The organism is Pseudomonas sp. S09G 359 (assembly GCF_002843605.1).
In the GTDB taxonomy this organism is placed as follows: Bacteria; Pseudomonadota; Gammaproteobacteria; order Pseudomonadales; family Pseudomonadaceae; genus Aquipseudomonas.
The window spans coordinates 1-113703 of sequence record NZ_CP025263.1 but is presented as its reverse complement, the minus strand read 5'-3'; the positions used below and the strand labels follow the sequence as shown (position 1 = coordinate 113703).

Below are 113703 nucleotides of genomic sequence, written 5' to 3'. Positions count from 1 at the left end.
GGCAGCACGGTTTCGGAGCTGGCGGTGGAGTAGGCGAGTACCAGCTCATCCTTGAAGATGCGGATCACCTTGAGGATCGAGAAGCCAAACAGGCGCGCGATCAGGCCCAGCACCGCGAAGGCGAAGAACAGGATGGCCACGTAAACCAGGATCACCAGCTTGGCCAGCGGCAGCAGGGAGGCGAAGCCGAAGTTGGCGACGGTCACCGCGATCAGGGCAAATACACCGATAGGGGCGTACTTCATGATCATGTGGGTGACTTTGAACATGCTCTCGGACACGCCCTGGAACATGGTCACCAGCGGCTCGCGCAGCTCCGGCTTGAGGCTCGACAAGCCCAGCCCGAACAGTACGGAGAAGAAGATGATCGGCAGCATTTCGCCACGGGCGACCGCCGCGAAGATGTTCGACGGGATCAGGTTGAGGATGGTTTCGATGAACGCATGCTCGTGCTGCACTTCGGCGGCGGTGGCCTGGTACTTGGAAATATCGACGGTACCCAGGGTACTCATGTCGATGCCGGCGCCCGGGTGGAACAGGTTGGCCAGCAACAGGCCGACCACGATGGCGATGGTGGTGACGATTTCGAAGTAAAGGATGGTTTTGACACCGATACGCCCGAGCTTTTTCGCATCACCCACACCGGCAATGCCGACGATCAGCGAGGAAATCACAATCGGGATCACGATCATCTTGATCAGGCGGATAAAGATATCGCCCGCTGGCTGCAACACATTGCTGATCCACCAGGCTTTTTCAGCACTGAAATGGTTGAGCACTGCACCGATTGCGATCCCCAGCACCAAACCGATGAGGATCTGCCAGGCGAGGCTTAGCTTTGCCTTCTTCATGTCATTACCCTTACTTCAAGTGGACGTATGGCAAATGCGCCAGCTGCAACGCTCGAGAGCGAAAAAGTGTGTGCATCAGCCTCCATGGAAGGTCACCGCAGCGTGGCCGAAATGGCTTACTGGCAGGCGAAAAAAGGCGCAACTATTCCCATGCAAGGGAGCGACGTCTAATGCCGTAAACGCCTACCCTATGCCGAATCGGCATGACTTTTTTGCATAATAACTGTCCGAACGGTCAGTTCAAATGCGACAAATTGTCCGGCGAATATGCCGTGAACCGGCCAAATCAGGCTCGCGCAGAGATTCTGGACGACTTTGACCCGCTGGCAGAAATACCCGGAAATTCAACGAGCCAACGCCAGAAATGTCCTGTGGCAAGGGCGAAACTTTCTCGATAGATGGTCACTCGGACACACCAGGTAACGGTTAGTCACCAGCGAAAAAAGAATTCTCGGCTATGGGTGGTATTAGGGAGATATGGGGGGATAAGGGAGAGGTAGCAGACGCGGGGATAAATGTCATAAGCCCGCCGCAAGTTCAGCAAGCTTGAGGCTTGTGAACCTGCGTCGCAGCTTTTCGCCTGACCCGGCCCTTTCGCAGGCACTCCCTGTACCCGTAGGTCACGCCGATCTCGATTGATCAGAGCAACCCGGCCCCCTGGTCATGCACCGCCCTTGGCGGGCGGCGCAAACAGAAAGAAGAGAGGGGCTTCTTTCTATGGACGCTGGTCCTGCAGACGACACACGCGCCGCACAGAACCTAGTACCAATTCGGATCTTTCTTCAGCTGTTCCATCAGCAGCTTCTGCATGCCTTCATCCGGCTTACCGATAAAACGGTAATCGGCGTGCCGAGTAGGGGACTTGTCCGACGGCAAACCGGCCGGTACTTCCACCAACATGGCGTAGGCATCTTCCTTGTCGAGGCTGAAGGCGACGATCAGGCGCTTGTTCAGGCACGTGTCTGCAGTTTCACAGAGCGGCCCTACCAAGTACTTGTCGCCATCCTCTTCCACGGCATTCATTTGTTCGGCCGTGCCCGACAGGTTCATCACCCATTCCGGCAGGCGCTCTTCTTTCTTCACCACGCCTTGCCAGGTTTCGCGGTACTGCGGGTCCGCACTGAGCAACTCGTTGGCCCGCGATTGGCCGTCATTGGCGGCCATCGCCAGGCCGCTGCCGCCCAGGAGCAGGGCGGCAGCAATGGCTTTAAGGGAAGGGGTCATGTTCAGCCTCGGCCGCGACGACCAAAGAAGAACGACGCAATGAACATCACCAGGAAGACCACAAACAGAATCTTGGCGATACCCGTAGCGGTGCCCGCGATACCACCGAAGCCCAGCACTGCAGCCACAATGGCGATGATCAGAAATGTGATTGCCCAACTCAACATGGTGATTCTCCTTACGCTTTTATAAGAGTTAACAGCGGTAGTGCCGTACGGACGCCGATTAAAAGCGACCGCTTTTCTTGCCTAGAACACCCAACGTTCTTGGGTGGGCAGCTCGCCCAGAGTCGAATCCTGATCGGCTACGCGCAATTGCGGGGCGCTTACCTCGGCACTGACGCTGCCGACGGAATGGCTCTGGATCGAGCTGAAATGGGTTTGCGTCATGGCTGGACGTTCGAATTGCGGGACTTGCTGCTGACCCTGCTGCCAATGCTGCATCTGCTGACCACCAATCAACGTGACCATCAGCGCCAGGCTGGCAAACAGACCTTGCTGCAGGCGCAGTGGCGATACACACAGTTGGTTGAGGCTTTGGCGAGTCATGCTGCTTGTCTCCCGCATTCTGATTATTCGTTGGGAGAGCTATTGCAGAGCGCATGCCAGCTTTTTTACAAAATAAAACTCAATAAAATCAATGATTTAAATATATGCATTAGGTGAACCCTCTAGCATCCTGCACGATGCCCCCTTACACGCCGTGCGAAATGCACGATGGTCAGTGGTCGGGCGAAGGGATCGAAAGTGGATAGTGCGTTGCCGAAGTGGCAAGACGGCATGAAAACGCCATTAGACGGGGCTTTGTAGGACGACATACAGATACCTGCACGACGTTGGCTTTTATCGATCAGAATAAACCATGCAACTTGCCCGATTATTCCGGGACTAAGCAAAGATCACTCACAGTTAAGGAGCGCAGGACAGATGGAATCAGCCAAGGAACTTCAAGGCCGCATTCTTTTAGTGGATGACGAATCCGCGATCCTCCGCACCTTCCGTTATTGCCTGGAAGATGAAGGCTATACCGTGGCCACCGCCAACAGCGCGGCCCAAGCCGATGCCCTGATGCAACGCCAGGTGTTCGACCTGTGCTTCCTCGACCTGCGGCTGGGCGAGGACGATGGCCTGGTGGTACTGGCCCAAATGCGCATTCAGGCGCCCTGGATGCGCGTGGTAATAGTGACCGCCCATTCGGCTGTCGACACCGCCGTGGACGCGATCCAGGCTGGCGCCGCCGACTACCTGGTAAAACCTTGCAGCCCCGACCAGTTGCGCCTGGCCACCGCCAAGCAGCTGGAAGTGCGCCAGCTCTCCGCGCGCCTGGAAGCCTTGGAAGGCGAAGTCCGCCAACCCAAGGACGGCCTCGATTCGCACAGCCCTTCGATGATGGTGGTGCTGGAAACTGCGCGCCAAGTGGCCAATACCGACGCCAACATCCTGATCCTGGGCGAGTCCGGCACCGGTAAAGGTGAGTTGGCCCGTGCCATTCACGGCTGGAGCAAGCGTTCGAAGAAATCCTGCGTGACCATCAACTGCCCGTCGCTGACCGCCGAGCTGATGGAAAGCGAGTTGTTCGGTCATAGCCGCGGGGCCTTTACCGGCGCCAGCGAAAGCACCCTGGGGCGCGTCAACCAGGCCGACGGCGGCACGCTGTTTCTCGATGAAATCGGCGACTTTCCGCTCACGTTGCAACCCAAGTTGCTGCGTTTTATCCAGGACAAGGAATACGAGCGCGTGGGTGACCCGGTTACCCGGCGCGCCGACGTACGCATCCTGGCGGCCACCAACCTGAACCTGGAAGACATGGTGCGCGACGGCCGCTTCCGTGAAGACTTGCTCTACCGCCTCAACGTAATCACCTTGCACCTGCCGCCGCTGCGCGAACGCAGCGAAGACATCCTGGCCCTGGCCGACCGCTTCCTGGCGCGCTTCGTCAAGGAATACGCGCGGCCGGCACGGGGTTTCAGCGATGACGCACGCGAAGCGCTGCTGAACTATCGCTGGCCGGGCAATATCCGCGAACTGCGCAACGTGGTCGAACGCGCGAGCATTATCTGCCCCCAGGAAAAAGTCGAAATCAGCCATCTCGGCATGGCCGAGCAACCGACCAACAACGCGCCGCGTATCGGCGCCGCACTGAGCCTGGACGAACTGGAAAAAGCCCATATCGGCGCCGTACTGGCCACCAGCGACACCCTGGACCAGGCCGCGCGTACCCTCGGGATCGACGCATCAACCCTGTATCGCAAACGTAAACAGTACAACCTGTGAGCTGTACCCTATGAAGCTAGCGATGAAACTGCGCACTCGTTTGTTCCTGAGTATCTCAGCGCTGATCACCGTCGCCTTGCTGGGTTTGATCCTGGGCCTGGTGAGCGTCATGCAAATGGCCAAGACCCAGGAATCGCTGATTCGCAGCAACTTCATCACCCTGGACCTGGGGCTCAAACTGCGCCAGAGCCTGGGCGACCAGTTGATCATGATGCTGGAAGAGCGCCCGAACCCCGCGGCCTTGGAAGCCTCGAAGCAGCGCTATTTCGAACTGTTGGACCAAGGCATCGCCCATGAGCAGAGCGACGGCCATGGGACGGGCTTCAGCGAGGCCCGAGGCCAGTACCAGAACCTTTTGGAGGCATTTGACCAATCCCAGCTGCCGCAGCCGCCACCGGGCACCAAGGAAAGACTGACCGACACCTTCAATGTGCTGCGCAATGGCCTGATCAGCGAGCATAAGCAGGCACTTGAGAACATTAGCAACAGCGAGCACCAGTCCCGTGAGCGCGCCCTGCTGATCGCCGGCCTGCTGGGACTCGTCGGGCTTGCCGTGCTGATCATCGGCTTTGTCACAGCGCATGGCATCGCCCGACGTTTCGGCGGGCCGATCGAAGCGCTGGCCAAAGCGGCAGACAAGATTGGCCAGGGCGATTTCGAGGTGACGCTGCCGATCTCTTCGGCGGCGGAGATGAACCAGCTGACGCGGCGTTTCGGCATCATGGCCGAGGCTTTGCGCCAGCATCAGGCAACCAATATCGATGAGCTACTGGCCGGCCAGCAACGCCTGCAAGCCGTGCTCGACAGCATTGATGACGGCCTGCTCATGATCGATCGCCAAGGCCGCCTCGAGCACCTCAACCCGGTGGCGCAGCGGCAATTGGGCTGGGCCGAAGAACGCCTCGGCCAAGGCCTCGGCGAGGCACTTGGGCGCCCCGAGCTGGATGAGCAGCTGCAACTGGTGCTGCGCGGCGGCAACCTGGAACGCGCGCCGGATGATCTGGAAGTGGAAGTCGAGGGCGAACTGCGCCTGCTGACCTACAGCCTGACGCCTGTCAGCCATACCCAGGGGCATATTCTCGGGGCGGTGATGGTGCTGCATGACGTGACCGAGCAACGCGCCTTCGAGCGGGTGCGCAGCGAGTTCGTGTTACGCGCCTCCCATGAGCTGCGTACACCGGTCACCGGTATGCACATGGCGTTCGGGCTGTTCCGCGAGCGCGCCAAGTTCCCCGCCGACTCCCGTGAAGCCGACCTGCTGGATACGGTGAATGAAGAAATGCAGCGCCTGATGCAGTTGATCAACGACCTGCTCAACTTCTCGCGTTATCAGAACGGCCTGCAGAAACTTACCCTGGGGCCGTGCGACGTCACCGATCTGCTTGAGCATGCGCGTGCGCGCTTTGTGGAGCCGGCGAATGCGCAGCACATCGAACTGCTGGTAGAAGCACAATCTGACCTGCCCCGACTGTATGCCGACCAGGCCCAGCTGGAACGGGTACTCGACAACCTGCTCGGCAATGCCCTGCGCCATACCGCCGAAGGCGGGCAGATCCGCCTGCAGGCGCGTCGCCATGGCGAGCGGGTGATCATCAGCGTCGAGGACAACGGCGAAGGCATCGCCTACGGGCAGCAGGGGCGGATCTTTGAGCCCTTCGTACAAGTGGGCCGCAAGAAAGGCGGCGCCGGCCTGGGGCTGGCGCTGTGCAAGGAGATCGTGCAATTGCACGGCGGCCGCATGGGCGTGTATTCGCGTCCAGGGCAAGGCACCCAGTTCTACATGGCACTGCCGTTGTAGGCCCGCGTCTACAGGCTTAACCGCGGTTCAATGCGCGCAGGATCGCAGCACTTTCCGCATCTGGGGCGCCATCAAACAATGCCGGCCGGAAATGCATCTGGAACGCGGCAATCACGTGGCGCGTCGCCACATCCAGTTCCCCGGTCTGCGGTGTCTGGTAGCCCAAATGCGCCAGCTCTTGCTGGAACCAGCTAATGCTTGGCAGCTCGGCGGCGTATTGCACCTGGAAACGCGCCACCGCCTGCGCATCCGGCCACACGCCCAAGCCTTCATCGGCCAGATGCTTCCAAGGGAACAGTGGGCCCGGGTCGAGTTTGCGCAGGGGCGCGATATCGCTGTGCCCAATGATGTTCTTGGGGTCGATGCCGTTACGCTGGCTGATGTCCTTGAGCAACACCACCAGGGATTTCACTTGCGCCTCCGAGTACGGGTACCACAAGCGGCCGGTCGGTGTGTCCTTGTAGCCAGGGTTCACAATCTCAATGCCGATGGAGCTGGAATTGAGCCAGGTACGCCCCATCCATTCGCTTTCCCCGGCATGCCAGGCGCGCTTGCTCTCATCGACCAGCTTGTAGACGGTGGCGGAGGCGTCATCGCCGATCAGGTAATGGGCACTGACCTGGCCGTGGGTGAGCAGGGCCAGGGAGCGTTCCAGGTTGGTCGAGGTGTAATGGACGACCACAAACTGCACCCGGTTGTCGTAGTTGACCGAAGGGTGGCTGGTGTCCAGGCGCGGGCCACTGGCGCAGCCCGCGAGCAGGAGAAACATAAAGGCGAAGCACAAGGATTTCATGGCAGAAGGCATTACGCTGAAGACGATAATGCAACAGTGTAACGTACCGTTTGGACCCCGGCGGTCAAATTACAAAATGGAACATCTTTTATGCCGCCTGCACCTGGTTGCGCCCTGCAGCCTTGGCCCGGTACAACGCCGCATCCGCACGTTTGAGCGCCAAGTCGCTGCGCTCGCCCGGCTGGAACTGCGCCACGCCCATGGAAACCGTGATCGTCACCGGCTCACCCTTGAAATGAAACGGGCACGCTTCGATCGCCGCGCGCAGCACGTCGCCTGCCGCCAGGGCGTCCGTCAGGGCTGAGTTCGGCATCAGCAGCACAAACTCTTCACCGCCAAACCGCGCGATAAAGTCGTTCGGGCGCAGGCGCTTGCGCAGCACGTTGGCGATAATCTTCAACACCTTGTCCCCGGCAAGGTGGCCATAGCCATCGTTGATACGCTTGAAGTGGTCCAGATCCAGCATCGCCAGCGACAGGCTGTTGCCGCGCTGGTGCCAGAGGTTGACCTCTTGGTCGAGGCGCTCGCTCCAGGCCGCGCGGTTGGGCAGCCCGGTCAGGGGGTCGATCAGGGCTTTCTGCCGCTGCACTTCGAGGTGTTCGCGATAGCCTTGGGCTTCCTGCTCCATGTGGGCGACGCGCTCGGCCAAGCCCTTCAGGCGCGCCGCCACTTCCTGCTCGCGCTGGTCACGTTGATGCTGGTGCTCGTCCATGGTGCCAAGCAAGCCTTCGAGGTGGCTTTCCAGCACATGCTTGAGGCTGTCCAGGTCGGCAGCTTCTTGCACACTGCTTTGCAGGCCATCGACCTGTTCACGGATCTGCGTGTCCAGCTCACGCGCGGCGGAGCTGCTGTCGGCGTGGCCGTCGCTGGCAACCTGCAAGTGGCCCTGAAAGGCTTCGAGGCGCTCGTTGAGCTGCTTGAGGTAGGCCTCGAACTCATGCTGGCCGCTGTCGGTGATCGCCAGCATCAGCACCGCCAGGTCATCGAGGATCGGCAGCAGTTCGTACCAGTTCAAGCCGTGCGCCAAGCGCTCGCGCATGGCTTCGGCCTGGGGTCGATGGCGCTCGGGCAACGACAGCTCTTCCAGCAGGCCGAGCAGGGTGTCTTCGATGTGCTTGGCCACGGAGCTATAGGACGGCTCCGGCGAATCCGGCAAGGAGTAGGGGCCGTCCGATTGCATTTCGTCGGGATCGGGCTCTTCGGTCTCCAGTACGGGAGGCAGCGACAGGCTGCCGATAACCGTCTCATCGGGCGTTTCGACCTGGGCCGCTGGCGTTTCGATAAAGGCGGCGAGGGCGCTTTCGGTAGCAGGCTCCTCAGCCTGAGGTTCGGGCGCCTTGGGCTCGGCAGGCACTACGGCCGCTACAGGTACTTCCACTGGCGCCGCTTGCGCCGGGGCTTCGTAGACAAATGTCTCGCCGGCGACCTCGGCCGGCTTGGCCGGTGCTGCGGGCTCCGACTGCACGGCAACCGGCTCTTGAGGCTGCGGCGCAAAGGCGCGCAACGCCTGGGCGAGCTCCTCGGATTGCTCGGATTGCTCGGGCGGCTGGGGCTCGGCTGCTGGTTTGGGCGCAACCGGTTGTGGCGCTTGGCCAGGGGCTGTTTCGCTGGCCACGGTTTCGCCGGCCACCGTCTCGTTCGCGACGTCCTTGGTGCCAAACAGGCGTTGCAACAGGCCCGGTCCAGGGCGTGGCGTTTCGCCGTCCGGCTCGAGGTTATCCAGGGCCTGGCCTTGCAGACCGCTCAACTCGCTGAGCAACAACGGGATCTCACGGGCCTGGCTGACGCGCCCGTCCAGTTGCTTGGCAAAGGTCTTCAGCGGGCGCGCAACCTCACGCGGCAGCGGCAGTTTTTGCAGCTGGGTCACCAGCGAGGTCAGCGCGGTGCTGATCTGCTCCACCCGGGTTTCGCGGCGCTGCTCGGAATCGAGTACGGCTTTTTCCAGGCGCGGCAGCAAGGCCGCGAGCGCCGCGTCCATGTCGTCCGTGCGGACAACATCGCGCATTTCCTTCATGCATTGGTCGACCGCGCGGTCGGTACCTTCAGCCGCCAGCGTACTGCGCACCAAACCTCGGCGCAGCAGGTCGAGGCGGGCAGCCCAGCGGCGTTCGAGCTTTTCTTGTTGCTCGATGCTTTTCAGGTATTTTTCTTTCCAGCGCTGGGCGTCGTCGCTCATGCAAGGGGTCCGCGAGGGCCTGGGCTCAACGCGGGCAATGCATCAGCCGTGAGCGAACCCGGCAGACGAATCTCTACCGCGACCGGCAGGTGATCGGAAATGGGCTGCGCCAGCACCTGCACACTTTCCAGTGTGAGGCTTGGGCTGAGCAGGATATGGTCAAGACAGCGTTGCGGGCGCCAGCTGGGGAACGTGGCTTCGACTTGCGGTGCCAGTAACCCAAGGTCACGCAACGGGGAATTCAGCAGCAGGTCGTTGGCATGGGTGTTCATGTCACCCATCAACACCTGGTGTTTGTAATTGCCGATCAGCTCTCGGATGTAGGCCAGTTGCATGGTGCGGGTGCGTGCACCCAGCGCCAGGTGCATCATCACCACCACCAGGGCCTCAGGGCCTTCGCCAAAGCGCACGAGGATCGCCCCTCGCCCCTTGGGGCCAGGCAACGGGTGATCTTCAATGACGGCGGGCTTCAAGCGGCTGAGCACACCATTGCTGTGCTGCGCCAGGCGCCCGAGGTTGCGATTGAGCTGCTGGTACCAGTAGGGGAAACCACCGAGCTGCGCCAGGTGTTCCACCTGGTTGATATAGCCGGAGCGCAGGCTGCCGCCGTCGGCTTCCTGCAGGGCGACCAGGTCGAAGTCATTCAACAGGTCGCCGATTTTTTGCAGGTTGCCGGCACGCCCATTGTGGGGCAGCAGGTGCTGCCAGCCACGGGTCAGGTAGTGCCGGTACTTTTCGGTACTGTTGCCCACCTGGATATTAAAGCTGAGCAGGCGCAGACGGTTGTCTGCCGGCAAGCCCGTGGATTCCAGGTGATGTTCGTTGACCTGCGGGTCATGCAGGCCAACAACGCGTTCGGTACCCCAGCGGCGCATGGCAGGCCCCTTACTTGGCTGCGCGCTCTTTGGCGATCAGCTGGTCGGCAACGTTGAGGGTCGCTTCAGGACCACCGGTAGTGCCCAGGTCGAAACGGTACTTACCGTTGACGATCATGGTCGGTACACCTTGCACGCCATACTTCTGCGCGAGTTCCTTGGCCTGCTTGATCTGGCCCTGGATAGCGAAGGAGTTGTAGGTGGCCAGGAACTTGTCCTTGTCGACACCCTGGGTGGCAACGAAGTCAGCCATTTCATCCGGCTTGGTCAGGCGCTTGCCTTGTTTCTGGATCGCGTCGAATACCGCGTTGTGGACCTTATGCTCCACACCCATGGCTTCCAGGGTCAGGAACAGTTGGCCGTGAGCATCCCATGGGCCGCCGAACATGGCTGGAATGCGCTTGAAGTTGACGTCGGACGGGAGTTTCTCAACCCATGGGTTGATGGTCGGCTCAAAGGCGTAGCAATGCGGGCAGCCATACCAGAACAGCTCCACCACTTCGATCTTGCCCGGTACCGATACGGGTACAGGGTTGGCCAATTCAACATAGGTTTTACCGGCTTCAAGCGGCACGTCGGCAGCTTGTGCGGTCATGCCGAAGAGGCTGGCAGTGACGAGAGCGGCGCTGAGGATCAGATTACGCATGCTTTACTCCTGGACAAATAAAGTCGCCTCACGCGACCTTTGTTGTGACAGGTCTACGCGGGCATGAGTTCGTTAGTGTAACGGCACCGGCCACAAAAAAGGGCGGCCTGGGCCACCCTTTTTATGCTTGCATCGATGGATTAATCGAGCGTTAACCTGGCGCCTGGATCAGTGCAGGCCCTGGATATACTGCGAAACCGCTTCGATGTCCTTGTTGCTCAACTTGCCGGCGATGCTTTGCATGATTTTGGTATCGCCATCGTTGGTGCGATTACCTTCACGGAAGTCCGTCAGCTGCTTGGCAACGTACTGCGCGTGTTGCCCGCTCAGGTGCGGGAAGCCGGCTGCGGCAAGCCCCGCGCCATTGGGCGAGTGGCAACCGATGCAGGACGGCATGCCTTTTTCCAGGTTGCCACCACGGAACAGTTCTTCACCGTGTGCGACTTGTTTAGGATCGGCAGCTCCCACACTGCCTTTCTGGCTGGCAAAATACGCCGCGATGTCTGCCAGGTCCTGATCGCTGAGGTTGGTCAGCAAGCCGGTCATTTCCAGCACCGTGCGCTTGCCGTCCTTGATGTCGTGCATCTGCTTGGTCAGGTAACGTTCACCCTGGCCCGCCAGTTTGGGGAAGTTCGGCGCCGGGCTGTTACCATCCGGTCCGTGGCAAGCACCACATACGGCGGCTTTCGCCTGACCCGCTGTAGCGTCGCCTGCAGCATGGGCAACACCGGTGATGCCCAAGGTCAACAGCAGACTCACGATCAGTTTGTTCATCAGCTAATCCAACTACGGCTAAGGGTTTAAGAGTTATCTACCGGGTTTACTCACCATCAACTCGTTGATGGCCTGGTAATCCTCAGTACTGCAGTCCATGCACAAACCACGCGGCGGCATTGCCTTGAAACCCTGGGTCACGTGTTGCCTCAGCGCGGCCACGCAAACTCGGTTGTACAGCGCCTCCGGTTCCTGTGTAGCCTGAGCGCCAAAAAGCGGGACCAGGACACCAAAAGCGCGCAACCATCAGGTCATACATCGACCTTTTCAGGGTTTGAGAGCGTTTTGCGTTCTAATGCGCAATAAAGGTCTTTCGCTCCCGTGAACTTCATCCTTCGCTGGGACAAAACACACACAAAATCTGCGGCATTATATACTGGCGCTACTGAAACGGAAACGACACCGCTTGCCGCACCCTTTTTCGGCACCGCCCACATCGGAAATCTCATGCAACTCAAGAATCCCATCCTCGGTCTGTGCCAACAGTCCACCTTCATGCTCAGCGCCGCCAAAGTTGACCAATGCCCCGATGACGAGGGCTTTGAAGTCGCCTTTGCCGGCCGTTCCAACGCCGGTAAGTCCAGCGCACTGAACACCCTGACCCACGCCAGCCTGGCGCGTACCTCGAAAACCCCGGGCCGCACGCAACTGCTCAATTTCTTCAAGCTAGACGATGATCGGCGTCTGGTCGACCTGCCGGGCTACGGTTACGCAAAAGTACCTATCCCACTGAAGCTGCACTGGCAGCGTCACCTGGAGGCTTACTTGGGTGGCCGCGAGAGTTTGAAGGGTTTGATTTTGATGATGGACATCCGTCATCCAATGACCGACTTCGACCTGCTGATGCTCGATTGGGCCGTCGCCAGTGGCATGCCGATGCATATCCTGCTGACCAAGGCCGACAAGCTGACCTACGGCGCAGCCAAGAACACCCTGCTCAAAGTGCAGTCCGAAATCCGTAAGGGTTGGGGCGACGCGATCACCATCCAGTTGTTCTCGGCGCCCAAGCGCATGGGCCTGGAAGATGCCTACACCGTGTTGGCGGGCTGGATGGAACTGGCGGATAAGGGCGCAGAACTCGCGGAGTAACTTTTCTGCGGGCAAAAAAAACCCCGGACTTCGTATGGGGAGGGGAAGTTCGGGGTTCAAGTTCCGGACCGCTAGGGCGGGGTCCAGATATCTGCCAACACTTAACACAACATAGGAGCATTGAAGGGCTTCACCACCCATTCAGTAACTCTGAGTAGCAGTTCACGGGTTAAGTTCCGGCAGGTTCAAAAAACTATTGGAAATAACTGACGGTGAATTCGGCACTAAAGCACTCTGCCACCACCCCAAGTGATGGCAAAGCCCCGGAAATCAGTGCGCTTCGTCCCAGTTGTCGCCCACGCCCACGTCCACCACCAGCGGCACATCCAACTGCGCAGCCGCGCTCATGTGCTCGCGAATTTTCTCGCTGACTTGCGCAACCAGGTCTTCACGCACCTCAAGCACCAATTCATCGTGCACCTGCAGGATAACCTTCGCATCCAGGCCGGACTCGGTCAGCCAGTTATCCACCAGCACCATGGCTTTCTTGATGATATCCGCCGCCGTGCCCTGCATCGGCGCGTTGATCGCGGTGCGTTCTGCCGCCGCACGCTCCTGAGGCTTGTTGGAATTGATATCCGGCAAATACAGCCGACGACCGAAGAAGGTTTCGACATAACCCTGGTCGGCCGCTTGGCCACGGGTGCGTTCCATGTACTCGCGTACCCCAGGGTAGCGGGCGAAATACACGTCGATGTAAGCCTTGGCGGTCTTGGTATCGACGCCGATATCCTTGCCGAGCTTTTGCGCGCCCATGCCGTAGATCAGGCCAAAGTTGATCGCCTTGGCACTACGGCGCTGATTGGACGTGACCTCCGCCAATTCAACCTTGAACACCTCGGCCGCCGTGGCGGTGTGCACATCGAGGTCATTGCGGAAGGCATTCATCAACCCCTCGTCCTTGGACAAGTGCGCCATGATCCGCAGTTCGATCTGCGAATAGTCCGCCGCCAAAAGCTTGTAGCCCTTGGGGGCCACGAATGCCTGGCGAATCCGCCGACCTTCGGCGGTACGCACCGGAATGTTTTGCAGGTTCGGGTCACTGGAAGACAAACGCCCGGTCGCCGCCACCGCCTGATGATAAGAGGTATGAACACGCCCGGTACGCGGGTTGATCTGCTCCGGCAGGCGGTCGGTGTAGGTGCTTTTGAGCTTGCTCATGCTGCGGTACTGCATCAGTACCTTGGGCAGCGGGTAGTCATCTTCAGCCAGCTTGGCCAGCACTTCTTCGGCCGTAGAGGCCTGCCCCTTGCCGGTCTTCTTAAGCACCGGCAAGCCGAGCTTTTCGTAGAGGATCGCGCCAAGCTGCTTGGGCGAACCCAGGTTGAACTCCTCACCGGCGATTTCAAACGCCTGGCGCTCCAGCTCAACCATCTTGTTGCCTAGCTCGATGCTCTGTACGCCCAGCAACTGCGCATCCACCAAGGCGCCTTGGCGTTCGATCCGCGCCAGCACCGGCACCAACGGAATTTCGATGTCCGTCAGCACACTGGCCAGGCTCGGGATGGCTTCAAGCTGTGCGAACAAGGCCTGATGCAGGCGCAGGGTCACATCGGCGTCTTCCGCCGCGTAAGGCCCGGCCTGCTCTAGCGCGATCTGGTCGAACGTCAGCTGCTTGGCGCCTTTGCCGGCGATGTCCTGGAAACTGACGGTGTCGTAGTCCAGGTACTTCTTGGCCAGGCTGTCCATATCGTGGCGGGTCGCGGTGGAGTTCAGCACGTAGGACTCAAGCATGGTGTCGAACGCGATGCCGCGCACGGTGATGCCGTTTGCCGGATCACCGCCGATAGCGCAGTTGGCCAGGATGTTCATGTCGAACTTGGCGTGCTGGCCCACCTTGAGCTTGGCCGGGTCTTCCAGCAGCGGCTTCAAGGCCCGCAACACGGTGTCGCGATCCAACTGCTGCGGTGCACCGATGTAGGAATGGGTCAGCGGGATGTAGGCCGCTTCATGGGACTGCACGGCGAAGGAAACCCCGACCAACTGCGCCTGCTGGGCGTCGATGCCGGTGGTTTCCGTATCGAATGCGAACAGCTTCGCGTCGTTGAGCTTCTTCAACCAGGTGTCGAATGTAGCCTGGTCAAGAATGGTGGTGTAGGACGCTTCCTGCGGCGCAACAGGCTCCACGACTTCATCAACAACCGGCGCCGCCTTGAGTTCGACCCGCTTGGCATCACGCTGAATCTCATCGATCCAGCTCTTGAACTCAAGCAGGGTGTACAGCTCCAGCAGCTTTTCGCGGTCAGGTTCGATCAGGTGCAGGTCATCCAGGCCCACCTCCAGCGGCACGTCGACCTTGATCGTGGCCAACTGATAGGACAAGAACGCCATTTCCCGGTGCTCTTCCAACTTGGCCGGCAGCGTCTTGGCGCCGCGAATCGGCAAGGTCGGTACGATATCCAGCTGCTCATACAGCTCTTTAAGGCCACCGTTCACGCCTACCAGCAAGCCGGAAGCCGTCTTCGGACCAATGCCCGGAACGCCCGGGATGTTGTCGGACGAATCACCCATCAACGCCAGATAGTCGATGATCTGCTCGGGAGCGACGCCAAATTTCTCCTTTACGCCCTCAATGTCCATCGAGCTACCGGTCATCGTGTTGACCAAGGTAATGTGCCCGTCGACCAACTGCGCCATGTCCTTGTCACCGGTAGAAATCACCACCGGGCGGTCGGCGGCCGCGCTGCTGCGGGCCAGGGTGCCGATCACGTCATCGGCCTCGACGCCTTCGACGCACAACAAGGGGAAGCCCAGGGCGATCACGCTCTGGTGCAGCGGCTCGATCTGCACGCGCATGTCATCGGGCATGCTTGGGCGGTTGGCCTTGTATTCGGCGTACATGTCATCGCGAAAGGTCCCACCCTTGGCGTCGAATACGACGGCAAACGGGCTGTCCGGGTACTGCTTGCGCAGGCTTTTGAGCATGTTCAACACGCCCTTGACCGCACCGGTCGGCAGGCCTTTGGACGTGGTCAGCGGTGGCAGCGCGTGGAAGGCGCGGTACAGGTAAGACGAACCGTCCACCAGGACGAGGGGCGCTTGGCTCATGAGCAGGATCAACCTTTTCGGCGGGTCAGGCGCTAGAATAGCCGGACCAATGAAAACAAAGGGACAAGGTTATCATGCGTACATTCAATCGCCTGCTGTTGACTGGCCTGATTGCACTCGCGCCGATGGCTGCCATGGCGGCAGACAGCGCGCCCTCGGGCGACCCGGAAGTGACCATTCGCACGGAAGGCGACAAGACTATCCAGGAGTACCGCCAGAACGGTTTCCTGTATGCAATCAAGGTCACCCCTAAAGGTGCACCACCGTATTTCCTGGTGCGCGCGGACGGAACCGATGCGAACTTCATCCGCTCTGACCAGCCGGATATGCTGATCCCGTCATGGAAGATCTTCGAATGGAAATGATTTCTTAACTTAAATTGGCGCCGCGTACCGCGGCGCCCGTACTGGCAGTTTTAACCATGTCTGTGTTCACCCCGCTGGCTCGGCCCGAGCTGGAAACCTTTCTCGCCCCTTACGGGCTCGGCCGCCTGCTTGATTTCCAGGGGATTGCTGCCGGCAGCGAAAACACCAATTTTTTTATCAGCCTGGAACAGGGCGAATTCGTCCTGACCCTGGTTGAGCGCGGCCCTGTCGCCGAAATGCCATTCTTCATCGAGCTGCTCGACGTGCTGCACGACGCCGACCTGCCGGTGCCTTACGCCCTGCGCACCACCGACGGCATGGCCCTGCGTGAACTCAAGGGCAAACCGGCGCTGCTGCAGCCACGCCTGGCCGGCAAGCACATCAAAGACGCCAACGCGCAGCATTGCGCCCAGGTAGGCGACCTGCTCGGCCACCTGCACCTGGCCACGCAAGGCGAGAAAGTGCTGGAGCGCAAGACCGATCGCGGGCTGGATTGGATGCTCAGCGAAGGCGCGCAACTGCTTTCGCACCTCAACGACACCCAGCAACGCCTGCTGCAAGCGGCGTTGAGCGAGATCCAAGCCCACAAGGCCGACATCCTCGCCCTGCCACGCGCTAACGTGCACGCCGACCTGTTCCGCGACAACGCGATGTTCGAAGGCACACACCTGACCGGCCTGATCGACTTCTACAACGCCTGCTCAGGCCCGATGCTATATGACGTGGCAATCGCCCTGAACGACTGGTGTTCGGATGCGGATGGCCTGATTGATGGGCAACGCGCCCGGGCGTTGCTGGGCGCCTACGCAGGGTTGCGGCCGTTTACCGCGAAGGAAGCCGAGCTCTGGCCGACCATGTTGCGTGTGGCGTGTGTGCGGTTTTGGCTGTCGCGCTTGATCGCGGCTGAGTCGTTTGCCGGGCAGGATGTGTTGATCCACGATCCGGCCGAGTTCGAACACCGCCTGGCGCAGCGCCAGCAGGTCACGGTCCACCTGCCGTTCGCGCTCTAAAAATGTGGGAGGGGGCTTGCCCCCGATGGCAGTGTTTCAGTCACAAATATGTTGACTGACTCACTGCCATCGGGGGCAAGCCCCCTCCCACATTTGATCTTCATTAGTCTTATAAAGACTCCAGGCACCCCGCCAAGTCATTCCCCAGCTTCTCCAGCACCTGCTCGTAACCCTGCGCCGTGGCCGGGGTATACCCGCCCAGCGCATCCAGCTCCGCCAGTTTCACCGGCAAACCGGCCACCAGGGTTTCAGCCAAACGCGGGCGCAATGGCGGCTCGCTGAACACGCAGGTCTTGCCGACTTCCTGCAGGCGTGTACGCATCGCCGCCACGTGCTGGGCACCTGGCTGCACCTCCGCGGCCACACTGAACACGCCGGCGTGCTTGAGGCCGTAGGTGTCTTCGAAGTAATCAAAGGCTTCGTGGAACACGAAGTAAGGCTTGTCGCCAATCCCCGCCATACGTTTTTTCAGGCGTGCATCCAGCGCATCCAAACGCTCATCGAAGGCTTTTACGTTGCTCTGATAACGCGCGGCATTCGCCGGGTCGGCGGCGCTGAGGTCAGCGGCCATGCGTGCAGCGATCACCCGTGCGTTCACCGTGGACAGCCACAAGTGTGCATCCAGGCTGCCGGGGCGGTGATCGTGATCATGTTCGTCGGCATCGTCGGCATGGGAGTGGCTATCTTCGGCAAAACGACGCAGTTTCATGCCAGGAAGGTCCTGCACCGCCACGGTTGGCAAGCTACGTCCCTTGAGCACGCGCGGCAGGAAGCTTTCCATGTCCGGGCCGATCCAATACAACAGGTCCACCGACTGCACGCGCCGTACGTCGGATGGCCGCAACGCATAGTTGTGCGGCGATGCGCCCGGCGGCAGCAACACCTCTGGAACGGCCACGCCGTCCTGCACAGCGGCAGCAATCAACTGCAACGGCTTGATGCTGGTCAGCACCTTGACGTCCGCCTGAGCGGCCCCAACGATGAACAAACTGGTGACAAATACGACAAAAACGCGAAAAAGTCGGGACACGATGACCACTCAATGACGTAGGAACGGGTAACATAATAACGTCTCTATCAAATGTCTGTCGCCGCTCATGCCTAAAACACCGCTTGCCAGCCGTCCCCACGACCACTCTCACTGCGTGCATACCGCGCTGTCCGAGGCCGACACTCTGTGCGCACAGAAGGGTTTGCGCCTGACTGCCTTGCGCCGCCGCGTGCTGGAGTTGGTGTGGCAGAGCCACAAGCCACTGGGCGCCTACGACATCCTTGGCGTGCTCAGCGAGCAGGACGGCCGCCGCGCCGCGCCGCCCACCGTGTACCGCGCGCTGGATTTCCTGCTGGAAAACGGCCTGGTGCACCGCATCGCCTCGCTCAACGCCTTTGTCGGCTGCAACCACCCGGAGCACGCGCACCAGGGCCAGTTCCTGATCTGCCGCGACTGCCACGCCGCCATCGAGCTTGAGCAAAAAAGCATCAGCGACGCGATTATCAAAAGCGCCGCCGACGTTGGCTTCAGGGTCGAAGGGCAAACGGTCGAAGTCGTCGGCCTGTGCTCGGGCTGCCAGGGGGCTTGATGAGCAACGCGTTAATCCGCCTGGAACAGGTTGGGGTCACGTTCGCCGGGCAAAACGTGCTGGATAACATCGCGCTGAGCGTTGAGCCGGGGCAGATCGTCACGCTGATCGGCCCCAATGGCGCCGGCAAGACCACCCTGGTGCGCGCGGTACTTGGGCTGCTCAAGCCCGACACCGGCAGTGTGTGGCGCAAGCCCAAGCTGCGCGTCGGTTACATGCCGCAAAAATTGCACGTCGACCCGACGCTGCCGCTGTCGGTGCTGCGCTTCCTGCGCCTGGTGCCCGGTGTAGACCGTGCCCGCGCACAGGCCGCGCTCAAGGAAGTTGGCGCCGAGCAAGTGATCGACAGCCCGGTGCAAAGTATCTCCGGCGGCGAAATGCAGCGCGTACTGCTGGCCCGCGCGCTGTTGCGCGAGCCTGAATTGCTGGTGCTGGATGAACCCGTGCAAGGCGTCGACGTGGCCGGCCAGGCCGAGCTGTACAGCCTGATCACGCGCCTGCGCGACCGTCATGGCTGCGGCGTGCTGATGGTGTCTCACGACCTGCACCTGGTGATGAGTACCACCGATCAGGTGGTGTGCCTCAACCGCCACGTGTGCTGCTCCGGCCACCCGGAACAGGTCAGCGGCGACCCGGCGTTCGTCGAGCTGTTCGGCAAGAATGCCCAGAGCCTGGCGGTCTACCACCACCATCACGACCACGCCCACGATTTGCATGGCGCGGTGGTCGACGATCCTGGCGCGCCCCCTACACATGTCCATGGAGATAGCTGCAAGCATGGCTGATTTTCTGCTCTACGCCCTGCTGGCAGGCTTGGCTTTGGCACTGGTGGCGGGCCCACTGGGCTCATTCGTGGTCTGGCGGCGCATGGCCTACTTTGGCGACACCTTGTCGCACGCGGCCCTGCTCGGCGTGGCCATGGGCTTCCTGCTGGATGTGAGCCCGACCATCGCCGTAACCGTGGGCTGCCTGCTGCTGGCGGTGCTGCTGGTGACCCTGCAACAGCGCCAGCCGCTGGCCTCGGACACGCTGCTGGGCATCCTGGCGCCCAGCACCCTGTCCCTGGGCCTGGTGGTGCTGAGCTTCATGCATGAAGTGCGCATCGACCTGATGGCCTATCTGTTCGGCGACCTGCTGGCGATCAGCCCGACCGACCTGGCCTGGATCCTCGGCGGCAGCGCGGCGGTGCTGGTGTTGCTGGTGACCCTGTGGCGCCCGCTGCTGGCGATCACCGTGCATGAGGAGCTGGCCACGGTCGAAGGCCTGCCCGTGCCGGCGCTGCGCATGGCGCTGATGTTGTTGATCGCGGTAGTCATCGCTGTTGCGATGAAGATTGTCGGCGTATTGTTGATCACGTCGCTGCTGATCATTCCGGCCGCCGCCGCCCAGCGCCACGCCCGTTCACCGGAGCAGATGGCGATTGGCGCCAGCCTGCTGGGCATGCTGGCAGTGTGCGGGGGCCTGGCGTTGTCCTGGTTCAAGGACACGCCCGCCGGGCCGTCGATTGTGGTGACGGCCGCCGCCCTGTTTCTGCTGAGTTTTGTCCTGCCCCGTCGAGGGGTGTAGACTTGCTCGCTTTTTGCGCAAATAGAGAGTCGCAGGAATGAAGCCGTTCAACTCCCGTTATCTGCTCCTTGCCGCATTTTCCCTGCTGCTGGGCGCCTGTCAAAGCACACCGCCCGCCGCCCCCGAGGCCCCGGACGCACGCGCTGCGGCCATCGCGCAGCTGGAACAAAACCTGGCCAGCAGTGAGCTGGCCACCGCCGAGGACCAGCTTGCCGCGTTGCAAGCCCAGTCGCCCAACGACCCGACGCTGGAGCCTTACCAGCGCCAGCTGGCGGAAGCCTACCTGCAACGCAGCCAGATCGTGCTGCAAAAAGGCGACGTCAACGCCGCAGCCACCGCGCTGAGTCGCGCCCGTGCGCTGATGCCCAAGGCGCCCGCCCTCACCGGCGGCGTCAACAGCGCCATCAGCCACGCCCGCAAGGCCGAATTGGATAAAGCCGAGGCAGCCCTGAAAGCCGCCGAAGCCAAGCCCGTCGCCAAAGTCATCGACCCGGCCGCGCCCAGCACCACCGTGGCGCTGAACCTCACGGATATCCAGGAACTGCGTCATCAGCTGGATGCCATCGCCACCGACGTGGTGAATTACCAGTGCGACGTGAGCATCCAGGCGCCGCGCACCGAGGATTACCCGTGGCTGGCCACATTGTTGACCAAACGGGTGAAGCGAATTGATTCGGCGTATGAGCTGAAGATTCACCGGCAGATTTTGAAGAATATTCCGGCGCAGGTTGTGCTGATTCCGCGCAAGGCGGAATAAAGCCATCGGGGGCTTGCCCCCGATAGCGATCTAACAAACAACCATTCACTTAAGCCGGAATCGCCTTGGCCTTAGCCTCCCGATCCCAAACCCGATGCTGGCCAATCGCAGCAAAAAACGCCTTGAACGCCTTGGCATCTGCGCCCACGATCAACCCCGCATCCGTCTCCAGCTTGAGCAGGTCCAGCAATGGCTTCGCGTCACTGGCAACGGCAATCGCCTTGAGGTGCTTGTACGCCTCGAGCACGTAATGCAACGCCACGCCATCGCCGCTCAGCGCCTTCACCGAGTCTTTGCCGCCAGGGATAAACACTGCGTCAAACGCAACCGACGGCAAACCCTCCATCGACGCGTCCACCGGCAGGCTCTTGCCATCCGCCGTGGTCACCGGCGCCGAAGTAGGCCCCAGTAATTTGGCGTGTGCACCTTCCGCTTCGAGCGCCTTCTTCAACGCGGCAATGGCTGCACCGTCCACACCGTTCGCCGCCAGGATCGCGACCTTGCGGGTTTTGATGTCGCCCGGCAACAGGTTGGCCTGGCTCAGTGCCGGCGAACGGGCCAAGGCGGTTTCGCGCTCCGGCACCGTTCCCTTCTTGGGCACTGGCAAACCAAGGTTCTGCGCTACGCGCTTGGCCAGCTCCAGGTCGATGTTGGCCAGGATCTCGTTAACCTGGCGCGCGCGAATGAACTCACGCTCCACCTTGCCCAGCTCAAAGCTGTAGGCCGCGATGATGTGCTCTTGCTCGTGCTTGCTCATGCTGCGGAAGAACAGGCGCGCCTGGGAGAAGTGATCACCAAACGACTCGCTGCGTTCACGCACCTTATGTGCGTCGATGCGCTCGTGGTAGGTCTCAAAACCACCATCCTGCGCGGCAGGCGGGGTCTCTTTCGGCCAGCCGCCATCAATCGAGTTGGGCTCGTACGCCGCGCGGCCTTTGTCGATGGTGGTGCGGTGCATGGCATCGCGCTGGCCGTTATGAAACGGCGCCACCGGACGGTTGATCGGCAACTCGTGAAAGTTCGGGCCACCGAGTCGGCTGATCTGCGTATCGGTGTAGGAAAACAGCCGCCCCTGCAGCAACGGGTCATTGGAGAAGTCGATACCCGGCACGATATGCCCTGGGCAGAACGCCACCTGCTCCACTTCGGCAAAGAAGTTGTCCGGGTTGCGGTTGAGCACCATTTTGCCCAGCGGCGTAATCGGCACCAGCTCTTCCGGGATCAGCTTGGTTGGGTCAAGAATATCGAAATCGAAGGCGTGTTCCTTGTCTTCGGGAATCACCTGCACGCCCAGCTCCCACTCTGGGTAATCGCCCATCTCGATGGCTTCCCACAGATCACGGCGGTGGAAGTCGGTATCTTTACCGGCAAGCTTTTGCGCCTCATCCCACACCAGCGAACAGGTGCCGGCGGTCGGGCGCCAGTGGAATTTGACGAAGTTGGATACACCCTCGGCATTCACCAGGCGGAAGGTGTGCACGCCAAAACCTTGCATGCTGCGCAGGCTTTTTGGAATGGCGCGGTCAGACATCGCCCAGATCACCATGTGGGCAGATTCGGGCTGCAGCGAGACAAAGTCCCAGAACGTATCGTGGGCCGAGCCGCCTGTAGGAATTTCGTTGTGGGGCTCAGGCTTAACGGCGTGTACGAAATCAGGAAACTTGATCGCGTCCTGGATGAAAAACACCGGCATGTTGTTGCCCACCAGGTCGAAGTTACCTTCGTCGGTGAAGAACTTCACGGCAAAACCGCGTACGTCACGCACTGTATCGCCCGAGCCACGCGGGCCCTGCACGGTAGAAAATCGCGTGAACACTGGGGTTTTATGCCCGGGGTCACGCAGGAATCCGGCCTTGGTCAGCGCCGAATGGTTCTCATACGTCTGGAAATAACCATGGGCGCCAGTGCCCCGGGCATGCACGATGCGCTCCGGGATGCGCTCATGGTCAAAGTGCGTGATTTTTTCACGCATGATGAAGTCTTCCAGCAGCGATGGGCCGCGGGCGCCGACTTTCAGCGTGTTCTGGTTGTCGGAAATCTTGACGCCTTGGTTGGTACGCAGGGCCTGGCCGGTCGCGTCGGAGCGGAATTCCTCCAGGGCCTGCAGCTTGGCGTTGGTGTTGCCACGGTCCAGGGTATCGGTCCCCGCGAGCTCACTCTTGGGCGGGGTCGCTGGCTTCTTGGTACTCATCAGTCAAAACTCCTTATTCAAAGTGGCCAGAGCGGTCCCCGGCTCGTTTGAGCAAAACCCCAGGCACGGCACCTGGGAAATCGAGTTGCTTAAGTAGTGACTGATGGGGTTTTGGGCCGTTCCTTTTTTATGACCTTTGATCGCGTTATTGCCAAATCGCTGGTTGAATGCGAAATAAATGCTAAATACCGCTATACGGACAGGCTAAAATGCGCGCCCGGCTAACCGCTGATCCCTTTTCCATGCGCCCCACAAGGTTCGCTACGTGATCGAGTTTCATAACGTCCATAAAACCTACCGCGTCGCCGGTAAGGAAATCCCCGCGCTGCATCCCACCAGCCTGCGCGTCGAAAACGGCCAGGTATTTGGCCTGATCGGCCACTCCGGCGCGGGAAAAAGCACCCTGCTGCGTCTGATCAATCGCTTGGAACAGCCAAGCGGCGGTCAGATCAATGTCGACGGTGAAGAAGTCACCGCGCTGGACGCCAACGGCCTGCGCCGTTTCCGTCAGCAGGTCGGGATGATTTTCCAGCACTTCAACCTGCTGGCGTCCAAGACCGTCGCCGACAACGTGGCCCTGCCACTGACCCTGGCAGGCGAGCTGTCCCGCAAGGAAATCGACCTGCGCGTGGCTGAATTGCTCGCCCGCGTCGGCCTGTCGGACCACGCCAGGAAGTACCCGGCGCAGTTGTCCGGCGGCCAGAAGCAGCGCGTCGGTATCGCACGCGCCCTGGCAACCAAGCCGAAGATCTTGCTGTGCGACGAAGCCACCAGCGCCCTCGACCCACAGACCACCGCGTCGGTCCTGCAACTGCTGGCCGAGATCAACCGCGAGTTGAAGCTGACCATCGTGCTGATCACCCATGAAATGGATGTGATCCGCCGCGTCTGCGACCAGGTGGCCGTGATGGACGCCGGCGTGATCGTCGAGCAAGGCTCGGTGGCCGAGGTGTTCCTGCACCCCAAGCACCCGACCACCAAGCGTTTCGTGCAAGAAGCCGAACAAGTCGACGAAGGCGAACAGCGTGATGACTTCGCCCACGTACCGGGCCGCATCGTGCGCCTGACGTTCCAGGGCGAAGCGACCTACGCGCCGCTACTGGGTACCGTCGCCCGCGAGACAGGTGTGGACTACAGCATCCTCGCCGGTCGTATCGACCGCATCAAAGACATCCCCTACGGGCAACTGACCCTGGCCGTTACCGGCGGCGATATGGAAGCCGCGTTTGCCCGCTTCACCGCCGCCGACGTCCACATGGAGGTGCTGCGCTAATGGAAACCCTGTTGAGTTTCTTCGCCAATATTGACTGGTCCGAAATCTGGCTGGCCACCGGCGACACCATGACCATGCTGTTCGGCTCGCTGTTTTTCACCGTGGTGCTGGGCCTGCCGTTGGGCGTGTTGCTGTTCCTGACCAGCCCGCGCCAGTTGTTTGAACAAAAAGGCCTGTACGCGCTGCTGTCGCTGATCGTGAACATCCTGCGTTCGCTGCCGTTCATCATCCTGTTGATCGTGATGATCCCGTTCACCGTACTCATCACCGGCACCTCGCTGGGTGTAGCGGGCGCGATCCCGCCACTGGTGGTGGGTGCGACGCCGTTCTTTGCGCGCCTGGTGGAAACCGCCTTGCGTGAAGTGGACCGCGGCATCATCGAGGCCACACAGTCCATGGGCGCCAGCACGCGTCAGATCATCATCAACGCGCTGCTGCCCGAAGCACGCCCCGGCATTTTCGCGGCGATTACGGTGACGGCGATTACACTGGTTTCCTACACGGCCATGGCCGGTGTGGTGGGTGCCGGTGGCCTGGGTGACCTGGCGATCCGCTTCGGCTACCAGCGTTTCCAGACCGATGTGATGGTGGTCACCGTGGTGATGCTGTTGATCCTGGTGCAAATTCTGCAAACCGTCGGCGACAAGCTGGTGGTGCACTTTTCTCGAAAATAACGAGCGTTGCCGGCTAAAAGCCGGCAAATGCCCGAACAAGGAGCTTGTTGGATGAAAAAACTACTGGTTGCTTTCGCCGCTGTTGCCGCATTTTCCGTCCACGCCGAAACCATCACGGTTGCCGCGTCGCCGGTGCCCCACGCGGAAATCCTCGAATTCGTGAAGCCTGCACTCGCCAAAGAAGGCGTGGACCTGCAGGTCAAAGTCTTCACCGACTACGTGCAGCCGAACGTTCAAGTGGCAGAAAAGCGCCTGGACGCCAACTTCTTCCAGCACCAGCCGTACCTGGATGAGTTCAACAAAGCCAAGGGCACTCACCTGGTGAGCGTCGGCGCGGTGCACCTGGAACCCCTGGGCGCTTACTCCAGCAAGTACAAGAAGCTGGACGAGCTGCCAAGCGGCGCCAACGTAGTGATCCCGAACGACGCCACCAACGGCGGCCGTGCGCTGTTGCTGCTGGCCAAGCACAACCTGATCACCCTGAAGGACCCGACCAACATCCTGTCGACCATCAAGGACATCAGCGCCAACCCGAAAAACCTGAAATTCCGTGAACTGGAAGCCGCCACCCTGCCGCGCGTGCTGACCCAGGTCGACCTGGCGCTGATCAACACCAACTACGCCCTGGAAGCCAAGCTGGACCCCTCCAAGGACGCACTGGTGATCGAAGGCAACGACTCGCCTTACGTGAACATCCTGGTGACCCGTGAAGACAACAAGGATTCGGACGCGGTGAAGAAGCTGGTAGCAGCCCTGCACACCCCGGAAGTGAAAGCCTTCATCCTCGAGAAGTACAAAGGCGCGATTCTGCCGGCGTTCTGATCAAACCAGATCTCCAAGTCACCGGAGATCAAAAAATGTGGGAGGGGGCTTGCCCCCGATAGCAGGGGTTCAGTCACCAGATGCAGTGACTGACACTCAGCTATCGGGGGCAAGCCCCCTCCCACATTGGTTTTGTGATGTTTGAAAGGTCAGCGCAAAGCCGGTACCACTTCATGGGTCAGCCACTGACGCAGGCAGCGGTTTTCCGGGTAGTAGTGGTAGATGAACATTGCGTAAACACCAGACTCACTGATCATTAACGTCGGCGCACAGTGGCCGTGAGTGATCAGGGGCAGGGTGTGTTGTTGATCAGGATCAAGCTTGCGCAGTAGTGCCGGGTTGAGGTGCAAGCCCATCAGGTGGCCGATGTCAGCAGCGCTGAACCAGGGCTGGCTGTCGATCAGCACGGCGTGCAACTGGTGATGGTGACGGGTGAAGACTTCGGGGGTGATGGGTGGGTCAGGGGTAAGTGTTTGCATTGGGACAACTCCGGGTATGAAGAGGAGCTGCCAACAGCCTTCCTACGGGCTTGGGTGGCAGCCATACGCGGGGTAGGAACCGAGTACCCAGGGATCTCAGCCACGTCGAAACGTGCCCGCGCATAGCCGCCGCGACTGATAGTACGGGCACAAAAAAAACGCCGCAATCAGACGGTGGCGTTATGACGCCGAGGGTACATATAAGGGTTCCTACGCCCTGTCGCTGAATTTGCAGCGACAGGGCAAAGACTAGCCACCCCAAGCGCAGCCAACAAGTTCATGCACAGCGCCGCAACTTGCAGGAAATGTCTGACGACACCCTGTTCAAACTTTGCACAAAACTAAATGTGGGAGGGGCGGTGCGACGATTCGACTTGCTCCCGATAGCAGTGGGTCAGTCACCATATGCAGTGACTGACACTCAGCTATCGGGGGCAAGTCGAATCGTCGCACCGCCCCTCCCACATTTGATTGGCATTGTTGCTCAACCCGGGGCCCGACTTACTGACGCTGCAGCAACCCCGGCAACTGCGCCACCAGCTTCTGGTTGTTCAGCGGCGCACGAATAAACCCACGCTGCGTGCCATCCGGGCCGATCAGCGCGAGGTTGCCGCTGTGGTCCACGGTGTAGTTGGGCTTGCTGGTATCGGCCGGAATGAACGGGATGCTCACCGCATTCGAAACCTTTTGCACATCATCCACATTCGCGCCGGTAAGGCCGCGGAATTGCGGGTCGAAATAGCCCAGGTATTGCTTGAGCTGGGTCGGCGTGTCGCGGTGCGGGTCGACGCTGACCAGAATCACCTGCAACTTATCCACCGCGTCTTTGGGCAGCTCGCTCTTGATCTGGCGCAACTGGGCGAGGGTGGTGGGGCAGATATCCGGGCAGAAGGTGTAGCCGAAGAACAGCAGGCTCCACTTGCCTTTCAACTCGTTGACGACAACGGGCTGGCCGTTCTGGTCGGTCATGCTTACCGGCGGCAGCTGGCGGCTTTGCGGCAGCAGGATAATGCCGGCGTCGATCAGCGCGGTGGGGTCGCCCTGGCCTTTGCCACTCAACACTTTGTTGACGGTCAGGCCCATGATCAACGCGACAATGGCCACCAGGATAAACACGGTTTTTTGAGTTCGGGTCATAGGTTCAACAGTAAGTAGTGGTCTACGAGCAGGGCGATAAACAGCAGCAGCAAGTACCAGATAGAGTACTTGAAGGTGTTGATCGCCGCGTGCGGCTTGCTGCCACGGTACAGCACCCAGGCCCATTGCAGAAAGCGCGCGCCCAAACCCAATGCGCACACCAGGTACAGCACGCCGCTCATGTGGATCACGTAGGGCATCAGGCTCACGGCCAGCAGGGCAAAGGTGTAGAGCAGGATATGCACCTTGGTGTAGTGCTCGCCGTGGGTGACCGGCAGCATCGGGATGTCGGCCTTGGCGTATTCCTCCTTGCGGTGAATGGCCAGCGCCCAGAAGTGCGGCGGGGTCCAGGCGAAGATGATCAGCACCAGCAACAGCGGTTCGGCGCTGATATGCCCAGTCACAGCCACCCACCCCAGCAACGGCGGCGCGGCCCCGGCCAGGCCGCCGATGACGATATTCTGCGGCGTCGCGCGCTTGAGAAAGCCGGTATAAATCACCGCATAGCCGAGCAGCGAAGCCAGGGTCAGCCAGGCCGCCAGAGGGTTGGTGAAGGCCAGCAACAGGGTTAATCCCGCAACAGCCAGAAACAATGCAAACACCAACGCTGCTACCGGCGATACCCGCCCTTGCGCCAGGGGCCGCTGGTGGGTACGCGCCATCACCGCATCGATGCGCCGATCCACCACATGATTGACCGCCGCCGCGCCGCCGGCACACAGGGCAATGCCCAGGTTGCCGAACACCAGCACCGCCCACGGCACCCCCGCGCGGGTCGCGAGGAACATCCCCACCAACGAGGTGATAAGCATCAGCACCACCACTTTCGGCTTGGTCAGCTCCAGGTAGTCACGCCAGAGCGCCTGGTCGTGACGCGCGCCGATCAAGGTCGCCATGGCATCTCTCCTTTAAGGGTGATGAGGCCCGACACGTGTTTGCGCGGGATAAAGCGCCAGCCGAGCGGCAACTGGTTGCGCACCCGGACCAGGCTGGTGCGTGCGTGGTAATTGACCAGCACCAGCGTGAGCAATAACCCGGCACCGCCGGCGTTGTGCGCGACCGCCACCGGCAACGGCAGCCCGAACGCTACATTGCTCAGGCCCAGGCAAATTTGGGCGGCGAGGGCGACCAGCAGCAGACCTGCGAGCCGGGTCATGCCCACCGCGCGCAGCTGCCAGGCCAGCCCAAGCAACACAGACGTGACCAGCACCGCGCCAATGCGATGGGTCAGGTGGATGGCCGTGCGCGCCTCGCTGTCGAGCTGGCCGCCGAGGTAATTGGGGCCGATGTGCTGGGTCAGGTGAAAGCCATTGGCAAAATCCGCCGTCGGCCACCATTCGCCGTGGCAGGTCGGCAAGTCGACACACGCCACCGCCGCATAGTTGGAACTGACCCAGCCACCCAACGCAATCTGCCCGATCACCAGCACCAAGCCCGCCGTCGCCCAATATTGCAGGCGCTTGGGCACGATCAACGCGGGCAACACGCCAGACAAGCGCAGGGTCAGCAGAAACAGCAGGCTCAACGTAGCAAAGCCACCCAGCAGGTGCCCGGTGACCACCTGCGGCCACAGCTTGAGTGTCACCGTCCACATGCCAAAGGCCGCCTGGGCGAACACCACCGTCAGGATGAACAACGGCAATTTCACCGGCTGGCCGGGATCACGTCGATGGCTCCACGAACGCGCCGCCAACAGCGCGATCAGCAGACCCAAGGTGCCGGCAAAGTAGCGATGGGTCATCTCGGCCCAGCCCTTGTCGGCCTCCACCGGTGTGTCGGGAAAATGCAGCTCGGCATGCGCCAGTTGGGCTTCGCTTTGCGGCACGCTGATAAACCCATAGCAGCCCGGCCAGTCCGGGCAGCCCAGGCCGGCGTGGGTCAGGCGCGTGTAAGCGCCGAGCAGCACGACGAGCAGCGCCAGCAAGGTGGCAAACAACGCGAGGCGAAATCCAGGTTTGGCCATGACGATGCCCTTATCCGATGTTCGACAGTTTCAGCAGGTGGCGCAGGTCGTTGAGCAGGTCCTTACCCTTGACCTTGGCGTCGTAACGCAGCACCAGGTTGCCGTGGGGATCGACGATCCACAGTTGCGCCTCGCCAGGGGCGGCGGCGTTCTCTCTGAAGGTCGACAGGTCCAGCGCGTAGCGTTGCAGTTGCGGGTATTCGGCCTTGAGCTTGGCGTCGTAGTCGGCGCTCAACGGCTGCGCGCTGGCCAGGGCGTGGCTGGCGCGGGAGGCGTCGCGGCCGAGGCCGATCTGCAACTGGCGCGCGAGGTACACCAGTTGCTGGCAATCGGCGGTGCAAACGGCGGGCGCGGTGACCAGCAACTGCCAACGCTGTTCATCGGCCAGCACGCCGATATCGGCGCGGGTCTGGCCGTTGCCGATCATCTCGCCGTGGTAGCTGCGGCTATCCGGCACCCAGAACTGCAACTTGTACATAAAGGTCGCCAGCGCCATCGGGCCGATCACCATCAGCAGGATTAGAATCAGCTGCCAGCGGCCTTTGCGACGGTCGGGCGCCTCAGACATGTTGAGTGGATTCATGGCCGCTCCCATGGTGTTTCTCCTTTGCGTTGTGCCATCCGAGGTAGAGGTAAAGGGCCAGTAGCGCCAGGGACATGGCGAACCACTGCAACGCATACCCCAAGTGTTTTTCCGGGCCCATGGCCACGATCGGCCAGGTGGTGTCGTACGTACCCGCGCCAGGTTCGGCGCGCAGCTCGTAGGCAAAACCGCTGCGGCCCAGCTCGACCCACAGCGCGGCGGGGTGCAGGGCGGTGAGCAGGCGTGGCCACTGCGCGCTCGCCGGGTCGGCGTGCAACTGGAAGGTTTCGCCGGGCGCAACGTAGACCCAGGCATCAAGATTCACCCGCTGTTCAGGGGTGGTGAAGGCCGGCGGCGTGCGCCGGTCGGGCCACGGCAGCCAGCCGCGATTGAGCAGCAGCCACTGACCGCTGGCCTGGTCGTGGAAGGGTTGCAGCAGCTCGACCCCGGCCTTGCCGTCGCGCATGCGGTTGTCGAGCAACACGCTGTGTTCGGCATCGAACTGGCCACGTAGATGCACCCGCCGAAAGGCCGGGTCAGCCTCATCCTTGAGCTGGTCGCTGCTGATCGGCGCAGCCACGCGGCGTTCGGCGTAGCTATCCACCAGCAGCTGTTTTTCATGGCCACGGGCCAACTGCCAGAACCCCAGGCCCACCATCAACGGCAGCAGCACCAGCACAACCAGTGTGGGTGCGATGCCTGGGCGGAAGCATTTTGTGGCGCTGGCTATACTTGTTTTCATTGCCCGCCTACTCATTACCTGCCTGCCTCATTACCTGCCTGTCTCATTGGAGCCAAACCATGCTCAAAGCCGCCATTGCCCTGATGCTGATCGCGACTGTCGTGAGCCTGTTCAGTGGCCTGTTCTTTCTGGTCAAGGACGCGGGCAACTCCAACCGCCTCGTCACCGCCCTGACCGTGCGCGTGGTGCTGGCCGTGATCACCGTGGCATTGATCGCCTGGGGCTTTTTCAGCGGCCAGCTCGTATCCCACGCACCTTGGTAAAACGCCTCACAACACGTAGACGAAGAAAAACAGCCCGATCCACACCACATCCACAAAGTGCCAATACCAACTGGCCGCTTCGAAGCCGAACTGGTGCTCGGCGTTGAAGTGCCCGCGCAGTATGCGCATCAGCATCACAAACAGAATGATGGTGCCGATCGTCACGTGTGCGCCGTGGAAGCCGGTGAGCATAAAAAAGGTCGCGCCATACACACCCGAACCCAGCGTGAGCCCCAACTCTTTATAGGCGTGGATATATTCCTCGGCCTGAAACCCCAGGAACGCCAGGCCCAGCAGCACGGTGATCGCCAGCCAGATTTTCAGCGCGCCGCGATGGCCTTTGCGCAGGGCATGGTGGGCGATGGTAATGGTCACGCTGGAGCTCACCAGCAGGATGGTGTTCACCAGTGGCAACCCCCACGGGCTGATGGTGCCTTCGGGAGCCGGGTAGAGTTTCGGGTCGGGGTTGTTGAGCAACGGCCAGGCGAACTCGAAGTTCGGCCACAGCATGTGCGCAATCCCTTTGGAGCCTTCGCCCGCCAGCCACGGGGCTGACATGTGCCGCACATAAAACAGCGCACCGAAGAAGGCGATAAAGAACATCACCTCGGAAAAGATGAACCAGGTCATGCCCCAACGGAACGAGCGGTCCATCTGCGGGCTGTACAAACCGGCGCGACTTTCCTTGATCACCGCACCGAACCAGCCGAACAGCATGTAGGCCAGCAGCAGGCCGCCCACGAAAAAAATCCACGGGCCGTGGGATTCCGGGCGTGCCGCTTTCAGATCGTTGAACCACACGGCCAGGCCGTACACGGTGACGAGCATGCCAATCGTGGCAATTATCGGCCATTTGCTTTGCGCCGGTACGTAGTACGTATCATGAGTCGACATGTATTCGCTCTCCTGATTGAGGGGGCAAACAGTAGCTAGCCGCCGGTATGCACAGCCACCGGCGGCTGCCGCGCAGTGATATCGAACAGCGTGTACGCCAGGGTCAAATGCTTCACATCCTTGGGCATGTCGCGGTCGACGATGAAGCGCACCGGCATTTCAATCCGCTGGCCTGGCTGCAGCACCTGTTGGGTGAAGCAGAAGCACTCGGTCTTGTGGAAATACATCGCCGCCTCGGCCGGGGAAATGCTCGGTACTGCCTGGGCGGTCATCGGCTTGTCGGTGGGGTTGTAGGCCACGAACAGCATCTCGGTAACCGCGCCCGGGTTGACCACTACTTCGTCAGCCTTGGCGTAAAAATCCCAGACCATGTCGATGGCATTGGTGGACAAAAACTGCACGCGCACCTGGCGCGTCGGGTCCACGATTTGCTCGCCCTCGTACTGCCCGGCGGTCTTGCCGTTGATGCCGAACGCCTTGCACATCACGTCGTAGATCGGCACCAGGGCAAAGCCAAAGGCGAACATCGCCACCACCAGGATCAGCAGGCGGGTGACCAGGCGTTTGAGGGGCAGGGACTCAGCCATGGCGCTCACCCAAGCCGAACACGGTATTCACTTGACCTCCGGCGGCGTCGTGAAGGTGTGGTACGGCGCGGGCGAGGGGATGCTCCACTCCAGCCCTTCGGCGCCATCCCACGGTTTGGCCGGCGCGGGCGGGCCGCCACGGATGCACTTGATGACGATGAACAGGAAGAAGATCTGCGTGGCGCCGAACATGAAGGCGCCAATCGAGGACACCATGTTGAAGTCGGCAAACTGCAGGTTGTAGTCCGGCACCCGGCGCGGCATGCCGGCCAGCCCGACGAAGTGCATGGGGAAGAACGCCATGTTCATGCCGACGAAAGACAGCCAGAAGTGCAGCTTGCCCAGGGTTTCGTCGTACATGTGGCCGGTCCATTTCGGCAGCCAGTAGTAGGCCGAGGCGAAGATGCCAAAGATCGCACCCGGCACCAGTACGTAATGGAAGTGCGCCACCACAAAGTAGGTGTCGTGGTACTGGAAGTCTGCCGGGGCAATCGCCAGCATCAGCCCGGAGAACCCGCCGATGGTAAACAAAATCACGAAGGCCACCGCAAACAGCATCGGCGTCTCGAAGGTCAGCGAGCCTTGCCACATGGTGCTGACCCAGTTGAACACCTTCACCCCCGTCGGCACGGCGATCAGCAGGGTGGCGTACATGAAGAACAACTCGCCCACCAACGGGATACCCACCACAAACATGTGGTGCGCCCACACGATAAACGACAGGAACGCGATGCTCGCCGTGGCGTACACCATCGAGGTGTAGCCGAACAGCGGCTTGCGCGAAAAGGTCGGGATGATCGAGCTGACGGCACCGAAGGCCGGCAGGATCATGATGTACACCTCGGGGTGGCCGAAGAACCAGAACACGTGCTGGAACAGCACCGGGTCACCGCCGCCGGCCGCGCTGAAGAAGCTGGTACCGAAGTGGATGTCCATCAGCATCATGGTCACGCAACCGGCCAGCACCGGCATCACCGCGATCAGCAGGAACGCGGTGATCAGCCAGGTCCAGACGAACAGCGGCATTTTCATCAGGGTCATGCCCGGTGCGCGCAGGTTGAGGATGGTGGCGACCACATTGATCGCGCCCATGATCGAACTGATGCCCATCAGGTGGATGGCAAAGATGAAAAACGTCACGCTTTCCGGCGCGTAGGTGGTGGAAAGCGGGGCGTAGAAGGTCCAGCCGAAATTCGGCCCACCGCCGGGGGTGAACAGGGTCGACACCAGCAGCAGGAACGCCGCCGGCAACAGCCAGAAACTGAAGTTGTTCATGCGCGGCAGGGCCATGTCCGGCGCGCCGATCATCAGCGGGATCATCCAGTTGGCCAGGCCGACAAACGCCGGCATCACCGCGCCGAAGACCATGATCAGGCCATGCATGGTGGTCATCTGGTTGAAGAATGCCGGCTCGACGATCTGCAGGCCGGGCTGGAACAACTCAGCGCGAATGACCATGGCGAACGAGCCACCAAGCAGGAACATGGTGAAGGCGAACCACAGGTACATGGTGCCGATGTCTTTGTGGTTGGTGGTCAGCACCCAGCGCATCAAACCCTTGGCGGGGCCGTGGGCATGGTCGGCGTGACCATGGTCATCGATCACAGTGCTCATGGCCGTTCTCCTGCAAGCGAGTGGGCGGGGCGGTTCGGGGCAAACGCAATCAGGGCTGTCATTTGCTTTCCGCCTGTTTGATGGCCAGCACGTCTTTTGGCGTGACCATGTCGCCTTTGTTGTTGCCCCAGGCATTGCGTTCGTAGGTCACGACCGCAGCGATATCGACTTCCGAGAGCTGCTTGCCGAAGGCTGCCATCGCCGTACCCGGCTTGCCGTGATAGACCAGGCTCAGGTGGCCTTCCTTGGGCCCCGTGGCAATTTTTGAGCCCTTGAGCGCCGGGAACATCGGCGGCAGCCCCTGGCCTTCGGCCTGGTGACAGGCCACGCAGGTGGTGTGGTAGACCTTGTCGCCGCGTGCCACCAGCTCTTCCAGCGTCCACTCTTTGGAGGTCAGCTCCTTGAGCTTGGCAGCTTCCTCCTTGCGCTCGCCGAGCCAGGTGTCGTAATCGGCCTTGGACTTGACCTCGACCACAATCGGCATGAAACCGTGGTCCTTGCCGCACAATTCGGCGCACTGGCCACGGTAGATGCCGGGCTTCTCGATACGGGTCCAGGCCTCGTTGACGAAGCCGGGGATGGCGTCACGCTTGACCGCAAACGCCGGCACCCACCAGGAGTGGATCACGTCAGCGGCGGTCACCAGGAAACGCACCTTGGCCCCCACCGGCAGCACCAGCGGCTGGTCGACTTCCAGCAGGTAATGCTCGCCTTTGGTGGCCTGGTTGTGGATCTGCTCGGCGGGCGTGGCCAGGTTGCTGAAGAACTCCACGTCCTGGCCCAGGTATTTGTAATGCCACTTCCACTGATAGCCGGTGACCTGGATATCGATATCCGATTCACTGCTGTCGTAGATATTGATCAGGGTCTTGGTCGCCGGGATGGCCATCGCAATGAGGATCAGCAAGGGCACCACGGTCCAGAGGATTTCCACGGTGGTGCTCTCGTGGAACTTGGCCGCGACCTGGCCCGTGGACCGGCGGTGGACGATCATCGACCAGAACATCGCGCCAAACACGACAATGCCGATCACCACACAGATCCAGAAAATGGTCATGTGCAGGTCGAACACAGCGTGACTGACTTCAGTCGCCCCTGGCGCCATATTCGTTGTCCAGGCGGCGTGCGCCTGGCCGAATACTGACCACAACAGTAGGCCCATCCAAACGTGTGGATGTCGCGTCATTGCGGGTTCCCCTTATCGTTCTTGTTATCCCGCCGGTTTGCACCTGCGTCGAAGGGAGCGGCTTCCATACTGCTTACAACCGCTTAGCCTTGCCTGCTTATGCAGTCTGGCGTCATCAGCTAATCGCGTACAAACCCGAGTATAGACTCGCTCTGCAACCCCGCAATGTGTAGGGGTAAATGAGTGAAAATGACCGGCCGGGGCCAATAAATACGGGAGCGGAATCGTTTATCCGACGAACGATGGCAATTCGATATAACGCGGGCGCATAACCATGAAATAATTATGACAAATGCGTCTGAGGCGCTCGTATAAACGAGCTACCTTATGCTCTCCCTATTCCTACGCCTGCATCACTGGAGCCTTCATGAACACCGCCGCATTGCGCGAGCAGATTTCCCGTGCCCATCAACACGAAGCCAGCACTGGCCAGCTTGCCCTGCAACTGGAAAAACAATTGCCGCACCTGCATTCGGCCATCTCCCTGGCTGACGGTGATCGCAACATTGTCATGACCCGTTTTGTGACCGCCTACATCGACCTCGTCCCGGACTTGCTGGACGCCGCCAACGACGTGGCCCGCGAAGCCGGGATCGAAAGCCAGATCAAGCCGGTACTGAAAATCGCCGAGCATTTCTTCCTGCAGCCGCCAGCGATCCTGGCCGGCCATGAGGGGCTCGACGGGCTGCTGGACGAGGCTTACCTGGCTCATCGTCTGGTGGAAGAAGTAAACGATTTGTATATCAAGCATTTCGGCCAGCCGTTGATTCCGGCGGATACCACCGTGGCCAACCTGATCGCCCATCAACTGATCGGCGAAACCTTCGCCAACCAGTTGGATGAAGCCGTGCACTTGGCGGTGGATGAGATGCTTAACGAAGACAGCTTTGCGCTGGAGTCGGTCGAGACCTACCGCGAACAGCTCAAGAGCCCGAGCACGGAAGCAGCGTGGAAGCGCTGGCCGTGCTTGTCGCGGCAATTGGGGGTTGAGTTGGCGCTGGATCAGCCGGCTTAAATCTTACGGCCAATAAAGATCAAATGTGGGAGGGGCGGTGCGACGATTCGACTTGCTCGCGAATGTGGTGGCTCAGTCAGTTATTCAGTGACTGATACTCCGCATTCGCGAGCAAGTCGAATCGTCGCACCGCCCCTCCCACATTTTTCATCCGGTTTCGTCAGGTAGTAGATGGCGCCGAACCTATCCCCGTCGTCGTACGAATCCGCCCTTCCAACCGTCGCTTCAACCCACGCGCCTCGATCATCAGCTTCGAGCCCTTCGCCGCATTCGCCCGTCCCCATTCCTCCAGCAACTCCAGGCAGGAATGGTCGATGTAACTCAAGTTGCTGAGCGGCACGTGCAAGGTCGTCCCCGCGGGCACCGTCGACAGCACCTGGGTCAGTGCCGGTACTTTCAAAAAGGTCGCCGCACCGGTCAAACGCAGCTCCATCTCGCCGTCCTGGGGCAGGTCGATCAGGCTGACCTTCAACCGCGACGCCTTGAACGCCAGCTTCACCAACGTGAGTCCAAAGCCAACCAACACGCCGGTAAGCAGGTCGGTAAAGATGATCGCCAGCGCCGTCGCCGCATAGGTGAACATCGGCATCCGCCCATAGCGCGCCAACCCTCGGAACGCCTTGAGGTCCACCAGCTTGATGCCGGTATACACCAGCACGCCCGCCAGGCTCGCCACCGGAATGCTTTGCAGCACGCTCGACAGCAACAGCACAAACGCCAGCAGCCACAGGCCATGGAACATCGCCGACAAGCGGGTGGTAGCGCCGGCCTGCACGTTGGCCGAGCTGCGCACGATCACGCCGGTCATCGGCAGGGCGCCAACCAGGCCGCAGAGCATGTTGCCCACACCCTGGGCAGACAATTCCTTGTCGAAATCAGAGCGCTGGCCGCTGTGCATGCGGTCGACCGCAGCGGCAGAGAGCAGGGTTTCGGCGCTGGCGATAAACGCCACGGCGAAAGCGGCGATCAACAATTGCGGATCGGCCAGGTTCAGCAGGTCGCTGGGGCGCAGCCAGTCGATGGCGTCAGCCAGGTTTTCCGGGACTTCCACGCGCTTGACCTGCAACGCCAGCACCAGGCTGGTCACCGTTGCAAGGCCCACACCGAGCAGGGCGCCCGGGACGAACCGTAGTGATTGCGGGCGCAATTTATCCCACAGGTACATCACCAGCATCGTCGAAAGCCCGAGCAAACCTGCCTGCCAGCCGAGGCCGCCGCCCAAGGCAGGAATCGCCTCGGCCAACGCCGCCGGGAAGCCCGCCAGGTTATCCAGCCCCGATGGCTTGGGCGTACTGTCGAGCATCACGTGGACCTGCGACAACACAATCAACACGCCGATGCCCGCCAACATGCCGTACACCACCGCCGGCGCCGTAACGCGGAACCAGCAACCCAGGCGCAGGCGCCCGGCTACCAATTGCAGAAAGCCCGCCAGCAGCAGGATCGGCCCCAGCATCAGCATGCCGTGCTGGCGCACCAGTTCGAATACCAACACCGCCAGGCCCGCCGCCGGGCCACTGACCTGCAGCGGCGACCCCGCCAGCCAACCCACTACCAGGCCGCCGATGATGCCGGTGATCAGGCCCTTCGCCGGCGGCATGCCGGACGCAATCGCGATGCCCATGCACAAGGGCAGGGCAACCAGAAACACAACCACGGAGGCCAGCAGCTCCCGTGGCAATACAGCTTTCAATTGAGCAGCACGCATGATGACTCTCCCGAGGCATTCGCCGGGCGCGGCAAAGCCTGGCTGCATCCATGGCAGCCACCGCTTTACCCGGCAGGGAAGTGTTTTAGAAGCGCGCTTTAGGCGTCGCGCAAGGGATCGGCCCGTCGCCGCCCAGCGGTCGGAACGCCGCCTGGTCCGCATCGTAAGCGCGGATTTCGCTGGTCTCGATGTTGTAGATCCAGCCATGGATAAACAACTGACCATTAGCCATGCGCGAAGCCACGGAAGGGTGGGTACGCAAATGCTGCAACTGGGCGATGACGTTTTCTTCGGTCAGCACCTTCATGCTTTCGCCTTCATTGGCGCAGTCGCAGTTGTCCTCGACCATGGACTTGGCGACCTCAGCATGCCGCAGCCAGGCCCGGACCGTCGGCATCTTTTCCAGACTCTGAGGGTTGAGTACCGCGCGCATGGCGCCGCAATCGGAATGCCCGCACACGATGATGTGCTGCACGCCCAGGGCGAGCACCGCGTATTCGATAGCCGTGGAAACACCGCCGTTCATCTGGCCGTAGGGCGGCACTACGTTACCGACGTTACGGGTCACGAACAGGTCGCCAGGCGAGCTTTGGGTAATCAGCTCCGGCACAATGCGCGAGTCGGCGCAGGTAATGAACATCGCCCGTGGGCTCTGGGCCGTGGCGAGTTTCTTGAAGAGTTCTTCCTGCTGAGGGAAGACGTCGTGATGGAAATGCAAAAAGCCGTCAACGATATGCTTTAGCGCTGCATCGGCGGACTCCGCCACTTGAGGGGCGGAAGCCGACGCAGCCAACGGCTGTTTATCCTTGTCACTCATGATTCATCCTCTTGATTAATGCAGGGGAGTATTCAGGTCAGTTCGATACCCGGCCATTGGAATAGTTTTAAAAGTCCAAAAAAGCAGGCTTCGACTCATCAGTCACTCGCTGAACAAGGTAACCGCCGAAACTTAACTCAAACTGAATGAACCGCTCTAGATCGCGGGTTTCAGTGATATCAAAACGCGACTATTCCTATAGGAAAGATGCGCTCTCCCCGTAAGTCTACAACAAAGCCATCTGCCTGCCCGGTGGGCAGAATGCCGTGCAATCCAGGTTGAACCCCTCCCTGCGGTTGAGCCCCAGGCGCTTGATCGCCTTGCTGAAGCGCTGCGCCAGCAAATCGGCAAACGGCCCTTCGCCACGCATGCGCACGCCGAAACGGCTGTCGTACACCTCGCCACCTCGTACCTGGCGTACCAGGCTCATCACATGCGCTGCGCGCTGCGGGTAATGCGCGGCCAGCCACTCCTCGAACAACGGTGCCACCTCCAGCGGCAGGCGCAACATCATGTAGGCCGCGCTTTGCGCACCGGCGGCATGGGCTTCGGTAAGCAGGCTCTCGAGCTCGCTGTCGTTGATCATCGGGATCATCGGCGAACACAGCACACCCACCGGAATCCCGGCCTCGCGCATCACCCGAATCGCCCTCAACCGCGCTTTGGGCGCTGCCGTACGCGGCTCGAGGATACGCTTGAGTTCGTCGTCCAGGCTGGTGAGGCTGATCATCACCGCCACCAGACGCTGCCGGGCCAGTTCGGTGAGCAGGTCGAGATCTCGCAGGATCAACGAGCCCTTAGTAATGATGGTCACCGGGTGCCGGTAGCGCAGCAGCACTTCAAGGGTTTGCCGAGTGATCCGATACTCGCGCTCGATGGGCTGGTACGGGTCGGTATTGGAGCCCAAGTTGATCGGCGCGCACACGTAACCCGGCTTCGACAGCTGTTGCTCCAGCACATCGGCGGCGTTGGTCTTGGCGATCAGCTTGGTTTCAAAATCCAGCCCCGGCGACATGTCCCAATAGGCATGGCTGGGCCGCGCATAGCAGTAGATGCAGCCATGCTCGCAACCGCGATAGGGGTTTATCGAGCGATCAAACGGCAAGTCCGGCGAGTTGTTGCGGGTAATGATGCTCTTGGCCGTTTCAATACGCACTTCGGTGCCCTGGGTCGGCGGCACTTCCTGGAACCAACCGTCGTCCTCGGCCACGCTGACGGTAGGCGCAAAACGGTTGTGCAGGTTGGTGGCCGTGCCCCGGCCACGGGGCGGCAGAGGTGTAGACATGAAAACGCCCCTATACTGTTTTTATATACAGTATAGGGGCATCGTCTTTATGACCAGTGCCGTTTAGCGGTCAGTGCTTTTGCGTGACTTGCCCCAGGTCGTCGCCGGAGGTGGTGCGCATATCACTCTTGCGCAGGTCCGCCACGTCACTGGCTTTGACTGGCGCGCCTTTATTACCCCAACTGCCGCGCACAAAACTGACCACGTCCGCCACTTCCTGGTCCGACAGGCGCCAGGCAAACGCCGGCATGGTGAAGGTCGACGGCGCCGTATGAGTGGCCGGCAAGGTGCCACCGTTCAACACGATATTGATCAACGACGTGGCATCCGCCGTCTGCAACACCGGGTTACCGGCCAGCGCCGGGAACACCCGCGTGTAACCATGGCCGTCGGTACGGTGGCAGGCCGCGCAGTTGTCGATATACACGGATGCACCCGGCTTGCTGTCATCGCCTTTCCACAGCGCCTCGGCCACTTGCTTGTCGTACTGGTGCGGCTGGTCCTTGGGATCGACAGCCGGCAGGCTCTTGAGGTAGCGGGCGATCGCCGTCAGGTCGTCTTGCGACATGTACTGCATGCTGTGGACGACCACATCGCTCATGCCGCCAAACACCGCGCTGCGGTCACTGCGGCCGGTCTTGAGGAATTGCACCAGTTGTTCCTCGCTCCAGCTGCCGAGGCCGTCCTTGTGGTCGCCACGCAGGCTTTTCGCGATCCAGCCTTCCAGTGGCGCGCTGCCGGACAGGAACGCATTGCCATCGGTGGCGCTCAGGGCTTTTTCCTGCATGGTCAGGGCCCGTGGCGTGTGGCAGGCGCCGCAGTGGCCAAGGCCTTCAACCAGGTAAGCGCCCCGGCTGATGACCGGGTCGGCGTCTGCCGCCGCCTGGTCATCGGCCACCTCAGGGGCAAACATCCAACGCCACGCCGCCAGCGGCCAACGCATGCTCAAGGGCCAGGGAATATCGCTGGCTTTATTCTCCTGGGCGACCGGCTCCACGCCTTTCATGAAGTAGGCATACAGCGCGCGCATATCGCTTTCGCTGACACGTGCGTAAGACGGGTAGGGCATCGCTGGGTAAAGCGTACTACCGCTCTTGGCGACGCCATGGCGCACGGCCTTGTCGAAGTCTTCAAAGCTGTAGTCGCCCAGTCCAGTCTTGTCCGGGGTGATGTTGGTGGAGTAGATCACGCCGATCGGGGTTTCCATCGGCAGGCCGCCAGCAAACGGCTTGCCGCCCTTGCTGGTGTGGCAGGCCACACAGTCACCGGCGCGGGCCAGGTACTCGCCCTGCTTGATCAAGTCGGTTTCGGCGGCGCTCACCGAACAACTGCTGAACAGCGCCAGGGAGGCGATAACAAGTGCTTTCATGGTCATCGCTCCTTATGCCTGAACCAGCGGGCCGGGGTTTTTCAGGTACTGCTCGCGGATCGCGCGGGCCGACCAATAGGTCAGCGCCGCCACCAGGCCGGTAGGGTTGTAACCCAAACCTTGTGGGAATGCGGACGCGCCCGGGACAAACACGTTGTGTACATCCCAGCACTGCAAGTAGCGGTTCAAGGCGCTGGTTTTCGGGTCGGTACCCATGATCGCGCCACCATTGAGGTGAGTGGTCTGGTAGGACGCGGTGTTGAAGTGCTCACCGACCTTTTTGCCGAGCACGGCAATGGCCTTGGGGTTCATCGCTTCGGCGACCTTGCCCATTTTCTCGACCATGAAGCGGTTCATCTTGATGTCGTTTTCCTGCCAGTCGAACGTCATGCGCAGCAGCGGCAGGCCGTAGGAGTCACGGTACACCGGGTCCAGATCCAGGTAGTTGCCCCGGTAGGATTGATGGGCGCCGTGGGCGTCCATCGACACCTGGTGAGTGTAGTAATCGGCGGTGGCGCGCTTCCAGGCACTGCCCCAGGCCGGCGTGCCAGGCGGGTTGGACGTACCGGCAATCGGTCGACTGCCGGCCTGGTTGACCCACATCGGCGAGCCGCCCACAAAGCCATGCGGCCCGTGGTCGAAGTTGTCGGCGTTGAAGTCATCCATCGCCACGCCATTGCCGCCGGCACCGATAAAGTTGTTGGTGTGGGTGTCCTTGTCGAAGAACGCCTTGATGGTCGCCATGTTCTGGTAGGCGAAGTTCCTGCCGACCACGCCCTCATTGGTAATCGGGTCGTAGGGCTTGCCGATGCCCGACAACAGCATCAGCCGCACGTTGTGGAACTGGAACGCGCCGAGGATTACCAGGTCCGCCGGTTGCTCGCATTCGCGGCCCTGGGCGTCGACGTAGGTCACGCCGGTGGCCTTGCTCTTGGTGCTGTCGAGGTTGACCTTGAGCACATGGGAATTGGCCCGCAGCTCAAAATTCGGCACCTGGCGCAGGGCCGGCAGGATGTTTACGTTCGGCGAGGCCTTGGAGTACATGTAGCAAACATAGCCGCTGCAAAAACCGCAGAAATTGCACGGGCCCATCTGCGCGCCGTAGGGGTTGGTGTACGGCCCCGAAGTATTGGCCGAGGGCAGGTTGTAGGGTTTGTAACCCACACTGGCCGCCGCTTTCTGAAACAACTGTGCGGAGACGGTATTCTTCTGCGCCTCCAACGGGAACGGGTTGGAACGGTCTGGCGCGTACGGGTTACCGCCGCGGCCCTCACCCACCAATTGCCCCTTCACCGTCCAGGCCTGGCCGGAGGTGCCGAAGACTTTTTCCGCGTAGTCGAAAAACGGCTCCAGTTCTTCGTAACTGACGCCGAAGTCCTGGATGGTCATGTCTTTGGGAATAAAGTTTTTGCCGTAGCGCTCTTCGTAGTGGCTGCGCATGCGCAACTCGATGGGGTCGACACGAAAATGCACGCCCGACCAGTGCAGGCCGGCGCCACCTACGCCGTTACCCGGCAAGAAAGCACCGAGCTGACGGTTCGGCAGAGCAACGTCATTCACACTGTGGCGAATCGTCACCGTTTCCTTGGAAATGTCCTGGAAGAGTTTTTTACGCACGCTGTAGGTCAGTTCATCGATGACCTGGGGATAGTTGCCGTCCGGGTAAGTGTCCTGCATCGGGCCGCGCTCCAGCGCTACCACGTTGAGGCCTGCTTCCGTCAGCTCCTTGGCCATGATGGCGCCAGTCCAGCCGAAGCCAACGATCACTGCGTCGACTTTTTTCATGATGGTGGCCACGTTTATGCCCTCTCGCCGCGAATGGAAACAGCCGGGAAGGGGTATTGCTCGTTGCGTTCCACCCAATCCATAAAGTCGGCGCGAGCGCCGGGGAAGCCGATCATGGTCCAGCCGACCATGCCTTTATTGCCGCCGTGGATCGGGTCGCAAAAGAACCCTTCCTTGGTGTTTTGCAGCAACAGGTTGAAGAATATCTTGGCTGGCACCGCCTCGAAATGCGCCGCCACTTCACTGCCGCCAGCTTCCAGACGGTGCAACATATCGTCTCGGGTAGCGCTGTCTTGCGCAGCAAAAACTTTACCGTTGAACGCCTTCGACCAGGCATCCGTAGCAGCAATGCCCAGACGATAGATTTCTTTGGGCACCAATTTGCTCTGCCAGCCCATCTCCGGCGCGGCGTCGGCATTGAACGGGCCTTGCATGAACCACAGGGCGCCACTGGCGTACGGCGTGTTCATCTGACGGTCGATGTATTCCGGCACGCCGGCTTCCAGCGCACCGGGGCCTTGCGCGTCGGCGGGAATCAGGCGCTCGACGGCGGCGTTGATAAACGCCCATTCCTCGGCCGTGAAATAGGTGGGCTCATAGGCTTTGTCGCTCACCGCAGGCTTGGCTGACGCGGCTTGGGCAGGCTCTGGCGTCGCCATGAGCATTGAGCCACCAAGGCCGGTACTGGCAACCGTGACCACCGGGATCAAGGTCAAGGATTTGCGCAAAAAGTCACGCCGGGGGTTGTCTTGATCTTGATCAGACATGGGTGCACCTCATCATGTGGTCACGGGTTTGTTCGGCCGCTTCTTGGGAGCAGCTCATGTATTTTTGGCAATCAATGGTTACAAATGATAGCAGGCTAAGGATGTAGAGAATGGATTCAGCGACCTAAGTCGAATAAACGCAGGCAAAAAAATGTGGGAGGGGGCTTGCTCCCGATAGCGCTGGGTCAGCCAATTAGAGGCTGACTGACCTTGTGCTATCGGGAGCAAGCCCCCTCCCACATTGGGTGTGCGTAGAGCTGTTAGTCTTTTTTCAGCTTCGGATTCGGGAAGAACTGCACCGCCTGCACCTTGGGGTCCGCCGGCGCTTTTAACGCCGAGGTGTTCACCCGGGTGCCCAGTTCCTTCGGTACCGACAAACCTTGGTCATTCAACGTATCGGTATACCCGCAGGCCACGCATTCGCGGTGCGGCACGCTGTCCTCGGTCCACATTTTCAGCTTGTCCGGCTCGCTGCACGCCGGGCATACCGCCCCGGCGATGAATTGCTTTTTGGTGATCACAGGCCCTTCACTCATGCTGCCGCGTCCTCACTCAGGCCGCTGTGGCGCAAGAGTGCGTCAATCGTTGGCGCACGTCCGCGGAAATCGACGAACAGCACCATCGGCGCCTGTGAACCGCCACGGGCCAGGATCGCCTCACGGAACGCGCGGCCGGTCTCGGCATTGAGCACGCCGTCTTCTTCAAATTTGGAGAAGGCATCCGCCGACAGCACTTCAGCCCACTTGTAGCTGTAGTAACCCGCCGCGTATCCGCCGGCGAAGATGTGCGCAAAGCTGTTGGGGAAGCGGTTGTAGGCCGGCGGACGCATCACCGAGACCTCGTCACGCACACCCTCGAGCACCTGCGCCACGCTGCGGCCATCGCCGTGGGTGGCATGCATTTCGAAGTCGAACAACGAGAATTCCAGTTGGCGGACCATCATCAGGCCGGACTGGAAGTTCTTCGCCGCGAGCATTTTCTCCAGCAGGTCCTGAGGCAGCGGCTCACCGGTTTCGTAGTGGCCGGAGATCAGCGCCAGGCCTTCCGGCTCCCAGCACCAGTTCTCCATGAACTGGCTCGGCAACTCCACCGCATCCCAGGCCACGCCATTGATGCCGGACACGCCGGCGTGTTCAACGCGGGTCAGCAGGTGGTGCAGGCCGTGGCCGAATTCGTGGAACAGCGTAGTCACTTCATCGTGGGTCAGCAGCGCAGGCTTGCCGCTGTCGGCCGGGGTGAAGTTGCACACCAGGTTGGCTACCGGGCTTTGCAGCACGCCGTCGACGGTGCGACGACGGTCGCGCGCGCCGTCCATCCAGGCGCCGCCACGCTTGTTGGCGCGGGCGTACAGGTCGAAGAAGAAGCGGCCTACGTGCTGGCCGTTTTCCTTGATCTCGAACAGGCGCACGTCCGGGTGCCAGGTGTCGAAGCCTTTTTGCTCGGCGATTTCGATGCCGTACAGGCGCTGAACGATGGCGAACAGGCCGCCGAGCACCTTGTCGATCGGGAAGTAGGCGCGCAGCGCTTCCTGAGACACGCTGTAACGCTGCTCGCGGAGTTTTTCGCCGTAGAAACCGCTGTCCCAGCTTTGCAGGTCGGCGCAGCCTTGCTCGGCGGCGTAAGCCTTGAGCTGTTGCAGGTCTTGAGCGGCGAACGGCTTGCTGCGCTTGGCCAGGTCGCGCAGGAAGCTCAGCACCTGGTCACTGGACTCGGCCATTTTGGTGGCCAGGCTCAGTTCCGAGAAGGACGCGAAACCCAGCAATTGCGCCAATTCCTGACGCAAGTCGAGGATCTGTTCCATCACCGGGCCGTTATCGTTCTGACCGGCATTCGGGCCTTGGTCCGACGCACGGGTGCAGTAGGCCGCGTAAATCTCCTCACGCAGGGCGCGGTCCTGGGCGTAGGTCATTACCGCGTAGTAGCTGGGGAATTCCAGGGTGATCAGCCAGCCCTCGAGGCCCTTGGCCTGCGCAGCGGCCGCCATTTGCGCCTTGGCCGAGTCGGTCAGGCCGGCGAGGGTTGCCTCGTCGGTGACGTGCTTGGTCCAGGCCTGGGTGGCGTCCAGCAATTGGTTGGAAAACTTGCTGCCCAGCTCGGAGAGTTTGCTTTGTACTTCCGCGTAACGCTTTTGCTGCTCAGGCGGCAGATCGATACCCGACAGGCGGAAGTCGCGCAGCGAATGTTCCAGTATGGTTTTCTGCGCCACGTCAAAGCCGGCGGCTTCCGGGCTGTTGGCCAAGGCCTCGAACGCCTGGAACAGGGCGCGGTTCTGGCCCATCTCGGTGGAGTAGGCGCTCAATGCTGGCAGGCAGCCTTCGTAGGCTTCACGCAATTCGGCGCTGTTGCACACGGCATTCAGATGGCTGACCGGGCTCCAGGCGGCGCCCAGGCGATCATTCAGCTCGTCCATGGCCAGTACCAGCCCGGCCCATGTCGGATTTTTACCCTGGCTTTGCAGGATGCCTTCGATGGCCACGCGGTTATCGGCGAGGATCTGTTCGATGGCCGGCTGTACGTGCTCGGCACGGATCGCCGAGAACGGCGGCAGGTCGTAGGACTGCAGAAGAGGGTTGTTCGCGCTCACGGTTGGCACCTTGGCTGAAGAAACTGATAAGACAAAGATGGGGCCATCTTAATTACAATCAACACCCACCGCAGCTATCAGCAGATAAGAGAGAGGCTATCGTGACCCTTCGCACCTATCAGAACCACACGCCAACCCTGGGCGCCGGGGCTTTTGTCGATATTTCGGCGGTGGTGATCGGCGATGTCGAAATCGGCACCGACAGCTCGGTCTGGCCGCTGACGGTGATTCGCGGCGACATGCACCGCATCCGCATCGGCGCGCGCACCAGCATCCAGGATGGCTGCGTGCTGCATATCACCCACGCCGGGCCGTTCAACCCGGATGGCTTCCCCCTGCTGATCGGCGACGACGTGACCATCGCCCACAAGGTCATGCTGCATGGCTGCACGGTGGGCAGTCGCATCCTGATCGGCATGGGCAGCATTGTGATGGATGGCGCGCAGGTAGAAGACGACGTGATCATTGGCGCCGGTAGCCTGGTACCGCCAGGCAAGAAACTCGAAAGCGGCTTTTTGTACGTGGGCAGCCCGGTTAAACAAATCCGCGCGCTGACTGACAAGGAACGCGCCTTTTTCACCTACAGCGCCGCGAACTACGTAAAGCTCAAAGACCTGCACCTGGCCGAAGGATTCGATCAATGACCCTGAACTACCAAACCGTCCTGTTCGACCTGGATGGCACCCTCACCGACCCGCGCGAGGGCATTACCCGTTCGATCCAGTACGCCCTCGCCAAGCTGGGCATCGACGAGCCGGACCTGACCAGGCTCGAGCACTTCATCGGCCCACCGTTGCTGCAAGCCTTCATGCAGTTCTACGACTTCGACGAGGCCAAGGCCTGGGAGGCGGTGAATTTCTACCGCGAGCGTTTCAAGGTCACCGGGCTGTACGAAAACCGCGTGTTCGACGGCGTGATGCCGTTGCTGGAAGACCTCAGCAGCCAGGGCCGCCAGTTGTACGTCGCCACCTCCAAGCCCTGGGTGTTTGCCCGCGAAATCGCCCGGCATTTCGATTTTGCCAAGCACTTCAAGGTGATCTACGGCAGCGAACTGGATGGGACGCGTACCAACAAGGTGGAGCTGATTGCTCACTTGATGAACGAAGAAGGCCTGGACCCGGCCACTACCTTGATGATTGGTGACCGCAAGCACGACCTGATCGGGGCGCGCAGCAATGGGATTGATGCAGCGGCGGTGGGGTATGGGTTTGGCAGTTTTGAGGAGTTGAATGCCGAGGCGCCTACCTGGCATTTTGAGACGTTGGATGAGATGCACCAGGCGTTCTTGCAGCGGCCTTAAGTCCGCCATCGGGGGCAAGTCGAGTCGTCGTACCGCCCCTCACACACTTGCCCGCGCGCGCGGTCAAAAAGTGGGAGGGGCGGTGCGACGATTCGACTTGCCCCCGATGAGGGCCTAAAGGACAGTACCTTCCAACCGCCTCAACGCCGCCTTCCGCTGCTCCACCGGCAACCCACCCAGCTTCTCCACCGCCGCATAAAACCTCACCCAATCCCCACCTTCGCGCCGAAACAACGCCGCAAACGCCGGCACCCATTGGTCATACAGCCCAAACGGCAACAACCGCGCGTTGTTCATCGGCTGGTTGATCCAGGCGTCATAACGTTTATCGCCCGCCCATTGAGTGTCGCGCAGTTGCCGGTACTCGCTGCGCAAACGCTCAAACTCCGCCGCTTTAGCCTGGCGCATGATCTCGGCAGACAGAGGCTGCGCATACAGTTTTTCCAAACGTGTTCGGGTATCGAGAACCAGTTGGGTAAATTGATCACGCTGCTGTAACGCCGCATTGCTGAGCGGCGCCAAACCCCGCGCAGCACGCCATTGGCGCGTGCCTTCCTGCTCGACAAAGTTGGCGTAGGACTCGTTGAACTCAGTGTCGTCCTTCACATAGAAACGCTGGTGCGCCAGCTCATGGAAGATCAGCGTGGCCAGGCGCTCATCGCCCCAGTTCATCATCGAATTCATGATCGGGTCGTTAAACCATCCCAAGGTGGAATAGGCCTCGACCCCGCCGATCGACACATCCATGCCCTGTTGCTTCAACACCGCCGCCTCACCCCGCGCGGCACCCTGGCTGTAATACCCTCGATAGGCCACGCAACCGGCGATGGGGAAGCAATGAGTTTCAGGCGATAGGGAAAATTCCTGCGTGGCGAATAGATTCCAGACCACGTACGGCCGACCGATGTCGGCGTACAGCCGGTAACTCTGGTTGTCGGGCAGGTGCAGATGTTCGCTGGCGAAGGCGCGGGCTTTCTGTGATTGCGCCAGGTGTTCACGCAATGCCTGTGGGCGGGTCGGGTCAGCGATCACCTCGGCCACCGGCTCCCGAGCCCGCAGCAATTGCCACTGGCCGCCCGCCAATTGGCTGTAGTAACTGATGCTGGAGCAGCCACTGAGCAGCACAAACACCCACACCGCAAGAAAACGCCTGATCATGCCCCAACCGCTCCTGGGTGATTTGTTCGCCAGACTAGCCTGCCTACACGGAATTTTTCCATGGCATAGCGTGTTTATACTGACAGGGGCCAGTAATCCGGCTCACATCCTTCCTACCGTCGAGTGCCTGCCATGCGTCAGCTTATGCTTCCCGTCGCCGCCCTGTTTCTCAGCGCCTGTGCGTCGGCTCCGATTCCACCGGCCGACCCGCAACAGGCCTGGGTCGACTTCACGACCCCGACACCGGGCTCCAAACTGGTGATGGCGCAGCGTCTGGACGGCAGGAACCTGGACGACGGCCGCTACTTCCAGTTCCCGCCAGGCGCCCATGAGCTCATGGTTCGTTTTGACTTTGAAGTGCCTGCCGGCGGTGGCCTCGGCGGCCTAAGTCAAATGATGTACCGCACGTGCTTTATGACCTTGCAGTACGACCACTTTCAGGCCGGCCAGCGCTATGTGCTGGAAGGCCGCTCGCTGGCCTTCACGCCCAATATTCGGTTGTATGACTCGGCGCGTCAGTTGCTGGCCGAAGAACGCAGCGTGAACTGCATCTGATCAGTCGCTGTTCTTCTGGTAGATGATCGCCTTGGTGCCGTTCTCACAGCTACCGACGACCATGGCTACGTCGTGCTTGTCGGCTTCTTCCTTGCTGACGATCTCCAGGGTGTAGGACGGCACCGCGTTAGCCTGGATCTTGACCTCAATTTCCTTCCTGAGCTCTTCGCAGTCTTTTGGCGCGGCCACGGCCGAAGTGGCCAACACACCGCAGATGATCGCCAAGGCAAAACGTTTCATGTGTGAAGCTCCCTGAATGCATGCGCACGAGTGTGCGCCTAGGCTGCAATGGCTATTCGACCACAGTTTGTAAACGCAGGTTCTGATTTAACGCAAAACCCAATGTGGGAGGGGGCTTGCTCCCGATAGCGGTGGGTCAGCCCATGAAGATATCGACTAATCCACCGCCATCGGGGGCAAGCCCCCTCCCACATTGCACTTGCTGCGTCGGTTAGTTAACGAGCGTGGCATCCAGGCTGATTTTCGCATTCAGTACCTTGGACACCGGGCACCCTTCCTTGGCTTTTTTGCTCAGATCTTCGAACTGTGCCTGGCTTGCGCCTGGAATCTTGGCCTTGAGGATCAGGTGCACAGCAGTAATCGCAAAGCCGCCATCCACCTGGTCCAGCGTCACTTCTGCCTGGGTGTCGATGCTGTCGGCCTTGAGCCCGGCATCGCCAAGAATCATGGAAAACGCCATGGAGAAACAGCCGGCGTGGGCCGCGCCGATCAATTCTTCAGGGTTAGTACCCTTGCCGCCTTCGAAACGGGCCTTGAAGCCGTAGGGCGCTTCGCGCAATACGCCGGTTTCCGTGGAGATGGAACCCAGGCCGGTCTTCAGGTCACCTTCCCAATGCGCGGATGCTTTTTTAACGATACTCATAGCGGTCTCCTCGAACGGTGGTTTTGCGTCAGTAAGGGTTCTGAGGATAGACGCCCCGCCAAAGTTCATCTTGTCGGAGAAACCTAGCGTTCCAGTAGGAAATTTTCAGGCTACCTATTGAATCTCGGGTATATGCCCTCATTGCATAGACCATGCACATGAAGCGGCAGGTTTTGGTTCGTCTAAAAAGCCTGCGCCCCCATTGGAGAAGCAGGCTTATGAAATCGCTGTCCGACGTTAAGTTCTCGACCCTCGACCTGGTGCCCGTGCGGGCCAACGGCAGTCCGGCGCAGTCGCTGCGCAATTCCCTGGACCTGGCCCAGCACGTGGAAAAGTTTGGCTACAACCGTTTCTGGGTGGCTGAACACCACAACATGGACGGCATCGCCAGCTCGGCCACCTCGGTGTTGCTGGGCTACCTGGCCGGTGGCACCTCGACGATTCGCGTCGGTTCCGGCGGCGTGATGCTGCCCAACCATGCGCCGTTGGTGATTGCCGAGCAGTTCGGCACCCTCGAAAGCCTGTACCCAGGGCGTATCGACCTGGGCCTGGGCCGCGCGCCCGGTTCCGACCAGATGACCGCCCGCGCCCTGCGCCGTGAACGCTCCGGCAGCGCCGATGAGTTCCCCGAAGACGTGGCCGAACTGATGGCCTACCTGGGCCCACGCACGCCAGACCAACGCATCATCGCCGTACCCGGCACCGGCACCAACGTGCCGGTGTGGCTGCTCGGTTCCAGCCTGTTCAGTGCGCAACTGGCCGGCGAGCGCGGTTTGCCCTACGCCTTCGCCTCCCATTTCGCACCGCGCCTCATGCACGAAGCGATTCGCGTGTACCGCAACCACTTCAAGCCTTCGGCCGTGTTGGACAAACCCTACGTGATGCTCGGCATTCCGCTGGTGGCGGCCGATACCGATGAGCAGGCCGAGTACCTGGCCACTTCGGTGTACCAACGCATCCTTGCGCTGATGCGCGGGCAAAGCCTGGTGCAGCGCCCGCCGGTCAAGACCATGGATGGCCTGTGGCTGCCGCATGAAAAAGATGCAGTCGGCAGCTTCCTCGGCCTGGCGATGGTGGGCAGCCCGGCGAAGATCCGCGCCAAACTGGAAGTGTTGATCGAGCAAACTGGCGCCGATGAGCTGATCTTTACCTGCGACCTGTACGAGCACGCCGACCGGATTCATTCCTACGAGCTGCTGGCACAGTTGATGAAGGGCTAAAACGAACCTGTGGCGAGGGAGCTTGCTCCCGCTGGGCTGCGTAGCGGCCCCAAAATAATGGGAGCGCTACGCACTCCAGCGGGAGCAAGCTCCCTCGCCACAAGTCTGCAGCACGGGATCAACCGCGCTTGTAGGCGATTTCCTTGGTGCCGCCTTCGCAGCTACCGACGACGGTGTGATCGGTGGGTGCCGCACCTTTATCCACCACCTCCAGCGAATAACCCGAAGCGCCCTTGGCGTCGATTTTCGCTGCAATTTCGCTTTTCAGCTCTTCACAAGGCTTGCCCGCCGCCAGGGCTGTGCCCGCAATGCTCAACAAACCTACCGCTAACAGGAACTTCTTCATCCGTTACTTTCCTTGCGCTGATCGAAAAGAGCGTGCCGACGCATTTCGCATCGGCACCCATTGGTTGTAGCGCAGGTTATGGCAATCGGCCAGTGAGCAAAGTTCAACAGGCGCGATCAACTACTGGCAATTCGGAACCCCACCTTGAGGGTGACCTGGAAGTGCGCGGCCTTGCCGTCCTTGATGTGGCCACGGGTTTCGGTCACTTCGAACCACTCCAAATGCTTGATGCTCTTGTTGGCTTCGGCCAGGGCGTTATTGATCGCATCTTCGATGCTGGTGGCAGACGAGCCGACCAGTTCGACTTTCTTGTAGGTGTGATGATCACTCATGGCAGTTCTCCTAAGGGTCGTTAAGCAAGCGTAGCAGTCAATGTTCGTACTGCTTCTGGCGACCGTTCCTACCCGAAAGTTCAGATTTACTGCACTTTCTGAAAACGCTGGAGTCGGTATCTACACATGCCACTCAATCACTTCAGGAGAGTCCACATGGCCAACACTTCTTTACGCAAAGCGTCGCTGGAAAGCATGGAAGCCGAGATTTCGAGCCTGCTCAAATCCCTTGAGAGCCTCAAGGACGATGCTTCCGACGAGTCGCGCAAAACCCTGAAGGCCCTGAAAAGCAATGCCGAGAATGCCCTTAAGCACTCCCGTCACCTGATCAGCGATGCCTACGAAGAAAGCAAAGTCAAAATCCGCGAAACCGGTGTTGCTACCCGGGATTACGCACAAGAGCACCCATGGACTACAGCCGGTGTCGCTGTAGGTGCATTGGGCCTGCTGGCGGCTTACCTGCTGTGCAAACGCGGCGATTAAATCGGTTGGCGCTGCAGCTCAGCCTTGAGCCACTGCGCCAGCTGACCAGCGCGCCCGTCTGCGGCGCGCTTGGGTAGCCACAACGCCAGGTGCGCCGGGGTTTCACTGAAACCCCACGGCGCCACCAGGCGACCCGCGCGCAAGTCCTCTGCCACCAGCGGCTCCGGCGCAATCGCTACACCCAAGCCGGCCACCGCCGCTTCCAGCAAATAATACAAATGTTCAAAACCCTGGCCGTGTTTCAACGCGCCGGGCTCAATGCCGTGTTGCTGCGCCCAACTGGGCCAGGCTTGCGGGCGTGAGGTGGTGTGTAACAGCGCTTCGCCGCACAGGGCCGAAGCGGGCGCCTGGCGCAGCCGCTCGTAACCGGCAAAGCGTGGGCTCATCACCGGGCCGATGCGCTCGCTGGCTAGCTCATACACCTGCATATCCGCCGGCCAGGGTGGCTCGGCAAATACCAGCAGGGCGTCCAGGCCGGGGCGGCGCGGGTCGAGGTCGCCGTCGCCGGCAGAGAGGTGCAGGCGCAAATCCGGCAGGTCCGCATTCAAGCGGCCCAGGCGCGGGATCAGCCAACGCGCCAGCAAACTGCCCGAACACCCCAGCACGAACGGCGCATCCGCGCTGGCCTGGGTGAGTTCGGCGCACACATCCCTTAAACGCTCGAATGCCTCGGCACTGGCATCCCGTAGCCGAACACCGGCATCTGTGAGTTTAAGGCCGCGCCCATCTTTGGCGAACAGGCTGACACCCAGGTGTTCTTCCAGCACCTTGAGCTGCCGGCTTACCGCGCCATGGGTCACGTGTAATCTTTCGGCAGCCTGGCTCACGCTGTTGAGCCGCGCAGTGGCTTCAAACGCGCGTAAAGCATTGAGGGGCGGAAGGTCTCGGCTCATCTGTGAGTTTTCCTGACAGGTTACGGCGATCTTATCGGTTTTCAGCGTGGAACGTCAGGGGTAGAGTGGCCGTCATTGTTTCCTACACCCATTCTTTCCTGGAGCGCCCCATGACTCAGTCCCAGACCGATCTGCGCAACGGCCCTGATGCCAGCGGCCTCTTCGGCGCCTTCGGCGGCCGCTACGTCGCTGAAACCCTGATGCCGTTGATCCTCGACCTGGCCCGCGAATACGAAGCGGCCAAGATCGATCCGGCATTCAACGAAGAATTGGCCTACTTCCAGCGCGACTACGTAGGGCGCCCAAGCCCGCTGTACTTCGCCGAGCGCCTGACTGAGTTCTGCGGTGGCGCCAAGATCTACCTCAAGCGCGAAGAGCTGAACCACACCGGCGCGCACAAGATCAATAACTGCATCGGCCAGATCCTGCTGGCCCGGCGCATGGGCAAAAAACGCATCATCGCCGAAACCGGCGCCGGCATGCACGGCGTGGCCACGGCTACCGTGGCGGCGCGCTTTGGCCTGCAATGCGTGATCTACATGGGCACCACCGACATCGAGCGCCAACAGGCCAACGTCTTCCGCATGAAGCTGCTGGGCGCCGAAGTGATCCCCGTGGTCGCCGGCACCGGCACTCTCAAGGACGCAATGAACGAGGCCCTGCGCGACTGGGTCACCAACGTCGACAGCACTTTCTACCTGATCGGCACCGTGGCCGGCCCACACCCATACCCCGCGATGGTGCGCGACTTCCAGGCCGTGATCGGCAAGGAAACCCGCACCCAGCTGCAAGCCCAGGAAGGCCGCCTGCCGGACAGCCTGGTGGCGTGCATCGGCGGTGGCTCCAACGCCATGGGCCTGTTCCATCCGTTCCTGGATGACACCAGCGTGGAAATCATCGGCGTTGAAGCCGCCGGCCATGGCATCGAAACCGGCAAGCATGCCGCCAGCCTCAACGGTGGCGTACCGGGCGTGCTGCACGGCAACCGCACCTTCCTGCTGCAGGACGACGACGGCCAGATCATCGACGCTCACTCGATTTCCGCCGGCCTCGACTACCCAGGGATCGGCCCGGAACACGCCTGGTTGCATGATATCGGCCGCGTCCAATACACCTCGGTGACCGACGACGAAGCCCTGGATGCCTTCCACAAATGCTGCCGCCTGGAAGGGATTATTCCTGCACTGGAAAGCGCCCACGCCCTGGCCGAAGTGTTCAAACGCGCACCGACCCTGCCGAAAGATCACCTGATGGTGGTCAACCTTTCCGGCCGTGGCGACAAAGACATGCAGACCGTCATGCACCATATGGAACAGTCAAAGCAGGAGAAACACTAATGAGCCGCCTGCAAACACGCTTCACGCAGCTTAAAGAACAAAACCGCGCCGCCCTGGTGACGTTCGTCACCGCCGGCGACCCGGGCTATGACACCTCGCTGGCGATCCTCAAGGGCTTGCCCGCCGCCGGTGCCGATGTGATCGAGTTGGGCATGCCCTTTACCGACCCGATGGCCGATGGCCCGGCCATCCAACTGGCCAACATCCGCGCGCTGGAAGCCAAGCAGAACCTGCTGAAAACCCTGCAGATGGTTCGCGAGTTCCGCAAAGACAACAACGACACCCCGCTGGTGCTGATGGGTTACTTCAACCCGATCCACAAATACGGCGTGCCGAAGTTCATCGCCGACGCCAAAGAGGCCGGTGTCGACGGCTTGATCGTGGTCGACATGCCACCTGAGCATAACGGCGAGCTGTGCGACCCGGCCCAGGCGGCGGGTATCGACTTTATCCGCCTGACCACGCCAACCACCGACGACGTGCGCCTGCCCACCGTGCTCAACGGCAGCTCCGGCTTTGTGTATTACGTGTCGGTGGCCGGTGTCACCGGCGCCGGTGCCGCAACCCTGGAGCACGTCGAAGAGGCCGTGGCCCGTCTGCGCCGGCATACCGACCTGCCGATCAGCATCGGCTTTGGTATCCGCACGCCGGAACAAGCCGCCGCCATCGCGCGGTTGGCCGATGGTGTGGTGGTGGGGTCGGCACTGATCGATCACATCGCCTCTGCCAAAAATGATCAGCAAGCCATTGATGGCGTGCTGGGCCTGTGTGCAGCGCTGTCAGAAGGCGTGCGCAACGCGCGTAAGTAAGCGGCTCGTAAGCGGTAGGTAAAGTTCCTGATACAGAGGAATCATCCTCTCGATTCAGTACCTAAACTGACAAGACCAAGGGATTTCGAACCTCGTTCGAGATCCCTTTTTTGTGTGTGTGCCCTGAGGAATACCCGATGAAAATGCCTAAATCCGTGATTGCCGGCCTTGGCGTACTGGTGCTTGGCGCCAGCGCCCTGGTGCAAGCTGCACCGCCGGACCAGCGTGGTGATGACCGTGGCGGCCCGCAAGGCCAGCATGAGCAACGTGGCGACGACCATCGCGGCCCGCAGGACAACCGTCGCGGCGGCCCACCCCAGGACTTCGGCCCGGTGCGGCAGATCATCCACGACAACCACGGCCAGTTCTCCCGCGGCGCACCACCGCCACCGAATGTACGCCTGGTGCGCGGCCAGCCGCTGCCACGCGGTTACTACGGCGAACGCCTGGACAACCGCGCCCTGGCCCGCCTGCCGGTGTACCAAGGCTATGAATGGCGCCGCTCGGGGCCGGATGTGGTGTTGATTGCGGTGGGGACGGGCATCGTCTACGAGATTTTGGATGGTGTGCTCAACTAAAGCGCTGTTCTTGTGGACAGGGTGCTTATGTGGTGAACACGCTTGTGTGGCGAGCGGGCTTGCCCGCGTTGGAGTGCGCAGCGCTCCCGCTTTTTTCTGGGGCCGCTGCGCAGCCCAACGCGGGCAAGCCCGCTCGCCACATAAGCCCGCTTGCCACAGAAGTGCTGTTGCTACAGGTTATTCATTCAGCTCAATACGCTCGACTTTGCCTACCAACAATATGTAGGAAAGCGCCCCGAGCAACGCGAGCACTGCGATATAGGTGATCGCCGGCGCAAATGAGTCGCCACTGGCCAGGAAGCCAATCACGATCGGCGTGGCAATCGCCGACAGGTTGCCGATGAAGTTGAACACCCCACCGGTCAGCCCCAGCAAGCGCGCGGGTGCCAGGGTCGACACCAGCGACCAGGTGATCGACGCCAACCCATTGCCGAAAAACGCCAGTGCCAGGAACGCGATAACCCACGCCGTCGATTCCACATAGTTGGCACCGATGATCGCCGTGGAAATCAGCAGCCCGCCAATAATCGGCAACTTACGCGCAAAACCCACCGACGCCCCCCGGCGAATCAGCCAGTCGGAAAATACCCCCGAACACAGCACACCCACAAACGCGGCCAGGAATGGCAGTGACGCCAGCAAGCCAGACTTGATGAAGTCCATGCCGCGATATTTCACCAGGTAGGTCGGAAACCACGTCAGAAAAAACCACAGCGTGGAATTCAGGCAGAACTGGCCCAGGTAGATGCCCCAGAGCTTGCGCTTGCTCAGCACGATGCCCAGGTCGACCCAACTGAACGGCGCCTTGGTGGTTTGCGCCTGCATGTCCACCAGCCCGCCACCCTCGCGGATCAGCTCGATTTCAGCGCTGTTGGCGCCTTTGAAATCCTTGGGCTCGCGGTACACCGCGTACCAGATCAGCGCCCACACAATGCCCACGCCGCCGGTTGCGACAAACACCATGTGCCAGCCAAAGGCGTGTTGCAGCCAGGCCAGTACCGGGGTCAGGAACGCCAGCCCGACAAACTGCCCGGAGGTGTAAACGCCAATCGCCGTGGCGCGCTCGCGCTCGGGAAACCAGGTGGTGACGACGCGGCTGTTGATCGGGTACGCCGGAGCCTCAAGGGCGCCAACGGCCATGCGCAGTACAAACAGTGCGATAAAACTGGCGGCGAATCCGAGCATCACGGTGGCGATGGACCACAGCAGCAGGGCAGCGGTGTAGAGGATTCGCGGGGGCACCCGGTCCACCAGCCAGCCGCCGGGGATCTGCATGGCGGCGTAGGTCCAGCCGAACGCAGAGAAGATCAGCCCGACATGCACCGGGTCGATCCCCAGTTCACTGGTCAGCGCCGGAGCGGCAATCGACAGGTTGCTGCGGTCGAGGTAGTTGATCACCACGGTGATAAACAGCAGCACCATGATGAAGAAGCGCTTTCTGCTGGGCGTGACTAAAGAAGCCTGCCCGGTGAGGGATTCAGGGTGCATGGGGGGGTGCCTCTTGTTATGTTTATTGAGGACAAATCTTGCTGAAGAAACCGGGATCAAATGTGGGAGGGGGCTTGCCCCCGATGGCAGAGTGTCAGTCCGCATCTTCGGCGGCTGGTTTACCGCTATCGGGGGCAAGCCCCCTCCCACATTTTTTAACCCTATTTCTTCAGCTAGAAATCACCACTCGGCAAAGCTGCCGTCGGCATGGCGCCAGATCGGGTTACGCCAGCGGTGGCCGATGGCCGCGCGTTCGATCACGTATTCCTCGTTGATCTCGATGCCCAGGCCCGGCCCGTTGGGGATCTTCACGAAGCCCTGGTCATAGTCGAACACGCCCGGGTCGCGCACGTAATCGAGCAAGTCGTTGCTCTCGTTGTAGTGAATGCCCAGGCTCTGCTCCTGGATAAACGCGTTGTAACAAACCGCGTCCAATTGCAGGCAAGCTGCCAAGGCGATCGGGCCCAGCGGACAGTGCAGGGCCAGGGCCACGTCGTAGGCTTCGGCCATGTTGGCGATCTTGCGGGTTTCGGTGATGCCGCCGGCGTGGGAAGCATCCGGCTGGATGATGTCGACATACCCTTCGCTGAGCACGCGCTTGAAGTCCCACCGCGAAAACAGGCGCTCGCCCAGGGCAATCGGGGTGCTGGTCAGCGGCGCCAGCTCCTTGAGGGCTTCGTAGTTTTCGCTGAGCACCGGCTCTTCGATAAACATCAGTTTGTACGGGTCCAACTCTTTCATCAGCACCTTGGCCATGGGCTTGTGCACCCGGCCATGGAAGTCCACGCCGATGCCGACGTTCGGCCCGACCGCATCACGCACGGCGGCAACGTTGGCCAGGGCCAGGTCGACTTTTTCGAAGCTGTCGACAAACTGCAATTCTTCGGTACCGTTCATTTTCACGGCAGTGAAGCCACGGGCCACGGCCTCTTTGGCGGCGCGGGCAGTGTCGGCCGGGCGGTCGCCGCCGATCCACGAATACACACGGATCTTGTCACGCACCTGGCCGCCGAGCAGGTCGCTGACGGACACGCCGAGGGCCTTGCCCTTGATGTCCCACAGCGCCTGGTCGATGCCGGCAAGGGCGCTCATGTGCACGGCGCCGCCACGGTAGAAGCCCCCGCGATAGAGCACGGTCCAGATGTCTTCGATGTTGCGTGGGTCTTTGCCGATCAGGTAGTCGGACAGTTCTTCAACGGCAGCGGCCACGGTATGGGCGCGGCCCTCGACCACGGGCTCACCCCAGCCGGTCACGCCCTGGTCGGTTTCGACCTTGAGGAAGCACCAGCGCGGCGGGACGATAAAGGTCGTCAGTTTGGTGATTTTCATCTGTTATCTCTCTTATAGATGCGGCGCCCATGGGCGCGGAACTTGATATCAGCTCAGGGCTTTCCAGGCGCCGACATACGCCTGGGCGCGGCTCGCGACCTGATCCACCGTCATGCCCGGTTTGAACAACCCGGACCCCAGCCCGAACCCCTTGGCGCCAGCGTCGATAAACACCTGCATGTTGTCCGGGGTAATGCCGCCCACCGGCAGCAGCAAGGTGCCCGCCGGCAATACCGCCAGCCACGCCTTGATCACTGAAGGGCCCATTTGCTCGGCCGGAAACAGCTTCAACACGTCAGCCCCTTCAGCCAAGGCGGCGAACGCTTCGGTGGGTGTGGCCACCCCCGGCGACAGGTACAAGCCGGCCGCCTTCGCCGCGCGCAAGACCTTGGCATCGCTGTGAGGCATGACGATCACCTGGCCGCCCGCCGCTTTGACCTGCTCGACCTGCTCCGGCGTCAACACCGTGCCGGCGCCGATCAGGCAATCGGCTGGCAGGCTGTCGCGCAGGGTGCGGATGCTGGTGTAAGGGTCCGGCGAATTCAGTGGTACTTCGATTACGCGAAACCCGGCGTCGTACAAAACTTGACCAACCGCCTGGGCTTCGCCCGGGGTTACGCCACGCAGGATTGCGATTAAACCGTTGTGTGCGAGTGCTTGCTTGAGCATGTCAGGCCTCCGTTACTGGTTGAGTGAGCCCGGCCGCGACCGCCAGTTGCCACAGGCCGCGCTCGGTGGCTTCCTGCGCCAGGCTGACGTGGGCAAAACCGCACAGGGCGAGGGCGCGTTGGTAGCGGGCGCAGAGGGCAGCGGCGCCGACCAGGATGATCGGCTGCTGCTTGGCGTGCTCCGGTAGGCCGGCGAGTTCATGGCCGATAAGCAGGCCGGACAGGTAATCAGGCTGTTGCTCGGCGGCCAGTTCGGCGGTGAGGCCCAGGGTGCGCGCGCTGAACAGCGTCGACAGCACGCCGCGCTGGCCGTCTTGCGATAGCGCCACGCGCACGCCGCGATCAAACGCGTCGGCCTGGAACTCTGCAGAGGCTTTTTGGGTGCGCCCCAGGATGCTGTGCTTGCTCAGCACCGCAAACACCTCGCCTGTCATGAAGGTGTCGAAATGCGTGATGCGGCCTTCGACCACCTCGACCCATTTGGAATGGCTGCCGGGCAGGCCGATCAACACGTTATCGGTGGCCGGCAGGCTTTGCAGCACGCCGAGCACCTGGGTTTCTTCGCCGCGCATCACATTGGGCAACCCGACCTGCTCGATCACGCCGGGCACGATGTGCACCGTCACACCCCGCTGGCTGCATAGGCTATGCAGTGCCTGGCCCAGGCTGGCGACGTCGACGGGGGTATTGCGGTAGGCCGCTTCGCTCCAGCCCTGGGCGCTGCCGACCATGCCGCAGGCGATCACCGGCAAGTCGGGTTGGGCGTCGAGCCAGTCGCCGCACGCCGCATCGAACGCCAACTCGAAGCCATCGCTGCAGCGCACACCGGCGATGTCCCGGGGCTCGCTGGGCAGGTGCATGATGCCAGTGGCCAGCGCGCGCTGTTCCAGCACCACGCCGGCCGAGCCGAGTTTATAAGCACGAAGGGAGCTGGTCCCCCAATCGAGCGCGATCAATTGCGCCTGCATCGCTTCACCTGAGTTCTGAGCGGATGCAGCGAATATAAACCTATGCCTTAGGAAGTCTCAATATATAAATATCAATCCCATATTTAGGGATTGGATTTAAGAAAACACAGACAAATTCAGCTCACGCATCGCGCCCATCCAAATGGCGTAGTCGGTGTGATCCTTGAGGTCATCGCCGGTATTGGGGTGCAGGAACACCACCAGCCCATTGCGATGGATCACCAGCCACGGCAGCACCACCCCGATATATTCGGCATCGAACGCCAACTGGCAGCTCCAGTCCGGATGCGGCCCCACCGGCCGTTCGTGCACGCGGCCCATACGCAGCGGGAAGAGTTTGGCGGCGTCTTCGCATAAGGTGCGCGCCTGGTCGAGGGTGCTGGCGTCAAAGTAGATGTGGGCGTGGTAGCCCTTGATGCGTTGCATGACGAACTCCGGATCAAATATGCGCCAAATCCTAGACCGCAATCGAAGGCAGGGCCAGCCCGGTCAGTGATTGCGCGCTGCTGGCCTGTTCCGCCACCAGCCAGTCCACAAACCGCTCCACCAACTGCCCCCGACGTTTGCGTTGGGGCTGCACCACGTAATAGCCGAAGCGCGAGATCACCGTGTCGCTGATCGGCCGGCACAGCCAGTTCTGCTCCAGCAGGTTATCCACCAAATGACGCCAGCCGATGGCCACGCCCTGGCCGGCAATCGCCGCCTGGATCAGCAGGGTGTAATTGTCGAAGCGCAGTTGGCCGGGGGTGGGCGCGGTGCTGATGCCCAGCTCGCGAAATACCCCGCTCCAGTCGAACCACTGGCTGTTGTTTTCCTGGCGCAGGTGCAGCAGCGGGTAATCGTGCAAATTTTGTACAGTCAGCGGCGTGGCTTGGGTCTTCAGCCACTGCGGGCTGCACACCGGGAACACTTCTTCGTTGAACAACCACAGGCTGTCGCCCTGTTTGAACCGGCCATCGCCAAACAGCACCGCCACGTCGATGTCACTGCGCAAGGTGGCGTGGTTGCGCTCGCTGGTCACCAGGCTCACGTCCACTTGCGGGTTGGCCTGGTGGAAGCGATGCAGGCGCGGCATCAGCCAATAGGCGGCGAAAGCGAAGTCGGTGGCCACTTGCAGCACTTCATGCTGGTCCTGCTGGGTGATCGCACTCAGGCCCTGGTTGATGGCCTGCAAGCCGCCTTGCACGTGCTCGAACAGCAGGGCGCCAGCGTCGGTCAGCTCAATGCCCCGGTAGATGCGATCAAACAGTCGGATCACTAACTGTTCTTCGAGGCGCTTGATCTGCTGGCTGATGGCCGGCTGGGTGGTGCCCAGCTCCATCGCGGCGGCGGTAAAACTGCGGTGGCGTGCGGCGGCTTCGAACGCGCGCAGCAGGTCGAGGGACAGGTCACCGAGGGCTTCATACATAAGCTGTGCTTATCCTAGACATTGCTTTTCATGGGCTTTACCCCATTTTCCATGGGCTGCATGCTCATTCGCATAAACACCGCCTATGGAATGCCGATAGATCATGAAGCGCAAGAACATTCTTTTCATCATGGCCGATCAAATGGCCGCGCCGATGCTGCCGTTCTACGGACCTTCCCCGATCAAATTGCCGAACTTGAGCCGCCTCGCCGCACAGGGCGTGGTGTTCGACGCCGCGTATTGCAACAGCCCGCTGTGCGCGCCCTCGCGCTTTACCCTGGTAAGCGGCCAGTTGCCGAGCAAGATCGGCGCCTACGACAACGCGGCAGATTTCCCCGCCGATGTACCGACCTATGCCCACTACCTGCGTCGCCTCGGCTACCGCACCGCGCTGTCGGGCAAGATGCACTTCTGTGGCCCCGACCAACTGCACGGCTACGAAGAACGCCTGACCAGCGACATCTACCCCGCCGACTACGGCTGGGCCGTGAACTGGGACGAGCCGGACGTGCGCCCCACCTGGTACCACAATATGTCTTCGGTGCTGCAGGCCGGCCCGTGCGTGCGCACCAACCAGCTGGATTTCGACGAGGAAGTGGTGTTCAAGGCCCAGCAATACCTGTTCGACCACATCCGCGAAGACGGCGACCAGCCGTTCTGCCTCACGGTGTCGATGACCCACCCACACGACCCGTACACCATTCCCAAGCCGTTCTGGGATCTGTACGACGACAACGACATCCCATTGCCTACAACGCCGGCCCAGGCCGACCTCGACCCGCATTCCCAGCGCCTCCTCAAGGTCTATGACCTGTGGGATAAACCGCTGCCTGTGGACAAGATCCGCGATGCGCGCCGCGCCTACTTTGGCGCGTGCAGCTACATCGACAGCAATGTCGGCAAGCTCCTGCAGACCCTGGAAGACACTGGCCTGGCTGACGACACGATCATCATTTTCTCCGGCGACCATGGCGACATGCTCGGCGAACGGGGCCTCTGGTACAAAATGCACTGGTTTGAAATGGCCGCCCGCGTGCCGCTGCTGGTCAGTGCGCCGGGGCAGTTTGCCGCGGGCCGCGTGAGCAAAGCCGTGTCCACTGCCGACCTGTTGCCGACCCTGGTGGCACTGGCCGGCGGTGAGCTGGACCCGCGCCTGCCGCTGGACGGCCGGTCACTGGTCCCGCACTTGCAAGGGCAGGGCGGGCACGACGAAGTGTTTGGCGAGTACATGGCCGAAGGCACCATCAGCCCGTTGATGATGATTCGCCGAGGCGCCTACAAATTCATCTACAGCGAAGACGACCCTTGTCTGCTGTTCGATGTTCACAACGACCCACGGGAGCAGGAAGAACTCAGCCAGTCGCCGCAGTATCGGGCACTGTTTGCGGCCTTCCTGGACGAGGCGCGGGCCAAATGGGACATCCCGGCGATCCACCAACAGGTGCTCGCCAGCCAACGCCGCCGCCGTCTGGTGTTTGAAGCACTGACCGAAGGCAAGCTGAAGAGCTGGGATCACCAGCCGCTGGTGGACGCCAGTCAGCAATACATGCGCAACCATATCGACCTCGACGACCTGGAGCGCAAGGCACGTTATCCACAACCCTGCCAAAACCAATAAAACTGAGGGAAGGCCATGCAAAAGTTAACCGTAGTGTTGGGCATGTTGGTGCTGGGCAGCGCCAACGTGTATGCGGACGCCAGTTGTAACACGGTGAAAATGGCCGATCCGGGCTGGAGCGACATTGCCGCAACCAATGCCATCACCGGCTTTTTGCTGACGGGCATGGGCTACAAACCCAAGGTCGACACCCTGGCGGTGCCCATCACGTTTGGCGGGCTGAAGGATGGCCAGGTGGATGTGTTCCTGGGCAACTGGATGCCGGCGCAGCAGGGCTTCTACGACAAGTTCGTGGCCAATGGCGATGTTGTGCAACTGGCCAAGAACCTCGACGGCACCGAGTTCACCCTCGCCGTGCCGGACTACGTGTGGGACGCGGGCGTGCATGACTTTGCCGACCTGAACAAGTTTGCCGACAAGTTCGACAAGAAGATCTACGGCATCGGCTCCGGTGCGCCGGCGAACATTTCGTTGCAGGAGATCATCAAGAAGAATGACTTCGACCTCGGCCAGTGGAAGCTGGTGGAGTCGAGTGAACAGGCGATGCTCGCCGAAGTGTCGCGGGCGGTGAAGAAGCAGAAATTCGTCACCTTCCTGGGCTGGACGCCACACCCGATGAACGTGCAGCTGAAAATGCATTACCTCAAGGGTGGCGAAAAGTATTTTGGTGACACCGGCAGCGTGTATACCTTGACCCGCAAAGGCTATGCACAGGCTTGCCCGAATGTCGGGAAACTGCTGACCAACCTGAGTTTTACCCAGGAGATGGAGAACAGCATCATGGCTGAGGTGGCCAACAACAAGGTCAGCAATGCCGATGCGGCAAAGGCCTGGATCAAGGCGAACCCGGCGGTGTTGGATAAGTGGTTGGAGGGTGTGAAAACCGTTGATGGCCAGGATGCGTTGGCCGCAGTAAAAGCCAAGCTCTAAAGCCCAACACAATCCCAATGTGGGAGGGGGCTTGCCCCCGATTGCGGTGTGTCAGCCAACCCCTGTATAGCTGACAGGACCCCATCGGGGGCTAGCCCCCTCCCACAGGGATCTATGTGTGCTGATACTCTGAGCTAACCCTTTTTAACCGAGTCTGAGATGCCCCGGCCAACACGCCAATCACTCTTCCCCTTCCTCGCCTGGCTCCCACGCCAAACCCGCGCCAGCGTCGGGCGGGACGCGATCGTCGGCCTCAGCGGCGCCGTGCTCGCCCTGCCGCAGTCGATTGCCTACGCGCTGATCGCCGGTCTCCCACCGGAGTACGGCTTGTACGCCGCCATCATCCCGGTACTGATCGCCTGCCTCTGGGGCTCGTCCTGGCACTTGATCTGCGGCCCCACGGCGGCAATTTCGATTGTTCTCTACGCCAGCGTCAGCCCGCTGGCCGTACCGGGATCACAGGACTACATCACCCTGATCCTGCTGCTGACCTGCCTCGCCGGGGTATTCCAGTGGCTGCTCGGCATGCTGCGCTTCGGCGCGCTGGTGAATTTTGTCTCCCACTCGGTGGTACTCGGCTTTACCCTGGGCGCTGCCGTGGTGATTGCCCTGGGGCAACTGCCCAACCTGTTGGGGCTGGACTTGCCCAGCCAGGCCACGGCGATCAATAGCCTGCTGGCACTGATCCACCACAGCGGCGAGTGGGACCATGCGTCACTGGCCCTGGGCCTGGGTACCTTGCTGGTGGGCGCAGCGCTCAAGTACCTGGTGCCGCGCTGGCCGACGCTGCTGATCGCGCTGGCCCTGGGCAGCCTGGCGGCGTGGGTGTGGCCTGGGATGTTCGGGCATGTGGCGCTGGTCAGTTCGTTTATCGGCAAACTGCCGCCGTTCAGCCCGTTGCCGATGGACCTGGACATGATTCTGCGCCTGCTGCCCAGCGCCGTGGCGGTGGGCATGCTGGGGCTGGTCACCAGCCTGTCGATTGCGCGCTCGCTGTCGGCGCGTTCGCAACAATTGCTCGACGCCAACCAGGAAGTCCGCGCGCAGGGCTTATCCAATATCGTCGGCGGATTTTTCTCCGGCTACTTGTCGGCCGGTTCGTTTACACGCTCGGGCCTCAGCTATGAAGCGGGCGCTTGCTCACCGTTGGCCGGGGTGTTCTCCGCGCTGTGGGTGGCACTGTTCGCACTGTTTGGCGCGGCCTTGATCGCGCATATCCCGATCCCGAGCATGGCCGCCAGCATCCTGCTGATCTGCTGGGGCCTGGTGGATCATCGCGGCATTCGCGCGTTGTTCCGCGTCAGCCGCGCCGAGTTTGTGGTGATGGGCCTGACCTGCGTCGCCACCTTGTTGCTGGAGCTGCAAACAGCGATCTATGCCGGTGTGTTGGCCTCATTGTTTTTCTACCTCAAGCGCACGTCGCAACCGCGGGTGCAGCAATGGCGCGACGGTGACGAAGATGTGTTGCGGGTAGGCGGTTCGATCTTTTTCGGCGCCAGCCATTACCTGCAAGTGCGCCTGCAACGCCTGTCGGGCGAGCGGGTGGTGATCGAGGCGCAGCAGATCAACTTTATCGACTATTCCGGGGTGGAGATGCTGCACCAGGAAGCGCGGCGGTTGCGGGGGTTGGGGCGTAGTTTAACGTTGCGCCGGGCCAGGCCGCAGGTCGTTGAAGAACTGCAAAAACTGGAAGGGGCCGACAACTGCCCCATCCATTTCAAAGACTGAATGCAGTTAAAAGTGGGCACAGCTCAAATCTGCCCACTTTAGATCGGTGTTAAGCCAACTGGCGGCGTAATTCAGCCAGCACCGGCGCCGAATCCGGGCGTACGCCGCGCCACAGGTAGAACGCTTCCGCCGCCTGTTCCACCAGCATGCCCAAACCATCCATCGCCACGGCTGCGCCTTGCTCGGTGGCCCAGCGGCAGAACGCGGTGGGTGCCTTGGCGTACATCATGTCGTAGCAAAAGGTCTTGCCCGGTTCGATCAGGCTGCCGGCAATCGGCGGTACATCGCCTGACAGGCTGGCGGACGTGGCATTGATGATCACGTCCACCGGCTCACGCAGCCAGTCGAAACCGCTGGCAGACACCGGGCCAAGATCGTCGAACAGCTCGGCGAGCAATTCAGCCTTTTCCACGGTGCGGTTGGCGATGATCAGCGAAGCCGGCCGCTCGGCCAGCAAAGGCTCTAACGCCCCCCGCACCGCGCCACCCGCGCCGAGCAACAGGATGCGCTTGCCTTGCAGGCTCAACCCGGCGTTTACCGTCAGGTCGCGCACCAGGCCGGCACCGTCGGTGTTGTCGCCCAGCAAGGTGCCGTCGGCCAGCTTGCTCAGGGTGTTCACCGCGCCGGCGCGTTGCGCGCGTTCACTCAAGGTGTTGGCCAGGCGGTAGGCGTCTTCCTTGAACGGCACGGTGACGTTGGCGCCACGGCCGTGCTCGAAAAACTCACGGGCACAGCCGATGAAATCCTCCAAAGGCGCGAGCAAGGTGCTGTAGTCCAATTGCTCACCGGTCTGCTCGGCAAACATGCGGTGAATCAACGGCGACTTGCTGTGGCCGATGGGGTTACCGAATACGACATATTTATCCATCAGACAGCCGCCTTTGGCGCGGCGAGGCCCAGCCAGTCGCGGTCTTGCAGGAAGTAGTCAGTGAGGCGTGCTTCTTCGCTGCCGGCCTCGGCTTTCCAGTCGTAGCTCCAGCGCACTTGCGGCGGCAGCGACATCAGGATCGACTCGGTACGCCCGCCCGACTGCAGGCCGAACAGGGTGCCACGGTCATACACCAGGTTGAACTCGACGTAGCGACCACGGCGAAACTCCTGGAATTCGCGTTGCTGCTCGGTATACGCCAGGGCCTTGCGGCGCTGCACGATCGGCAGGTAGGCGTCGATGTACGCATCACCGATGGCGCGGATGAAGGCGAAGCAGGTGTCGAAATCCCACTCGTTCAAATCATCGAAGAACAGGCCGCCGATGCCACGCGGTTCATTGCGATGCTTGATGTGGAAGTAGCTGTCGCACCAAGCCTTGTAGCGCGAATACACGTCGGCGCCGAACGGTGCACAGGCCTGCTCGGCCACGCGGTGCCAGTGGATGCAGTCTTCTTCGTTGCCGTAGTAGGGCGTGAGGTCGAAGCCGCCACCAAACCACCACACTGGTTCTTCGCCGTCTTTTTCAGCGATGAAAAACCGCACGTTGGCGTGGGAAGTCGGCACATGGGGGTTGTGCGGGTGGATCACCAGCGATACGCCAAGCGCTTCAAACCCACGACCGGCCAGCTCCGGGCGATGTGCACTGGCGGACGGTGGGAGGCCGCTGCCGAACACGTGGGAAAAGTTAACGCCGCCTTTTTCGATCACCACGCCGTTTTCGATCACACGGGTGCGACCGCCGCCGCCGGCAGGCCGGGTCCAGGCGTCTTCGATAAAGCGAGTGTCCGTCTCGAAGGTTTCCAGGGCGCTGCAAATGCGGTCTTGCAGGTCAAGCAGGTAGGCCTTTACAGCCTCGGTGCGGGTAGTCATGGCATCACCTTGAATCGGGCAAAGCTACGCGAGGCCATTGGGCGTCGGCGGCAAATGGGCGCACAGGATACCACCGCTCCCCGTTGCGCCGCAGTTGACGAAGATCAAGCTTAGGAGTGGGATAGGGGGCTACGCGAATTCGACCTCAGGAGATGTGCAGATGGCCAAACGTATCCAGTTCAGCGCCCATGGCGGCCCCGAAGTACTTGAATATGTGGACTACACGCCGGCGGAGCCGGGCCCGCAGCAGGTTCGCGTGCGCAACGAGGCCATTGGCCTGAACTTCATCGACACCTATTTCCGCAGCGGCCTGTACGCACCGCCAGCCCTGCCATCGGGGTTGGGCGCCGAGGGCGCCGGGGTGGTGGATGCGGTGGGCAGTGAAGTCAGCCAGTTCAAAGTCGGCGACCGCGTGGCCTACGGCAGCGGCCCGCTCGGTGCCTACAGCCAATTGCACGTGCTGCCGGCGGCCAACCTGGTGCACCTGCCGGACGACATCAGCTTTGAACAAGCTGCCGGTGCCATGCTCAAGGGCCTGACCGTGCAGTACCTGCTACGCCAGACCTATGAGTTGAAGGGTGGCGAAACCATTCTGTTCCACGCCGCCGCCGGTGGCGTGGGCTCCCTGGCCTGCCAATGGGCCAATGCCCTGGGCGTGAAGCTGATCGGCACGGTCAGCTCGCCAGAAAAAGCCGCTCTGGCCAAATCCCTCGGCGCCTGGGAAACCATCGACTACAGCAAGGAAGACGTCGCACAGCGCGTACTGGAATTGACCGACGGCAAAAAAGTCCCGGTGGTGTACGACGGTGTCGGCAAGGACACCTGGCTGACCTCCCTGGACAGCGTGGCTCCGCGCGGGCTGGTGGTGAGCTTCGGGAATGCCTCGGGCGCGGTGGATGGTGTGAACCTGGGGATTCTGTCGGCCAAGGGCTCGCTGTATGTAACCCGGCCGACCTTGGCGACCTACGCCAACAACCCGGCGAACTTACAGGCAATGGCCGACGACCTGTTCTCGATGATCAAAAGCGGCAAGGTGCGCATTGATATCAACCAGCGTTACTCGCTGGCGGAGGCGGCCAAGGCGCAGACGGAGTTGTCGGCGCGGCGCACGACTGGCTCCACAATTCTGCTGCCGTAAGGCGATAGATCTTAGGGGAGTTGAAGGCCTCATCGCGGGCAAGCCCCCTCCCACATTTTGATCGGGTTCCAACTGGAGAAACTCGATCAAATGTGGGAGTGGGCTTGCCCGCGATGGGCGCGACGCGGTCTCAGGAAGGCCGCACCACTTCACCCGTCGCCAGGCTGGCGGAGGCGGCCAAGGCGTAGACGGAATTGTCGGGGCGGCGCACTACTGGCTCCACCATTCTGTTGCCTTGACCGCTCTTTGTGGCGAGGGAGCTTGCTCCCGTTGGGCCGCGAAGCGGCCCCAGAACAGACAATGGCGTTTCTTCAGGTAAATCGCATTCTCTGGTTTTGGGCCTGCTGCGCAGTCCAACGGGAGCAAGCTCCCTCGCCACAAAAGCGCTAGGAAGGCCGCACCACTTGACCCGTCCCCAGGCTGGCGGAGGCGGCCAAGGCGTAGACGGAGTTGTCGGGGCGGCGCACTACTGGCTCCACCATTCTGTTGCCTTGACCGCTCTTTGTGGCGAGGGAGCTTGCTCCCGTTGGGCCGCGAAGCGGCCCCAGAACAGACAATGGCGTTTCTTCAGGTAAATCGCATTCTCTGGTTTTGGGCCTGCTGCGCAGTCCAACGGGAGCAAGCTCCCTCGCCACAAAAGCGCTAGGAAGGCCGCACCACTTGACCCGTCGCCAGGCTGGCGGAGGCGGCCAAGGCGTAGACGGAATTGTCGGGGCGGCGCACTACTGGCTCCACCACTCTGTGGCCTTGACCGCTATTTGTGGCAAGGGAGCTTGCTCCCGTTGGGCCGCGAAGCGGCCCCAGAACAGACAATGGCGTTTCTTCAGGTAAATCGCATTCTCTGGTTTTAGGCCTGCTGCGCAGTCCAACGGGAGCAAGCTCCCTCGCCACAAAAGCGCTAGGAAGGCCGCACCACTTCACCCGTCGCCAGGCTGGCGGAGGCGGCCAAGGCGCAGACGGAATTGTCGGGGCGGCGCACTACTGGCTCCACCATTCTGTTGCCTTGACCGCTCTTTGTGGCGAGGGAGCTTGCTCCCGTTGGGCCGCGAAGCGGCCCCAGAACAGACAATGGCGTTTCTTCAGGTAAACCGCATTCTCTGGTTTTAGGCCTGCTGCGCAGTCCAACGGGAGCAAGCTCCCTCGCCACAAAAACGCTAGGAAGGCCGCACCACTTCACCCGTCGCCAGATTGCGAATCAGGCTCGGGTTCTTGCGCCCACCCAGGGCGCCGCCCAGCACCAGGTCCACCTGGCCACGGAAATACTGCTCCACGCGAATCCGCGTGCGCGCAGCCGGGCGGCCTTGGGGGTTGGCCGAGGTGGAAATCAACGGCCCGACCAGCGAGCACAGGTCCCGCACCAATGGGTGATCGGTCACCCGCAGCGCAACCGTGTCGTGCACACCGGTAACCCACTCCGGCAACAAATCCTGGTGAGGCACAAGCCAGGTATTCGGCCCTGGCCAGGTACTGGCCATGCGGTCGATCCAGTCCTGAGGGAAGTCTTCGAAGAGAAAATCGAACTGGCGAATGTTGTCTGCCACCAGGATCAGGCCCTTGTCGACCGAACGGTTCTTGATCGCGAGCAAACGGTCTACTGCTTCTTCATTCCACGGGTCGCAGCCCAGGCCCCACACTGCTTCGGTTGGATAGGCAATCACCGCGCCTGCACGAATTTCCCGTGCGGTTTCCAGCACACGCCACCTGTTGACCATTGCTCACTCTCCGGACTTAAAGCTCTGCGCAGTTTACCGATCTTCTTTACAAAACCTAGCAGCGCGCAAGCCAGCGCCCGTTTTCGCAGATAACCAAGCCTTCCAGCTCAAGCTCGGTCAGTGTCGCCAGCACCTGGGACAACGGCCGGCCGCTGGCAATCGCCAAGGCTTCGCTGGTGTGGGGCGCCGCGTGCAACAACGCTACCAGCGGGTGAGTGACCGCTATCGGGGCCGGGCGTGACAAGGCCTGCCAGCCGCGTAACCCTTCCAGAATGTGTTCGATGGTTTCCACCAGCACGGCGCCGTCGCGGATCAACTGGTGGCAACCCTTGGCGCCAGGATGGTGGATAGAACCCGGGATCGCATACACCTCGCGGCCTTGTTCGGCGGCTAGTTTTGCGGTGATCAGCGACCCGCTGGCCATGCTGGCTTCCACCACCAGAACGCCCAGGGACAGGCCGCTGATAATCCGATTGCGGCGTGGAAAGTTCGCCGACTGGGGTGGGGCATCCAGCGGAAACTCGGAAACCACCGCGCTGCCTTGGGCAATCATCGCAGCAGCGAGCGCTTTGTGGCGCTGTGGATAAAAATTTTCCAGGCCGGTGCCGAGCACGCCGATTGTCTGGCCACCCACGTCCAGTGCGGCTTGGTGCGCAGCACCGTCGATGCCCAATGCCAGGCCGCTGGTGATGACAAAACCGGCGCTCGCCAGGCTGCGGGAAAAAGCCGCGGCGGTGTCCATGCCTGGGCGCGAAGCGCGGCGGCTGCCGACCATCGCCAGTTGCGGTTTTTCCAGGATCGCTGGGTCGCCAGCGACGAATAAAAGCGGCGGTGCATCGTCGATCTGGGCAAGCAGCGCGGGGTACTCAGGCTGGTCCCACATCAGCAAATGCTGGGCCGGGCGCGCAAGCCAGTCCAGTGCAGCGCTGGCGCCATCGCGCACTTCGGGGCAGCGCCGGGCATCGGCGCTGACGACTGGCAAGCCGAGGGCACGCCAGGCACTCGCAGGCGCACTGATGGCTTTTGAAGCCGAGCCGAATGCTTCTATCAATAGGTGAAAACGTTTGGGACCTAGCTCCGGCAGCCTGTGCAAGCGTAGTCGGGCTTCCAGTTCTGACGGGGAAATTTCGGAGCGTTTTATCGGAAACATCTGATCATCCTTGATCGGAACAAGTTGTGGATAACTCTGTTGGTAACTTATTTAGCAGGCTACTTATTGCGTTTGGCGGGCAGTCTCGAAACGATCCATTACTGCCAGCGCACGTGAGGCATTGAGCACCAGCCCGTAACTGAGCTTTTCATAAGTACGAAACACCAGCAGGGTGCCAGCGCGCTCATCGGGGAGCTTTGCCGGAGCGCCGCTGAGGGGGTCACGGACAGTGGCGCCAGCTTTGATGATGCTCAGTAATTGGCCCTCGACCAGCCCCTCCCGACGGCCTTTGTTGAGTGTTACGGCGTCCAGAACGCCGATCTGGGTCACACCCTTGGGGATATCGATGATGTGTCCTTGAATAAACGGTGCCGAAGCCGGCGCTGCCAGGCTTGCCGGATCGACCGGCGGCTGCATGCGGAGCAGGCGGTCGCCCGGGCGAACCTCTTGTGTCACCCGGTGCACCGCCAGGGTAGTGAGATCGCCTGCGGTGACAAACCGCGCAGTGCCAATGTCGTCGGCGTTAACCCCCAGCAACTCCTGGGTTTGAGGGTCGGTGTAGGCCTTGCCGCGTCGCACGATTGCGTAGCTTGGCTGGGTCGGGTCCAAGTGGCCCCGAGCATGCACGCGCTCGCCATTGGCGCCCAACACCCGCCCGCTCTCGGCCGCGACAATGTAGGGGGCGTGGTCAAGGTCTGCGGGCGTATCAAGCATGCGGTTATGCAGTAAAAAGCGCTGGATGGCCTGTTGCGTCGCTGGATCCAGGCGCTGGGCGGGCGGGGGAAGCAGGGCCATGGCAAACGGGGCCCACAGCAGCAAGACGAGTAGCGATTTCCTCATGGGGTGAATCTCCTTTATTATGTGTGTTCGCGTGAAACGCCAGAGCCTTCGCGGCTTTTGAGCCTTTCACACCGGTCGTGTGGGTCCATCCCAACGCCGATTTGCCTCTACCTCACATGTGCAGCAATTACGCTTATGGCTATTTTGAACATCCTCGAATTCCCCGACTCGCGCCTGCGCACGATCGCCAAACCGGTGGCCGTAGTGGACGACAAGGTTCGTCAGTTGGTCGATGACATGTTTGAAACAATGTATGAAGCCCCGGGCATCGGCCTCGCCGCGACCCAGGTCAACGTGCATCAGCGCGTCGTGGTCATGGACCTGTCGGAAGACCGCAGCGAACCGATGGTGTACATCAACCCGGAGTTCGAACCGCTGACCGAAGAGATGGGCGAATATCAGGAAGGCTGCCTGTCGGTGCCGGAGTTCTACGAGAACGTCGAACGCCCGCTGCGCGTGAAGATCAAGGCCCTGGACCGCGACGGCAAGCCGTTCGAGCTGATCGCCGAAGGCCTGCTGGCGGTGTGCATCCAGCACGAATGCGACCACCTCAACGGCAAGCTGTTTGTCGATTACCTGTCCACGCTCAAGCGCGACCGGATCAAGAAGAAGCTGGAAAAAAAGCATCGCCAGCAAGCTTGATGCCCTCCTTCCAAAGGCTTGCTGCAGCAAGCCTTTTTCTTTTGTGACTGCTTTTAACCGAGAACTCCCATGACCGAGCCATTGCGCATTGTTTTTGCCGGCACCCCCGAATTTGCCGCCGAACACCTCAAGGCGCTGCTTGCCAGCCCTTATGACATCGTGGCGGTGTACACCCAGCCGGATCGCCCGGCCGGTCGCGGGCAAAAACTGATGCCGAGCCCGGTCAAGCAACTGGCCCTTGAGCACAACATCCCTGTGCTGCAACCGCCGACCCTGCGTAATGCCGAGGCCCAGGCTGAACTGGCTGCACTGCAACCGGACCTGCTGGTGGTGGTGGCTTACGGCTTGATCCTGCCGCAAGTGGTGCTGGATATCCCACGCCTGGGCTGCATCAACAGCCATGCCTCGCTGCTGCCACGCTGGCGCGGTGCGGCGCCGATCCAGCGCGCCGTGGAAGCGGGCGACAGCGAAAGCGGCGTGACCGTGATGCGCATGGAAGCGGGCCTGGACACCGGCCCGATGCTGCTCAAAGTCAGCACCGCAATCACCGCTCAAGACACCGGTGGCAGCCTGCACGACCGCCTCGCCGAGCTGGGCCCGCCGGCCGTGATCGAGGCCATCGCGGGCCTCGCAGCCGGTACCCTGGAAGGCGAAGTGCAGGACGACAGTCTCGCGACCTACGCGCACAAATTGAATAAAGACGAAGCGCGCATCGACTGGAGCCGCCCGGCCGTGGAGCTGGAGCGCCTGGTACGTGCCTTCAACCCGTGGCCGATCTGCCACAGCAGCGTCAATGGCGAAGCCTTGAAGGTGTTGGCCGCCACCTTGGCCGACGGCACCGGCGCCCCCGGTGAAATCATCGGCGCCAGCAAGGAAGGCCTGTTGGTGGCCTGCGGTGAGCAGGCACTGTGTCTGACCCGCCTGCAGTTGCCCGGCGGCAAGGCACTTAATTTCAGCGATTTGTTCAACAGTCGTCGTGAGAAATTTGCCTTGGGCACCGTCCTCGGGGTGGTAGCCCAATGAACCCACGTCTGGCCGCCGCCAAGGCCCTGGCCGCCGTGCTCAACGGCAAGGCTTCGCTGAACAGTTCGTTGCCGACCCAACTGGATAAGGTCGAAGACCGCGATCGCGGCTTTACCCAGGACCTGGCCTTCGGCACCGCCCGCTGGCAGCCGCGCTTGTCGGCGCTGGCGGCCAAGCTGCTGCAAAAGCCCTTCAAGGCGGCCGATGCCGATGTGGAGGCGCTGCTGCTGGTGGGCCTCTACCAACTGCTCTACACCCGCGTACCGGCCCACGCCGCCATCGGTGAAACCGTAGGTTGCGCCGACAAACTGAAAAAACCTTGGGCCAAGGCCCTGCTCAATGCCGTACTGCGCCGCGCCCAGCGCGAAAGCGAAGCGCTGCTGGCCGAGTTGGAACACGACCCGGTGGTGCGCACCGCCCACCCGCGCTGGCTGCAAAAATCCCTCAAGGCCTTCTGGCCCGAGCAATGGGAAGCCATTTGCGCAGCCAACAATGCACACCCGCCGATGATCCTGCGGGTCAACCGTCGCCATCACAGCCGTGACGCCTACCTGCAATTGCTCGCCGCTGCCGGCATCAGCGCCACACCGTGTGTGTACAGCACCGACGGCATCGTGCTCGAAGCCGCCGCCGATGTGCGCAGCCTGCCAGGCTTCGCCGAAGGCTGGATCAGCGTGCAGGATGAAGCCGCGCAACTGGCCGCCGACCTGCTCGACTTGGCGCCGGGCCAGCGCGTGCTGGATGCCTGCTGCGCGCCGGGCGGTAAGACCTGTCACATTCTGGAAGTCGAAAAAGACCTGGCGGGTGTGGTCGCGGTCGACCTGGAAGCCAAACGCCTGGTGCGCGTGCGCGAAAACCTTGCGCGCCTGGGCCTCAGCGCCGAACTGATCGCCGCCGACGGCCGCGACACCGCCACCTGGTGGGACGGCAAACCCTTCCAGCGCATCCTGCTGGACGCGCCGTGCTCCGCCACCGGCGTGATCCGCCGCCACCCGGACATCAAGCTCACCCGCCAACCCGACGACATCGCCGCCCTGGCGGTGCTGCAAGGCGAACTGCTCGACGCGCTGTGGCCGACCCTCGAAGTCGGCGGCATCCTGCTCTACGCCACGTGTTCCACCTTGCCCACCGAAAACACCGAGGTCATCCAAGCCTTCCTCGCCCGCACCAGCGGCGCGCGGGAGCTGGACCTCGCCACCGCAGCCGGTATCAAGCAGCCCCACGGCCGCCAATTGCTCGCGCAAGAAGGCGGGCACGATGGTTTCTACTACGCCAAACTGATCAAGATCGCCGCCGCGCGCGGCTGAACGGGCTTAAGGGAGTGACCGGATGAAAATCATCATCCTTGGGGCAGGGCAGGTCGGTGGCACGTTAGCCGAACATTTGGCCAGCGAAGCCAACGACATCACCGTGGTCGACACCGACAGCGAGCGCCTGCGCGATTTGGGCGACCGCCTGGACATCCGCACCGTACAAGGCCGTGCGTCGTTTCCCACAGTGCTTCGTCAGGCCGGTGCCGATGATGCCGACATGCTGGTGGCCGTTACCAACAGCGACGAAACCAATATGGTCGCCTGCCAGGTCGCCCATACCCTGTTCCACACCCCGACCAAGATTGCCCGGGTACGCGAAGCCGCGTACCTGACCCGTGCCGGCCTGTTCGACAACGACGCGATCCCGGTGGATGTGCTGATCAGCCCCGAGCAGGTGGTGACCCATTACATCAAGCGCCTGATCGAGATTCCCGGCGCCTTGCAGGTGATCGACTTCGCCGGCGGCAAGGCCCAACTGGTGGCGGTCAAGGCCTACTACGGTGGGCCGCTGGTGGGCCAGCAACTGCGCCAACTGCGTGAACACATGCCGAATGTGGAAACCCGCGTCGCCGCGATTTTCCGCCGTGACCGGCCGATCCTGCCCCAGGGCGACACCGTGATCGAGGCCGACGACGAGGTATTTTTCATCGCTGCCAAAGCGAATATTCGTGCAGTGATGAGCGAAATGCGCCGGCTGGACGAGACCTACAAACGCATCGTCATCGCCGGCGGCGGGCAGATTGGCGAGCGCCTGGCCGAGGCCATCGAAAGCCGCTACCAGGTGAAGATCATCGAGATGAGCCCGGCGCGCTGCCGGCATTTGTCCGACACCCTCGACAGCACCGTCGTACTCCAAGGCAGTGCCTCGGACCGCGACCTGCTGATGGAAGAGAACATCGCCGACGCCGACATCTTCCTGGCCCTGACCAACGATGACGAAGCCAACATCATGTCGTCCCTGCTGGCCAAGCGGCTGGGCGCGAAGAAGGTGATGACCATCATCAACAACCCGGCCTATGTCGACCTGATCCAGGGTGGCGATATCGACATCGCCATCAGCCCGCAGCTGGCTACCATCGGCACCCTGCTGGCCCACGTGCGGCGGGGCGATATTGTCAGCGTGCACTCCCTGCGCCGGGGCGCGGCAGAAGCCATCGAGGCGATTGCCCATGGTGATTCAAAGTCGAGCAAGGTGATCGGCAAGGCCATCCGCGATATCGGCTTGCCGCCGGGCACCACCATCGGCGCGATTATTCGCGATGAAGAAGTGATCATTGCCCACGACGATACGGTGATCGCTACCGGTGACCACGTAATCCTGTTCCTTGTGGATAAAAAACATATCCGCGATGTGGAGAAACTGTTCCACGTGGGCCTAAGTTTTTTCTAAGTGTGAATACTCCAGTGTGGTGAGGGAGCTTGCTCCCTCACCACAACAGCCTTACTTCGCTCAAGGTGGCATTAAATGCTCGAATCCCTGGAAAAAATGCTCGCCAAGGGTGTGGATAATTCATTGCTGCGCTTTGGTTTAGGCAAGGGTTATCTGGACCTGAAAGATAACGCCAAGGCGGCGGAGCATTTGCGCAAGTGCGTTGAGTTCGACCCGAAGTATTCGGCGGCGTGGAAGTTGTTGGGCAAGGCGCAGTTGGGGCTGGAGGATCGTGCAGCGGCGCGCTTGGCGTGGGAAAAAGGCATCGAAGCGGCCCAGGCACATGGCGACAAGCAGGCCGAGAAAGAGATGACGGTGTTCCTGAAAAAACTCGACCGCCAGGCCTGATCTGAACCAAATGTGGGAGGGGGCTTGCCCCCGATAACGGAGTGTCAGTCGATGCATCTTTGACTGAACCACCGCCATCGGGGGCAAGCCCCCTCCCACATTTGGTTTTGTATTGGTCTTGAGGCAGCAGTAAATCAGTACCACCGCTCTTCACCCGGTGGGCGTTTCTTGAAGCGCTTCATGCTCCACATGTACTGGCTCGGGTAAGCCCCCACATAGCGCTCCACCACCTTGCTCATCGCCGCGCAGGACGTAGCGGTGTCGGTGCTGTACATGTCTTCCGGCGCCGCTTCCAGGATCACTTTGTAGCCCGAACCGTCCGGCAGCCGCAGGGCGTGCAGGAAGACGCCCACGGCCTTGTGGCCCGCGAGCATGTTCGGCACGAACTTACTGGTCAGCGCCTGGGTGGCGAAGAAGGGTACGAAGATCCCCGCGGATTCCGCCGGCTCCGGGTCAGCGGGAATGCCCACTTGGCCACCCTTGCGCACTTCCTTGATGACACTGAGGATGCCTTCCTTGGTCGACGCGGCCACACGGTTTCCCAGTTGTACGCGCTGTTTGCGCAGCAGCTCATCCACCGCCTTGAGCTTGGGTGGGCGATAGAAAATGATCGGTTTGCACTGGTTGCAATAGAAGTGGTTCAACACTTCCCAATTGCCCAGGTGGCTGGTGATGCCAACCACGCCTTTGCCCGAGGCCAACGCCGCGTGCAGTACATCCAGGCCTTCGACTTCGCGCACCAGGTCAATGGAGCGCTGGGCCGGCCAGATCCAGGCGCAGGCGCTTTCGGTGAGGGACTTGCCGATGTCCATCAGGCTTTGGCCAACCAGGCGCTCGCGGGCGGCCGGGTCCATGTCCGGGAAGCATTTGGACAGGTTGATCCGCACCGTGTCGCGGGAGCGGTTGGGGGTTTTCCACATGATCCAGCCAATCGCCGTGCCGACGGCCTGGACAGCGCGCCAGGGCAGCAGGGCAAATAATCGGAGAGCGCCTACCAGCAAGGCGCCTTTAAACTTTTCCACAGGTCACTCCTGTTCGTGTGCGGTGCGCAAAGCCGGCATTCTAACCGGCGTTGGCCAAGTCCGCGTAACGGTCGCAGTCCTGAGTGTGGTCCATGACCATGCCCGAGGCCTGCATGAATGCGTAGCAGATGGTCGGGCCAACGAAGGTGAAGCCGGCTTTTTTCAAGGCTTTGCTCATGGCTTCGGCCTCGGGGGTAATTGCCGGGACCTGGCTGCGATCCTTGAAGTGGTTGACCTTGGGCACGCCGCCGACAAACGACCAGAGCAACCCCACCGGATCCTCCAGCGCCAACCAGGCAGCGGCATTGCGGCGGGTGGCGTTGAGCTTCAAGCGATTACGCACAATGCCCGGATCGAGCATCAACGCTTCGATCTCAGCGTCGCTCAACCGCGCAAGCCTCTGCGCATCAAAACCGAACAAGACCTTTCGATAATGCTCGCGTTTGCGTAAAACGGTGATCCAGGACAGGCCCGCCTGGAACCCTTCGAGCAAAAGCAACTCGAACAGACCCTGCGCATCGCGCAGCGGCGTTCCCCACTCCTGATCGTGATAAGCCATGTACAGCGGATCTTCAGAACACCAAAAGCAGCGTGGCATAAGGCTCCAGGGAGTGGTGGCAGGGCCGAATCGGGTATACTCCCGCTCTTTAAATCGCAGCCCAAGTAACAGGTGAATTTCGTGAGCCAGCCTACGCCAGCCGTGCGTACCTTCCAAGACTTGATCCTCGCCCTCCAGCAATACTGGGCCGAGCAAGGTTGTGTGGTACTTCAGCCCTACGATATGGAAGTAGGCGCCGGCACTTTCCACACCGCAACATTCCTGCGGGCCATCGGCCCGGAAACCTGGAACGCCGCTTATGTGCAGCCCAGTCGTCGCCCGACTGACGGCCGCTACGGCGAGAACCCGAACCGTCTGCAGCATTACTACCAGTTCCAGGTGGTATTGAAGCCGAACCCGGATAACTTCCAGGAACTCTACCTGGGCTCGCTCAAGCACGTGGGCCTGGACCCACTGGTGCACGACATCCGTTTCGTCGAAGACAACTGGGAGTCGCCGACCCTGGGCGCCTGGGGCCTGGGCTGGGAAGTCTGGCTCAATGGCATGGAAGTGACGCAGTTCACTTACTTCCAGCAAGCGGGCGGCATCGAGTGCTACCCGGTGACCGGCGAAATCACCTACGGCCTCGAGCGTCTGGCCATGTACCTGCAAGGCGTGGATTCGGTCTACGACCTGGTGTGGGCTGACGGCCCGTTCGGCAAAGTCACCTATGGCGACGTGTTCCACCAGAACGAAGTGGAGCAATCCACTTACAACTTCGAACACGCCAATGTCGACAAGCTGTTCGAACTGTTCGACTTCTATGAAAGCGAAGCCAAGCGCCTGATCGAACTCGACCAGCCGCTGCCGTTGCCGAGCTACGAAATGGTGTTGAAGGCCTCTCACACCTTCAACCTGCTGGACGCCCGCCGTGCCATCTCGGTAACCGCGCGCCAGCAATACATCCTGCGTGTACGCACCCTGGCGCGTTCCGTCGCCCAAGCCTACCTGTTGGCTCGCGCCAAGCTGGGCTTCCCGATGGCTACCCCGGACCTGCGTGATGAAGTGTTGGCTAAGCTGGAGGCTGCACAATGAGTGCTCAAGATTTCCTGGTTGAACTGGGCACCGAAGAGCTGCCACCCAAGGCACTCAATACCCTGGCCGATGCATTCCTGGCCGGTATCGAAAAAGGCCTGCAAACTGCTGGCCTGAAGTTTGAAGCGAAAAAAGTCTACGCCGCGCCGCGCCGTCTGGCTGTTCTGTTGACCGCGCTGGAAACCCAGCAGCCGGACCGCAGCATCAACCTCGACGGTCCGCCACGCCAAGCCGCGTTCGACGCCGAAGGCAACCCAACCCAGGCCGCCCTTGGTTTTGCCAAGAAGTGTGGCGTGGAGCTGAGCGAGATCGACCAGAGCGGCCCGAAACTGCGCTTCAGCCAGGTGATCACCGGCAAGCCGACCGCCAGCCTGTTGCCGACCATCGTTGAAGACTCCCTGAACGACCTGCCGATCCCTAAGCGCATGCGCTGGGGTGCACGCAAGGAAGAGTTCGTCCGCCCAACCCAATGGCTGGTGATGCTGCTCGGTGACCAGGTCATCGATTGCACGATCCTCGCCCAGAAGGCCGGCCGTGATTCCCGTGGTCATCGCTTCCACCACCCGCAAGCGGTGCGCATCACCTCGCCGGCCAACTACGCCGCCGACCTGCGTGCGGCTTACGTGCTGGCCGATGCCAATGAGCGTCGCGAACTGATCAGCAAGCGCACCGAAGAGCTGGCCCGCCTGCAGGAAGGCACCGCCATCGTGCCGCCAAGCCTGCTCGACGAAGTGACCGCACTGGTTGAATGGCCGGTGCCGTTGGTGTGCTCGTTCGAAGAACGTTTCCTCGACGTGCCGCAAGAAGCGCTGATCACCACCATGCAGGACAACCAGAAGTACTTCTGCCTGCTGGACGTGGACGGCAAGTTGCTGCCGCGCTTTATCACCGTGGCCAACATCGAGAGCAAGGACCCGCAGCAGATCATCGCCGGTAACGAAAAAGTCGTTCGCCCGCGCCTGACCGACGCTGAGTTCTTCTTCAAGCAAGACAAGAAGCAGAAGCTCGAAGACTTCAACCTGCGCCTGCAAAACGTGGTGTTCCAGGAAAAACTCGGCAGCGTCTACGACAAAGCCGTGCGCATCTCCAAGCTGGCGGCCTACATTGCCCCTCGCATTGGCGGTGACGCTGCCTGGGCCGCGCGTGCCGGCCTGCTGTCCAAGTGCGACCTGGCCACCGAGATGGTCGGCGAGTTCCCTGAGATGCAAGGTGTTGCCGGCTACTACTACGCCCTCAACGATGGCGAAGCCGACGACGTTGCCCTGGCGCTGAACGAGCAGTACATGCCGCGCGGTGCCGGCGCCGAGCTGCCAACCACCTTGACCGGTGCGGCCGTGGCCATCGCCGACAAGCTGGATACCCTGGTGGGTATCTTCGGTATCGGCATGTTGCCGACCGGTAGCAAAGACCCGTATGCCTTGCGCCGTGCCGCACTGGGCGTACTGCGCATCCTGATCGACAAGAAGCTGGACCTCGACCTGACCCAGGCCGTGGTGTTCGCCGTCGGCCAGTTCGGCGCCAAGGTCAAGCAAGCCGGCCTGGCCGAGCAAGTGCTGGAGTTCGTGTTCGACCGCCTGCGTGCGCGTTACGAAGACGAAGGCGTGGATGTTTCCGTCTACCTGTCGGTACGTGCCCTGCAACCAGGTTCGGCGTTGGACTTCGACCAGCGTGTACAAGCCGTACAAGCGTTCCGCAAATTGCCCGAAGCCGATGCCCTGGCGGCCGTGAACAAGCGTGTGTCGAACCTGCTGAGCAAGGCCGAAGGCCTGGGCAACGCCGAAGTCGACCCAGGCCTGTTTGCCGATGCCAAGGAGTTCTCGCTGAACTCGGCCATCGCCAAGGCTGAAAACGCGGTGAAGCCGCTGATCGCCGAACGCAACTACGCCGAAGCCCTGGCGCGCCTGGCCACCCTGCGTGAGCCGGTGGATGCGTTCTTCGAAGCCGTGATGATCAATGCCGAAGATGCCGGTGTGCGGAAAAACCGCTACGCCATGCTGGCGCGTCTGCGCGGCTTGTTCGTCAACATCGCCGACATTTCCACACTGAGCTGACCATGTTGAAACTGCTGATTCTCGATCGGGACGGGGTGATCAATTACGACTCCGACGCTTACATCAAGTCGGTGGAGGAATGGATTCCGCTGCCCGGCTCGATCGAGGCCATCGCGCAGTTGAGCAAAGCCGGCTGGACCGTGGCCATCGCCACCAACCAGTCCGGCATCGCCCGTGGCTACTACGACATCGCCACCCTGGACGCCATGCACGCGCGCTTGCGCACGTTGGTGGCCGAGCAGGGCGGTGAGGTGGGGTTGGTGGTGTACTGCCCCCACGGGCCGGATGAGGGCTGCGATTGCCGCAAACCCAAGCCTGGCATGTTGAAAACCATTGCAGAACATTACAAGGTGCCATTGGCTGGGATATGGTTCGTCGGGGACAGCCTCGGTGACCTGGAGGCGGCCAAAGCCGTCGACTCTCAGCCAGTTTTGGTAAAGACCGGGAAAGGCGAAAAGACCCAGGCGAAAAACCTGCCGGTAGGCACCTTGATTTTTGACGATCTGGCGGCGATTGCCGCAGAACTTATCAACAACTAGCCGCCCTCGACTTCCTGGCCAAGGAGTGTTCGGGAGTGCGCTTTTAACAGGCGGGCGTTGTCCCGCAACGGTAAATGCCGCCATGTCGATTTTGCAGGCCATCAGAACCTTCTTCTTTTACCTGCTGCTGGGCACCAGTTCGTTTCTCTGGTGCACCCTGAGCTTTTTTATCGCGCCCTTCTTGCCGTTCAAGGCGCGCTACCGCTTTATCAACGTCTATTGGTGCCGCTGCGCGCTGTGGCTGACCAAGGTATTTCTGGGCATTCGCTTTGAGATCAAGGGTGCCGAGAACGTGCCAGACCAGCCCTGCGTGATTTTGTCGAACCACCAGAGCACCTGGGAGACGTTCTTTCTGTCGGCGTACTTCTCGCCCCTGAGCCAGGTGCTCAAGCGCGAATTGCTGTACGTGCCGTTTTTCGGCTGGGCCATGGCCATGCTGCGTCCGATCGCGATTGATCGTGACAACCCCAAGGCCGCGCTCAAGCACGTCGCCAAGAAGGGCGACGAGCTGCTCAAGGATGGCGTTTGGGTGCTGATCTTCCCCGAGGGTACGCGCGTGCCCTACGGTACCGTGGGCAAGTTCTCACGCGGCGGTACCGCCTTGGCGGTGAATGCCAACCTGCCGGTGTTGCCGATTGCGCATAACGCCGGCAAGTTCTGGCCAAAGACCGGCTGGGCCAAACGTGAGGGCACCATCACCGTGATAATTGGCGAGCCGATGTACGCCGAAGGCGAGGGCCCACGGGCTATTGCCGCGCTGAATGACCGCGCCCAGGCCTGGAATGAAGCGCAACAACGAGCTATGGGTTCGCTGCCGCCGGAGCCGGTGGTAGTCGACACCCCTGTGGTCTGAGCATCTGTGGATAACCTGTGTACGGTTTGTTGGCGAATTGCCGTTTTTGGCTCATAAGAAGCTGATTTAACTACATATTTCCCAAGCTCATAAAATCGCGAAAAAGGTGCATAAGTTTTTTCCGCAGTAAAAAACCGGTCCTTGAGACCGGTTTTTTATGCACAGCAGAAAAGCCGGCTTTTTCAGTCCTCCAGCAAGGGCAATTGCACGTTGAACGCCGTGCCTTTACCCACCGTGCTTTCACAGCTGATGTGGCCGCCATGGCGCTCCACCACCGCCTTGACCATGGTCAGCCCCAACCCCAAACCCTCACTGCCCTGGGCAGAATCGAAGCGTTTGTACTGGCTGAACAATTCCGGCAAGTCCTGCGCCGCTATCCCTGGGCCCTGATCACTGATGCGGCATTCCAGCCAGCCGTCCGTGGTGGTGTGCCTTAAACGCACGGTGGTACCGGAAGGCGAATATTTGATCGCGTTCTCCAGCACGTTGAACAGCGCACGGGTTAGCAGCGATTGGTCGGCTGACACCATGCCCTCATCAGCTTCATCCAGGTCATGGACCATATGAATACCCTTGAGCTGGGCGATCACCGCCACTTGGTCAAATGCATCCATCACCAGCATGGCAAACAGCGTGGGCTGGAAGTGGTAGCCGTCGGCCTCGGCTTTCGCGAGTTGGACGAAAGAGTCGGTAAGGCTCAACGCGCGACGCACCTGCTGTTCGATCTGGGCGTACACCGGTGACTCGCCACTGTGCACATCCAGCAGTGCGAGGATCGCCGAGTGCGGTGCCCGCAGGTCGTGGGAAAGAAAACGCAGCATGGTTTCCCGGTGCTGCTGGGCCTCACGCTCCTTGCTCAGGTCGGTGAGGCTCAGCAGCCAGCCAAGTGCGACATCCCCTTCAGCGGGCAGCAAAGGGGCAATCTCCATACGCAGACTGCGTTGGTGGATGTCGCGGAACTCAACCAGTTCCAGTGCCGAAAGGGCAGGGCGCACGCCGTTGTGCAGCGGCGGGTAACCCAAGTCGGCTAGTTGCTCCAGCAGGTTCTGGTTAACCAGGTCATTGCCGAATACTTCGCGGGCGATGCGGTTGGCCAGCAGGATATTGCCCTTGGGGTCGGTGATCAGCGTCGCCACCGGCAGGCACTCCAGGCCATCGGCCATGAAGCGCCGGGTATCACGTGTACGGCTGACGGCCTGCTCCAGGGCAAAGATGCGGCCCTGCAACACATCACCTTTACTGGCCGGTGCACGGCGGCGTTCTGGAAGCACTTTGGGCTCGTCATCCAGGCGCGCCAGTTCCCAGCCGAAGTAGGCGAGGATCACGCTGAGGCGGCGCCAGTTCCAGATCAGGTAACTGAGCAGCAAGCCGACCAGGCAGGCCGCAGGTGACCACCAATGGCCCAGCCGTAACAAGGCCCATGAACCAAGCAGTGCCGCGGCCATGCAGCCCAGGGTCATCCACAGTGCATAGCGCGGGCGGTAGAGCAGCAGGCCCAGCAGCAGCGCCACCAGGGATGTCGCCAGCGTTGCCGCCTGCCATCCGGGCAAATCCACGATGCTGCGCCCTTGCAGTAAGCCGTTGAGCACGTTGGCCTGGATTTCTACCCCCGCCGTGGTGCCAACCGTAGCGGAGAGCGGGGTAACAAACCGATCGCCCATGCCGGACGCCGTGGCCCCCACCAGGATCAGGCGGTTATGCAGCCGTTCGGGCGACACCTCACCGCGCAACACGCTGGCATACGACACGCTGGGAAAGTGCGTGTGGGGCGCGATGAACGGGATACGGATCGCGTGTTCCCGGTGCCATTGCGAGCCTGTTGGCTCCAGAGGCTCGCCGGGCATCTCTGCCGGTTGACCGCTCATCACATAGGCCAGCCACGCCAACTGGGGCGCCGTGGTATTGGGTGGGCCTTCGCGCATATACAGGCTGCGGACCACGCCGTCGCTGTCGGCTTCGACATTGATATGGCCTACGCCTTTGGCACATTTAAGCAGGGGCAGCAGTTGCCCGCCGGGTTGGCTATAGCTCCCGGGCCCCTCACGCACTAATGGCAACAAGACGTTGCCGGCGTTGCATACGGCGTCGGCCAAGCGTTTGTCATTGGCGGGGTCGCCCGGCTCACTGAAGATCACATCGAACAAAATACCAGCCGGCTGCGCAGCGCTGAGGCGGTCGATCAGGTCGGCATGCAGGCTGCGCGGCCAGGGCCACGGGCCGAGCTTCTTGAGGCTGGGGTCGTCGATGGTCACCAGCAGGATGCGCGGGTCGACGGGCAGCGGGGTCAAACGGCGGAGGCTGTCGTATAGCGGGTTATTCAAGGCCAGGCCGGGGCTCAACGACAGGTAGGCGGTGATCGGCAACAACAGTAAGCCGATCCACAACCACTCACGCACCAAGCCGTGAAAAAGCCGCTGGGCATGGGTGGGTTGACGTTTTTCGGCCTTACCCCAAAGCATCATTGTTTAACGCGCCTGTGCAGTTGGCGGGTAATAGAAGATGTCATAGACCCCAGTTTCCCTTCCAGGTCGTGCTTGATCGTCGATATTGGCGATTGCCGATCTGCGCACAACAGTTTACGCCAGCGCATGTGTCGGCTGATCCTTTTACTTACCGTCCGGAGCCGGTATCTTTCCCACATAGGTATAGAGGGTTTTCAAAGAGCAAACCGCTCTTTGATTGCAGCGTACCTAGAGATCCAAGCGACGTTGAATCTGACCACAATTCTTCAGATTCAATGGCCGGCAACTGCGCAACACGTGCCTTTTATTTTGAAGCCGCCGGCTGCCATATTTTTAGTAGAAAGGGACCCACGACATGCGTGTCGCAATACTGGATGACGAACCTGCTGAATTGCGACGCGTAGAACAGACCCTGCGACAAATCCCTAGCACCGCCGAACAGCCGTGGACTCTGCATTGCTTCGAGCGGGGTGAAGACCTGTTGCGCCAGTTGCGCCGGGAAACGTTCGACCTGCTGATACTCGACTGGCAACTGCCCGATATCACCGGCATCGCATTGCTGCGCTGGACCCGTGAACACATGGAATCACCACCCGCCGTGATCATGCTCACCAGCCGCGATGCGGAGAGCGATATTGTCACGGCCCTCAATAGCGGTGCCGACGACTACGTCAGCAAGCCCTTTCGCCCCAATGAGCTGAAAGCCCGAGTGACGGCGGTGTTGCGGCGCCACGGCCTGCAGAAGTCGACGACCCATGAAGTGCAAAGTTTTAACGACCTGACCTTCGACGATGCGGAACTGACCGTCACCCGGGCAGGCAAACCGATCAACCTGACCGAGCGTGAATATCGCCTGGCCAGTTGTTTGTTCGCCAACCTGGCCCGGCCGCTTTCCCGTGAGTACCTCTACGAACGCTTCTGGACCCATGAGGAAATGGTTTCGTCACGGCCACTGGATACGCATATCTATCGTCTGCGCAACAAGCTGGGGCTGACCGCAGATCGGGGTTGGCAGCTGTTGACGATCTATGGATACGGCTATCGCTTGGAAAGTGTTGCGGCGCCCTCGCACAGCTAAAAACCACGATGTTCCACGTGGAGCATTTGCAAAACACTTAACAAACACCCAATAAAAAAGGCCAACGCTAAGCGTTGGCCTTTTTGGTTTAGCCGGTTTGCCTGATCAGAAGTCCAGGTTCGACACTGCCAAGGCGTTGCTCTCGATGAAGTCACGGCGAGGTTCGACCGCATCACCCATCAGGGTGTTGAAGATCTGGTCCGCGCCAATAGCGTCTTCGATGGTCACGCGCAGCATGCGACGTTGAGCCGGGTCCATGGTGGTTTCCCACAGCTGATCCGGGTTCATTTCGCCCAGACCTTTGTATCGCTGGATGGTATGGCGCTTGGTGCTTTCGGCCATCAGCCAGTCAAGAGCTTCCTTGAATTCCTTGACCTGCTTCTTGCGTTCGCCACGCTGAATATAAGCGCCGTCGTCCAGCAGGGTGCTCAGTTGTGCGCCCAGGGTGACGACAGTCTTGTAGTCGTTACTGCCGAAGAAGTCGCGGTTGAAGGTGACGTAGTTCGACAGGCCATGGGAAATCAATTCGACTTCCGGCAGCCATACGTTACGTTCACGGTCTTCACGCAGGCTGGCTTTGTACACCAGGCCAGACTTCTCGGAAGTGCGCAGGCGCACTTCGTATTGAGCCAACCAATTCTGCATGTGTGCGTGATCGCCCAACTGCTCCAGGCTCACGGAAGGCAGGTAGATGAAGTGCTCGGTCAGCTCCTGCGGGTACAGGCGCGACAGACGCTTGAGAGTCTTCATCACCATGCGGAAGTCGTTAACCAGACGCTCCAACGCCTCACCGGAAATGCCCGGGGCTTCGTCGTTCAAGTGCAGGCTGGCATCTTCCAGGGCCGACTGCGTCATGTACTCTTCCATGGCGTCGTCGTCTTTGATGTATTGCTCTTGCTTGCCCTTTTTCACTTTGTACAACGGCGGCTGAGCGATGTAGATGTAGCCACGCTCAATCAGCTCCGGCAACTGACGGAAGAAGAAGGTCAGCAGCAGGGTACGGATGTGCGAACCGTCGACGTCAGCATCGGTCATGATGATGATGTTGTGGTAGCGCAACTTGTCGATGTTGTACTCATCACGGCCGATACCGCAGCCCAGTGCCGTGATCAAGGTGCCGACTTCCTGGGAGGAAATCATCTTGTCGAAGCGTGCTTTCTCGACGTTGAGGATCTTACCCTTCAACGGCAGGATGGCCTGGGTGCGACGGTTACGACCCTGCTTGGCGGAACCGCCAGCAGAGTCACCTTCCACCAGGTACAGTTCGGAGAGGGCAGGGTCCTTCTCCTGGCAGTCGGCCAGCTTGCCCGGCAGGCCAGCGATATCCAACGCGCCTTTACGGCGGGTCATCTCACGGGCTTTACGCGCCGCTTCACGGGCACGCGCCGCGTCGATCATCTTGCCGACAACCAGCTTGGCTTCGTTCGGGTTTTCCAACAGGAAGTCGGAGAAGTACTTGCCCATTTCCTGTTCCACTGCGGTCTTCACTTCGGAAGACACCAGCTTGTCTTTGGTCTGGGAGCTGAATTTCGGGTCCGGCACTTTCACCGAAATAATCGCCGTCAGGCCTTCACGCGCATCGTCACCGGTGGTGGCAACTTTGTGCTTTTTGGCCAGGCCCTCGGCTTCGATGTAGGTGTTCAGGTTACGCGTCAACGCGGAACGGAAACCCACCAGGTGAGTACCGCCATCGCGTTGTGGAATGTTGTTGGTGAAGCACAACAGGTTCTCGTTGAAGCTGTCGTTCCACTGCAGGGCGATTTCCACGCCGATGCCGTCTTCACGCTGGATGTTGAAGTGGAACACCTGGTTGACCGCAGTCTTGTTGGTGTTCAGGTATTCAACGAATGCGCGCAAGCCACCTTCGTACTTGAACAGTTCTTCCTTGCCGCTGCGCTCGTCCTTGAGGACGATACCAACACCGGAGTTGAGGAAGGACAGCTCACGAATCCGCTTGGCCAGGATGTCCCAGCTGAAGTGGATGTTCTTGAAGGTTTCAGCCGATGGCTTGAAGTGGATCTGCGTACCGGTGGACTCACTGTCGCCAACGATTTTCATCGGTTCTTGTGGAACACCGTGGACGTAGGTCTGTTCCCAGATCTTGCCACTACGGCGCACCGTGAGGATCAGCTCTTCGGACAGAGCGTTCACCACCGACACACCTACACCGTGCAAACCACCGGAGACTTTATAGGAGTTGTCGTCGAACTTACCGCCGGCGTGGAGCACGGTCATGATGACCTCTGCCGCCGAAACGCCTTCTTCTTTGTGCACGTCTACCGGAATGCCGCGACCGTTGTCGCGCACGGTAATCGACTCATCCGGGTGGATGATAATGCTGATGTCGTCGCAGTGACCGGCCAGAGCTTCGTCGATGGAGTTGTCGACCACCTCGAACACCATGTGGTGCAGACCGCTACCGTCATCAGTGTCGCCAATGTACATACCGGGACGTTTGCGTACGGCATCCAAACCTTTCAGCACTTTAATGCTGGTCGAGTCGTACGTGTTTTCTTCGCTCATGCCTTCACTCCCGATGGTCGTGGGTCTGGGTGATACGGCCCTGTTCCACGTGGAACAAAGCAACTGGCGTTTCCGTCTGCCAGCCTTCCCTCAATAATTCGTGGTCTACACAGGTGATAAACACCTGGCAGCGTAAGTCTTCCAACAAACGGCATAACGCGCGACGGTGCTGCTCGTCGAGTTCGGACGGCAAGTCATCCACCAGATAAATACACTGCCCGCGCCGGGCCTGGCTAACCAGATGCCCTTGGGCAATACGCAGTGCGCATACCACCAACTTCTGCTGACCCCGGGACAGTATGTCCGCGGCATTGTGTGCGCCCAATCTAAGACGCAAATCAGCTCGTTGGGGGCCAGCCTGGGTATGGCCAATTTGCTGATCCCGCTGCAAGGACGTGGCGAGCACTGCACTCAGTTCACGCTCTTTGTCCCAACCACGGTAGTAACTCAGCGTCAGGCCCTCGAGGTCCAATAACTCACTCAAGGTCTGCTCAAAGACTGGTTTCAAGGCTTTGATATAGGCGCGGCGGTATTCATCTATTTCGTCACTGGCCAGGCACAGTTCCCGGTCCCAGGCCGCTTGCGAAGCGGCGTCAAGTGTACCATGCCGCAGCCATGAGTTCCGCTGCCGCAGGGCCTTCTGCAGGCGCTGCCAAGTGGCCATGAACCGTGGTTCCACGTGGAACACTCCCCAATCGAGGAATTGCCTGCGGATCTTTGGCGCGCCTTCCAACAGCCGGAAGCTGTCGGGGTTGATCAATTGCAGCGGCAGAATTTCTGCCAGCTGTGCGGCACTGCGGGCATTCTGGCCGTCTATGCGAATCTGAAACTCCCCACCGCGATCACGGGATATGCCCAGGGCACTGTGCCCACCTTCCGCCAGTTCGACTTGACCAAACACCGTACACGCCAATTGTTCGTACTGGATAACCGGCAGCAAACGAGCGCTGCGAAAGGAACGGGCAAGCCCCAGCAGATGTATGGCTTCCAGCACGCTGGTTTTGCCACTGCCGTTGGCGCCGTGGAGGATATTGATGCGGGGGGAGGGGGAGAAGGTCACCGGGTGCAGATTGCGCACCGCGGTGACCGAGACGCGACTGAGGGACATCTAGCTTCTGCTGAGCATGATTACAGGCGCATCGGCATAACAACGTAAGCCGAGTCGTCGTTATCGGATTCTTGCACCAGGGCGCTGCTATTGGAGTCCGACAGAATCAGGCGAACCTGTTCGGTGGTCATCACACCCAGCACGTCCAGCAAATAGCTCACGTTGAAGCCGATTTCCAGCGAGCCGCCGTTGTAGTCAACGCCCACTTCTTCTTCCGCTTCTTCCTGTTCCGGGTTGTTGGCCTGGATTTTCAGCTGACCGTTGGCCAGTTGCAGGCGAATACCGCGATACTTTTCGTTGGACAGAATCGCGGTACGGCTGAACGCTTCACGCAGGGCCTGGCGATCACCGAGCACCAGCTTGTCGCCGCCTTTAGGCAGTACGCGCTCGTAGTCCGGGAACTTGCCGTCGACCAGCTTGGAGGTGAAGGTGAATTCGCCGGTGGTCGCGCGGATGTGGTGCTGGCCCAGCACGATACTGACGTTGCCATCCGGCTCGGTGAGCAGGCGCGCCAATTCAAGGATACCTTTGCGCGGCACGATCACCTGGTGGCGATCCGGCTGGCCGATATCGGCACGCATCGAGCACATGGCCAGACGGTGACCGTCGGTGGCCACGGCGCGGATGATGCCTTCCGAGACTTCGAGCAACATACCGTTGAGGTAGTAACGCACGTCTTGCTGGGCCATGGCGAAGCTGGTGCGCTCGATCAAACGACGCAGCTTGCTTTGCTCCAGGCTGCAGGTCAGCGAACCCGGGCCTTCTTCAACCGTTGGGAAATCGTTGGCCGGCAAGGTCGACAGGGTGAAACGGCTGCGACCGGCCTTGACCACCAGCTTCTGCTCATCAACCTTGATGTCGATCAGCGCGTCGTTGGGCAGGCTCTTGCAGATATCCATCAGCTTGCGCGCCGGCACAGTGATCTCGCCCGGTTCCGCAGGCTCCTCCAGCTGCACACGACCAACCAGCTCGACTTCCAGGTCGGTACCGGTCAAAGACAATTGCTGGCCTTCGACCACCAGCAATACGTTGGAGAGCACCGGCAAGGTCTGTCGGCGCTCGACGACGCCTGCGACCAGTTGCAGGGGTTTCAACAGGGCTTCGCGTTGAATGGTGAAATGCATGGTCTAGTCCCTTGCCTTAATAAGCTGCGCTGGTGTCATCAAGTAGTCAGTGTACGCAGCAGGTTCTTGTAGTCCTCGCGAATATCCGCGTCGGATTCCTTAAGTTCGTTGATCTTGCGGCAGGCGTGCAACACCGTGGTGTGGTCGCGACCGCCAAACACATCACCGATTTCCGGCAGGCTGTGGTTGGTCAACTCCTTGGAGAGGGCCATGGCCACCTGACGGGGACGTGCCACCGAGCGCGAACGGCGCTTGGACAGCAGGTCGGAAATCTTGATCTTGTAGTACTCGGCCACGGTGCGTTGGATGTTATCCACACTCACCAGTTTGTCTTGCAGGGCCAGCAGGTCTTTCAGCGATTCGCGAATCAACTCGATGGTGATGTCGCGACCCATGAAGTGCGAATGCGCGATGACCCGCTTGAGCGCGCCTTCCAGCTCACGCACGTTGGAACGAATGCGTTGGGCGATGAAGAATGCAGCGTCGTGTGGCAGGTCGACTTTCGCCTGGTCGGCCTTCTTCATCAGGATCGCCACGCGGGTTTCCAGCTCCGGAGGCTCTACCGCAACGGTCAGGCCCCAGCCGAAGCGGGATTTGAGGCGCTCTTCCAGGCCTTCGATTTCCTTCGGGTAACGGTCACTGGTCAAGATGACCTGTTGGCCACCTTCGAGCAGGGCGTTGAAGGTGTGGAAGAACTCTTCCTGGGAACGTTCCTTGCGCGCGAAGAATTGAATGTCATCGATCAGCAAGGCATCAACCGAGCGGTAAAACCGCTTGAACTCGTTGATGGCGTTGAGCTGCAAGGCCTTGACCATGTCAGCCACGAAGCGCTCCGAGTGCAGGTACACGACCTTGGCATTCGGGTTCTTCTTTAATAGGTGGTTACCCACCGCGTGCATCAAGTGAGTCTTACCCAAACCCACGCCACCATAAAGGAACAGCGGGTTGTAGCCATGCTTGGGGTTATCGGCCACTTGCCAGGCGGCCGCGCGGGCCAACTGGTTGGACTTACCTTCGACGAAGTTCTCGAAGGTGAACGTGCGGTTCAGGTAGCTGGTGTGCTTGAGCGCACCTTCAACCTGCACGGTGCGCTGTTCGGCGCGTACCGGAGCCTGTTGCGAGCTGGCACCGGCCATCGGGTCGAAGCTGTCGCGCGACGGCTCTTCATTAATAGGCGCGTTTTTCTGCGACGCGGATTTCGAAGGCGCCTGGGCTACCGGGGCTGGCGAATTATTAACCGATGCCGCCGCAGCCTGAGCCTGCGAGGCACTTGCCGCCAATGGCGCATTCGGCGCAGCACGAGGTGCCGAGCTGCGTTTGCTGCCTATTAATAAGGAAAGCACGGGCGCGATGCCATTGCCGTGTTCATCGAGCAATTCGAGAACGCGGCTCAGGTACTTCTCGTTGACCCAGTCGAGAACGAAACGGTTAGGTGCATACACACGCAACTCGTCGCCTTCGGCTTCGACCTGTAGCGGACGGATCCAGGTGTTGAATTGCTGGGCAGGCAGCTCATCGCGCAAAAGCTCCACGCACTGCTGCCAAAGTTCCACTGACACGGATATCCCCTAAGTTGAAAGCCGGTGAGGCAAAAACAGCCGCCATTGTAGCGGCCAGCCGCCCACTTATCCACATGTAGGTTGCGCACAGGGCACCCAAAATCAATGTGTTAACCACAAAAAATGCGACCAGCGGTCTGTGCATAAGCTCTGTGGATAAGCCTGCCTAAGCTCGTTGTACAAGTGGGGTCGAAAGTCTGTGGGTAACTGGCCTGTGGATAACAACCCATTCCACCCACAGCTTATCCGACAGCGCAGCACAGGGATGGCACCGCTTTCCCCCGTAGTTGTCATTCTCTGTACATCAGGTGGAATATGGCCTCAAGGCACTTATCCACAGAGGAAGGCCTGCCTAGCTTTTATAAGCTTTACAGAAAAGCTTTAAATAACTTCCTTCTTTATTTTTATATCTATGGCACTGCACATGAAAGCCGAGCGGATAGAAAAGGTCGTGATGCCCTGTAAACATCTAATTAAAGGAAAAGCTGGTTGGAAATTGACCTAGAGGCTTGCTTTCTCTAGAATCGCCGGTCTCTTAAAACGGGGGCCATTCCGGCCCGTTGTGGACGAACCAGGTAACAACGCCATGAAACGTACTTTCCAACCAAGCACCATCAAACGCGCCCGTACTCACGGCTTCCGTGCTCGCATGGCTACCAAGAACGGCCGTGCTGTCCTGTCGCGTCGCCGCGCCAAAGGTCGTGCGCGTCTGGCAGTTTGATAATCCGGTACTGGTGGTGAGTCAGGACTTCAGTCGGGAAAAGCGTCTGCTAACCCCCCGGCACTTCAAGGCAGTCTTTGACTCCCCCACCGGCAAGGTTCCGGGGAAAAATCTCCTGCTCCTTGCGCGTAACAACGATCTTGATCACCCCCGTCTCGGGTTGGTGATTGGCAAGAAGAGCGTAAAGCTCTCCGTTGAGCGCAATCGCCTCAAGCGTCTGATGCGCGAATCGTTTCGCCTCCACCAGGACACTCTGGTTGGTTGGGATATTGTTATCGTCGCGCGCAAAGGCTTGGGGGATGTAGAAAACCCCGAATTGATTCAGCATTTCGGCAAGCTCTGGAAACGTCTGGCGCGTACCAACAAGCCAGCACCAGCAGTCAGCACCGAAACTGTAGGGGTAGACAGCACCGATGCGTAAACTGGCACTCGTTCCGATCCAGTTTTATCGCTATGCCATTAGTCCTCTGATGGCCAGCCACTGTCGTTTCTACCCCAGTTGTTCCTGCTACGCGTTAGAGGCCATAGAAAATCATGGTCTTCTGCGCGGTGGCTGGCTGACCTTTCGTCGTTTAGGTCGCTGTCATCCGTGGAATCCCGGTGGTTATGACCCGGTTCCACCTATCCCTACCTCCCGTTCTTCTTCGATGGCCGAGTAATCATGGATATTAAACGCACGATCCTGATCGTCGCCCTGGCAATCGTGTCCTACGTCATGGTTCTTAAGTGGAACCAGGACTACGGCCAAGCTGCCCTGCCGACTCAGAATGTTGCTGCCAATGCTGTTCCTGCGGGGCTACCCGACACAGTGAGTGGCACCAATACTGCCGCCAGTGATGACATTCCACGTGCAGCGGGTGAGACAAACGCACCTGCCGAAGTTGCAGTTGCCGCAAGCACCGACCTCATCCAGATCAAAACGGATGTATTGGACCTGGCTATCGACCCGCAAGGTGGTGACGTTGCCAAACTGACACTTCCGCTGTACCCGCGCCGTCAGGATCACCCGGAAATTCCATTCCAGTTGTTCGATAACGGTGGCGAACGTGTTTACCAGGCGCAAAGTGGCCTGATCGGCACCAATGGTCCCGATGCAAGTGCTACCGGCCGTCCGATTTTCTCTGCTGACAAGAAGAGCTATCAACTGGCCGATGGCCAGGACCAACTGGTTGTTGACTTGAAGTTCAGCAAGGACGGCGTCAACTACATCAAGCGCTTCACACTCAAGCGTGGCCTGTACGACATCGTTGTCACTTATCTGATCGACAACCAGAGCGCTCAGCCTTGGACCGGCGCGATGTTTGCGCAGCTCAAGCGTGACGCCAGCTCCGATCCATCGTCCAGCACTGCAACCGGTACCGCGACTTACCTGGGCGCTGCCCTGTGGACAAGTTCGGAGCCGTACAAAAAAGTGTCCATGAAAGACATGGACAAGGTAGCCGAAGACAAAACCAAGGCGCCGATCACTTACAACGTGAGCGGTGGCTGGGTAGCCTGGCTGCAACACTACTTTGTAACCGCGTGGATTCCTCAGCCTGGCCAGAACAATGCTGTTTTGGCGCGCAAGGACAGCAAAGGCAACTACATCATCGGCTACACCGGCCCGGCGTTGACCGTCGCTCCAGGTGCCAAGGCTGAAACCAGCGCTACCCTGTACGCCGGCCCGAAAAGCCAGGCAGTACTGAAAGAGTTGTCCCCAGGTCTGGAACTGACTGTGGACTACGGCATTCTGTGGTTCATTGCCCAGCCGATTTTCTGGCTGCTGCAACATATCCACAGCATTGTGGGTAACTGGGGCTTCTCGATCATCTTCCTGACCATGCTGATCAAAGGGATCTTCTTCCCTCTGTCGGCTGCCAGCTACAAGTCGATGGCCCGCATGCGCGCCGTTGCACCGAAACTGGCTGCTCTGAAAGAGCAACATGGTGACGACCGGCAGAAAATGTCGCAGGCCATGATGGAGCTGTACAAGAAAGAGAAGATCAACCCGCTGGGTGGTTGCTTGCCGATTCTGGTACAGATGCCGGTGTTCCTGTCGCTGTACTGGGTACTCCTGGAAAGCGTGGAAATGCGCCAGGCCCCGTTCATGCTGTGGATAACTGACCTGTCGATCAAAGACCCGTTCTTTATCCTGCCGATCATCATGGGCGCTACCATGTTTATCCAGCAGCGCCTGAACCCGACTCCGCCGGACCCGATGCAGGCCAAGGTAATGAAAATGATGCCAATCATCTTCACCTTCTTCTTCCTGTGGTTCCCGGCTGGCCTGGTTCTGTACTGGGTGGTCAACAACGTGTTGTCGATCTCTCAACAGTGGTACATCACGCGTAAGATTGAAGCGGCTACCGCAAAAGCTGCGTCGTAACTTACTCTGTGGGTAACCACTCAAGACGCCCCCTAGTGGGGCGTTTTGCTTTCCGTCACTTTTGTTCTGGAACCTGCTGATGAGTGCTCCGCGTGAAACCATCGCTGCTGTCGCTACCGCTCAAGGTCGCGGCGGTGTCGGTATCGTTCGTATTTCCGGGCCGCTCGCCGGCAAGGCGGCCGAGGCCATCAGCGGCCGTGAATTGAAGCCGCGTTATGCCCATTACGGGCCGTTCCTGGATGCAGACAAAAGCGTATTGGACGAGGGCCTGGCGCTGTATTTCCCGGGGCCGAATTCATTCACCGGTGAAGACGTGCTGGAACTGCAGGGCCACGGCGGCCCGGTGGTACTGGATATGTTGCTGCAGCGTTGCCTGCAACTGGGTTGCCGCCTGGCGCGGCCGGGGGAGTTCAGCGAACGCGCATTTCTGAATGACAAACTCGACCTGGCCCAGGCCGAAGCCATTGCCGACTTAATCGAAGCCAGTTCCGCACAGGCAGCGCGCAATGCATTGCGCTCGCTGCAGGGAGCTTTTTCCCTGCGTGTGCATAACTTGACCGAGCAGCTGATCAGCCTGCGTATCTACGTGGAAGCAGCCATCGATTTCCCCGAAGAAGAAATCGACTTCCTCGCCGATGGTCACGTGCTGGCGATGCTGGACAAAGTCCGCGATGAGTTATCCACAGTCTTGCGTGAAGCCGGGCAGGGCGCGTTACTGCGCGATGGCATGACGGTGGTGATTGCCGGGCGGCCGAATGCGGGCAAATCCAGCTTGCTCAATGCCCTGGCGGGTCGTGAAGCGGCCATTGTCACCGAGATCGCCGGCACCACGCGGGATATCCTGCGTGAACATATCCACATCGACGGCATGCCGTTGCACGTGGTCGACACCGCCGGGTTGCGTGACACCGACGACCAAGTGGAAAAGATTGGCGTAGAACGCGCGCTCAAGGCTATCGGCGAAGCCGACCGTGTACTGCTGGTGGTGGATGCGACGGCGCCGGAGGCTGTGGATCCTTTTGCGCTGTGGCCGGAATTCCTCGAGCAACGGCCGGACCCGGCCAAAGTCACCTTGATCCGCAACAAAGCGGACCTGACCGGTGAAGCCATTGCCATGCAAACCAGCGAGGATGGCCATGTCACCATCAGCTTGAGTGCCAAGTCGGCGGGAGAGGGCCTGGAGTTGCTGCGCGAGCACCTCAAGGCCTGCATGGGCTACGAGCAGACCTCGGAAAGCAGCTTCAGCGCACGCCGCAGGCACCTGGAAGCGCTGCGCCATGCCAGCGCGGCCTTGGAGCACGGGCGGGCGCAACTGACCCTGGCGGGCGCCGGTGAGCTGCTGGCCGAGGATCTACGCCAGGCACAGCAGCTTTTGGGAGAAATCACCGGCGCGTTCAGCTCCGATGATTTGCTGGGCAGGATCTTTTCCAGCTTCTGCATCGGTAAGTAAGCGAGTTATCCACAACCGCTTACCAGTTGTAGGACACCGTACCGAGCAAGGTACGGCTGTCGCCCCAGTAGCAGCGCCCCGCATCGTTGCAACCGGCTACGTATTCCTTGTCGAACAGGTTCTTGGCGTTCAGATCCAGCGACCAGTGCTTGTCTAGCTGGTAGCCAATGGACGCATCTACCAACGTGACGCTTCCGGCGTCCAACTTTCCGTACAGCGAAGGCGCTGTGTAGGAAAAGGTACTGTCGAAATAACGTACGCCGCCGCCCAGGGACAAGCCCTTGAGCTGACCATCGAGGAAGCGGTATTTGCCCCACACCGACGCCTGGTTGCGCGGCACGCCGGTCATCTGATGCCCTTCGACCAGCGACGTGGCGGAATCCTTGGTAATCCGTGCGTCGGTGTAGGTGTAGGCCGCCGTAACGTTCAGGTTAGGCGTCAAGTTGCTGTTGATTTCAGCTTCAACACCTTTGGCGCGGCTTTCACCGACCTGGCGATAGCTGTTGGTGGTGGCGTCGAGGTAGGTGTCGTCCTCTTTGCGCAGGTCATACACAGAGAGTGTCATCGCCGTATCCCAGCCGACGGGCTCGTACTTCACGCCCACTTCGTACTGGCTACTGGTGATCGGCTTCAGCGGCGCGCCGGCGTTGGAGATCTGTTGCACCGGGACAAACGCGGTGGAATAGCTGACATACGGCGTGAGGCCGTTGTCGAACTGATACATCACCCCGCCCTGGTAGGTGAACTTGCGATCCTCGGAGCCGATATCGCTGGCCGGTTTCACTTTGTCGCGGAAATCGCTGTCGACCCAATCCTGGCGGCCGCCAAGCAGGAACAGCCAGTGGTCATACTTGCTCTGGAGCTGTGCATAAACACCTTTCATCTGCTGTTCGAGCAAGGTGTTTTGCACCGCCACCGGGGTCAGTGGGTCACGCAGGTACACAGGGTTATACACATTGATGGTGCCGGCGAAACCCGCGTCCCAGTCCTGGTTGAACGAGGTACGGTCGTAGCTGGCCCCCAACAGCACGGTGTTTTCCAGGCCACCGACCTGGAATTTTCCTTCAAGCTGGTTATCCAGGGAGTACACCATCGACTTGTTGTAGCGATCGTAGGCGGTCATGTTCAGTTGCGTGCCGAAGCCGCCGTTATTCAGCACCCCCGGCCAGGTTTCATGGCGGTTGATGCGTGACTGCATATAGCGCGAGTTCTGGCGGAACTGCCAATCGTCATTGAAGCTGTGGCTGAATTCGTAGCCAGTGCTCCAGGCTTCGCGTTCGAAGGTATTCCAGTCCGGGTCACCGAGCATGGTGTGCTTGGACAGCTTGCCATTGGGATTGCTGAGCAAGGTACCCGCGGCAGGTAGGCCGAGTTCCAGGTTGGTGTGGTCTTTCTGGTAATTGGCCAACAGCGTGAGGGTGTTGTAATCGTCGAAGTTCAGGGTCAAGGACGGGGCGATATAGAGGCGATCGTCCGGGACGTGATCGGTCTGTGTGTCTGACTTGCGCCCCAACATCACCACGCGGCCAAGGATGTTGTCGTTATCATTGAGTGGGCCGGAGATATCCACACCCAGCTGGCGCCGGTTGTTCGAACCGTAACCCAGCTGCACCTCACCTTGTGGAGTGGCTGTGGGATGTTTGCTGACCAGGTTCACCAGCCCGCCCGGTGCGTTTTCCCCGTAGAGCAGGGAAGAAGGCCCACGGAAAATCTCGACGCGCTCCAGGCCGTAAGGCTCACTGGTCGTGTCGTACCGGTTGCCCTGTACGCGTAGGCCATCACGCAGTAGGCCGTAGCCGTAATCGGTGGCATTGAAACCGCGGATGAAGAACAGATCACCGGCGAGGCTGTCACCGGCGGCGAAGGGCGGCGCGAAAATACCCGGCACATAACCCAATACTTCGGTCAGGGTCTGGGACTTCTGGTCCTTGATACGCTGGCCAGTGACCACGGATACCGAACGCGGCGTTTCCGACAGCGGCGTGCTGGTCTTGGTACCGATGCGGCTGTTTTGCGCCTTGTAGCCCACATCTCCCGCGATCTCCTGGTTGAACCCGGCCTGTTGATAAGTACTCACCGTAGTAGGGGCAAGCGTGAGTTCTCCAGCCGGAGCCGCCTGTAACACATAGCTGCCAGGGGCTTGGATGACGGCCTGCAACCCCGAGTCTTGCAGCAGCAGCGCGAAGCCTTGCTCCACCGAATAGTCCCCCTCCAACCCTGGCGTGTTCAAACGCGCGGTCTGTTGGGGCGAAAAGGACAGAATCACATTGGCCCGCGCGGCAAATTGGCTCAACGCGTGGTCCAGCGGGCCCGGCCCAATGGCGTAGTGCGCGGCCATAGCAGGGGTCGAAACCAATACACCGCTGGCGCTTGCGAGCAGGAGCCCGTAAGTCATGCCGTGGCAAGAGAGTCGTTGGCGAAGCTTGGTAGGAAGGCGCATAGGTCGGTAAGCCCTGAAGGTAGCGTCGTAATTACCTGTAGGGCCGTGTCAGGTAGAAAAAAGATAACCCCCCTGTGGATTATTTTTATGCTCAACCGGCGTGCTTCACCGACACCCAATAACGGGTGAAATATTTCACCTCGATCGGCAGGGTCGCTTGCAGGTTGGCCAGCACCGCTTCGGTAGCATCCAAGCGGAAGGTCCCGGACACACGCAACCGTGCCGAAGCCAGATCACACTGCAGCACACCCGGGCGATAGCGGGCGAGTTCGTCGATAACATCCCCAAGCCGGGCGTCCAGTACGATCAGTTGCCCGTCGACCCAGGCCGCCTGCGCACCGTCATAGAGATGGTTGGGCCCGACATTTCGGCGATCGAAGTCAGCACTTTCACCCGCGCTGAGTAGCCGGCCGCGATCGGGTTGATCGGCGGGGGATACCTCTACCCGATCCTCCAGAACACCTACACGCGTGGCATCCGCCAGCTGACGCACCGTAAACCGCGTGCCCAATGCCTGGATTCGGCCCTGGCGGGTTTCGACATAGAACGGCGTTTGCCCACCGGACTTGCCGGTGTGGATAAGTACCTCGCCTTCGCGCAGGCGGATCAGACGTTGGTGCCCATCGAACACCACATCAATCGCGGTGTTGCTGTTGAGATCAACCCGTGTGCCATCGGCCAACTCGAGATGCCGGCGTTTACCCACAGGGGTGCGGTAGTCGGCCCACACATTGCCCAAGGAAGTATGTTGCTGAACATTCCAACCCAGGTAGCCGGTGCCGCCGAGTACCAGCATCCACTTGAGTACCTGGCGACGTTGTTGCGTGGTCGACAATGCGCGGCGGGTGAAGTCCTGAGGCATGGCCCCCAGGCTGCGTTGCAATTGTTCCATCTGGTTCCATGCCGCCTGGTGGGACGGATCGCCATTGAGCCATTGTTGCCAGGCATGGCGCTCGGCCGGTGTAGGCGGCTGGGATTGAAATTGTACGTACCAGGTGGCGGCCGCCTCGAAAGTCTTGCGATCAGGGGCGGCCATTACAGGCTGGCCATGATCAGCGAACATTCGGTCAGGGCGCGGACCATGTGCTTCTTCACCGTGGTCAGTGATACCTGCAGTTGGTCGGCGATCTGTTGATAAGTCAGGCCGTCGATCTGCGAGAGCATGAAGATCCGCCGTGCGCGTTCCCCAAGGCCGGCGAGGGCTTTATCCACAGCCACCAGGGTTTCGATGATGATCGCCTTGTCTTCTTCGCTGATGGCCGTGGCTTCAGGCCGCTCTGCCAATGTCTGCAGGTAGGCCTGTTCAATCGCGTGTCGCCGGTAACGGTCGATCACCAGGCCCCTGGCGATGGTTGCCAGATAGTCCCGCGGCTCCAGGATCTGCGCCGCATGGCGGCCACAGAGGATGCGCACGAACGTATCGTGCGCCACATCAGCCGCATCGCAGGCGTTATGCAATTTACCTTTGAGCCACCCGTGCAGCCACGAATGGTGCTGTTCATAGATGTGCTGGACCGCAGCCGTGTGTGAAGGAGGGGACATAGGGCATGACAAGGCAGGTTAATGATAATCGCTATTATTAACTGCCCTGTGGTTTTCTCACAATAGGGCTCTTTTTACCGCGCTCTCCACCGAGTCGACCGATATCGGTGGTGTCGTCGTGGGCGAAATTCGGCTTTTCTGTGGATTAAGCCCTGTGAATAACCGCCCCTGTGCCCAGTTGATAACAGGGCTTGAAACCTGAGTAAAAACCCCTCTGTGGATAAGCACCTGTTTAATCCACAGGCTTAAAGCACTTATCCAAGGGCCTCATTGGCACATGACCACAGACTTTTGAATCGCTGTACACAACGTAAATAACGGCCTGTAGAGATCTATCCACAGAAACCATGCTCAGTAGAAATAAACATAAAAACAAAGATTTAATAAATTTCTCTCTTTTAATTTCTATTGTCCGTGATTCATCCACAGCTGGTTAAATTTTGTGCAAAGGGTTCTTTAGGAAGGGCTAAGTCCCTATACTTGCCGCCAAAGCTCTAAAACTCTTTCAACAAACAATTCCTGATTACCTACATAAGCAGGCACGAGGTGCGTGGTGGATTTCCCTTCCCGTTTTGAAGTGATCGTCATCGGCGGCGGTCATGCCGGTACCGAGGCAGCACTGGCGTCAGCACGCATGGGCGTAAAAACCCTGTTGCTGACGCATAACGTGGAAACCCTCGGTGCCATGAGTTGCAACCCTGCTATCGGTGGGATTGGCAAAAGCCATCTGGTCAAGGAAATCGATGCCCTTGGCGGCGTCATGGCCATGGCCACCGACAAAGGTGGTATTCAATTTCGCGTGCTCAACAGCCGCAAAGGCCCGGCCGTGCGGGCTACCCGGGCACAAGCTGACCGCATCCTGTACAAGGCAGCGGTACGCGAAACCCTGGAAAACCAGCCGAACCTGTGGATATTTCAACAAGCAGCCGATGACCTGATCGTCGAACAGGACGTGGTGAAGGGCGTTGTCACGCAAATGGGTCTGCGCTTCTTCGCAGAATCCGTGGTGTTGACCACCGGTACGTTCCTGGGTGGACTTATCCACATCGGCATGCAGAACTATTCCGGTGGTCGCGCCGGTGATCCGCCGTCGATTGCCCTGGCAAAACGCCTGCGTGAATTGCCGCTGCGCGTCGGTCGCCTGAAAACCGGGACGCCGCCGCGTATCGACGGGCGTTCTGTGGATTTCTCGGTAATGACCGAGCAAGCCGGCGATACGCCGATCCCGGTGATGTCGTTCATGGGTTCCAAAGAACAGCACCCGAAACAGGTGAGCTGCTGGATTACCCACACGAATGCGCGCACCCACGAAATCATTGCCGCGAACCTCGACCGTTCGCCGATGTATTCCGGGGTGATCGAAGGCATTGGCCCGCGTTATTGCCCGTCGATCGAAGACAAGATCCACCGCTTTGCCGACAAGGAAAGCCACCAGGTCTTTATCGAACCCGAAGGTCTGACCACCCACGAGCTGTACCCGAACGGGATTTCCACTTCCCTGCCGTTCGACGTGCAGATCCAGATCGTGCAATCGATCCGTGGCATGGAAAACGCCCACATCGTGCGGCCGGGCTACGCCATCGAGTACGACTATTTCGACCCGCGCGACCTCAAATACAGCCTGGAAACCAAGGTGATCGGCGGTCTGTTCTTCGCCGGGCAAATCAACGGCACCACCGGTTATGAAGAAGCAGGCGCCCAAGGTTTGCTGGCCGGGACCAACGCTGCATTGCGTGCACAGGGCAAAGACAGCTGGTGCCCGCGTCGCGACGAGGCGTATATCGGCGTGTTGGTTGACGACCTGATTACCCTGGGTACCCAGGAACCGTACCGGATGTTCACCTCCCGGGCGGAATATCGCCTGATTCTGCGCGAAGACAACGCCGACCTGCGCCTGACCGAAAAAGGTCGCGAGCTGGGCCTGGTCGATGACGCGCGCTGGGCAGCGTTCTGCAAAAAACGCGAAAGCATCACCCTCGAAGAACAACGCCTGAAAAGTACCTGGGTACGCCCGGGCACCGAGCAGGGCGACGCGATTGCGGAAAAATTCGGCACGCCGCTGACCCACGAGTACAACCTGCTGAACCTGCTGTCCCGTCCGGAAATCGACTACGCTGGTCTGGTCGAAGTGACAGGCCAGGGCGCAGAAGACCCACAGGTCGCCGAGCAGGTCGAAATCAAGACCAAATACGCCGGTTACATTGACCGCCAACAGGACGAAATCGCTCGCCTGCGCGCCAGTGAAAACACCAAGCTGCCTGTGGATATCGACTACACCGGGATTTCCGGGTTGTCGAAAGAAATTCAAAGCAAGCTGGGGATAACTCGCCCGGAAACCTTGGGTCAGGCTTCACGTATCCCTGGCGTCACCCCGGCAGCCATTTCGCTGTTGATGATTCATTTGAAAAAACGCGGCGCGGGCCGTCAGTTGGAGCAAAGCGCTTGAGTTCGTTGGTCACCTCGCAACACGCCGAAGAGTTATCCACAGGTGCGCGCCAATTGGGCGTTGACCTGACCGAAGCCCAGCACGAGTTGCTGTTGGGCTATCTGGCCCTGTTGATCAAATGGAACAAGGCTTACAACCTCACTGCCGTGCGCGACCCCAATGAAATGGTGTCGCGTCATTTGCTCGACAGCCTCAGCGTAATGCCGTTTATTGAAAACGGTCGTTGGCTCGACGTCGGCAGCGGCGGCGGCATGCCTGGCATTCCATTGGCCATCCTGTTTCCCGAGTCGCAAGTGACCTGCCTGGACAGCAACGGCAAGAAAACCCGCTTCCTGACCCAGGTAAAACTCGAACTCAAGCTGGATAACCTCCAAGTTATCCACAGTCGCGTCGAAGCCTTCACGCCTGAACAGCCTTTCAACGGAATTGTTTCCCGGGCGTTCAGCAGCATGGAGAACTTCAGCAACTGGACCCGCCACCTCGGCGACCGCGACACCCGCTGGCTGGCAATGAAGGGCGTTCATCCAAGCGACGAGCTGTTAGCATTGCCGGCAGACTTCCACCTCGATAGCGAACACGCCTTGGCCGTACCCGGTTGCCAAGGCCAACGCCATCTGCTGATACTGCGCCGCACGGCATGATTGGGAACACAAGCAAGAATGGCTAAGGTATTCGCGATAGCGAACCAGAAAGGTGGCGTGGGTAAAACCACCACCTGCATCAACCTCGCAGCATCCCTGGTCGCGACCAAGCGCCGGGTGCTGTTGATCGATCTCGATCCACAGGGCAACGCCACCATGGGTAGCGGTGTGGATAAACACGGCCTGGAAAACTCGGTCTACGACTTGCTGATCGGCGAGTGCGACCTGGCCCAGGCCATGCATTTTTCCGAGCACGGCGGTTATCAACTGCTGCCGGCCAACCGCGATTTGACCGCGGCGGAAGTGGTGCTGCTGGAAATGCAGATGAAAGAAAGCCGTCTGCGCAGCGCCTTGGCGCCGATCCGCGAGAATTACGATTACATTCTGATCGACTGCCCGCCGTCGCTCTCGATGCTTACGCTGAACGCATTGGTGGCTGCCGATGGGGTGATTATCCCCATGCAGTGCGAGTACTTCGCGCTCGAAGGGCTCAGCGACCTTGTGGATAACATCAAGCGTATCGCCGAGTTGCTCAACCCGAACCTGCAGATCGAAGGCCTGTTGCGGACCATGTATGACCCGCGCCTGAGCCTGATGAACGACGTTTCGGCGCAGCTCAAGGAACACTTCGGCGACCAGTTATACGACACGGTGATCCCGCGCAACATCCGCCTGGCCGAAGCGCCAAGCTACGGGATGCCCGCGTTGGCTTATGACAAAACGTCGCGTGGCGCCATTGCCTACCTGGCGCTGGCCGGCGAGATGGTTCGCCGTCAACGCCGCAACTCACGCACCGCTGCAGCCCAGCCAACTTAAGGAATCCCCATGGCCGTCAAGAAACGAGGTCTAGGACGTGGACTGGATGCACTGTTGAGTGGTCCGACCGTCACATCGCTTGAAGAACAAGCGGTGCAGGCCGACGAGCGCGAGCTGCAGCACTTGCCTCTGGACCTGATCCAGCGCGGCAAATACCAGCCGCGCCGGGACATGGACCCCCAGGCGCTGGAAGAACTGGCCAACTCGATCAAGGCCCAAGGCGTGATGCAGCCGATCGTGGTGCGCCCGATTGGCGGCGGCCGTTTTGAGATCATCGCCGGCGAACGCCGCTGGCGTGCCAGCCAGCAGGCCGGCAAGGAAACCATCCCGGCGATGGTGCGCGATGTGCCGGATGAAACCGCCATCGCCATGGCGTTGATCGAAAACATCCAACGCGAAGACCTCAATCCGATCGAAGAAGCCATCGCGTTGCAGCGTTTGCAGCAGGAATTCCAGCTGACCCAGCAACAAGTGGCCGAGGCGGTGGGTAAATCCCGCGTGACGGTTTCCAACTTGCTGCGCCTGATCGCGCTGCCTGAAGTGATCAAGACCATGTTGTCCCACGGCGACCTGGAGATGGGCCACGCTCGGGCTTTGCTCGGTTTGCCGGAAAATCAACAGGTTGAAGGGGCGCGACACGTTGTCGCACGGGGGCTCACCGTTCGTCAGACCGAGGCCCTGGTTCGCCAGTGGCTCAGCGGTAAACCTGCACCGGTCGAAACGACCAAAACTGATCCGGATATTGCCCGCCTTGAGCAGCGCCTGGCCGAGCGCCTAGGCTCTGCGGTGCAAATTCGCCACGGCAAGAAAGGCAAAGGCCAATTGGTCATCGGTTATAACTCTCTCGATGAGCTTCAGGGCGTCCTTGCCCACATCCGCTGAAACATTTGCTTATGTAGCGCGTGATCGGAAATCACTACCCGGCAGTTGAATAGGGGCAGAACCGCCCCTATACTCTGCGCGCATTTTGTCGGCACAAATTATGCCAAGTTATTGATTTCCGGCAGCCGACCATTGAGGAGCAAGAGTGATGGAAACCCGCACGCCAAACACGTTGCCGTTCCATCGCTTGGCCGTTTTTCCGGTTTTATTGGCTCAATTTGTCATTTTGCTGATCGCCGCATTGGCGCTTTGGTATTGGCATGGAGTCGTAGCCGGATATTCAGGACTCTGCGGAGGCCTGATAGCCTTGCTGCCCAATATGTATTTTGCTCACAGGGCCTTTCGGTTTTCCGGCGCCCGAGCAGCCCAGGCTATCGTCCGGTCATTTTATGCCGGCGAGGCGGGGAAACTGATTTTGACGGCAGTGCTGTTTGCACTGACCTTTGCAGGTGTGAAGCCATTGGCGCCGCTGGCTGTATTCGGCGTCTTCGTGTTGACCCAACTGGTCAGCTGGTTCGCTCCCCTGCTAATGAAAACAAGACTTTCGAAACCTTAGGGCGTTTGAGGCAACCATGGCAGAAACAACCGCTTCGGGCTATATCCAGCACCACTTGCAGAACCTGACCTTCGGTCAGCTTCCCAACGGCGGCTGGGGCTTTGCCCACTCCGCAGCAGAGGCCAAAGAAATGGGCTTCTGGGCTTTCCACCTGGATACTCTGGGCTGGTCGGTCGCATTGGGTCTGATCTTCGTCCTGATTTTCCGCATGGCGGCAAAAAAGGCCACTTCCGGTCAACCAGGTGCCCTGCAGAACTTCGTTGAAGTACTGGTCGAATTCGTCGATGGCAGCGTGAAAGACAGCTTCCATGGCCGTAGCCCGGTGATTGCACCGCTGGCACTGACCATCTTCGTCTGGGTGTTCCTGATGAACGCCGTCGACCTGGTACCGGTCGACTGGATTCCTCAGCTGGCCATCCTGATCTCCGGCGACCACCACATTCCATTCCGTGCGGTTTCCACCACGGACCCTAACGCCACGTTGGGCATGGCCCTGTCGGTGTTCGCGTTGATCATTTTCTACAGCATCAAGGTCAAGGGTATCGGCGGCTTCATCGGCGAACTGACCCTGCACCCGTTCGGCAGCAAGAACATCTTTGTTCAAGCCCTGCTGATCCCGGTGAACTTCCTGCTGGAATTCGTCACCCTGATCGCCAAGCCGATTTCCCTGGCTCTGCGACTGTTCGGCAACATGTATGCCGGCGAACTGGTGTTCATTCTGATTGCTGTGATGTTCGGCAGCGGTCTGCTCTGGCTTAGCGGCCTGGGCGTGGTTCTGCAGTGGGCGTGGGCTGTGTTCCACATCCTGATCATCACCCTGCAGGCCTTTATCTTCATGATGCTGACCATCGTCTACCTGTCGATGGCACACGAAGAGAACCATTAAGACCAGTCTCGACTAGTCTGATGTCCTTCCCGGTGAAACGGGAAGGTGGCCCTACCGGGCTATGAAACGATTTGTTTTACCGCTTTAAAATCTAAAAAACCTAAACCATACGACGTAAAAGTCGGGAGGAAAGATGGAAACTGTAGTTGGTCTAACCGCTATCGCTGTTGCACTGTTGATCGGCCTGGGCGCCCTGGGTACTGCCATTGGTTTCGGCCTGCTGGGCGGCAAGTTCCTGGAAGGCGCAGCGCGTCAGCCAGAAATGGTTCCAATGCTGCAAGTTAAAATGTTCATCGTCGCCGGCCTGCTCGACGCCGTGACCATGATCGGCGTTGGTATCGCTCTGTTCTTCACCTTCGCGAACCCCTTCGTTGGTCAACTCGCTGGCTAATCACTCGAATTTTCGAGTGATTGGGGTGATGGACAACGAATGAGCGAGGTGTTGGCGTGAACATTAATGCAACCCTGATTGGCCAATCCGTTGCGTTCTTCATTTTTGTAGTGTTTTGCATGAAGTTCGTGTGGCCTCCGGTCATCGCGGCTTTGCACGAACGTCAGAAGAAGATCGCGGATGGTTTGGACGCTGCCAGCCGTGCAGCTCGCGACCTGGAGTTGGCCCAAGAGAAAGTGGGTCATCAACTGCGCGAAGCTAAAGCACAGGCAGCTGAAATCATTGAGCAAGCCAAGAAACGCGGTAACCAGATCGTCGAAGAGGCTGTTGATAAAGCCCGCGTCGAAGCTGACCGTGTGAAGGCTTCGGCTCATGCCGAGATCGAACAGGAACTGAACGGCGTCAAAGACGCGCTGCGTGCCCAACTGGGTGCTCTGGCGGTCGGCGGTGCTGAGAAGATCCTCGGTGCCACAATCGATCAAAACGCGCACGCGGAGCTGGTTAATAAACTGGCTGCTGAAATTTAAGCGAGGGCGATCATGGCAGAACTGACCACGTTGGCCCGACCTTACGCTAAGGCAGCCTTCGAGCACGCCCAGGCCCACCAGCAACTGGCCTCTTGGTCAGCCATGCTCGGCCTGGCTGCAGCAGTGTCGCAAGACGACACCATGCAGCGCGTGCTCAAGGCCCCGCGCCTGACGAGCGCAGACAAGGCCGCCACTTTTATTGAAGTGTGCGGCGACAAGTTTGATGTGAAAGTGCAGAACTTCATCCACGTCGTTGCCGAAAACGACCGTCTCCCGCTTTTGCCGGAGATCGCCGCTCTGTTCGACCTGTACAAGGCCGAAGCAGAGAAATCGGTAGACGTTGAAGTGACCAGTGCTTTTGCATTGAACCAAGAACAGCAAGACAAACTCGCCAAGGTTCTCAGTGCACGACTCAATCGGGAAGTGCGCCTGCAAGCTTCGGAGGACGCATCCCTGATTGGTGGTGTTGTTATCCGTGCCGGCGACCTGGTTATCGATGGCTCGATTCGCGGCAAAATCGCGAAACTTGCCGAAGCATTGAAATCTTGAGTTTGAAGGGCAGCAGAGCAATGCAGCAACTCAATCCTTCCGAAATAAGTGAAATTATCAAGGGCCGCATCGACAAGCTCGATGTGACCTCCCAAGCCCGTAACGAAGGCACTGTCGTCAGCGTATCTGACGGCATCGTGCGGATTCACGGTCTGGCCGACGTAATGTACGGCGAGATGATCGAGTTTCCGGGCGGCGTCTACGGTATGGCCCTCAACCTGGAGCAAGACTCCGTAGGTGCCGTTGTATTGGGCTCCTACCAGTCTCTTGCCGAAGGCATGAGCGCCAAGTGCACAGGCCGCATCCTGGAAGTTCCGGTTGGTAAGGAACTGCTGGGTCGCGTAGTCGACGCACTGGGTAACCCTGTTGACGGCAAAGGTCCACTGGGCAACACCGAGACCGACGCGGTCGAGAAAGTTGCTCCAGGCGTGATCTGGCGTAAGTCGGTAGACCAGCCTGTACAGACTGGCTACAAGGCTGTCGATGCCATGATCCGGTCGGCCGTGGCCAGCGTGAGCTGATCATCGGTGACCGTCAGATCGGGTAAAACCGCTCTGGCGATCGACGCGATCATCAACCAGAAGAACAGCGGCATTTTCTGCGTCTACGTAGCCATTGGTCAGAAGCAATCGACCATCGCCAACGTGGTTCGCAAGCTGGAAGAAAACGGCGCCCTGGCCAACACGATCATCGTGGCTGCCAGTGCTTCGGAATCTCCTGCGCTGCAATTCCTGGCACCGTACTCCGGTTGCACCATGGGTGAATTCTTCCGCGACCGCGGTGAAGACGCGCTGATCGTTTATGACGATCTGTCCAAGCAAGCAGTGGCTTACCGCCAGATTTCCCTGCTGCTGCGCCGTCCACCAGGCCGTGAAGCTTACCCAGGCGACGTGTTCTATCTCCACTCCCGTCTGCTGGAGCGCGCATCCCGCGTTTCGGAAGAGTACGTAGAGAAGTTCACCAACGGCGCAGTGACCGGCAAAACCGGTTCCCTGACCGCACTGCCGATCATCGAAACCCAGGCTGGCGACGTTTCCGCGTTCGTTCCGACCAACGTGATTTCCATCACCGACGGTCAGATCTTCCTGGAATCGGCCATGTTCAACTCGGGCATCCGCCCAGCAGTGAACGCCGGTGTTTCGGTATCCCGTGTGGGTGGTGCCGCTCAGACCAAGATCATCAAGAAGCTCTCCGGTGGTATCCGTACCGCTCTGGCTCAGTACCGTGAACTGGCGGCATTCGCCCAGTTCGCTTCTGACCTGGACGAAGCGACCCGTAAGCAACTTGAGCATGGTCAGCGCGTTACCGAGCTGATGAAGCAGAAGCAATACGCCCCAATGTCGATCGCTGACATGGCGTTGTCGCTGTATGCCGCTGAGCGTGGGTTCCTGACCGACGTTGAAATCGCCAAGGTCGGCAGCTTTGAACAAGCGCTGATTGCTTACTTCAACCGCGATCACGCCGAATTGATGGCGAAGATCAACGTGAAGGGTGACTTCAATGACGATATCGACGCTGGCATGAAAGCCGGTATCGAGAAGTTCAAGGCCACCCAAACCTGGTAAGCCGCAGCGGGAGCCGCAAGGCTCCCTTGCTAACCTGATAGGTGTTACATGGCAGGCGCAAAAGAGATTCGCAGTAAGATTGCGAGCATCAAAAGCACGCAAAAAATTACCAGCGCCATGGAAAAAGTGGCGGTCAGCAAAATGCGCAAGGCACAAATGCGCATGGCTGCTAGCCGTCCTTATGCGGAGCGTATCCGCCAGGTAATTGGGCATCTGGCCAACGCCAACCCGGAATACCGCCACCCGTTCATGATCGACCGCGCCGTCAAGCGTGTGGGTTATGTGGTAGTGAGCAGTGACCGTGGTTTGTGCGGTGGTCTGAATACCAACCTGTTCAAGGCCCTGGTCAAGGACATGGCGGTAAACCGCGAAAACGGCGTCGAGATCGATCTGTGTGTTGTTGGTAGCAAGGGTGCGGCCTTTTTCCGCAACTTCGGCGGTAACGTCGTTGCAGCTATCAGCCACCTGGGTGAAGAGCCGTCGATCAATGATTTGATCGGCAGTGTGAAGGTGATGCTGGATGCATACCTGGAAGGCCGGATTGACCGCCTCTCCGTGGTATCCAACAAGTTCATCAACACCATGACCCAGCAGCCAACCGTGGAGCAATTGATTCCACTGGTGGCGACTCCGGATCAGGAACTCAAGCACCACTGGGACTACCTCTACGAACCAGACGCCAAAGAGCTGCTTGACGGCTTGATGGTGCGCTACGTGGAGTCGCAGGTGTACCAGGCGGTGGTCGAGAACAACGCAGCTGAACAAGCGGCGCGATGATCGCGATGAAAAACGCTACCGATAACGCCGGTGATCTGATCAGCGATTTGCAGCTGATCTACAACAAGGCGCGTCAGGCTGCGATCACCCAAGAGATCTCGGAAATCGTCGGCGGCGCTGCCGCGGTTTAACGGTTCAAATATTCAGAGGATCCAGCTATGAGTAGCGGACGTATCGTTCAAATCATCGGCGCCGTTATCGACGTGGAATTTCCACGCGACAGCGTACCGAGCATCTACAACGCGCTGAAAGTACAAGGCGCGGACACTACTCTGGAAGTTCAGCAACAGCTGGGCGACGGCGTAGTGCGTACCATTGCGATGGGTTCCACCGAAGGCTTGAAGCGCGGTCTGGACGTTATCGACTCTGGCGCAGCCATCTCCGTACCGGTCGGTAAAGCGACCCTGGGCCGGATCATGGACGTACTGGGTAACCCAATCGACGAAGCTGGCCCGATCGACACCGAAGAGCGCTGGGGCATTCACCGTCCAGCACCTTCGTTCGCCGACAAGCTGGCGGCAATGACCTGCTGGAAACCGGCATCAAGGTTATCGACCTGGTTTGCCCGTTCGCCAAGGGCGGTAAAGTTGGTCTGTTCGGTGGTGCCGGTGTAGGCAAAACCGTAAACATGATGGAACTGATCCGTAACATCGCCATCGAGCACAGCGGTTATTCCGTGTTCGCCGGTGTGGGTGAGCGTACCCGTGAGGGTAACGACTTCTACCACGAGATGAAGGACTCCAACGTTCTGGACAAAGTGGCACTGGTTTACGGTCAGATGAACGAGCCGCCGGGTAACCGTCTGCGCGTAGCACTGACTGGCCTGACCATGGCCGAGAAGTTCCGTGACGAAGGTAACGACGTTCTGCTGTTCGTCGACAACATCTACCGTTACACCCTGGCCGGTACTGAAGTATCCGCACTGCTGGGCCGTATGCCTTCGGCAGTAGGTTACCAGCCGACCCTGGCTGAAGAGATGGGCGTTCTGCAAGAACGTATCACTTCGACCAAGGAAGGCTCGATCACTTCGATCCAAGCGGTATACGTACCTGCGGATGACTTGACCGACCCGTCGCCAGCGACCACCTTCGCCCACTTGGACGCCACCGTCGTTCTGTCCCGTGACATCGCTTCCCTGGGTATCTACCCAGCGGTCGATCCACTCGACTCGACTTCGCGCCAGCTGGACCCGAACGTGATCGGCCAGG

General features: G+C 60.3%; 108 protein-coding genes and 3 pseudogenes (1 of these 111 only partly in view). 53 read left to right on the top strand and 58 right to left on the bottom strand.

What is annotated here, in order from left to right:
* From gltP to CXQ82_RS00540, 4 genes are all read right to left on the bottom strand, one after another.
* Window positions 1–851, bottom strand: the 5' portion of a protein-coding gene (gene gltP / locus CXQ82_RS00555; protein WP_101265187.1) for a glutamate/aspartate:proton symporter GltP. 481 nt of this gene lie to the left of the window's left edge; only the first 851 of its 1332 coding nucleotides appear in the window; the start codon lies at window positions 849–851; its stop codon lies beyond the left edge, outside the window.
* Between the two features lie 759 nt (window positions 852–1610).
* Window positions 1611–2075 carry an inhibitor of vertebrate lysozyme family protein gene (locus tag CXQ82_RS00550; RefSeq protein WP_101265185.1) on the bottom strand — a complete coding sequence of 155 codons (465 nt, stop codon included), beginning with the start codon at window positions 2073–2075 and terminating at the stop codon, window positions 1611–1613.
* 2 nt (window positions 2076–2077) lie between these two features.
* Window positions 2078–2242: a DUF1328 domain-containing protein gene (locus tag CXQ82_RS00545; protein WP_003170804.1), complete on the bottom strand. Its 165-nt coding sequence runs from the start codon at window positions 2240–2242 to the stop codon at window positions 2078–2080.
* Between the two features lie 81 nt (window positions 2243–2323).
* Window positions 2324–2623: a hypothetical protein gene (locus CXQ82_RS00540; RefSeq protein ID WP_101265182.1), complete on the bottom strand. Its 300-nt coding sequence runs from the start codon at window positions 2621–2623 to the stop codon at window positions 2324–2326.
* 378 nt (window positions 2624–3001) lie between these two features.
* On the opposite strand from CXQ82_RS00540, the gene algB reads away from it, so the two are divergent.
* Entirely contained in the window at window positions 3002–4348 is a 1347-nt protein-coding gene (gene algB / locus CXQ82_RS00535) for a sigma-54-dependent response regulator transcription factor AlgB (RefSeq protein ID WP_101265179.1), read from the top strand.
* Window positions 4349–4358: 10 nt separating this feature from the next.
* Entirely contained in the window at window positions 4359–6146 is a 1788-nt protein-coding gene (locus CXQ82_RS00530; RefSeq protein WP_101265177.1) for an ATP-binding protein, read from the top strand.
* 16 nt (window positions 6147–6162) lie between these two features.
* On the opposite strand, the gene CXQ82_RS00525 is transcribed toward CXQ82_RS00530, so the two are convergent.
* The 6 genes from CXQ82_RS00525 to CXQ82_RS31525 form a co-directional block, all read right to left on the bottom strand.
* Window positions 6163–6939 carry an N-acetylmuramoyl-L-alanine amidase gene (locus tag CXQ82_RS00525; RefSeq protein ID WP_101265175.1) on the bottom strand — a complete coding sequence of 259 codons (777 nt, stop codon included), beginning with the start codon at window positions 6937–6939 and terminating at the stop codon, window positions 6163–6165.
* Window positions 6940–7027: 88 nt separating this feature from the next.
* On the bottom strand, window positions 7028–9115 hold the full coding sequence (locus CXQ82_RS00520; RefSeq protein ID WP_101265173.1) for a diguanylate cyclase: 2088 nt from the start codon (window positions 9113–9115) through the stop codon (window positions 7028–7030).
* Window positions 9112–9990, bottom strand: coding sequence for an endonuclease/exonuclease/phosphatase family protein (locus CXQ82_RS00515; RefSeq protein WP_101265171.1), 879 nt, complete (start codon window positions 9988–9990; stop codon window positions 9112–9114). The genes CXQ82_RS00520 and CXQ82_RS00515 overlap by 4 nt, the downstream gene beginning before the upstream one ends.
* Window positions 9991–10000: 10 nt before the next feature.
* Window positions 10001–10636 (bottom strand): thiol:disulfide interchange protein DsbA, encoded by a 636-nt coding sequence (gene dsbA / locus CXQ82_RS00510; protein WP_101265169.1) that lies wholly within the window; start codon window positions 10634–10636, stop codon window positions 10001–10003.
* Window positions 10637–10804: 168 nt separating this feature from the next.
* The gene (locus tag CXQ82_RS00505; RefSeq protein ID WP_101265166.1) at window positions 10805–11410 is read right to left on the bottom strand and encodes a cytochrome c4; all 606 of its coding nucleotides are present in this window, start codon (window positions 11408–11410) and stop codon (window positions 10805–10807) included.
* 33 nt (window positions 11411–11443) lie between these two features.
* Entirely contained in the window at window positions 11444–11653 is a 210-nt protein-coding gene (locus CXQ82_RS31525; RefSeq protein ID WP_241089000.1) for a cytochrome, read from the bottom strand.
* Window positions 11654–11857: 204 nt separating this feature from the next.
* Here CXQ82_RS31525 and yihA point away from each other — a divergent pair, with 204 nt between their 5' ends.
* Complete coding sequence (gene yihA / locus CXQ82_RS00495; RefSeq protein ID WP_076952232.1) at window positions 11858–12499, top strand: ribosome biogenesis GTP-binding protein YihA/YsxC; 642 nt, start codon at window positions 11858–11860, stop codon at window positions 12497–12499.
* 270 nt (window positions 12500–12769) lie between these two features.
* Here the strand turns inward: yihA and polA are convergent, their stop codons facing one another.
* Window positions 12770–15547, bottom strand: a complete 2778-nt coding sequence (gene polA / locus CXQ82_RS00490) for a DNA polymerase I (RefSeq protein WP_101265164.1) — start codon at window positions 15545–15547, stop codon at window positions 12770–12772.
* 74 nt (window positions 15548–15621) lie between these two features.
* Here polA and CXQ82_RS00485 point away from each other — a divergent pair, with 74 nt between their 5' ends.
* Together CXQ82_RS00485 and CXQ82_RS00480 are read left to right on the top strand one after the other, a co-directional pair.
* Entirely contained in the window at window positions 15622–15912 is a 291-nt protein-coding gene (locus tag CXQ82_RS00485) for a DUF2782 domain-containing protein (RefSeq protein ID WP_101265162.1), read from the top strand.
* A 56-nt stretch (window positions 15913–15968) separates the two neighbouring features.
* Window positions 15969–16922: a homoserine kinase gene (locus CXQ82_RS00480; RefSeq protein ID WP_101265160.1), complete on the top strand. Its 954-nt coding sequence runs from the start codon at window positions 15969–15971 to the stop codon at window positions 16920–16922.
* Window positions 16923–17031: 109 nt separating this feature from the next.
* Here the strand turns inward: CXQ82_RS00480 and CXQ82_RS00475 are convergent, their stop codons facing one another.
* A complete protein-coding gene (locus CXQ82_RS00475) occupies window positions 17032–17961 on the bottom strand; it encodes a zinc ABC transporter substrate-binding protein (protein WP_101265158.1) in 930 nt (309 codons plus the stop codon).
* A 58-nt stretch (window positions 17962–18019) separates the two neighbouring features.
* Here CXQ82_RS00475 and zur point away from each other — a divergent pair, with 58 nt between their 5' ends.
* Genes zur through CXQ82_RS00455 form a run of 4 tightly spaced genes read left to right on the top strand, consistent with a single transcriptional unit; the run spans window position 18020 to window position 20825 of the window.
* Window positions 18020–18502 carry a zinc uptake transcriptional repressor Zur gene (gene zur / locus CXQ82_RS00470; protein ID WP_101265156.1) on the top strand — a complete coding sequence of 161 codons (483 nt, stop codon included), beginning with the start codon at window positions 18020–18022 and terminating at the stop codon, window positions 18500–18502.
* Window positions 18502–19287 (top strand): zinc ABC transporter ATP-binding protein ZnuC, encoded by a 786-nt coding sequence (znuC, locus tag CXQ82_RS00465; RefSeq protein ID WP_101265154.1) that lies wholly within the window; start codon window positions 18502–18504, stop codon window positions 19285–19287. The genes zur and znuC overlap by 1 nt, the downstream gene beginning before the upstream one ends.
* Window positions 19280–20068, top strand: a complete 789-nt coding sequence (znuB, locus tag CXQ82_RS00460) for a zinc ABC transporter permease subunit ZnuB (protein WP_057006185.1) — start codon at window positions 19280–19282, stop codon at window positions 20066–20068. Before znuC ends, znuB begins: the two co-directional genes overlap by 8 nt.
* A 37-nt stretch (window positions 20069–20105) precedes the next feature.
* On the top strand, window positions 20106–20825 hold the full coding sequence (locus CXQ82_RS00455) for a PA5502 family lipoprotein (RefSeq protein ID WP_101265152.1): 720 nt from the start codon (window positions 20106–20108) through the stop codon (window positions 20823–20825).
* Between the two features lie 49 nt (window positions 20826–20874).
* Here the strand turns inward: CXQ82_RS00455 and katE are convergent, their stop codons facing one another.
* Window positions 20875–23016, bottom strand: a complete 2142-nt coding sequence (gene katE / locus CXQ82_RS00450) for a catalase HPII (protein ID WP_101265150.1) — start codon at window positions 23014–23016, stop codon at window positions 20875–20877.
* 265 nt (window positions 23017–23281) lie between these two features.
* Between katE and CXQ82_RS00445 the strand changes: the two genes are divergently transcribed.
* The 3 genes from CXQ82_RS00445 to CXQ82_RS00435 are packed head-to-tail and all read left to right on the top strand — an operon-like array spanning window position 23282 to window position 25785.
* Complete coding sequence (locus tag CXQ82_RS00445) at window positions 23282–24289, top strand: methionine ABC transporter ATP-binding protein (protein ID WP_101265148.1); 1008 nt, start codon at window positions 23282–23284, stop codon at window positions 24287–24289.
* The gene (locus tag CXQ82_RS00440; RefSeq protein WP_101265146.1) at window positions 24289–24963 is read left to right on the top strand and encodes a methionine ABC transporter permease; all 675 of its coding nucleotides are present in this window, start codon (window positions 24289–24291) and stop codon (window positions 24961–24963) included. Before CXQ82_RS00445 ends, CXQ82_RS00440 begins: the two co-directional genes overlap by 1 nt.
* A gap of 51 nt (window positions 24964–25014) precedes the next feature.
* The gene (locus CXQ82_RS00435; protein ID WP_101265144.1) at window positions 25015–25785 is read left to right on the top strand and encodes a MetQ/NlpA family ABC transporter substrate-binding protein; all 771 of its coding nucleotides are present in this window, start codon (window positions 25015–25017) and stop codon (window positions 25783–25785) included.
* Between the two features lie 149 nt (window positions 25786–25934).
* On the opposite strand, the gene CXQ82_RS00430 is transcribed toward CXQ82_RS00435, so the two are convergent.
* The 6 genes from CXQ82_RS00430 to CXQ82_RS00405 form a co-directional block, all read right to left on the bottom strand.
* Window positions 25935–26264 (bottom strand): Bro-N domain-containing protein, encoded by a 330-nt coding sequence (locus CXQ82_RS00430; RefSeq protein WP_101265142.1) that lies wholly within the window; start codon window positions 26262–26264, stop codon window positions 25935–25937.
* 501 nt (window positions 26265–26765) lie between these two features.
* A complete protein-coding gene (locus CXQ82_RS00425) occupies window positions 26766–27401 on the bottom strand; it encodes an SCO family protein (protein WP_101265140.1) in 636 nt (211 codons plus the stop codon).
* The gene (gene cyoE, locus CXQ82_RS00420; RefSeq protein ID WP_101265138.1) at window positions 27398–28297 is read right to left on the bottom strand and encodes a heme o synthase; all 900 of its coding nucleotides are present in this window, start codon (window positions 28295–28297) and stop codon (window positions 27398–27400) included. Before cyoE ends, CXQ82_RS00425 begins: the two co-directional genes overlap by 4 nt.
* The gene (locus CXQ82_RS00415) at window positions 28285–29364 is read right to left on the bottom strand and encodes a heme A synthase (RefSeq protein ID WP_101265137.1); all 1080 of its coding nucleotides are present in this window, start codon (window positions 29362–29364) and stop codon (window positions 28285–28287) included. Before CXQ82_RS00415 ends, cyoE begins: the two co-directional genes overlap by 13 nt.
* 10 nt (window positions 29365–29374) lie before the next feature.
* Complete coding sequence (locus CXQ82_RS00410) at window positions 29375–29959, bottom strand: hypothetical protein (protein WP_101273702.1); 585 nt, start codon at window positions 29957–29959, stop codon at window positions 29375–29377.
* Window positions 29925–30689, bottom strand: coding sequence for an SURF1 family protein (locus CXQ82_RS00405; protein ID WP_101265135.1), 765 nt, complete (start codon window positions 30687–30689; stop codon window positions 29925–29927). The genes CXQ82_RS00410 and CXQ82_RS00405 overlap by 35 nt, the downstream gene beginning before the upstream one ends.
* Before the next feature lie 59 nt (window positions 30690–30748).
* Between CXQ82_RS00405 and CXQ82_RS00400 the strand changes: the two genes are divergently transcribed.
* Window positions 30749–30952, top strand: a complete 204-nt coding sequence (locus tag CXQ82_RS00400; protein WP_101265133.1) for a twin transmembrane helix small protein — start codon at window positions 30749–30751, stop codon at window positions 30950–30952.
* Between the two features lie 6 nt (window positions 30953–30958).
* Here the strand turns inward: CXQ82_RS00400 and CXQ82_RS00395 are convergent, their stop codons facing one another.
* From CXQ82_RS00395 to coxB, 4 genes are read right to left on the bottom strand one after another with little or no spacing between them, the layout of a single operon-like run.
* On the bottom strand, window positions 30959–31846 hold the full coding sequence (locus tag CXQ82_RS00395) for a cytochrome c oxidase subunit 3 (protein ID WP_101265131.1): 888 nt from the start codon (window positions 31844–31846) through the stop codon (window positions 30959–30961).
* Window positions 31847–31881: 35 nt separating this feature from the next.
* Window positions 31882–32433 carry a cytochrome c oxidase assembly protein gene (locus CXQ82_RS00390; RefSeq protein ID WP_101265129.1) on the bottom strand — a complete coding sequence of 184 codons (552 nt, stop codon included), beginning with the start codon at window positions 32431–32433 and terminating at the stop codon, window positions 31882–31884.
* A gap of 27 nt (window positions 32434–32460) precedes the next feature.
* Window positions 32461–34047, bottom strand: coding sequence for a cytochrome c oxidase subunit I (gene ctaD, locus CXQ82_RS00385; protein ID WP_016969522.1), 1587 nt, complete (start codon window positions 34045–34047; stop codon window positions 32461–32463).
* Window positions 34048–34105: 58 nt separating this feature from the next.
* Window positions 34106–35233 (bottom strand): cytochrome c oxidase subunit II, encoded by a 1128-nt coding sequence (coxB, locus tag CXQ82_RS00380; protein WP_101265127.1) that lies wholly within the window; start codon window positions 35231–35233, stop codon window positions 34106–34108.
* Window positions 35234–35600: 367 nt separating this feature from the next.
* Between coxB and CXQ82_RS00375 the strand changes: the two genes are divergently transcribed.
* The gene (locus CXQ82_RS00375) at window positions 35601–36248 is read left to right on the top strand and encodes a hypothetical protein (RefSeq protein WP_101265125.1); all 648 of its coding nucleotides are present in this window, start codon (window positions 35601–35603) and stop codon (window positions 36246–36248) included.
* 160 nt (window positions 36249–36408) lie between these two features.
* Here CXQ82_RS00375 and CXQ82_RS00370 read toward each other — a convergent pair whose 3' ends face one another.
* The 8 genes from CXQ82_RS00370 to prlC form a co-directional block, all read right to left on the bottom strand.
* A complete protein-coding gene (locus CXQ82_RS00370) occupies window positions 36409–37956 on the bottom strand; it encodes a SulP family inorganic anion transporter (RefSeq protein WP_101265123.1) in 1548 nt (515 codons plus the stop codon).
* An 85-nt stretch (window positions 37957–38041) separates the two neighbouring features.
* Window positions 38042–38773 (bottom strand): carbonic anhydrase, encoded by a 732-nt coding sequence (locus CXQ82_RS00365; protein WP_101265121.1) that lies wholly within the window; start codon window positions 38771–38773, stop codon window positions 38042–38044.
* Between the two features lie 226 nt (window positions 38774–38999).
* Window positions 39000–40058, bottom strand: coding sequence for a PA0069 family radical SAM protein (locus CXQ82_RS00360; protein WP_101265119.1), 1059 nt, complete (start codon window positions 40056–40058; stop codon window positions 39000–39002).
* A 70-nt stretch (window positions 40059–40128) separates the two neighbouring features.
* Window positions 40129–41427, bottom strand: a complete 1299-nt coding sequence (locus CXQ82_RS00355) for a cytochrome c (RefSeq protein WP_101265117.1) — start codon at window positions 41425–41427, stop codon at window positions 40129–40131.
* Window positions 41428–41439: 12 nt separating this feature from the next.
* Window positions 41440–43224: a GMC family oxidoreductase gene (locus CXQ82_RS00350; protein WP_101265115.1), complete on the bottom strand. Its 1785-nt coding sequence runs from the start codon at window positions 43222–43224 to the stop codon at window positions 41440–41442.
* 2 nt (window positions 43225–43226) lie between these two features.
* Window positions 43227–43979 (bottom strand): gluconate 2-dehydrogenase subunit 3 family protein, encoded by a 753-nt coding sequence (locus tag CXQ82_RS00345; RefSeq protein WP_101265113.1) that lies wholly within the window; start codon window positions 43977–43979, stop codon window positions 43227–43229.
* Window positions 43980–44239: 260 nt separating this feature from the next.
* A complete protein-coding gene (locus tag CXQ82_RS00340) occupies window positions 44240–44515 on the bottom strand; it encodes a YheV family putative zinc ribbon protein (RefSeq protein WP_017528719.1) in 276 nt (91 codons plus the stop codon).
* Window positions 44512–46563 carry an oligopeptidase A gene (gene prlC / locus CXQ82_RS00335; protein WP_101265111.1) on the bottom strand — a complete coding sequence of 684 codons (2052 nt, stop codon included), beginning with the start codon at window positions 46561–46563 and terminating at the stop codon, window positions 44512–44514. The genes CXQ82_RS00340 and prlC overlap by 4 nt, the downstream gene beginning before the upstream one ends.
* Window positions 46564–46664: 101 nt before the next feature.
* Here prlC and CXQ82_RS00330 point away from each other — a divergent pair, with 101 nt between their 5' ends.
* Complete coding sequence (locus tag CXQ82_RS00330) at window positions 46665–47207, top strand: gamma carbonic anhydrase family protein (protein WP_101265109.1); 543 nt, start codon at window positions 46665–46667, stop codon at window positions 47205–47207.
* On the top strand, window positions 47204–47863 hold the full coding sequence (locus CXQ82_RS00325; RefSeq protein WP_101265107.1) for an HAD family hydrolase: 660 nt from the start codon (window positions 47204–47206) through the stop codon (window positions 47861–47863). The genes CXQ82_RS00330 and CXQ82_RS00325 overlap by 4 nt, the downstream gene beginning before the upstream one ends.
* Window positions 47864–47977: 114 nt before the next feature.
* Here the strand turns inward: CXQ82_RS00325 and CXQ82_RS00320 are convergent, their stop codons facing one another.
* On the bottom strand, window positions 47978–49021 hold the full coding sequence (locus CXQ82_RS00320; protein WP_101265105.1) for an aminopeptidase: 1044 nt from the start codon (window positions 49019–49021) through the stop codon (window positions 47978–47980).
* Between the two features lie 132 nt (window positions 49022–49153).
* Here CXQ82_RS00320 and CXQ82_RS00315 point away from each other — a divergent pair, with 132 nt between their 5' ends.
* A complete protein-coding gene (locus tag CXQ82_RS00315; RefSeq protein WP_101265103.1) occupies window positions 49154–49576 on the top strand; it encodes a hypothetical protein in 423 nt (140 codons plus the stop codon).
* On the opposite strand, the gene CXQ82_RS00310 is transcribed toward CXQ82_RS00315, so the two are convergent.
* The gene (locus CXQ82_RS00310; protein ID WP_101265101.1) at window positions 49577–49816 is read right to left on the bottom strand and encodes a DUF1161 domain-containing protein; all 240 of its coding nucleotides are present in this window, start codon (window positions 49814–49816) and stop codon (window positions 49577–49579) included. It abuts the gene before it with no gap.
* Between the two features lie 211 nt (window positions 49817–50027).
* On the bottom strand, window positions 50028–50459 hold the full coding sequence (locus CXQ82_RS00305) for an OsmC family protein (protein WP_101265099.1): 432 nt from the start codon (window positions 50457–50459) through the stop codon (window positions 50028–50030).
* A 218-nt stretch (window positions 50460–50677) separates the two neighbouring features.
* Here CXQ82_RS00305 and CXQ82_RS00300 point away from each other — a divergent pair, with 218 nt between their 5' ends.
* Window positions 50678–51679, top strand: a complete 1002-nt coding sequence (locus CXQ82_RS00300) for an LLM class flavin-dependent oxidoreductase (protein WP_101265098.1) — start codon at window positions 50678–50680, stop codon at window positions 51677–51679.
* Between the two features lie 118 nt (window positions 51680–51797).
* Here CXQ82_RS00300 and CXQ82_RS00295 read toward each other — a convergent pair whose 3' ends face one another.
* Window positions 51798–52025, bottom strand: coding sequence for a DUF1161 domain-containing protein (locus tag CXQ82_RS00295; protein ID WP_101265096.1), 228 nt, complete (start codon window positions 52023–52025; stop codon window positions 51798–51800).
* Between the two features lie 116 nt (window positions 52026–52141).
* On the bottom strand, window positions 52142–52357 hold the full coding sequence (locus tag CXQ82_RS00290; RefSeq protein WP_003187305.1) for a dodecin: 216 nt from the start codon (window positions 52355–52357) through the stop codon (window positions 52142–52144).
* Between the two features lie 156 nt (window positions 52358–52513).
* Between CXQ82_RS00290 and CXQ82_RS00285 the strand changes: the two genes are divergently transcribed.
* On the top strand, window positions 52514–52840 hold the full coding sequence (locus tag CXQ82_RS00285; RefSeq protein WP_003170746.1) for a YqjD family protein: 327 nt from the start codon (window positions 52514–52516) through the stop codon (window positions 52838–52840).
* Here the strand turns inward: CXQ82_RS00285 and CXQ82_RS00280 are convergent.
* On the bottom strand, window positions 52837–53733 hold the full coding sequence (locus CXQ82_RS00280; RefSeq protein WP_101265094.1) for a LysR family transcriptional regulator: 897 nt from the start codon (window positions 53731–53733) through the stop codon (window positions 52837–52839). The two genes, CXQ82_RS00285 and CXQ82_RS00280, sit on opposite strands and share 4 nt — an antisense overlap.
* A gap of 110 nt (window positions 53734–53843) precedes the next feature.
* On the opposite strand from CXQ82_RS00280, the gene trpB reads away from it, so the two are divergent.
* From trpB to CXQ82_RS00265, 3 genes are all read left to right on the top strand, one after another.
* Entirely contained in the window at window positions 53844–55070 is a 1227-nt protein-coding gene (gene trpB / locus CXQ82_RS00275) for a tryptophan synthase subunit beta (protein ID WP_101265092.1), read from the top strand.
* On the top strand, window positions 55070–55879 hold the full coding sequence (gene trpA / locus CXQ82_RS00270) for a tryptophan synthase subunit alpha (protein ID WP_101265090.1): 810 nt from the start codon (window positions 55070–55072) through the stop codon (window positions 55877–55879). Before trpB ends, trpA begins: the two co-directional genes overlap by 1 nt.
* Window positions 55880–56016: 137 nt before the next feature.
* Window positions 56017–56457, top strand: coding sequence for an anti-virulence regulator CigR family protein (locus CXQ82_RS00265; protein WP_101265088.1), 441 nt, complete (start codon window positions 56017–56019; stop codon window positions 56455–56457).
* A 177-nt stretch (window positions 56458–56634) separates the two neighbouring features.
* Here CXQ82_RS00265 and CXQ82_RS00260 read toward each other — a convergent pair whose 3' ends face one another.
* The 6 genes from CXQ82_RS00260 to CXQ82_RS00235 all read right to left on the bottom strand — a co-directional run bounded on the left by CXQ82_RS00260 (window position 56635) and on the right by CXQ82_RS00235 (window position 62318).
* Window positions 56635–57945 (bottom strand): MFS transporter, encoded by a 1311-nt coding sequence (locus CXQ82_RS00260; RefSeq protein ID WP_101265086.1) that lies wholly within the window; start codon window positions 57943–57945, stop codon window positions 56635–56637.
* A 180-nt stretch (window positions 57946–58125) separates the two neighbouring features.
* On the bottom strand, window positions 58126–59274 hold the full coding sequence (dgoD, locus tag CXQ82_RS00255; RefSeq protein ID WP_003170741.1) for a galactonate dehydratase: 1149 nt from the start codon (window positions 59272–59274) through the stop codon (window positions 58126–58128).
* Between the two features lie 48 nt (window positions 59275–59322).
* Window positions 59323–59943, bottom strand: coding sequence for a 2-dehydro-3-deoxy-6-phosphogalactonate aldolase (locus CXQ82_RS00250; protein WP_101265084.1), 621 nt, complete (start codon window positions 59941–59943; stop codon window positions 59323–59325).
* Window position 59944: 1 nt separating this feature from the next.
* Window positions 59945–60910 carry a 2-dehydro-3-deoxygalactonokinase gene (locus CXQ82_RS00245; protein ID WP_101265082.1) on the bottom strand — a complete coding sequence of 322 codons (966 nt, stop codon included), beginning with the start codon at window positions 60908–60910 and terminating at the stop codon, window positions 59945–59947.
* A gap of 96 nt (window positions 60911–61006) precedes the next feature.
* A complete protein-coding gene (locus tag CXQ82_RS00240) occupies window positions 61007–61336 on the bottom strand; it encodes a DOPA 4,5-dioxygenase family protein (protein ID WP_101265080.1) in 330 nt (109 codons plus the stop codon).
* A 31-nt stretch (window positions 61337–61367) separates the two neighbouring features.
* Complete coding sequence (locus tag CXQ82_RS00235) at window positions 61368–62318, bottom strand: LysR family transcriptional regulator (RefSeq protein ID WP_101265078.1); 951 nt, start codon at window positions 62316–62318, stop codon at window positions 61368–61370.
* 103 nt (window positions 62319–62421) lie between these two features.
* Here CXQ82_RS00235 and betC point away from each other — a divergent pair, with 103 nt between their 5' ends.
* From betC to CXQ82_RS00220, 3 genes are all read left to right on the top strand, one after another.
* Window positions 62422–63936, top strand: a complete 1515-nt coding sequence (betC, locus tag CXQ82_RS00230; RefSeq protein ID WP_101265076.1) for a choline-sulfatase — start codon at window positions 62422–62424, stop codon at window positions 63934–63936.
* A 15-nt stretch (window positions 63937–63951) separates the two neighbouring features.
* Window positions 63952–64866 (top strand): choline ABC transporter substrate-binding protein, encoded by a 915-nt coding sequence (gene choX, locus CXQ82_RS00225; protein ID WP_101265074.1) that lies wholly within the window; start codon window positions 63952–63954, stop codon window positions 64864–64866.
* Window positions 64867–65025: 159 nt separating this feature from the next.
* Window positions 65026–66594 carry a SulP family inorganic anion transporter gene (locus CXQ82_RS00220; RefSeq protein ID WP_101265072.1) on the top strand — a complete coding sequence of 523 codons (1569 nt, stop codon included), beginning with the start codon at window positions 65026–65028 and terminating at the stop codon, window positions 66592–66594.
* Between the two features lie 49 nt (window positions 66595–66643).
* Here the strand turns inward: CXQ82_RS00220 and aroE are convergent, their stop codons facing one another.
* Window positions 66644–67462 (bottom strand): shikimate dehydrogenase, encoded by an 819-nt coding sequence (aroE, locus tag CXQ82_RS00215; protein WP_101265070.1) that lies wholly within the window; start codon window positions 67460–67462, stop codon window positions 66644–66646.
* Window positions 67462–68394 carry an oxygen-dependent coproporphyrinogen oxidase gene (hemF, locus tag CXQ82_RS00210; protein ID WP_101265068.1) on the bottom strand — a complete coding sequence of 311 codons (933 nt, stop codon included), beginning with the start codon at window positions 68392–68394 and terminating at the stop codon, window positions 67462–67464. The genes aroE and hemF overlap by 1 nt, the downstream gene beginning before the upstream one ends.
* Before the next feature lie 160 nt (window positions 68395–68554).
* Between hemF and CXQ82_RS00205 the strand changes: the two genes are divergently transcribed.
* On the top strand, window positions 68555–69532 hold the full coding sequence (locus CXQ82_RS00205) for a quinone oxidoreductase (protein ID WP_101265066.1): 978 nt from the start codon (window positions 68555–68557) through the stop codon (window positions 69530–69532).
* 1154 nt (window positions 69533–70686) lie between these two features.
* Here the strand turns inward: CXQ82_RS00205 and CXQ82_RS00200 are convergent.
* The 3 genes from CXQ82_RS00200 to CXQ82_RS00190 form a co-directional block, all read right to left on the bottom strand.
* Complete coding sequence (locus CXQ82_RS00200) at window positions 70687–71244, bottom strand: L-threonylcarbamoyladenylate synthase (protein WP_101265064.1); 558 nt, start codon at window positions 71242–71244, stop codon at window positions 70687–70689.
* A gap of 55 nt (window positions 71245–71299) precedes the next feature.
* Window positions 71300–72394, bottom strand: coding sequence for a DNA-processing protein DprA (dprA, locus tag CXQ82_RS00195; RefSeq protein ID WP_101265062.1), 1095 nt, complete (start codon window positions 72392–72394; stop codon window positions 71300–71302).
* Between the two features lie 63 nt (window positions 72395–72457).
* Window positions 72458–73234 carry a peptidoglycan-binding protein gene (locus CXQ82_RS00190; protein WP_101265060.1) on the bottom strand — a complete coding sequence of 259 codons (777 nt, stop codon included), beginning with the start codon at window positions 73232–73234 and terminating at the stop codon, window positions 72458–72460.
* Window positions 73235–73369: 135 nt separating this feature from the next.
* Between CXQ82_RS00190 and def the strand changes: the two genes are divergently transcribed.
* From def to CXQ82_RS00165, 5 genes are all read left to right on the top strand, one after another.
* Complete coding sequence (gene def, locus CXQ82_RS00185; RefSeq protein WP_032885135.1) at window positions 73370–73876, top strand: peptide deformylase; 507 nt, start codon at window positions 73370–73372, stop codon at window positions 73874–73876.
* Window positions 73877–73945: 69 nt separating this feature from the next.
* A complete protein-coding gene (gene fmt, locus CXQ82_RS00180) occupies window positions 73946–74899 on the top strand; it encodes a methionyl-tRNA formyltransferase (RefSeq protein WP_101265058.1) in 954 nt (317 codons plus the stop codon).
* Window positions 74896–76206 (top strand): 16S rRNA (cytosine(967)-C(5))-methyltransferase RsmB, encoded by a 1311-nt coding sequence (gene rsmB, locus CXQ82_RS00175; protein WP_101265056.1) that lies wholly within the window; start codon window positions 74896–74898, stop codon window positions 76204–76206. The genes fmt and rsmB overlap by 4 nt, the downstream gene beginning before the upstream one ends.
* Before the next feature lie 22 nt (window positions 76207–76228).
* Window positions 76229–77602: a Trk system potassium transporter TrkA gene (gene trkA / locus CXQ82_RS00170; RefSeq protein ID WP_101265054.1), complete on the top strand. Its 1374-nt coding sequence runs from the start codon at window positions 76229–76231 to the stop codon at window positions 77600–77602.
* Window positions 77603–77677: 75 nt separating this feature from the next.
* Window positions 77678–77989: a lipopolysaccharide assembly protein LapB gene (locus CXQ82_RS00165; protein ID WP_101265053.1), complete on the top strand. Its 312-nt coding sequence runs from the start codon at window positions 77678–77680 to the stop codon at window positions 77987–77989.
* A 134-nt stretch (window positions 77990–78123) separates the two neighbouring features.
* Here CXQ82_RS00165 and CXQ82_RS00160 read toward each other — a convergent pair whose 3' ends face one another.
* On the bottom strand, window positions 78124–79011 hold the full coding sequence (locus CXQ82_RS00160) for a lysophospholipid acyltransferase (RefSeq protein ID WP_101265052.1): 888 nt from the start codon (window positions 79009–79011) through the stop codon (window positions 78124–78126).
* Between the two features lie 40 nt (window positions 79012–79051).
* Window positions 79052–79609, bottom strand: coding sequence for a DNA-3-methyladenine glycosylase I (locus tag CXQ82_RS00155; protein ID WP_101265050.1), 558 nt, complete (start codon window positions 79607–79609; stop codon window positions 79052–79054).
* 81 nt (window positions 79610–79690) lie between these two features.
* On the opposite strand from CXQ82_RS00155, the gene glyQ reads away from it, so the two are divergent.
* From glyQ to CXQ82_RS00135, 4 genes are all read left to right on the top strand, one after another.
* Entirely contained in the window at window positions 79691–80644 is a 954-nt protein-coding gene (gene glyQ / locus CXQ82_RS00150; RefSeq protein ID WP_003187265.1) for a glycine--tRNA ligase subunit alpha, read from the top strand.
* A complete protein-coding gene (gene glyS, locus CXQ82_RS00145) occupies window positions 80641–82695 on the top strand; it encodes a glycine--tRNA ligase subunit beta (RefSeq protein WP_101265048.1) in 2055 nt (684 codons plus the stop codon). The genes glyQ and glyS overlap by 4 nt, the downstream gene beginning before the upstream one ends.
* A gap of 2 nt (window positions 82696–82697) precedes the next feature.
* On the top strand, window positions 82698–83234 hold the full coding sequence (gmhB, locus tag CXQ82_RS00140; protein ID WP_163034676.1) for a D-glycero-beta-D-manno-heptose 1,7-bisphosphate 7-phosphatase: 537 nt from the start codon (window positions 82698–82700) through the stop codon (window positions 83232–83234).
* 82 nt (window positions 83235–83316) lie between these two features.
* Window positions 83317–84087, top strand: coding sequence for a 1-acyl-sn-glycerol-3-phosphate acyltransferase (locus CXQ82_RS00135; protein ID WP_101265046.1), 771 nt, complete (start codon window positions 83317–83319; stop codon window positions 84085–84087).
* A 182-nt stretch (window positions 84088–84269) separates the two neighbouring features.
* Here the strand turns inward: CXQ82_RS00135 and CXQ82_RS00130 are convergent, their stop codons facing one another.
* Window positions 84270–86549 carry a CHASE2 domain-containing protein gene (locus CXQ82_RS00130; RefSeq protein WP_101265044.1) on the bottom strand — a complete coding sequence of 760 codons (2280 nt, stop codon included), beginning with the start codon at window positions 86547–86549 and terminating at the stop codon, window positions 84270–84272.
* Between the two features lie 355 nt (window positions 86550–86904).
* Here CXQ82_RS00130 and CXQ82_RS00125 point away from each other — a divergent pair, with 355 nt between their 5' ends.
* Window positions 86905–87627, top strand: coding sequence for a response regulator transcription factor (locus CXQ82_RS00125; protein ID WP_101265042.1), 723 nt, complete (start codon window positions 86905–86907; stop codon window positions 87625–87627).
* 105 nt (window positions 87628–87732) lie between these two features.
* Here CXQ82_RS00125 and gyrB read toward each other — a convergent pair whose 3' ends face one another.
* From gyrB to dnaA, 4 genes are read right to left on the bottom strand one after another with little or no spacing between them, the layout of a single operon-like run.
* Window positions 87733–90150 carry a DNA topoisomerase (ATP-hydrolyzing) subunit B gene (gene gyrB / locus CXQ82_RS00120; protein WP_101265040.1) on the bottom strand — a complete coding sequence of 806 codons (2418 nt, stop codon included), beginning with the start codon at window positions 90148–90150 and terminating at the stop codon, window positions 87733–87735.
* A gap of 4 nt (window positions 90151–90154) precedes the next feature.
* Complete coding sequence (gene recF, locus CXQ82_RS00115) at window positions 90155–91258, bottom strand: DNA replication/repair protein RecF (RefSeq protein ID WP_101265038.1); 1104 nt, start codon at window positions 91256–91258, stop codon at window positions 90155–90157.
* 20 nt (window positions 91259–91278) lie between these two features.
* Window positions 91279–92382, bottom strand: a complete 1104-nt coding sequence (gene dnaN, locus CXQ82_RS00110) for a DNA polymerase III subunit beta (protein WP_003233598.1) — start codon at window positions 92380–92382, stop codon at window positions 91279–91281.
* A gap of 38 nt (window positions 92383–92420) precedes the next feature.
* Window positions 92421–93941, bottom strand: a complete 1521-nt coding sequence (gene dnaA, locus CXQ82_RS00105) for a chromosomal replication initiator protein DnaA (protein WP_101265036.1) — start codon at window positions 93939–93941, stop codon at window positions 92421–92423.
* Window positions 93942–94527: 586 nt separating this feature from the next.
* On the opposite strand from dnaA, the gene rpmH reads away from it, so the two are divergent.
* The 5 genes from rpmH (at window position 94528) to mnmE (ending at window position 98477) form a co-directional block, all read left to right on the top strand.
* A complete protein-coding gene (rpmH, locus tag CXQ82_RS00100; RefSeq protein ID WP_003213577.1) occupies window positions 94528–94662 on the top strand; it encodes a 50S ribosomal protein L34 in 135 nt (44 codons plus the stop codon).
* A 16-nt stretch (window positions 94663–94678) separates the two neighbouring features.
* A complete protein-coding gene (rnpA, locus tag CXQ82_RS00095) occupies window positions 94679–95083 on the top strand; it encodes a ribonuclease P protein component (RefSeq protein ID WP_053128141.1) in 405 nt (134 codons plus the stop codon).
* Window positions 95076–95321: a membrane protein insertion efficiency factor YidD gene (gene yidD / locus CXQ82_RS00090; protein WP_010207715.1), complete on the top strand. Its 246-nt coding sequence runs from the start codon at window positions 95076–95078 to the stop codon at window positions 95319–95321. Before rnpA ends, yidD begins: the two co-directional genes overlap by 8 nt.
* Window positions 95322–95323: 2 nt before the next feature.
* Entirely contained in the window at window positions 95324–97027 is a 1704-nt protein-coding gene (yidC, locus tag CXQ82_RS00085; protein ID WP_101265034.1) for a membrane protein insertase YidC, read from the top strand.
* Window positions 97028–97106: 79 nt separating this feature from the next.
* Window positions 97107–98477 carry a tRNA uridine-5-carboxymethylaminomethyl(34) synthesis GTPase MnmE gene (gene mnmE, locus CXQ82_RS00080; RefSeq protein ID WP_101265032.1) on the top strand — a complete coding sequence of 457 codons (1371 nt, stop codon included), beginning with the start codon at window positions 97107–97109 and terminating at the stop codon, window positions 98475–98477.
* A gap of 19 nt (window positions 98478–98496) precedes the next feature.
* On the opposite strand, the gene CXQ82_RS00075 is transcribed toward mnmE, so the two are convergent.
* The 3 genes from CXQ82_RS00075 to CXQ82_RS00065 form a co-directional block, all read right to left on the bottom strand.
* Window positions 98497–100872 (bottom strand): TonB-dependent siderophore receptor, encoded by a 2376-nt coding sequence (locus CXQ82_RS00075; protein ID WP_371917333.1) that lies wholly within the window; start codon window positions 100870–100872, stop codon window positions 98497–98499.
* A 136-nt stretch (window positions 100873–101008) separates the two neighbouring features.
* The gene (locus tag CXQ82_RS00070) at window positions 101009–101953 is read right to left on the bottom strand and encodes a FecR domain-containing protein (RefSeq protein WP_101265028.1); all 945 of its coding nucleotides are present in this window, start codon (window positions 101951–101953) and stop codon (window positions 101009–101011) included.
* Entirely contained in the window at window positions 101953–102459 is a 507-nt protein-coding gene (locus CXQ82_RS00065; protein WP_101265026.1) for a sigma-70 family RNA polymerase sigma factor, read from the bottom strand. Before CXQ82_RS00065 ends, CXQ82_RS00070 begins: the two co-directional genes overlap by 1 nt.
* Before the next feature lie 553 nt (window positions 102460–103012).
* Between CXQ82_RS00065 and mnmG the strand changes: the two genes are divergently transcribed.
* From mnmG to atpD, 12 genes and pseudogenes are all read left to right on the top strand, one after another.
* Window positions 103013–104905: a tRNA uridine-5-carboxymethylaminomethyl(34) synthesis enzyme MnmG gene (mnmG, locus tag CXQ82_RS00060; protein WP_101273700.1), complete on the top strand. Its 1893-nt coding sequence runs from the start codon at window positions 103013–103015 to the stop codon at window positions 104903–104905.
* Window positions 104902–105546 carry a 16S rRNA (guanine(527)-N(7))-methyltransferase RsmG gene (gene rsmG, locus CXQ82_RS00055; protein ID WP_101265024.1) on the top strand — a complete coding sequence of 215 codons (645 nt, stop codon included), beginning with the start codon at window positions 104902–104904 and terminating at the stop codon, window positions 105544–105546. Before mnmG ends, rsmG begins: the two co-directional genes overlap by 4 nt.
* 18 nt (window positions 105547–105564) lie before the next feature.
* Window positions 105565–106362: a ParA family protein gene (locus CXQ82_RS00050; RefSeq protein ID WP_101265022.1), complete on the top strand. Its 798-nt coding sequence runs from the start codon at window positions 105565–105567 to the stop codon at window positions 106360–106362.
* A 9-nt stretch (window positions 106363–106371) separates the two neighbouring features.
* A complete protein-coding gene (locus CXQ82_RS00045; RefSeq protein WP_101265020.1) occupies window positions 106372–107244 on the top strand; it encodes a ParB/RepB/Spo0J family partition protein in 873 nt (290 codons plus the stop codon).
* Window positions 107245–107392: 148 nt separating this feature from the next.
* Window positions 107393–107800, top strand: a complete 408-nt coding sequence (locus CXQ82_RS00040; RefSeq protein ID WP_010565865.1) for a F0F1 ATP synthase subunit I — start codon at window positions 107393–107395, stop codon at window positions 107798–107800.
* 16 nt (window positions 107801–107816) lie between these two features.
* Window positions 107817–108686: a F0F1 ATP synthase subunit A gene (atpB, locus tag CXQ82_RS00035; RefSeq protein WP_071485334.1), complete on the top strand. Its 870-nt coding sequence runs from the start codon at window positions 107817–107819 to the stop codon at window positions 108684–108686.
* A gap of 133 nt (window positions 108687–108819) precedes the next feature.
* Window positions 108820–109077 (top strand): F0F1 ATP synthase subunit C, encoded by a 258-nt coding sequence (gene atpE, locus CXQ82_RS00030; RefSeq protein WP_002555987.1) that lies wholly within the window; start codon window positions 108820–108822, stop codon window positions 109075–109077.
* Window positions 109078–109133: 56 nt separating this feature from the next.
* The gene (locus CXQ82_RS00025; protein ID WP_101265018.1) at window positions 109134–109604 is read left to right on the top strand and encodes a F0F1 ATP synthase subunit B; all 471 of its coding nucleotides are present in this window, start codon (window positions 109134–109136) and stop codon (window positions 109602–109604) included.
* A 12-nt stretch (window positions 109605–109616) separates the two neighbouring features.
* Entirely contained in the window at window positions 109617–110153 is a 537-nt protein-coding gene (locus CXQ82_RS00020; RefSeq protein WP_015886646.1) for a F0F1 ATP synthase subunit delta, read from the top strand.
* Between the two features lie 20 nt (window positions 110154–110173).
* Window positions 110174–111718, top strand: a pseudogene (gene atpA, locus CXQ82_RS00015) (F0F1 ATP synthase subunit alpha).
* 48 nt (window positions 111719–111766) lie between these two features.
* Window positions 111767–112626: pseudogene (gene atpG / locus CXQ82_RS00010) on the top strand (F0F1 ATP synthase subunit gamma).
* 27 nt (window positions 112627–112653) lie between these two features.
* Window positions 112654–113703: pseudogene (gene atpD, locus CXQ82_RS00005) on the top strand (F0F1 ATP synthase subunit beta); the annotation flags it as partial.

Coding starts and splice junctions, on each gene's coding strand:
- CXQ82_RS00550 (WP_101265185.1), bottom strand. CDS start 2,075: ATGACCCCTTCCCTTAAAGCCATTGCTGCCGCCCTGCTCCTGGGCGGC.
- CXQ82_RS00545 (WP_003170804.1), bottom strand. CDS start 2,242: ATGTTGAGTTGGGCAATCACATTTCTGATCATCGCCATTGTGGCTGCA.
- CXQ82_RS00540 (WP_101265182.1), bottom strand. CDS start 2,623: ATGACTCGCCAAAGCCTCAACCAACTGTGTGTATCGCCACTGCGCCTG.
- algB (WP_101265179.1), top strand. CDS start 3,002: ATGGAATCAGCCAAGGAACTTCAAGGCCGCATTCTTTTAGTGGATGAC.
- CXQ82_RS00530 (WP_101265177.1), top strand. CDS start 4,359: ATGAAGCTAGCGATGAAACTGCGCACTCGTTTGTTCCTGAGTATCTCA.
- CXQ82_RS00525 (WP_101265175.1), bottom strand. CDS start 6,939: ATGAAATCCTTGTGCTTCGCCTTTATGTTTCTCCTGCTCGCGGGCTGC.
- CXQ82_RS00520 (WP_101265173.1), bottom strand. CDS start 9,115: ATGAGCGACGACGCCCAGCGCTGGAAAGAAAAATACCTGAAAAGCATC.
- CXQ82_RS00515 (WP_101265171.1), bottom strand. CDS start 9,990: ATGCGCCGCTGGGGTACCGAACGCGTTGTTGGCCTGCATGACCCGCAG.
- dsbA (WP_101265169.1), bottom strand. CDS start 10,636: ATGCGTAATCTGATCCTCAGCGCCGCTCTCGTCACTGCCAGCCTCTTC.
- CXQ82_RS00505 (WP_101265166.1), bottom strand. CDS start 11,410: ATGAACAAACTGATCGTGAGTCTGCTGTTGACCTTGGGCATCACCGGT.
- yihA (WP_076952232.1), top strand. CDS start 11,858: ATGCAACTCAAGAATCCCATCCTCGGTCTGTGCCAACAGTCCACCTTC.
- polA (WP_101265164.1), bottom strand. CDS start 15,547: ATGAGCCAAGCGCCCCTCGTCCTGGTGGACGGTTCGTCTTACCTGTAC.
- CXQ82_RS00485 (WP_101265162.1), top strand. CDS start 15,622: ATGCGTACATTCAATCGCCTGCTGTTGACTGGCCTGATTGCACTCGCG.
- CXQ82_RS00480 (WP_101265160.1), top strand. CDS start 15,969: ATGTCTGTGTTCACCCCGCTGGCTCGGCCCGAGCTGGAAACCTTTCTC.
- zur (WP_101265156.1), top strand. CDS start 18,020: ATGCCTAAAACACCGCTTGCCAGCCGTCCCCACGACCACTCTCACTGC.
- znuC (WP_101265154.1), top strand. CDS start 18,502: ATGAGCAACGCGTTAATCCGCCTGGAACAGGTTGGGGTCACGTTCGCC.
- znuB (WP_057006185.1), top strand. CDS start 19,280: ATGGCTGATTTTCTGCTCTACGCCCTGCTGGCAGGCTTGGCTTTGGCA.
- CXQ82_RS00455 (WP_101265152.1), top strand. CDS start 20,106: ATGAAGCCGTTCAACTCCCGTTATCTGCTCCTTGCCGCATTTTCCCTG.
- katE (WP_101265150.1), bottom strand. CDS start 23,016: ATGAGTACCAAGAAGCCAGCGACCCCGCCCAAGAGTGAGCTCGCGGGG.
- CXQ82_RS00440 (WP_101265146.1), top strand. CDS start 24,289: ATGGAAACCCTGTTGAGTTTCTTCGCCAATATTGACTGGTCCGAAATC.
- CXQ82_RS00435 (WP_101265144.1), top strand. CDS start 25,015: ATGAAAAAACTACTGGTTGCTTTCGCCGCTGTTGCCGCATTTTCCGTC.
- CXQ82_RS00430 (WP_101265142.1), bottom strand. CDS start 26,264: ATGCAAACACTTACCCCTGACCCACCCATCACCCCCGAAGTCTTCACC.
- CXQ82_RS00425 (WP_101265140.1), bottom strand. CDS start 27,401: ATGACCCGAACTCAAAAAACCGTGTTTATCCTGGTGGCCATTGTCGCG.
- cyoE (WP_101265138.1), bottom strand. CDS start 28,297: ATGGCGACCTTGATCGGCGCGCGTCACGACCAGGCGCTCTGGCGTGAC.
- CXQ82_RS00415 (WP_101265137.1), bottom strand. CDS start 29,364: ATGGCCAAACCTGGATTTCGCCTCGCGTTGTTTGCCACCTTGCTGGCG.
- CXQ82_RS00410 (WP_101273702.1), bottom strand. CDS start 29,959: ATGGGAGCGGCCATGAATCCACTCAACATGTCTGAGGCGCCCGACCGT.
- CXQ82_RS00405 (WP_101265135.1), bottom strand. CDS start 30,689: ATGAAAACAAGTATAGCCAGCGCCACAAAATGCTTCCGCCCAGGCATC.
- CXQ82_RS00400 (WP_101265133.1), top strand. CDS start 30,749: ATGCTCAAAGCCGCCATTGCCCTGATGCTGATCGCGACTGTCGTGAGC.
- CXQ82_RS00395 (WP_101265131.1), bottom strand. CDS start 31,846: ATGTCGACTCATGATACGTACTACGTACCGGCGCAAAGCAAATGGCCG.
- CXQ82_RS00390 (WP_101265129.1), bottom strand. CDS start 32,433: ATGGCTGAGTCCCTGCCCCTCAAACGCCTGGTCACCCGCCTGCTGATC.
- ctaD (WP_016969522.1), bottom strand. CDS start 34,047: ATGAGCACTGTGATCGATGACCATGGTCACGCCGACCATGCCCACGGC.
- coxB (WP_101265127.1), bottom strand. CDS start 35,233: ATGACGCGACATCCACACGTTTGGATGGGCCTACTGTTGTGGTCAGTA.
- CXQ82_RS00375 (WP_101265125.1), top strand. CDS start 35,601: ATGAACACCGCCGCATTGCGCGAGCAGATTTCCCGTGCCCATCAACAC.
- CXQ82_RS00370 (WP_101265123.1), bottom strand. CDS start 37,956: ATGCGTGCTGCTCAATTGAAAGCTGTATTGCCACGGGAGCTGCTGGCC.
- CXQ82_RS00365 (WP_101265121.1), bottom strand. CDS start 38,773: ATGAGTGACAAGGATAAACAGCCGTTGGCTGCGTCGGCTTCCGCCCCT.
- CXQ82_RS00360 (WP_101265119.1), bottom strand. CDS start 40,058: ATGTCTACACCTCTGCCGCCCCGTGGCCGGGGCACGGCCACCAACCTG.
- CXQ82_RS00355 (WP_101265117.1), bottom strand. CDS start 41,427: ATGAAAGCACTTGTTATCGCCTCCCTGGCGCTGTTCAGCAGTTGTTCG.
- CXQ82_RS00345 (WP_101265113.1), bottom strand. CDS start 43,979: ATGTCTGATCAAGATCAAGACAACCCCCGGCGTGACTTTTTGCGCAAA.
- CXQ82_RS00340 (WP_017528719.1), bottom strand. CDS start 44,515: ATGAGTGAAGGGCCTGTGATCACCAAAAAGCAATTCATCGCCGGGGCG.
- CXQ82_RS00325 (WP_101265107.1), top strand. CDS start 47,204: ATGACCCTGAACTACCAAACCGTCCTGTTCGACCTGGATGGCACCCTC.
- CXQ82_RS00320 (WP_101265105.1), bottom strand. CDS start 49,021: ATGATCAGGCGTTTTCTTGCGGTGTGGGTGTTTGTGCTGCTCAGTGGC.
- CXQ82_RS00315 (WP_101265103.1), top strand. CDS start 49,154: ATGCGTCAGCTTATGCTTCCCGTCGCCGCCCTGTTTCTCAGCGCCTGT.
- CXQ82_RS00310 (WP_101265101.1), bottom strand. CDS start 49,816: ATGAAACGTTTTGCCTTGGCGATCATCTGCGGTGTGTTGGCCACTTCG.
- CXQ82_RS00305 (WP_101265099.1), bottom strand. CDS start 50,459: ATGAGTATCGTTAAAAAAGCATCCGCGCATTGGGAAGGTGACCTGAAG.
- CXQ82_RS00300 (WP_101265098.1), top strand. CDS start 50,678: ATGAAATCGCTGTCCGACGTTAAGTTCTCGACCCTCGACCTGGTGCCC.
- CXQ82_RS00295 (WP_101265096.1), bottom strand. CDS start 52,025: ATGAAGAAGTTCCTGTTAGCGGTAGGTTTGTTGAGCATTGCGGGCACA.
- CXQ82_RS00290 (WP_003187305.1), bottom strand. CDS start 52,357: ATGAGTGATCATCACACCTACAAGAAAGTCGAACTGGTCGGCTCGTCT.
- CXQ82_RS00285 (WP_003170746.1), top strand. CDS start 52,514: ATGGCCAACACTTCTTTACGCAAAGCGTCGCTGGAAAGCATGGAAGCC.
- CXQ82_RS00280 (WP_101265094.1), bottom strand. CDS start 53,733: ATGAGCCGAGACCTTCCGCCCCTCAATGCTTTACGCGCGTTTGAAGCC.
- trpB (WP_101265092.1), top strand. CDS start 53,844: ATGACTCAGTCCCAGACCGATCTGCGCAACGGCCCTGATGCCAGCGGC.
- trpA (WP_101265090.1), top strand. CDS start 55,070: ATGAGCCGCCTGCAAACACGCTTCACGCAGCTTAAAGAACAAAACCGC.
- CXQ82_RS00265 (WP_101265088.1), top strand. CDS start 56,017: ATGAAAATGCCTAAATCCGTGATTGCCGGCCTTGGCGTACTGGTGCTT.
- CXQ82_RS00260 (WP_101265086.1), bottom strand. CDS start 57,945: ATGCACCCTGAATCCCTCACCGGGCAGGCTTCTTTAGTCACGCCCAGC.
- dgoD (WP_003170741.1), bottom strand. CDS start 59,274: ATGAAAATCACCAAACTGACGACCTTTATCGTCCCGCCGCGCTGGTGC.
- CXQ82_RS00250 (WP_101265084.1), bottom strand. CDS start 59,943: ATGCTCAAGCAAGCACTCGCACACAACGGTTTAATCGCAATCCTGCGT.
- CXQ82_RS00245 (WP_101265082.1), bottom strand. CDS start 60,910: ATGCAGGCGCAATTGATCGCGCTCGATTGGGGGACCAGCTCCCTTCGT.
- CXQ82_RS00240 (WP_101265080.1), bottom strand. CDS start 61,336: ATGCAACGCATCAAGGGCTACCACGCCCACATCTACTTTGACGCCAGC.
- CXQ82_RS00235 (WP_101265078.1), bottom strand. CDS start 62,318: ATGTATGAAGCCCTCGGTGACCTGTCCCTCGACCTGCTGCGCGCGTTC.
- betC (WP_101265076.1), top strand. CDS start 62,422: ATGAAGCGCAAGAACATTCTTTTCATCATGGCCGATCAAATGGCCGCG.
- choX (WP_101265074.1), top strand. CDS start 63,952: ATGCAAAAGTTAACCGTAGTGTTGGGCATGTTGGTGCTGGGCAGCGCC.
- CXQ82_RS00220 (WP_101265072.1), top strand. CDS start 65,026: ATGCCCCGGCCAACACGCCAATCACTCTTCCCCTTCCTCGCCTGGCTC.
- aroE (WP_101265070.1), bottom strand. CDS start 67,462: ATGGATAAATATGTCGTATTCGGTAACCCCATCGGCCACAGCAAGTCG.
- hemF (WP_101265068.1), bottom strand. CDS start 68,394: ATGACTACCCGCACCGAGGCTGTAAAGGCCTACCTGCTTGACCTGCAA.
- CXQ82_RS00205 (WP_101265066.1), top strand. CDS start 68,555: ATGGCCAAACGTATCCAGTTCAGCGCCCATGGCGGCCCCGAAGTACTT.
- CXQ82_RS00200 (WP_101265064.1), bottom strand. CDS start 71,244: ATGGTCAACAGGTGGCGTGTGCTGGAAACCGCACGGGAAATTCGTGCA.
- dprA (WP_101265062.1), bottom strand. CDS start 72,394: ATGTTTCCGATAAAACGCTCCGAAATTTCCCCGTCAGAACTGGAAGCC.
- CXQ82_RS00190 (WP_101265060.1), bottom strand. CDS start 73,234: ATGAGGAAATCGCTACTCGTCTTGCTGCTGTGGGCCCCGTTTGCCATG.
- def (WP_032885135.1), top strand. CDS start 73,370: ATGGCTATTTTGAACATCCTCGAATTCCCCGACTCGCGCCTGCGCACG.
- fmt (WP_101265058.1), top strand. CDS start 73,946: ATGACCGAGCCATTGCGCATTGTTTTTGCCGGCACCCCCGAATTTGCC.
- rsmB (WP_101265056.1), top strand. CDS start 74,896: ATGAACCCACGTCTGGCCGCCGCCAAGGCCCTGGCCGCCGTGCTCAAC.
- trkA (WP_101265054.1), top strand. CDS start 76,229: ATGAAAATCATCATCCTTGGGGCAGGGCAGGTCGGTGGCACGTTAGCC.
- CXQ82_RS00165 (WP_101265053.1), top strand. CDS start 77,678: ATGCTCGAATCCCTGGAAAAAATGCTCGCCAAGGGTGTGGATAATTCA.
- CXQ82_RS00155 (WP_101265050.1), bottom strand. CDS start 79,609: ATGCCACGCTGCTTTTGGTGTTCTGAAGATCCGCTGTACATGGCTTAT.
- glyS (WP_101265048.1), top strand. CDS start 80,641: ATGAGTGCTCAAGATTTCCTGGTTGAACTGGGCACCGAAGAGCTGCCA.
- gmhB (WP_163034676.1), top strand. CDS start 82,698: ATGTTGAAACTGCTGATTCTCGATCGGGACGGGGTGATCAATTACGAC.
- CXQ82_RS00135 (WP_101265046.1), top strand. CDS start 83,317: ATGTCGATTTTGCAGGCCATCAGAACCTTCTTCTTTTACCTGCTGCTG.
- CXQ82_RS00130 (WP_101265044.1), bottom strand. CDS start 86,549: ATGATGCTTTGGGGTAAGGCCGAAAAACGTCAACCCACCCATGCCCAG.
- CXQ82_RS00125 (WP_101265042.1), top strand. CDS start 86,905: ATGCGTGTCGCAATACTGGATGACGAACCTGCTGAATTGCGACGCGTA.
- gyrB (WP_101265040.1), bottom strand. CDS start 90,150: ATGAGCGAAGAAAACACGTACGACTCGACCAGCATTAAAGTGCTGAAA.
- recF (WP_101265038.1), bottom strand. CDS start 91,258: ATGTCCCTCAGTCGCGTCTCGGTCACCGCGGTGCGCAATCTGCACCCG.
- dnaN (WP_003233598.1), bottom strand. CDS start 92,382: ATGCATTTCACCATTCAACGCGAAGCCCTGTTGAAACCCCTGCAACTG.
- rpmH (WP_003213577.1), top strand. CDS start 94,528: ATGAAACGTACTTTCCAACCAAGCACCATCAAACGCGCCCGTACTCAC.
- yidD (WP_010207715.1), top strand. CDS start 95,076: ATGCGTAAACTGGCACTCGTTCCGATCCAGTTTTATCGCTATGCCATT.
- yidC (WP_101265034.1), top strand. CDS start 95,324: ATGGATATTAAACGCACGATCCTGATCGTCGCCCTGGCAATCGTGTCC.
- mnmE (WP_101265032.1), top strand. CDS start 97,107: ATGAGTGCTCCGCGTGAAACCATCGCTGCTGTCGCTACCGCTCAAGGT.
- CXQ82_RS00075 (WP_371917333.1), bottom strand. CDS start 100,872: ATGACTTACGGGCTCCTGCTCGCAAGCGCCAGCGGTGTATTGGTTTCG.
- CXQ82_RS00070 (WP_101265028.1), bottom strand. CDS start 101,953: ATGGCCGCCCCTGATCGCAAGACTTTCGAGGCGGCCGCCACCTGGTAC.
- CXQ82_RS00065 (WP_101265026.1), bottom strand. CDS start 102,459: ATGTCCCCTCCTTCACACACGGCTGCGGTCCAGCACATCTATGAACAG.
- CXQ82_RS00050 (WP_101265022.1), top strand. CDS start 105,565: ATGGCTAAGGTATTCGCGATAGCGAACCAGAAAGGTGGCGTGGGTAAA.
- CXQ82_RS00045 (WP_101265020.1), top strand. CDS start 106,372: ATGGCCGTCAAGAAACGAGGTCTAGGACGTGGACTGGATGCACTGTTG.
- CXQ82_RS00040 (WP_010565865.1), top strand. CDS start 107,393: ATGGAAACCCGCACGCCAAACACGTTGCCGTTCCATCGCTTGGCCGTT.
- atpB (WP_071485334.1), top strand. CDS start 107,817: ATGGCAGAAACAACCGCTTCGGGCTATATCCAGCACCACTTGCAGAAC.
- atpE (WP_002555987.1), top strand. CDS start 108,820: ATGGAAACTGTAGTTGGTCTAACCGCTATCGCTGTTGCACTGTTGATC.
- CXQ82_RS00020 (WP_015886646.1), top strand. CDS start 109,617: ATGGCAGAACTGACCACGTTGGCCCGACCTTACGCTAAGGCAGCCTTC.